The 115,343-nt window shown below is 50.6% G+C and carries 107 protein-coding genes, 2 tRNA genes, 2 pseudogenes and 1 riboswitch (2 of these 112 cut by a window edge); of the genes and pseudogenes, 55 read left to right on the top strand and 56 right to left on the bottom strand.

Annotated elements, in window-relative coordinates; translation table 11 throughout:
- Both alkB and ACXI0A_RS15125 read left to right on the top strand, forming a co-directional pair.
- Positions 1-484: the 3' portion of a DNA oxidative demethylase AlkB gene (gene alkB, locus ACXI0A_RS15130; RefSeq protein WP_476147951.1), read on the top strand. It extends 158 nt beyond the left edge of the window; the window shows 484 of its 642 coding nt (coding positions 159-642); the start codon falls outside the window, past its left edge; its stop codon occupies positions 482-484.
- 85 nt (positions 485-569) lie between these two features.
- On the top strand, positions 570-2,222 hold the full coding sequence (locus tag ACXI0A_RS15125) for a multidrug ABC transporter permease/ATP-binding protein (RefSeq protein WP_476147953.1): 1,653 nt from the start codon (positions 570-572) through the stop codon (positions 2,220-2,222).
- Positions 2,223-2,377: 155 nt separating this feature from the next.
- Here the strand turns inward: ACXI0A_RS15125 and ACXI0A_RS15120 are convergent, their stop codons facing one another.
- Together ACXI0A_RS15120 and ACXI0A_RS15115 are read right to left on the bottom strand one after the other, a co-directional pair.
- A complete protein-coding gene (locus tag ACXI0A_RS15120; protein ID WP_476147955.1) occupies positions 2,378-3,103 on the bottom strand; it encodes a 4'-phosphopantetheinyl transferase superfamily protein in 726 nt (241 codons plus the stop codon).
- An 80-nt stretch (positions 3,104-3,183) separates the two neighbouring features.
- Positions 3,184-3,387 (bottom strand): hypothetical protein, encoded by a 204-nt coding sequence (locus ACXI0A_RS15115; protein ID WP_034824993.1) that lies wholly within the window; start codon positions 3,385-3,387, stop codon positions 3,184-3,186.
- A 210-nt stretch (positions 3,388-3,597) separates the two neighbouring features.
- Here ACXI0A_RS15115 and ACXI0A_RS15110 point away from each other — a divergent pair, with 210 nt between their 5' ends.
- Positions 3,598-4,149, top strand: a complete 552-nt coding sequence (locus tag ACXI0A_RS15110) for a GNAT family N-acetyltransferase (protein WP_476147957.1) — start codon at positions 3,598-3,600, stop codon at positions 4,147-4,149.
- Positions 4,150-4,201: 52 nt separating this feature from the next.
- Here the strand turns inward: ACXI0A_RS15110 and ACXI0A_RS15105 are convergent.
- From ACXI0A_RS15105 to ACXI0A_RS15095, 3 genes are all read right to left on the bottom strand, one after another.
- Positions 4,202-4,278: transfer RNA gene (locus tag ACXI0A_RS15105), tRNA-Pro, on the bottom strand.
- 72 nt (positions 4,279-4,350) lie between these two features.
- Positions 4,351-6,102 (bottom strand): LPS biosynthesis-modulating metalloenzyme YejM, encoded by a 1,752-nt coding sequence (gene yejM / locus ACXI0A_RS15100; RefSeq protein ID WP_476147959.1) that lies wholly within the window; start codon positions 6,100-6,102, stop codon positions 4,351-4,353.
- Positions 6,103-6,125: 23 nt separating this feature from the next.
- On the bottom strand, positions 6,126-6,353 hold the full coding sequence (locus tag ACXI0A_RS15095) for a YejL family protein (protein WP_034824987.1): 228 nt from the start codon (positions 6,351-6,353) through the stop codon (positions 6,126-6,128).
- Positions 6,354-6,511: 158 nt separating this feature from the next.
- Here ACXI0A_RS15095 and yejK point away from each other — a divergent pair, with 158 nt between their 5' ends.
- Positions 6,512-7,516 (top strand): nucleoid-associated protein YejK, encoded by a 1,005-nt coding sequence (gene yejK, locus ACXI0A_RS15090; RefSeq protein WP_224931149.1) that lies wholly within the window; start codon positions 6,512-6,514, stop codon positions 7,514-7,516.
- A gap of 57 nt (positions 7,517-7,573) precedes the next feature.
- On the opposite strand, the gene rplY is transcribed toward yejK, so the two are convergent.
- Together rplY and radD are read right to left on the bottom strand one after the other, a co-directional pair.
- Positions 7,574-7,858, bottom strand: coding sequence for a 50S ribosomal protein L25 (rplY, locus tag ACXI0A_RS15085; RefSeq protein ID WP_224931151.1), 285 nt, complete (start codon positions 7,856-7,858; stop codon positions 7,574-7,576).
- Positions 7,859-7,986: 128 nt separating this feature from the next.
- On the bottom strand, positions 7,987-9,741 hold the full coding sequence (radD, locus tag ACXI0A_RS15080; RefSeq protein ID WP_476147961.1) for a DNA repair helicase RadD: 1,755 nt from the start codon (positions 9,739-9,741) through the stop codon (positions 7,987-7,989).
- Between the two features lie 167 nt (positions 9,742-9,908).
- Here radD and rsuA point away from each other — a divergent pair, with 167 nt between their 5' ends.
- From rsuA to ACXI0A_RS15065, 3 genes are all read left to right on the top strand, one after another.
- Entirely contained in the window at positions 9,909-10,631 is a 723-nt protein-coding gene (rsuA, locus tag ACXI0A_RS15075; RefSeq protein WP_476147963.1) for a 16S rRNA pseudouridine(516) synthase RsuA, read from the top strand.
- A 12-nt stretch (positions 10,632-10,643) separates the two neighbouring features.
- On the top strand, positions 10,644-11,834 hold the full coding sequence (locus tag ACXI0A_RS15070) for a Bcr/CflA family multidrug efflux MFS transporter (protein WP_034824979.1): 1,191 nt from the start codon (positions 10,644-10,646) through the stop codon (positions 11,832-11,834).
- Positions 11,835-12,249: 415 nt separating this feature from the next.
- Positions 12,250-12,576 carry a YejG family protein gene (locus ACXI0A_RS15065; protein ID WP_224931156.1) on the top strand — a complete coding sequence of 109 codons (327 nt, stop codon included), beginning with the start codon at positions 12,250-12,252 and terminating at the stop codon, positions 12,574-12,576.
- Here the strand turns inward: ACXI0A_RS15065 and yejF are convergent.
- The 9 genes from yejF to yeiP form a co-directional block, all read right to left on the bottom strand.
- On the bottom strand, positions 12,570-14,159 hold the full coding sequence (gene yejF / locus ACXI0A_RS15060; RefSeq protein ID WP_224931158.1) for a microcin C ABC transporter ATP-binding protein YejF: 1,590 nt from the start codon (positions 14,157-14,159) through the stop codon (positions 12,570-12,572). The genes ACXI0A_RS15065 and yejF overlap by 7 nt on opposite strands.
- Complete coding sequence (locus ACXI0A_RS15055; RefSeq protein ID WP_476147965.1) at positions 14,156-15,181, bottom strand: microcin C ABC transporter permease; 1,026 nt, start codon at positions 15,179-15,181, stop codon at positions 14,156-14,158. The genes yejF and ACXI0A_RS15055 overlap by 4 nt, the downstream gene beginning before the upstream one ends.
- Complete coding sequence (locus tag ACXI0A_RS15050) at positions 15,181-16,272, bottom strand: microcin C ABC transporter permease YejB (RefSeq protein WP_224931162.1); 1,092 nt, start codon at positions 16,270-16,272, stop codon at positions 15,181-15,183. Before ACXI0A_RS15050 ends, ACXI0A_RS15055 begins: the two co-directional genes overlap by 1 nt.
- Positions 16,273-16,282: 10 nt before the next feature.
- On the bottom strand, positions 16,283-18,091 hold the full coding sequence (locus ACXI0A_RS15045; protein WP_476147967.1) for an ABC transporter substrate-binding protein: 1,809 nt from the start codon (positions 18,089-18,091) through the stop codon (positions 16,283-16,285).
- Between the two features lie 65 nt (positions 18,092-18,156).
- Positions 18,157-19,722 (bottom strand): cyclic di-GMP phosphodiesterase, encoded by a 1,566-nt coding sequence (locus ACXI0A_RS15040; protein ID WP_476147969.1) that lies wholly within the window; start codon positions 19,720-19,722, stop codon positions 18,157-18,159.
- Positions 19,723-20,019: 297 nt separating this feature from the next.
- Entirely contained in the window at positions 20,020-20,595 is a 576-nt protein-coding gene (mepS, locus tag ACXI0A_RS15035) for a bifunctional murein DD-endopeptidase/murein LD-carboxypeptidase (protein WP_224931167.1), read from the bottom strand.
- A gap of 516 nt (positions 20,596-21,111) precedes the next feature.
- Positions 21,112-21,819, bottom strand: a complete 708-nt coding sequence (locus ACXI0A_RS15030) for a phosphatase PAP2 family protein (protein ID WP_476147970.1) — start codon at positions 21,817-21,819, stop codon at positions 21,112-21,114.
- Positions 21,820-21,864: 45 nt separating this feature from the next.
- On the bottom strand, positions 21,865-22,839 hold the full coding sequence (locus ACXI0A_RS15025) for a GTP-binding protein (protein ID WP_476147972.1): 975 nt from the start codon (positions 22,837-22,839) through the stop codon (positions 21,865-21,867).
- A 95-nt stretch (positions 22,840-22,934) separates the two neighbouring features.
- The gene (yeiP, locus tag ACXI0A_RS15020; RefSeq protein WP_224931173.1) at positions 22,935-23,507 is read right to left on the bottom strand and encodes an elongation factor P-like protein YeiP; all 573 of its coding nucleotides are present in this window, start codon (positions 23,505-23,507) and stop codon (positions 22,935-22,937) included.
- A gap of 152 nt (positions 23,508-23,659) precedes the next feature.
- On the opposite strand from yeiP, the gene ACXI0A_RS15015 reads away from it, so the two are divergent.
- The 4 genes from ACXI0A_RS15015 to fruA all read left to right on the top strand — a co-directional run bounded on the left by ACXI0A_RS15015 (position 23,660) and on the right by fruA (position 27,967).
- Positions 23,660-23,914, top strand: coding sequence for a YkgJ family cysteine cluster protein (locus tag ACXI0A_RS15015; RefSeq protein ID WP_200569278.1), 255 nt, complete (start codon positions 23,660-23,662; stop codon positions 23,912-23,914).
- A gap of 276 nt (positions 23,915-24,190) precedes the next feature.
- Entirely contained in the window at positions 24,191-25,321 is a 1,131-nt protein-coding gene (fruB, locus tag ACXI0A_RS15010) for a fused PTS fructose transporter subunit IIA/HPr protein (protein WP_224931177.1), read from the top strand.
- Positions 25,318-26,256, top strand: a complete 939-nt coding sequence (gene fruK / locus ACXI0A_RS15005) for a 1-phosphofructokinase (protein WP_476147974.1) — start codon at positions 25,318-25,320, stop codon at positions 26,254-26,256. Before fruB ends, fruK begins: the two co-directional genes overlap by 4 nt.
- A 16-nt stretch (positions 26,257-26,272) precedes the next feature.
- Positions 26,273-27,967 (top strand): PTS fructose transporter subunit IIBC, encoded by a 1,695-nt coding sequence (gene fruA, locus ACXI0A_RS15000; RefSeq protein WP_476147976.1) that lies wholly within the window; start codon positions 26,273-26,275, stop codon positions 27,965-27,967.
- Between the two features lie 51 nt (positions 27,968-28,018).
- Here fruA and nfo read toward each other — a convergent pair whose 3' ends face one another.
- Positions 28,019-28,864: a deoxyribonuclease IV gene (gene nfo, locus ACXI0A_RS14995; RefSeq protein WP_476147977.1), complete on the bottom strand. Its 846-nt coding sequence runs from the start codon at positions 28,862-28,864 to the stop codon at positions 28,019-28,021.
- A gap of 230 nt (positions 28,865-29,094) precedes the next feature.
- On the opposite strand from nfo, the gene ACXI0A_RS14990 reads away from it, so the two are divergent.
- From ACXI0A_RS14990 to ACXI0A_RS14965, 6 genes are all read left to right on the top strand, one after another.
- Positions 29,095-29,412, top strand: a complete 318-nt coding sequence (locus ACXI0A_RS14990) for a hypothetical protein (RefSeq protein WP_224931184.1) — start codon at positions 29,095-29,097, stop codon at positions 29,410-29,412.
- A gap of 120 nt (positions 29,413-29,532) precedes the next feature.
- Positions 29,533-29,910, top strand: a complete 378-nt coding sequence (locus ACXI0A_RS14985; RefSeq protein ID WP_224931186.1) for a YkvA family protein — start codon at positions 29,533-29,535, stop codon at positions 29,908-29,910.
- Between the two features lie 9 nt (positions 29,911-29,919).
- A complete protein-coding gene (gene yieE / locus ACXI0A_RS14980) occupies positions 29,920-30,786 on the top strand; it encodes a DNA-binding transcriptional regulator YeiE (RefSeq protein ID WP_224931187.1) in 867 nt (288 codons plus the stop codon).
- Positions 30,787-30,923: 137 nt separating this feature from the next.
- The gene (locus ACXI0A_RS14975) at positions 30,924-32,390 is read left to right on the top strand and encodes an amino acid permease (protein ID WP_224931189.1); all 1,467 of its coding nucleotides are present in this window, start codon (positions 30,924-30,926) and stop codon (positions 32,388-32,390) included.
- A gap of 291 nt (positions 32,391-32,681) precedes the next feature.
- Positions 32,682-33,761 (top strand): iron chelate uptake ABC transporter family permease subunit, encoded by a 1,080-nt coding sequence (locus ACXI0A_RS14970; RefSeq protein ID WP_476147981.1) that lies wholly within the window; start codon positions 32,682-32,684, stop codon positions 33,759-33,761.
- Complete coding sequence (locus ACXI0A_RS14965; RefSeq protein ID WP_224931193.1) at positions 33,761-34,549, top strand: ABC transporter ATP-binding protein; 789 nt, start codon at positions 33,761-33,763, stop codon at positions 34,547-34,549. The genes ACXI0A_RS14970 and ACXI0A_RS14965 overlap by 1 nt, the downstream gene beginning before the upstream one ends.
- Positions 34,550-34,688: 139 nt before the next feature.
- On the opposite strand, the gene fghA is transcribed toward ACXI0A_RS14965, so the two are convergent.
- Genes fghA through ptrR form a run of 3 tightly spaced genes read right to left on the bottom strand, consistent with a single transcriptional unit; the run spans position 34,689 to position 37,626 of the window.
- Positions 34,689-35,531 (bottom strand): S-formylglutathione hydrolase, encoded by an 843-nt coding sequence (fghA, locus tag ACXI0A_RS14960; protein ID WP_476147982.1) that lies wholly within the window; start codon positions 35,529-35,531, stop codon positions 34,689-34,691.
- Positions 35,532-35,543: 12 nt separating this feature from the next.
- Positions 35,544-36,668 (bottom strand): S-(hydroxymethyl)glutathione dehydrogenase/class III alcohol dehydrogenase, encoded by a 1,125-nt coding sequence (locus ACXI0A_RS14955; RefSeq protein WP_100701046.1) that lies wholly within the window; start codon positions 36,666-36,668, stop codon positions 35,544-35,546.
- Between the two features lie 46 nt (positions 36,669-36,714).
- Complete coding sequence (gene ptrR / locus ACXI0A_RS14950; protein ID WP_476147984.1) at positions 36,715-37,626, bottom strand: putrescine utilization regulator PtrR; 912 nt, start codon at positions 37,624-37,626, stop codon at positions 36,715-36,717.
- A 104-nt stretch (positions 37,627-37,730) separates the two neighbouring features.
- Between ptrR and ACXI0A_RS14945 the strand changes: the two genes are divergently transcribed.
- The 7 genes from ACXI0A_RS14945 (at position 37,731) to mglC (ending at position 45,934) form a co-directional block, all read left to right on the top strand.
- On the top strand, positions 37,731-38,861 hold the full coding sequence (locus tag ACXI0A_RS14945) for a YbfB/YjiJ family MFS transporter (protein WP_476147986.1): 1,131 nt from the start codon (positions 37,731-37,733) through the stop codon (positions 38,859-38,861).
- Positions 38,862-38,986: 125 nt separating this feature from the next.
- On the top strand, positions 38,987-39,652 hold the full coding sequence (gene folE / locus ACXI0A_RS14940) for a GTP cyclohydrolase I FolE (RefSeq protein ID WP_100701043.1): 666 nt from the start codon (positions 38,987-38,989) through the stop codon (positions 39,650-39,652).
- Between the two features lie 51 nt (positions 39,653-39,703).
- On the top strand, positions 39,704-40,864 hold the full coding sequence (gene yeiB, locus ACXI0A_RS14935) for a DUF418 domain-containing protein YeiB (RefSeq protein ID WP_476147987.1): 1,161 nt from the start codon (positions 39,704-39,706) through the stop codon (positions 40,862-40,864).
- Positions 40,865-41,005: 141 nt separating this feature from the next.
- Positions 41,006-42,046 (top strand): HTH-type transcriptional regulator GalS, encoded by a 1,041-nt coding sequence (gene galS, locus ACXI0A_RS14930; RefSeq protein WP_224931201.1) that lies wholly within the window; start codon positions 41,006-41,008, stop codon positions 42,044-42,046.
- Positions 42,047-42,318: 272 nt separating this feature from the next.
- Positions 42,319-43,314, top strand: a complete 996-nt coding sequence (gene mglB / locus ACXI0A_RS14925; protein ID WP_224931203.1) for a galactose/glucose ABC transporter substrate-binding protein MglB — start codon at positions 42,319-42,321, stop codon at positions 43,312-43,314.
- A gap of 70 nt (positions 43,315-43,384) precedes the next feature.
- The gene (gene mglA / locus ACXI0A_RS14920) at positions 43,385-44,905 is read left to right on the top strand and encodes a galactose/methyl galactoside ABC transporter ATP-binding protein MglA (protein WP_224931205.1); all 1,521 of its coding nucleotides are present in this window, start codon (positions 43,385-43,387) and stop codon (positions 44,903-44,905) included.
- A gap of 18 nt (positions 44,906-44,923) precedes the next feature.
- On the top strand, positions 44,924-45,934 hold the full coding sequence (gene mglC, locus ACXI0A_RS14915) for a galactose/methyl galactoside ABC transporter permease MglC (RefSeq protein ID WP_038645867.1): 1,011 nt from the start codon (positions 44,924-44,926) through the stop codon (positions 45,932-45,934).
- Between the two features lie 1,082 nt (positions 45,935-47,016).
- Here mglC and sanA read toward each other — a convergent pair.
- The 6 genes from sanA to metG form a co-directional block, all read right to left on the bottom strand.
- The gene (sanA, locus tag ACXI0A_RS14910; protein ID WP_100701037.1) at positions 47,017-47,736 is read right to left on the bottom strand and encodes an outer membrane permeability protein SanA; all 720 of its coding nucleotides are present in this window, start codon (positions 47,734-47,736) and stop codon (positions 47,017-47,019) included.
- Between the two features lie 136 nt (positions 47,737-47,872).
- Positions 47,873-49,570, bottom strand: coding sequence for an NAD-dependent malic enzyme (locus tag ACXI0A_RS14905; RefSeq protein ID WP_224931208.1), 1,698 nt, complete (start codon positions 49,568-49,570; stop codon positions 47,873-47,875).
- 160 nt (positions 49,571-49,730) lie between these two features.
- Positions 49,731-50,627 carry a cytidine deaminase gene (gene cdd / locus ACXI0A_RS14900; protein ID WP_476147990.1) on the bottom strand — a complete coding sequence of 299 codons (897 nt, stop codon included), beginning with the start codon at positions 50,625-50,627 and terminating at the stop codon, positions 49,731-49,733.
- 124 nt (positions 50,628-50,751) lie between these two features.
- A complete protein-coding gene (locus tag ACXI0A_RS14895) occupies positions 50,752-51,444 on the bottom strand; it encodes a CidB/LrgB family autolysis modulator (RefSeq protein ID WP_476147991.1) in 693 nt (230 codons plus the stop codon).
- Entirely contained in the window at positions 51,437-51,811 is a 375-nt protein-coding gene (locus ACXI0A_RS14890) for a CidA/LrgA family protein (protein WP_224931213.1), read from the bottom strand. Before ACXI0A_RS14890 ends, ACXI0A_RS14895 begins: the two co-directional genes overlap by 8 nt.
- 57 nt (positions 51,812-51,868) lie before the next feature.
- Positions 51,869-53,956: a methionine--tRNA ligase gene (gene metG, locus ACXI0A_RS14885; protein ID WP_476147992.1), complete on the bottom strand. Its 2,088-nt coding sequence runs from the start codon at positions 53,954-53,956 to the stop codon at positions 51,869-51,871.
- Positions 53,957-54,044: 88 nt separating this feature from the next.
- On the opposite strand from metG, the gene apbC reads away from it, so the two are divergent.
- Positions 54,045-55,157 (top strand): iron-sulfur cluster carrier protein ApbC, encoded by a 1,113-nt coding sequence (gene apbC / locus ACXI0A_RS14880; protein ID WP_224931217.1) that lies wholly within the window; start codon positions 54,045-54,047, stop codon positions 55,155-55,157.
- On the opposite strand, the gene ACXI0A_RS14875 is transcribed toward apbC, so the two are convergent.
- On the bottom strand, positions 55,154-55,606 hold the full coding sequence (locus ACXI0A_RS14875) for a GNAT family N-acetyltransferase (protein ID WP_476147993.1): 453 nt from the start codon (positions 55,604-55,606) through the stop codon (positions 55,154-55,156). The genes apbC and ACXI0A_RS14875 overlap by 4 nt on opposite strands.
- A 337-nt stretch (positions 55,607-55,943) precedes the next feature.
- Between ACXI0A_RS14875 and ahpC the strand changes: the two genes are divergently transcribed.
- Together ahpC and ahpF are read left to right on the top strand one after the other, a co-directional pair.
- On the top strand, positions 55,944-56,507 hold the full coding sequence (ahpC, locus tag ACXI0A_RS14870) for an alkyl hydroperoxide reductase subunit C (RefSeq protein WP_224931221.1): 564 nt from the start codon (positions 55,944-55,946) through the stop codon (positions 56,505-56,507).
- A 70-nt stretch (positions 56,508-56,577) separates the two neighbouring features.
- Positions 56,578-58,146, top strand: coding sequence for an alkyl hydroperoxide reductase subunit F (gene ahpF, locus ACXI0A_RS14865; protein WP_476147994.1), 1,569 nt, complete (start codon positions 56,578-56,580; stop codon positions 58,144-58,146).
- Between the two features lie 64 nt (positions 58,147-58,210).
- Here the strand turns inward: ahpF and ACXI0A_RS14860 are convergent, their stop codons facing one another.
- Positions 58,211-58,414 carry a hypothetical protein gene (locus ACXI0A_RS14860; RefSeq protein WP_476147995.1) on the bottom strand — a complete coding sequence of 68 codons (204 nt, stop codon included), beginning with the start codon at positions 58,412-58,414 and terminating at the stop codon, positions 58,211-58,213.
- A 323-nt stretch (positions 58,415-58,737) separates the two neighbouring features.
- Positions 58,738-58,833, top strand: a riboswitch (TPP riboswitch).
- A 33-nt stretch (positions 58,834-58,866) separates the two neighbouring features.
- Between ACXI0A_RS14860 and thiM the strand changes: the two genes are divergently transcribed.
- From thiM to fbaB, 3 genes are all read left to right on the top strand, one after another.
- Positions 58,867-59,652: a hydroxyethylthiazole kinase gene (gene thiM / locus ACXI0A_RS14855; protein WP_476148007.1), complete on the top strand. Its 786-nt coding sequence runs from the start codon at positions 58,867-58,869 to the stop codon at positions 59,650-59,652.
- The gene (gene thiD, locus ACXI0A_RS14850) at positions 59,649-60,449 is read left to right on the top strand and encodes a bifunctional hydroxymethylpyrimidine kinase/phosphomethylpyrimidine kinase (RefSeq protein WP_476148008.1); all 801 of its coding nucleotides are present in this window, start codon (positions 59,649-59,651) and stop codon (positions 60,447-60,449) included. The genes thiM and thiD overlap by 4 nt, the downstream gene beginning before the upstream one ends.
- A gap of 203 nt (positions 60,450-60,652) precedes the next feature.
- Positions 60,653-61,705 (top strand): class I fructose-bisphosphate aldolase, encoded by a 1,053-nt coding sequence (gene fbaB / locus ACXI0A_RS14845; RefSeq protein ID WP_476148009.1) that lies wholly within the window; start codon positions 60,653-60,655, stop codon positions 61,703-61,705.
- 63 nt (positions 61,706-61,768) lie between these two features.
- Here the strand turns inward: fbaB and ACXI0A_RS14840 are convergent, their stop codons facing one another.
- From ACXI0A_RS14840 to ACXI0A_RS14825, 4 genes and pseudogenes are all read right to left on the bottom strand, one after another.
- Positions 61,769-62,455, bottom strand: a complete 687-nt coding sequence (locus tag ACXI0A_RS14840; RefSeq protein WP_476148010.1) for an FCD domain-containing protein — start codon at positions 62,453-62,455, stop codon at positions 61,769-61,771.
- Positions 62,456-62,553: 98 nt separating this feature from the next.
- Positions 62,554-64,014 carry a mannitol dehydrogenase family protein gene (locus ACXI0A_RS14835; RefSeq protein WP_476148011.1) on the bottom strand — a complete coding sequence of 487 codons (1,461 nt, stop codon included), beginning with the start codon at positions 64,012-64,014 and terminating at the stop codon, positions 62,554-62,556.
- Between the two features lie 53 nt (positions 64,015-64,067).
- A pseudogene (locus tag ACXI0A_RS14830) lies at positions 64,068-65,352 on the bottom strand (MFS transporter).
- 173 nt (positions 65,353-65,525) lie between these two features.
- Positions 65,526-66,536, bottom strand: a complete 1,011-nt coding sequence (locus tag ACXI0A_RS14825) for a Zn-dependent oxidoreductase (RefSeq protein WP_476151032.1) — start codon at positions 66,534-66,536, stop codon at positions 65,526-65,528.
- A gap of 219 nt (positions 66,537-66,755) precedes the next feature.
- On the opposite strand from ACXI0A_RS14825, the gene ACXI0A_RS14820 reads away from it, so the two are divergent.
- The 9 genes from ACXI0A_RS14820 (at position 66,756) to ACXI0A_RS14780 (ending at position 71,012) form a co-directional block, all read left to right on the top strand.
- Entirely contained in the window at positions 66,756-66,863 is a 108-nt protein-coding gene (locus ACXI0A_RS14820) for a helix-turn-helix domain-containing protein (protein ID WP_476148013.1), read from the top strand.
- A gap of 348 nt (positions 66,864-67,211) precedes the next feature.
- Complete coding sequence (locus tag ACXI0A_RS14815) at positions 67,212-67,469, top strand: AbrB/MazE/SpoVT family DNA-binding domain-containing protein (protein WP_476148015.1); 258 nt, start codon at positions 67,212-67,214, stop codon at positions 67,467-67,469.
- On the top strand, positions 67,470-67,802 hold the full coding sequence (locus tag ACXI0A_RS14810) for a type II toxin-antitoxin system PemK/MazF family toxin (protein ID WP_034824863.1): 333 nt from the start codon (positions 67,470-67,472) through the stop codon (positions 67,800-67,802).
- 308 nt (positions 67,803-68,110) lie between these two features.
- Positions 68,111-69,046, top strand: coding sequence for a DUF6387 family protein (locus ACXI0A_RS14805; RefSeq protein ID WP_476148016.1), 936 nt, complete (start codon positions 68,111-68,113; stop codon positions 69,044-69,046).
- Between the two features lie 149 nt (positions 69,047-69,195).
- Positions 69,196-69,384 (top strand): AlpA family phage regulatory protein, encoded by a 189-nt coding sequence (locus ACXI0A_RS14800; protein WP_476148018.1) that lies wholly within the window; start codon positions 69,196-69,198, stop codon positions 69,382-69,384.
- Positions 69,385-69,417: 33 nt separating this feature from the next.
- The gene (locus ACXI0A_RS14795) at positions 69,418-69,717 is read left to right on the top strand and encodes a hypothetical protein (RefSeq protein ID WP_476148020.1); all 300 of its coding nucleotides are present in this window, start codon (positions 69,418-69,420) and stop codon (positions 69,715-69,717) included.
- Between the two features lie 22 nt (positions 69,718-69,739).
- A complete protein-coding gene (locus ACXI0A_RS14790) occupies positions 69,740-69,955 on the top strand; it encodes a hypothetical protein (protein ID WP_476148022.1) in 216 nt (71 codons plus the stop codon).
- 30 nt (positions 69,956-69,985) lie between these two features.
- Positions 69,986-70,234 (top strand): hypothetical protein, encoded by a 249-nt coding sequence (locus tag ACXI0A_RS14785; protein WP_476148023.1) that lies wholly within the window; start codon positions 69,986-69,988, stop codon positions 70,232-70,234.
- A 535-nt stretch (positions 70,235-70,769) separates the two neighbouring features.
- Positions 70,770-71,012 (top strand): H-NS family histone-like protein, encoded by a 243-nt coding sequence (locus tag ACXI0A_RS14780; protein ID WP_476148025.1) that lies wholly within the window; start codon positions 70,770-70,772, stop codon positions 71,010-71,012.
- A gap of 217 nt (positions 71,013-71,229) precedes the next feature.
- Here ACXI0A_RS14780 and ACXI0A_RS14775 read toward each other — a convergent pair whose 3' ends face one another.
- The 4 genes from ACXI0A_RS14775 to ACXI0A_RS14760 all read right to left on the bottom strand — a co-directional run bounded on the left by ACXI0A_RS14775 (position 71,230) and on the right by ACXI0A_RS14760 (position 75,252).
- The gene (locus tag ACXI0A_RS14775) at positions 71,230-72,279 is read right to left on the bottom strand and encodes a DNA (cytosine-5-)-methyltransferase (protein WP_476148027.1); all 1,050 of its coding nucleotides are present in this window, start codon (positions 72,277-72,279) and stop codon (positions 71,230-71,232) included.
- A 22-nt stretch (positions 72,280-72,301) separates the two neighbouring features.
- Positions 72,302-74,143 (bottom strand): AAA family ATPase, encoded by a 1,842-nt coding sequence (locus tag ACXI0A_RS14770; RefSeq protein WP_476148029.1) that lies wholly within the window; start codon positions 74,141-74,143, stop codon positions 72,302-72,304.
- A 247-nt stretch (positions 74,144-74,390) separates the two neighbouring features.
- Entirely contained in the window at positions 74,391-74,753 is a 363-nt protein-coding gene (locus ACXI0A_RS14765; protein ID WP_476148030.1) for a hypothetical protein, read from the bottom strand.
- Complete coding sequence (locus ACXI0A_RS14760; RefSeq protein ID WP_476148032.1) at positions 74,740-75,252, bottom strand: replication/maintenance protein RepL; 513 nt, start codon at positions 75,250-75,252, stop codon at positions 74,740-74,742. Before ACXI0A_RS14760 ends, ACXI0A_RS14765 begins: the two co-directional genes overlap by 14 nt.
- A 1,706-nt stretch (positions 75,253-76,958) precedes the next feature.
- Here ACXI0A_RS14760 and ACXI0A_RS14755 point away from each other — a divergent pair.
- The 3 genes and pseudogenes from ACXI0A_RS14755 (at position 76,959) to ACXI0A_RS14745 (ending at position 78,600) form a co-directional block, all read left to right on the top strand.
- Positions 76,959-77,525, top strand: coding sequence for a replication/maintenance protein RepL (locus ACXI0A_RS14755; RefSeq protein WP_476148033.1), 567 nt, complete (start codon positions 76,959-76,961; stop codon positions 77,523-77,525).
- Between the two features lie 190 nt (positions 77,526-77,715).
- Positions 77,716-77,928, top strand: a pseudogene (locus tag ACXI0A_RS14750) (transposase); the annotation flags it as partial.
- Between the two features lie 204 nt (positions 77,929-78,132).
- Entirely contained in the window at positions 78,133-78,600 is a 468-nt protein-coding gene (locus tag ACXI0A_RS14745; protein WP_476148035.1) for a DUF2846 domain-containing protein, read from the top strand.
- Positions 78,601-78,902: 302 nt separating this feature from the next.
- On the opposite strand, the gene ACXI0A_RS14740 is transcribed toward ACXI0A_RS14745, so the two are convergent.
- A complete protein-coding gene (locus ACXI0A_RS14740) occupies positions 78,903-79,292 on the bottom strand; it encodes a VOC family protein (RefSeq protein ID WP_476148036.1) in 390 nt (129 codons plus the stop codon).
- A gap of 351 nt (positions 79,293-79,643) precedes the next feature.
- Between ACXI0A_RS14740 and ACXI0A_RS14735 the strand changes: the two genes are divergently transcribed.
- The 3 genes from ACXI0A_RS14735 to ACXI0A_RS14725 all read left to right on the top strand — a co-directional run bounded on the left by ACXI0A_RS14735 (position 79,644) and on the right by ACXI0A_RS14725 (position 80,782).
- Positions 79,644-79,928 (top strand): hypothetical protein, encoded by a 285-nt coding sequence (locus ACXI0A_RS14735; protein WP_476148037.1) that lies wholly within the window; start codon positions 79,644-79,646, stop codon positions 79,926-79,928.
- A 67-nt stretch (positions 79,929-79,995) separates the two neighbouring features.
- A complete protein-coding gene (locus ACXI0A_RS14730) occupies positions 79,996-80,409 on the top strand; it encodes a hypothetical protein (RefSeq protein WP_476148039.1) in 414 nt (137 codons plus the stop codon).
- Between the two features lie 4 nt (positions 80,410-80,413).
- Positions 80,414-80,782: a hypothetical protein gene (locus tag ACXI0A_RS14725; protein ID WP_476148040.1), complete on the top strand. Its 369-nt coding sequence runs from the start codon at positions 80,414-80,416 to the stop codon at positions 80,780-80,782.
- 79 nt (positions 80,783-80,861) lie between these two features.
- On the opposite strand, the gene ACXI0A_RS14720 is transcribed toward ACXI0A_RS14725, so the two are convergent.
- From ACXI0A_RS14720 to mobQ, 3 genes are all read right to left on the bottom strand, one after another.
- The gene (locus tag ACXI0A_RS14720) at positions 80,862-81,398 is read right to left on the bottom strand and encodes a hypothetical protein (protein ID WP_476148042.1); all 537 of its coding nucleotides are present in this window, start codon (positions 81,396-81,398) and stop codon (positions 80,862-80,864) included.
- 116 nt (positions 81,399-81,514) lie between these two features.
- Positions 81,515-82,138 (bottom strand): hypothetical protein, encoded by a 624-nt coding sequence (locus tag ACXI0A_RS14715; RefSeq protein ID WP_476148044.1) that lies wholly within the window; start codon positions 82,136-82,138, stop codon positions 81,515-81,517.
- Positions 82,139-82,346: 208 nt separating this feature from the next.
- Positions 82,347-83,762 carry a MobQ family relaxase gene (mobQ, locus tag ACXI0A_RS14710; RefSeq protein ID WP_479485264.1) on the bottom strand — a complete coding sequence of 472 codons (1,416 nt, stop codon included), beginning with the start codon at positions 83,760-83,762 and terminating at the stop codon, positions 82,347-82,349.
- Positions 83,763-84,178: 416 nt separating this feature from the next.
- Between mobQ and ACXI0A_RS14705 the strand changes: the two genes are divergently transcribed.
- The 6 genes from ACXI0A_RS14705 (at position 84,179) to pilV (ending at position 89,155) form a co-directional block, all read left to right on the top strand.
- Complete coding sequence (locus tag ACXI0A_RS14705; protein WP_476148048.1) at positions 84,179-84,733, top strand: hypothetical protein; 555 nt, start codon at positions 84,179-84,181, stop codon at positions 84,731-84,733.
- A gap of 184 nt (positions 84,734-84,917) precedes the next feature.
- Complete coding sequence (gene traD / locus ACXI0A_RS14700) at positions 84,918-85,382, top strand: conjugal transfer protein TraD (protein ID WP_150325340.1); 465 nt, start codon at positions 84,918-84,920, stop codon at positions 85,380-85,382.
- On the top strand, positions 85,375-85,731 hold the full coding sequence (locus ACXI0A_RS14695; protein ID WP_476148050.1) for a hypothetical protein: 357 nt from the start codon (positions 85,375-85,377) through the stop codon (positions 85,729-85,731). The genes traD and ACXI0A_RS14695 overlap by 8 nt, the downstream gene beginning before the upstream one ends.
- A gap of 193 nt (positions 85,732-85,924) precedes the next feature.
- A complete protein-coding gene (locus ACXI0A_RS14690; protein ID WP_476148052.1) occupies positions 85,925-86,302 on the top strand; it encodes a hypothetical protein in 378 nt (125 codons plus the stop codon).
- A gap of 528 nt (positions 86,303-86,830) precedes the next feature.
- Positions 86,831-87,406, top strand: coding sequence for a type 4 pilus major pilin (locus ACXI0A_RS14685; RefSeq protein ID WP_476148054.1), 576 nt, complete (start codon positions 86,831-86,833; stop codon positions 87,404-87,406).
- A gap of 204 nt (positions 87,407-87,610) precedes the next feature.
- A complete protein-coding gene (gene pilV / locus ACXI0A_RS14680; protein ID WP_476148055.1) occupies positions 87,611-89,155 on the top strand; it encodes a shufflon system plasmid conjugative transfer pilus tip adhesin PilV in 1,545 nt (514 codons plus the stop codon).
- 229 nt (positions 89,156-89,384) lie between these two features.
- Here the strand turns inward: pilV and ACXI0A_RS14675 are convergent, their stop codons facing one another.
- On the bottom strand, positions 89,385-91,112 hold the full coding sequence (locus ACXI0A_RS14675) for an HD domain-containing phosphohydrolase (protein ID WP_476148057.1): 1,728 nt from the start codon (positions 91,110-91,112) through the stop codon (positions 89,385-89,387).
- A gap of 552 nt (positions 91,113-91,664) precedes the next feature.
- On the opposite strand from ACXI0A_RS14675, the gene ACXI0A_RS14670 reads away from it, so the two are divergent.
- Together ACXI0A_RS14670 and ACXI0A_RS14665 are read left to right on the top strand one after the other, a co-directional pair.
- The gene (locus tag ACXI0A_RS14670) at positions 91,665-92,384 is read left to right on the top strand and encodes an EAL domain-containing protein (protein WP_476148059.1); all 720 of its coding nucleotides are present in this window, start codon (positions 91,665-91,667) and stop codon (positions 92,382-92,384) included.
- A 45-nt stretch (positions 92,385-92,429) separates the two neighbouring features.
- Positions 92,430-92,711 (top strand): hypothetical protein, encoded by a 282-nt coding sequence (locus tag ACXI0A_RS14665; RefSeq protein ID WP_476148061.1) that lies wholly within the window; start codon positions 92,430-92,432, stop codon positions 92,709-92,711.
- A gap of 528 nt (positions 92,712-93,239) precedes the next feature.
- Here the strand turns inward: ACXI0A_RS14665 and ACXI0A_RS14660 are convergent.
- The 5 genes from ACXI0A_RS14660 to ACXI0A_RS14640 all read right to left on the bottom strand — a co-directional run bounded on the left by ACXI0A_RS14660 (position 93,240) and on the right by ACXI0A_RS14640 (position 98,240).
- Positions 93,240-94,118: a plasmid partitioning protein RepB C-terminal domain-containing protein gene (locus ACXI0A_RS14660; protein WP_476148063.1), complete on the bottom strand. Its 879-nt coding sequence runs from the start codon at positions 94,116-94,118 to the stop codon at positions 93,240-93,242.
- Positions 94,115-94,999 carry a ParB N-terminal domain-containing protein gene (locus ACXI0A_RS14655; RefSeq protein ID WP_476148065.1) on the bottom strand — a complete coding sequence of 295 codons (885 nt, stop codon included), beginning with the start codon at positions 94,997-94,999 and terminating at the stop codon, positions 94,115-94,117. Before ACXI0A_RS14655 ends, ACXI0A_RS14660 begins: the two co-directional genes overlap by 4 nt.
- Positions 94,999-96,534, bottom strand: a complete 1,536-nt coding sequence (locus ACXI0A_RS14650) for a recombinase family protein (protein WP_476148067.1) — start codon at positions 96,532-96,534, stop codon at positions 94,999-95,001. Before ACXI0A_RS14650 ends, ACXI0A_RS14655 begins: the two co-directional genes overlap by 1 nt.
- A 173-nt stretch (positions 96,535-96,707) precedes the next feature.
- Positions 96,708-97,985, bottom strand: a complete 1,278-nt coding sequence (locus tag ACXI0A_RS14645) for an integrase arm-type DNA-binding domain-containing protein (RefSeq protein ID WP_476148069.1) — start codon at positions 97,983-97,985, stop codon at positions 96,708-96,710.
- A gap of 179 nt (positions 97,986-98,164) precedes the next feature.
- Positions 98,165-98,240: transfer RNA gene (locus ACXI0A_RS14640), tRNA-Asn, on the bottom strand.
- 308 nt (positions 98,241-98,548) lie between these two features.
- Between ACXI0A_RS14640 and ACXI0A_RS14635 the strand changes: the two genes are divergently transcribed.
- Positions 98,549-99,670 (top strand): Gfo/Idh/MocA family protein, encoded by a 1,122-nt coding sequence (locus tag ACXI0A_RS14635; protein WP_476148070.1) that lies wholly within the window; start codon positions 98,549-98,551, stop codon positions 99,668-99,670.
- A 439-nt stretch (positions 99,671-100,109) separates the two neighbouring features.
- Here the strand turns inward: ACXI0A_RS14635 and yegS are convergent, their stop codons facing one another.
- The 10 genes from yegS to ACXI0A_RS14585 all read right to left on the bottom strand — a co-directional run bounded on the left by yegS (position 100,110) and on the right by ACXI0A_RS14585 (position 114,388).
- Positions 100,110-101,009 carry a lipid kinase YegS gene (gene yegS / locus ACXI0A_RS14630; protein WP_224931267.1) on the bottom strand — a complete coding sequence of 300 codons (900 nt, stop codon included), beginning with the start codon at positions 101,007-101,009 and terminating at the stop codon, positions 100,110-100,112.
- A gap of 232 nt (positions 101,010-101,241) precedes the next feature.
- Positions 101,242-102,609: a prephenate-dependent tRNA uridine(34) hydroxylase TrhP gene (gene trhP / locus ACXI0A_RS14625; RefSeq protein WP_476148071.1), complete on the bottom strand. Its 1,368-nt coding sequence runs from the start codon at positions 102,607-102,609 to the stop codon at positions 101,242-101,244.
- Positions 102,610-102,749: 140 nt separating this feature from the next.
- Positions 102,750-103,457 (bottom strand): envelope stress response regulator BaeR, encoded by a 708-nt coding sequence (gene baeR, locus ACXI0A_RS14620; protein WP_479485263.1) that lies wholly within the window; start codon positions 103,455-103,457, stop codon positions 102,750-102,752.
- A gap of 3 nt (positions 103,458-103,460) precedes the next feature.
- On the bottom strand, positions 103,461-104,852 hold the full coding sequence (gene baeS / locus ACXI0A_RS14615) for an envelope stress sensor histidine kinase BaeS (protein WP_476148074.1): 1,392 nt from the start codon (positions 104,850-104,852) through the stop codon (positions 103,461-103,463).
- A complete protein-coding gene (gene mdtD / locus ACXI0A_RS14610) occupies positions 104,849-106,255 on the bottom strand; it encodes a multidrug transporter subunit MdtD (RefSeq protein WP_476148075.1) in 1,407 nt (468 codons plus the stop codon). Before mdtD ends, baeS begins: the two co-directional genes overlap by 4 nt.
- A 16-nt stretch (positions 106,256-106,271) precedes the next feature.
- Positions 106,272-106,670 (bottom strand): type II toxin-antitoxin system tRNA(fMet)-specific endonuclease VapC, encoded by a 399-nt coding sequence (vapC, locus tag ACXI0A_RS14605; RefSeq protein WP_476148076.1) that lies wholly within the window; start codon positions 106,668-106,670, stop codon positions 106,272-106,274.
- The gene (gene vapB / locus ACXI0A_RS14600; protein WP_224931277.1) at positions 106,670-106,903 is read right to left on the bottom strand and encodes a type II toxin-antitoxin system VapB family antitoxin; all 234 of its coding nucleotides are present in this window, start codon (positions 106,901-106,903) and stop codon (positions 106,670-106,672) included. The genes vapC and vapB overlap by 1 nt, the downstream gene beginning before the upstream one ends.
- 71 nt (positions 106,904-106,974) lie before the next feature.
- Positions 106,975-110,043, bottom strand: coding sequence for a multidrug efflux RND transporter permease subunit MdtC (mdtC, locus tag ACXI0A_RS14595; RefSeq protein ID WP_476148078.1), 3,069 nt, complete (start codon positions 110,041-110,043; stop codon positions 106,975-106,977).
- Positions 110,040-113,162 carry an MdtB/MuxB family multidrug efflux RND transporter permease subunit gene (locus ACXI0A_RS14590; protein WP_476148080.1) on the bottom strand — a complete coding sequence of 1,041 codons (3,123 nt, stop codon included), beginning with the start codon at positions 113,160-113,162 and terminating at the stop codon, positions 110,040-110,042. Before ACXI0A_RS14590 ends, mdtC begins: the two co-directional genes overlap by 4 nt.
- The gene (locus tag ACXI0A_RS14585) at positions 113,162-114,388 is read right to left on the bottom strand and encodes an MdtA/MuxA family multidrug efflux RND transporter periplasmic adaptor subunit (protein WP_476148082.1); all 1,227 of its coding nucleotides are present in this window, start codon (positions 114,386-114,388) and stop codon (positions 113,162-113,164) included. Before ACXI0A_RS14585 ends, ACXI0A_RS14590 begins: the two co-directional genes overlap by 1 nt.
- A 240-nt stretch (positions 114,389-114,628) precedes the next feature.
- On the opposite strand from ACXI0A_RS14585, the gene ACXI0A_RS14580 reads away from it, so the two are divergent.
- Positions 114,629-115,343 carry the 5' portion of an aldo/keto reductase gene (locus ACXI0A_RS14580; protein WP_224931285.1) on the top strand. It continues 248 nt past the right edge of the window, so only the first 715 of its 963 coding nucleotides appear in the window; it begins with the start codon at positions 114,629-114,631; its stop codon lies off the right edge, out of view.

The raw sequence follows: 115,343 nt of genomic DNA, 5'->3' as shown, positions 1-115,343 counted from the left end.
TGGGCATCGCATGTCGGTGGCGATGACCAACTGTGGCGATTTAGGCTGGTCAACGGACTCGCGCGGTTACCAATACACTGAGCAGGATAACGCCAGTGGACACAAATGGCCGCGGATGCCTGCGCTGTTCCGCACGCTGGCGCTGCAAACCGCGCAGGAAGCGGGATTCCCCGGCTTTAACCCGGATGCCTGCTTAATCAACCGCTACGAACCGGGTGCCAAACTCACGCTGCATCAGGATAAAGACGAGAAGGATCTGCGTCAGCCGATAGTTTCAGTGTCCTTAGGGCTGCCTGCGGTGTTCCAGTTCGGCGGTTTTGAACGCGGTGATGCCACGCAACGCGTGTTGCTGGAGCACGGGGATATCGTGGTGTGGGGCGGTCCTTCGCGCTTGCGCTATCACGGCATTCTGCCGCTCAAACCGGGTATTCATCCGGCGGCGGGCGCCTTTCGCTTTAACCTCACTTTTCGCCGCGCCCATTAACGGCGCGGTGAATGAGAATTGATCTTGCTATCATTCGACGCGCCATTAAACTGCAGGCTGCTTGGTTGACCTCCGGAATCTGTTAATGGCATTGCTGCAAGTGGTTTATCGCCAGTATCGCTGGCCTTTTATTGGCGTCATTCTGCTTACGCTGTTAAGCGCCGCGCTCGGCATCGGCTTAATCGCCTATATCAATAACGAGCTGATCGTCGCGGTAAATACCTCAATTTCGGTGCTGCCGAGCTTTCTGGGGCAGCTGTTTCTCCTGATGGCCGTGACGCTGGGTTCGCAACTGGCGTTAACTCAGCTTGGCCACCATTTTGTCTGGCGGCTGCGCGGTGAGTTCATCAAACGTATTCTGGACACCCGCGTTGAACGCATCGAACAGATCGGTAACGCGCAGCTGTTGGCGGGACTCACCAGTGATGTGCGTGCGATCACTATCGCTTTTGTCCGCCTGCCGGAGCTGATTCAGGGCATCATTATTACCCTGGGTTCCGCGCTCTATCTGGCGTGGCTGTCACCAAAAATGCTGCTGATAACCTCCCTGTGGTTAGTGATCACGCTGGTGGGCGGCTGGCTGCTGGTGTCACGCGTTTATCAACACATGGCGAAACTGCGTGAAATCGAAGACGATTTATACCGCGATTTCCAGACCATCATTGAAGGGCGCAAGGAGCTACAGCTTAACCGCGAGCGTGCGCAGATGATTTACGACAGCGTCTATCAGGAAAACGCCACAAGCTATCGACATCATATTGTTCGTGCCGACACCTTCCATCTCAGCGCGGTTAACTGGTCAAATATCATGATGCTGGGCGCGATTGGCATTGTGTTCTTTATGGCCAATGGGCTGGGCTGGGCGAACACGGCGGTGGCTGCCACCTATTCACTGACGCTATTGTTCTTACGTACGCCGTTACTGGCGGCGGTGGGCGCCTTGCCGACGTTACTCAGTGCGCAGGTCGCCTTCCGTAAAATCAACACTTTCGATCTCGCGCCTTACGATGCCCACTTCAAAGCGCTGCCGCAGGTGAGTGACTGGCAAACACTGGAGCTGCGCGATGTCTGCTTCCATTATGGCGAGCACGGTTTCCAGGTTGGCCCGATTAATCTGACGCTGCAACGTGGCGAGTTAGTGTTCCTGATTGGAGGCAACGGCAGCGGCAAATCGACGCTGGCGATGCTGCTCACTGGCCTGTATCAGCCACAATCGGGCAGTTTGCTCTTAGACGGCAAAGTGGTCGACTGGCACAACCTCGATGCTTACCGTAAACATTTCTCAGCGGTGTTTACCGATGTACATTTGTTTGATCGCCTGATCAGCCATGGCGGTCAGCCAGCCAATCCTGGGCTGGTGCAGCAGTGGCTGGAACGCCTCAAGATGCAGGACAAACTGAAGCTACAGGGCAATAAGGTGCTAAATCTGCAGCTCTCTAAAGGGCAAAGCAAGCGACTGGCGCTGCTGCTGGCGGCGGCAGAAGAACGCGACATCCTGTTATTGGATGAGTGGGCCGCCGATCAGGATCCGCATTTCCGTCGTATCTTCTACCGCGAACTGCTGCCATGGTTACAGGCGTCAGGTAAAACGGTGTTTGCCATCAGCCATGATGATCACTACTTCATTCATGCCGATCGGTTGCTGGAGATGCGCGAAGGCCAGCTCAGTGAACTTACCGGTAACGAACGTGAGATGGCCACGCTGGATGCGGTGAAGCGCACCGACACCGGCCATTAACGACAGCCGGGAAAGCTTAGCAAAAACCGTTATTGGGCAAGGGGTTGTCTGACGGGTAAGGTAAGTTTCAACGGAGATTCCTCGTCTCTGTCTCCCTGGAACACTTCTGTCGTCTTGTGTTGTCACCGGCTTAGATTGATTCTGAGCCGGTTTTTTTATGGGTTGTTCAGTGGATGAGCTATCAGGGTGATAACGCGGTCGCCGCGCCGCCAGAAGTGCGCCTGCAGGCGTGTACGGGCGTTAAACTCGCGTGAAAAGTCCTGCGTCAACGTGAGCGTGGCGCGGCCTCGCGCCAGATCCCACTCCAGTAACTCCGCTTGCAGAAAATCCATCGGTTGATGCAGCTGTGGCCACAATGCTTTATACACACTCTCTTTTAGCGAAAATAGCAGGGTGGCGGCCGCGGCAAAAGGCAGCGTTTCTGATGCTAATCGCTGACGCTCTGCACTGCTCATCAGCATCTCCGCCGTTTCCTCTGCGGTCTGTTCCTTCATCACTTGCTCGACATCCACCCCAACACACAGCGGTTCCCGAGTTGCTGCAATCACAGCCATCTGCTGCGAATGGGAAAGTGAGGCCTTAATCCCCACGGGCCACAAAGGCGAGCGATCGGGCGCATTACGCAACACAAAATCTGGCATTGCGAAGTGTGACAGCATCTGCTGTGCCAGCCAGCGACTGGCTAAATGTTCAGCTTTACGCTTGGTCACGGCATTTTGTAGGGCTATTGGAAGCGGGAGTTGCCACTGTTGAGGCAGATCGCTGTGCCATACCTGCTGGTTAAATTCGCACCATGCAATGGCAAGCGGTGACTGCGTTATTGCCGCAGCGGTGATAAAAGGAGAAGAGGGGAGTGCAAGAGGAATTTCAGAAGCAAACATTAAGCATCACGGCTGACGGTTAAAACGTTATTTTTACCCGTCAGCCGTGAAAAGCGCAAGCCAAAGCGGCTCACACGCGTTTAGTGATTAGGCGGAATGGACATGCCTTTAATCTGCACCACAAAGTGCTCATTGCCTTTGGTAATGCGTGCACCGCGGTCACACCACCGCGAAGCCAGGCGGAAAAAATCGTCGCTGCCGATATCGTAAGCCAGTTCTACTTTACTGATACCTGAGTGCAGGAGTTCTTCCGCGTCCTGCAGGTTTTTTGCTTTGATGACCATAATAGGTGTCCATCGAAAAACAGGAAGGATTAGAGTAATTAAACTGTATGACAGTTTTGTTTCAATCAGGTGAAATGCTGTCATATTTGATGAAAAATGTGATCCCGCTCCGCTTTGATTGCTTTCGGTAAGTGATTGAATTTTTGACGGAGGATTTCTCATCAAGTCGATTTTCCGATAATACTGAAAGGGTTAACCAAGGAGGCCATTATGGAAATACCCCGTCTGGAAACGCCCCGTTTACTGTTGCAACCGCTGCAAAGCGAAGATGCGATACAGGTGCAGCAGGTTTTCCCCCGTTGGGAGATCGTGCGCCATCTGATTGGTTCCGTGCCCTGGCCTTATCCTGATGATGGCGCCCGTCAGTATATTGATGGCATGGCGCTGCCCGCGATGAGAGCAGGGCAGGCATGGCACTGGAGCCTTCGCCATCGCTCTGATCCCGACAGCTTAATTGGCTTAATCTCGCTGCGTTTGGGGGAGGAAGATAACCGTGGATTCTGGCTGGTGCCCGAATGGCAGAAGCAGGGATTGATGAGTGAAGCCTGTGCAGCGGTCACCGAATTCTGGTTTACTCACCTCGACCAGACGCGTCTGCGCGTGCCCAAGGCAATGGATAATCTGGCTTCTCGCCGCATCTCAGAACGCACCGGCATGCGGTTAGTCGAGACCTACCGCAAAACCTTCGTGGAGGGCGAGTTAGAAGCAGGAACCTGGGAGCTGACGCGTGAAGAGTGGCTGGCGCAGCGTGGTAAGGAGTAGTGGCCTTCAGATAGCAAAAAAGCAGCCATAAAGGCTGCTTTTTTTGGGATTTTGGTCGGCACGAGAGGATTTGAACCTCCGACCCCGGACACCCCATGACCGTGCGCTACCAGGCTGCGCTACGTGCCGAACGTGGAGAAGTAGTCTACTGGTTCCGCTCGTGATTGCAATATGCGCAGGTTTTAACTGCCTCATAATTAATCAGTTTGCGGTAAAGCGCTTCTCTTCCGTCAACACCTGAAGCAGTAGCGCCAGCTGCGGTTTGTGATCCTTCAGCTTATTGCCCTGTGCATCGTAGGCGCTGTAACTGCCGTTGTTATTCAGCACCAGCGTCACGGTTGGCGTCGTCACCACCAGTTTGCCCTCTTCGCTGCTGGCCACCCAGTTGTGGCTGCGCTGAGCAGCAAACAGGTCTTCACCCTGTGAATAGTTGGCAGGATTGGTGCGCACATGCAGCAGACGTTGCATCAACGTCGTCATCACATCCTGCTGATCGGTCAGACGATCGATGGTCTGCGCCGGCGTATTCGGCCAATGCACCACCAGAGGCACCCGCAACGTCGCTCGGTTGCCCGGATTATCATCATTCTCCGGCGTAACCGCACGCTGGGCGGTAATCACCACCACGGTATTCTTGAGTAAATCGCGTTGTTGCAACGTCTGTAGCACGGCCGCAATCTGCTCATCAACCCCCGTGGCCTGGCGCAAATAGCTGCGCTGACGCGCTTTGATGCTTTCGCCGTTCACGTTGACGCCATCAAGTGAAATCCAGGAGAACCACGGTGCGCCATCGGCTTTCTGGCCGTTGAGCCAGTTTTGCCATTGATTCACTGTAGTGCTGTTTGGTTGAGAATCCGCTTCTGGCAGGCTGTAATCCGCTAACAACGCCTGACGATACAAGGGTTGGCTGAAACCGTCGGAGGAGAACAGACCAAACTGATAACCCTGAGAATTTAGCGCACCGAGTAACGCCGAAGGCATACGCGCGGCAAGCACGCCATCCATGTAGCTGGAGGAGATGCCGTAGAACAGCCCGAACATGCCTTTTTCTGGCGCAATTCCGGCGCTGTAGTGTTGGGTAAAGCGCACATTATCGCTGGCAAACTGATTCAGCGACGGCAGTGCCTTATCCAGATTGTCGTTACTCAAACCATCAACGGTGAGCAGCAACAGGTTATGGCGCGTACCGCCATCGCGGAAGGTAATGTCACTCAGCGGATACTGCACTGACAGCGCTTCAGGATCGCCCTGTTGCACCAGGCGACGCTGATACTCCTGCGCATCCAGCAAGCCATGGCGTTCAAGGAAACGTCGCGCGGTCATTGGATAGGAGAGCGGTAGATTGGCGCGCTGCATGGTAATCGGGCGATAGAAATTGGCATCGGCCCAGATATACAACAGATGGCTGGCAAAGAAAGCGCTGATAAACAGCGCGGCCAGCGGCTTGCCAAATGAGCGACGATTCAGGCTGCGTAGCTTTTGCCAGCTCCAGGTGGCAAACAACATCTCCACAAGGAAGATGACGGGCACGCTGATAAACATCAGCTGCCAGTCACGCGCCATTTCGCTTTGGTCAGGGTTGATCACCAACTCCCACACCACCGGATTTAGGTGGAGGTGGAAGCGGTTGAACACCGCGCTATCGACCATAATCAGCGTCAGCCCGGCGGTGGCGATAATCGCAGACATCACCCTGAGCAATCGCTGAGACATCACCACAAAGGTGAGGGGGAAAATGATCAGCAGATAACCGGCAAACACGATAAAGCTAAAATGGCCAATCCAGCTGGTATAGGCATAAACACGGCCCGCAAGCGAGGCGGGCCAGTCGGCGACCAACAGATAGCGGCTGCCTAAAATCAGCGCGAAGATGATGTTAAACAGGGCAAACCAGTGCCCCCAGCTGATCATCTGGGAGACTTTTTCGCGGTAGCGCTGCCGGTTGGTTACCATATTTATGAGGTCAGATCTGCAATTTAGTGGGCGTTGTCATCGCGTACGGAAGACTGCAACGCTTCCGCGAAAGATTTCGCCAGGCTGCGGCGCTGGGCCGGGGAGACACTGGTGTTAATCAAATTGGTTACCATGTTCCCTAATACCATCAGGGAAAGGTCGGTTGGCGCTTTATCTTTTTCAAGAATCTGCGCCATCTGCGCGAGAAGTTTCTCTACGCGCTCGTCGCTATAACGGGATGATTGTGGCATATCGTCGACTAATCAAGTGTGAAAAGGCGGTATATTACCGTAACAACGCACTTTTTTCCGCAATTAAATCGCAAGCAGAGCGATCAGTTTGTGCGTGGAGTTGAAAGCAGCGGCGGGCGGTGTTTGAATACGCGCCTGAGCCTAAAGGAGAGTCTACCATGAGTCTGGATATCGACCAGATTGCCCTGCATCAGTTAGTTAAACGTGATGAAAACCAGCTGGAAGTGGTCCTGCGCGACACTTTGCTGCCCGCGACCCGTGCGGTAGAAGAGATGGCAGAAGAGCTGCATCGGGTGTATAGCGCCAAAAGCAAAGCCTATGGCCTGTTCAATGAAGAGAGCGAGCTGGCCGATGCGCTGCGTAACTGCCGCAAAGGGGAAGATGACTTTCTGGCCTTTAGCCGTGCCGCGACCGGGCGTCTGCGTGATGAGCTGGGCAAATATCCGTTTGCAGAAAGTGGCGTGGTGCTGTTCCTGCATTATCGCTATCTGGCGGTGGAGTATTTGCTGGTGGCGATGCTGAGCAGCCAGTCGAGCATGCGCGTCAATGAGCAACTGGATATCAGCAGCACCCATTATCTTGATATCAATCATGCAGATATTGTGGCGCGTATTGATCTCACCGAATGGGAAACCAATCCAGAATCCACCCGTTATCTGACCTTCCTGCGCGGACGCGTCGGGCGCAAAGTGGCCGATTTCTTTATGGATTTCCTCGGTGCCAGCGTTGGCCTCGACACCAAAGCGCAGAACCGGGGTTTGCTACAGGCGGTAGATGACTACTGTGCGGAATCGAATCTCGATAAGAACGAGCGTCAAAATTACCGTCAGCAGGTGTATAGCTACTGTAACGATCAACTGCAGGCGGGCGAGGAGATTGCGCTGGAGGATTTGTCCACTGAGCTGCCGCCGCTGGGAGAGAAGACTTTCCAGGCCTTTACGCAGGAGCAGGGTTACGAGCTGGAGGAACACTTCCCGGCTGACCGTAGCACGTTACGCCAGCTGACCAAGTTCTCCGGCAGCGGTGGCGGTCTGACGCTGAATTTTGATGCCATGCTGCTGGGTGAGCGCATCTTCTGGGATCCGACAACCGACACTCTGACCATCAAAGGGACACCGCCTAATCTGCGCGATCAGTTACAGCGTCGAACCGGCGGCAACTGAATTTCAGACAAAAAAAAACGCCGCGTAAGCGGCGTTCTCTTTTCAACTCGTTGGCGATTAAGCGCGAACGAAGTCGATGTGGTGCAGTTTTGGCTTGAACGGATGACGCTGTACCGCCTGAGCTTTAACTTTGATTTCTTTACCATCAACAGCGATGGTCAGCACGTCGGTGTAGAACTCAGGCTTAACCTGCAGGTTCATCACTGAATCGTGGTCCAGTTCGATTGCTACTGGAGCTTCGTCTCCGCCATAGATGATGGCTGGGAATTTATTTGCTACACGCAGACGGCGGCTCGCACCCTTACCCTGCTCTTTACGTACTTCAGCGTTAATAGTTAACATTTGATTTCTCTTCAATCATTTCTGCTACAGGCGACCCAGCAACAGACGGTTATTCAAACGCTTTTACGGATGCAAAAGCGGGCGGCATTATAGCCGTAATAGGGGGCATGGGCAAATGATTCCGCCGCTTATCGCAGCTCATTTGCGCGACGGTAACGTCCTTGATAATCGAACATCTTTTCGCGAATCTGCCAGAAATGGCCCTTGGCACGCGCCACGACAAAATCGGGATGGCGCAGCAATGGCTGCAAGGCGATAACATCGGCGGCCGTTTGCCAGCCCAGTTCAACGCCCGGCGCACGCTGGTGCGGGCGCATAAACAGCTGTTCAAAGGCCTTACGCTGTGCGGGCGTTTGCAGGCGGAAACGTTCGCTGACGCTGGTGCCATCTTCATCGAAATAGGTGGCCTTCAGCCATTCTCCTTTCTCGTCACGCCCCTGTTCCAGCGTCATGCCGCCGCAGCGCAGCACGCGTGCATCTTTGAGTTTTAACGCAGCTTTCAACATATCATCGGGATCGACCATGATGCGATCGCACTGATGACAGCGGCGAGCGGCAATATCGTTTTCTGCGCCACAGTCAGGGCAACTTTTAAAGCGGAAGCGATAGTCGCACTGTTCGCGGTTGCCTTCGTCATCTTCCATTACGCCCTGACAGCGACGGCCAAAATGTTCGATGATGTGGCCATCTTCGGTGGTTTTTCCCCAGAAGGTATTGGCGAAACCACAGGCAGGGCAAAACACCTGCACTGGTTGATTGTCGCTTGCCCCTTTTGGCGCGCCGACTTCTGGGGTAAACAGATCGTGCGGATTGCCGGCGTAATCAAGGATCAGGCAATCGGTTTTGCCCGGCGACAAACGCAGGCCGCGCCCGACAATTTGCTGGTACAGACTGACCGATTCGGTGGGGCGCAATATGGCGATGAGATCCACATGCGGCGCGTCAAAGCCGGTGGTCAGCACCGCCACGTTCACCAGAAACTTCAACTGCTGCGCTTTAAATTCGCTGATTAAGCGGTCACGTTCTTTCACCACGGTTTCTGCTGACACTAACGCGCTGTCTTCCGGCAGCAGTGACAGAATCTCTCGCGCATGTTCCACCGTGGCGGCGAACACCATCACGCCTCGTCTATCCTCAGCGAATTCAACGATCTGTCTGATGATGTGCGGTGTCACGCGATTCTGCTGCTTCAGTTCACGATTAAGATCGGCTTCGCTGAATAAGCCATTGTTTTGCGGAATCAGGCGGCTGAAATCGTACTGCACCACCGGCATATCCAGCCGTTCGGGCGGCACGAGGAAACCGTGTTTGATCATGTAACGCAGTGGCAGTTCATAAATACAGTCACGGAACAGCGCATGCTGAGCGCCGCGCACCATACCGTGATAGTGAAACTGATAGATCCAGCCTTTGCCGAGCCGGAAGGGCGTCGCAGTCAATCCGAGCAGACGCAGTTGCGGATTGTGTTGGCGCAGATGGGCAAATAGTTGCTGATACTGGCTCTCTTCATTGTCGCTGATGCGGTGGCACTCATCGACGATCACCAGCGAAAACGCACTGTCGAAGCGATCCAGATTACGCGCTACAGACTGCACGCTGCCAAACACCACTTTGCTTTCGCTCTGTTTGCGCTGCAAACCGGCGGCAAAAATATCGGCTTCCAGACCATACGCCTGATATTTGCTGTGGTTCTGCTCGACCAGCTCTTTCACATGCGCCAGCACCAGCACACGGCCTCGGGCGATTCGCGCCAGCTCAGCAATCACCAGACTTTTACCGGCACCCGTCGGCAGCACGATCACCGCAGGCGCATCGTGGCGGCGAAAATGCTGAAGTGTGGCGTCAACCGCCTCTTGCTGATATGGGCGCAGGGTGAAGGACATCAGGGCAAACTTTTTTTTTCAAACGGGCACACATTATGCCATGAAAACAGCTGAAACGCAGGCGCGGTACTGTTAGCAGGCGAAGGATCAAGCTATACTGACCCCACTTTTTTAACGGACAAAACGCCGTTTCAGTTTCCCTCCGCAGTAACAGGCAAAACGAATTCATGCGACTCGAAAAATTCATATCTCAGCAGCTGGAAGTCAGCCGTGCTATCGCTGGCCGCGAAATCCGCGCCAAAAAAGTCACCATCAACGGTGAAGTGGTTCGCGATGCGGCCTACAAAGTGTTGCCAGACGACGAAATCGAATACGACGGCAACCCACTGGTGGTGCAAACCGGTCCACGCTACTTCATGCTGAATAAGCCGCAGGGTTATGTCTGCTCCACCGACGATCCCGATCATCCCACCGTATTGTTCTTCATTGAAGAGCCGGCTGCCTTCAAGCTGCATGCTGCAGGGCGTCTGGATATCGATACTACCGGTCTGGTTCTGCTGACGGATGATGGCCAATGGTCACACCGTATTACCTCTCCGCGCCATCACCTCGAAAAAACCTATCTGGTGGAAGTGGAAGAGCCGATTGATCCTGCGCTGGTGGAGAAGTTCGCGGCGGGGATTCAACTGCACAACGAGAAAGATCTGACCAAACCGGCGGTGCTGGAAATCCTCGATGAAAAGGCAGCCCGTTTGACCATCAGTGAAGGCCGCTATCATCAGGTTAAACGCATGTTTGCCGCGATGGGTAACCATGTGTCTGCGCTGCACCGCGAAAGTATTGGCGAGATTGTGCTGGATGAAGATCTGGCTGAAGGTGAATACCGTGAACTCACGGAAGAGGAGGTCGACAGCATCGGCCTGCCAGAAGAGCTGAAACAACGCAAATAGCGGGAGAGAGCGGTGCGTAAGGAAAAGAATTCACCGGTAGGTTTGGTCGTGATTCTGGGATTGCTGGCGATGCTGATGCCGCTCTCCATTGATATGTATTTGCCGGCCATGCCGCAAATCGCACGCGAATTTGCCGTTTCGGCGGGCAGCGTGCAGATGACGCTTAACCTGTACATCCTGGGGTTTGCTATCGGGCAGCTGGTCTATGGCCCGCTGGCTGACAGCTACGGACGTAAACCGGTGATTGTGCTGGGCACACTGATCTTTGCCTGCGCTGCGGCGGCATGTGCCTTGTCGCAGTCCATCGATCAGCTGATCTTTATGCGCTTCCTGCACGGTTTGTCGGCGGCGGCGGCCAGCGTGGTGATTAATGCGTTAATGCGAGACAGTTACTCGAAAGAGGATTTCTCGCGCATGATGTCGTTTGTCATGCTGGTGACCACCATTGCGCCGTTACTGGCACCGATTATCGGCGGTTGGCTGTTGCTGCTGTGGAACTGGCACGCGATTTTCTGGACGCTGGCCGTGGCCGCGTTAATCACCACCGTGCTGGTGGTGACACAGATCCGCGAGACGCTCAAACCTGAACAGCGGCAGCGCTTCCATCTGCGCACTACGCTAAGTAACTTCGTTGCGCTGGTGCGCCATAAACGCGCGTTCAGCTACATGCTGGCAAGCGGCTTCTCCTTTGCGGGTTTGTTTACCTTCCTCAATGCCGGGCCCTTTGTTTATATCGAAGTGAATCACGTTTCACCGCAAAACTTCGGCTACTACTTTGGCCTGAACGTGGTGTTCCTGTTTGTCATGACGCTGATCAACAGTCGCGCGGTACGCCGCTTCGGGCCTCTGGCGATGTTCCGTATCGGGCTGATCATCCAATTCGCGATGGGCATCTGGCTGCTGATTGCCAGTGCACTGGATTTAGGTTTCCTGTCGCTGGTGTTTGGCGTGGCGATGTTTATCGGCTGCGTTTCGACAGTCTCTTCAAATGCCATGGCGGTGATCCTTGATGAGTTTCCGCATATGGCGGGCACCGCATCGTCGCTGGCCGGAACCTTGCGCTTTGGCGTCGGCGCGCTGGTGGGGGCATTGCTGTCATTAGTGAGTATCAACAGCGCCTGGCCGATGGTGGCCACCATTGCACTGTGCGCAACCGTATCGATTGTGTTGTTTAGCTACGCCGCACGTCCACGCCACGCGTAAATCTGCACTTTCCTCTCACGGCGCGGTTAATCGCGGAGTTCACTGGCTTTTAGATCCACTGAATTCGCGATTAAAAACCGCGCCGTTATCACATTCCCACTTGCTGCAAGCAATCAATCCCTCACGCTCACTCGCGAATCCCCACATATTCGTTATGCTTAATGTTTCCATAATGTGAAAATTTAGGTGTAAAAAAGTAACGACATTGCGTCTAAAATGATTGTTAACTGCCGCCGAACAAGGTACACATAGGCATAAATGCGAGAAAGCTCTCAAATAATAACTTTGCTACATGCTTTGTGTTTAAAACGAGAAGGCTAACCTTGACGTCCGTATTCTGAGTTTACCAGGTAGGGATTCACTGCGTAATCGCCGTCGTCGTGAATAAGCGTTAACGTCTCTGGGGACTGTAATTATGCTGCAACTTTCGGTTATGCATCGCTTACCGCAACATTATCGTTGGTCATCCGATCATGTCGGTGAAATTGAACGTCAGGAAGCGGTAAACGGGGTGCACGATGAAGATCTCGTCGCACTGCGCCTGTTAAGCCACGATGGCCATCCTGCGCTGGAAATTCTGCACCAACTGCAAGAGACGCTGGCGCAGATTCAGGTCGAATGCAAAATTGCCCTGTGTGAAGGTCAGCCATGCTTGCTGATCCAGCGCGGTGACGAAAGCACCACCAACTGCTGCCTGAAAAATCAAGGTGTTGCCATCGCGGAAACCTTCGAAGGTCACTGAATGAGCGATTCGCCCTGCGCGGAAGCTAAAAGCTGCCGCGTATAATCGCTGGCCGGTGCGTTAAACAACGCCTCACACTCCCCCTGTTCCACCACTTCACCCTGGCGCAGCACAATCAGCTGATGGCAGAGTGCGCGCACTACCTGCAAATCATGGCTAATAAACAGATACGCTAACTGATGCTGCTGCTGCAAACGGCGCAGCAGGGTGAGAATTTGCTTCTGCACTGAGCGATCCAGCGAAGAAGTCGGTTCATCCAGCACGATTAACTGTGGTTCGAGAATGAGTGCCCTGGCAATGGCGATGCGCTGACGTTGACCACCGGAAAATTCAGCGGGATAGCGTGAACGACTTTCCGCATCCAACCCCACTTCCTGCATCACGGCGATCACTTTCGCTTCCTGCTCGGCGGCACTCAATTCAGGGCGGTGCACTGCCAGCCCTTCTGCAATCACCTGTTGCACCGTCATGCGCGGATTGAGTGATGAGTTGGGATCCTGAAACACCACCTGAATATGCGGTCGCAGCGGCAAAAGCTGTTTACGCGACAGGCTATGCAGTGGCTGACCGTCAAACCAAATCTCACCGCGCGCGGCTATCAAACGCAGCAGCGCCAATCCGGTGGTGCTTTTGCCTGAACCGGATTCACCGACCAATCCGAGACTTTCACCGCGGCGCAGCGTGAAGTTAAGGTCGCTGAGCACGGTTTTTTCCGCCACGGTGCGCTTGAACAATCCGCGTTTAATCGGAAAGCCCACCTGCAGATTTTTGACCTGCAACAGCGGCTGTGAATCAGTAAGCGGCACAGGTTGACCATCCGGTTCGGCGGCGAGTAATTCACGCGTGTAAGGATGCTGCGGCTGGCTGAACAATGGCTGGCAAAGATTGTGCTCCACTTCCCGGCCATTACGCATCACTGTTACGCGATGCGCCAGCTGGCGGACGATATTCAGATTATGGGTGATGAACAACATGCCCATATTCATTTCACGCTGCAGTTCACGCAGCAAGCGGAGAATCTGTGCCTGCACCGTGACATCCAGCGCGGTGGTCGGCTCATCGGCAATCAGCAGTTTTGGCTGCGTCAGTAACGCCATGGCAATCATCACGCGCTGGCGTTCTCCACCGGAAAGCTGATGCGGGAAATCGCCGAGGCGGGATGCCGCATTGCGGATGCCGACGCGGTCGAGGCAGCTGAGAATTTCGCCGCGCGCCGCTTCTTTGCGCATCCCGCGATGCAAAGACAGCACCTCATACAGTTGCTTCTCAACGTTGTGCAGCGGGTTGAGCGACATCATCGGTTCCTGGAAAATCATCGCCATCTGATTGCCGCGCAGGCCGCGCATTTCGCGCTCGCTGGCCTGCAGGATGCTTTGACCATTGAACAGGATCTCGCCTTGCGGATACGTCACGGGCGGCTGTGGCAGCAGGCGCATAATCGAGAGTGCGGTGACGCTTTTGCCAGAGCCAGATTCACCGACCAGCGCCAGGGTTTCACCGGCCTCAATCTGCAGTGAGATATCTTCCACCACGCGGCGTTGATTAAAGGCCACGGCAAGATGATTGACGCGTAACAGGCTCATTTCACCCCCCGGCTTGGATCAAAGGCATCACGCACCGCTTCACCGATAAAGATCAGCAGTGAGAGGAGCAGGGCGAGGGCGAAGAAGCCGGAAAGCCCCAGCCACGGTGCCTGTAAGTTGTTTTTGCCCTGTAACAGCAGTTCGCCCAGCGAGGGAGAACCCACCGGCAGGCCGAAGCCAAGGAAATCCAGCGAGGTCAGGGTGGTAATCGAACCGCATAAAATAAAGGGCAGGAAAGTGAGCGTGGCCACCATCGCATTCGGCAACATATGACGCAGCATAATGCGCCCGTCGCTAACGCCGAGTGCGCGTGCCGCACGTACATAATCAAAGTTACGCGTGCGCAGAAACTCGGCTCGCACCACGCTCACCAGGCTCATCCAGCCAAACACCACGGTGACCAGCAATAGCCACCAGAAGCCGGGTTGAATCACACTGGAGAGTAGAATCAGCAAAAACAGCGACGGCATGCCAGACCACACCTCAATCAGGCGCTGGCCAACTAAATCGACACGACCACCAAAATAACCCTGCACCGCACCGATGACGATACCGATCACGCTGGAGAACAGTGTTAGCAAGATCCCGAACAGCAGCGAGATACGCGTGCCATAGAGCAAGCGCGCCAGCACATCGCCGCCATTGGCGTCGGTGCCGAGCCAGTTCTGCTTCGAAGGCGGAGAAGGGAAGGGCACATCGGTGGCGAAATTAATGGTGCTGTCACTGAAACGGATCGGTGCCCATAATGCCCAGCCCTGCTGGTCAATGCGCTGTTTTAGCCACGGGTCCTGGTAATCGGCTGGGGTGGCAAAGTCGCCGCCAAAATCACTCTCGCTGTAATTGAACAGCAGCGGCATATACCAGCGTTGCTGATAGTACACCAGCAGCGGCTTGTCATTGGCCAGCAACTCTGCACCGAGTGAAAGCACAAAAATCACCAGAAAAATCCACAGCGACCAGTACCCACGGCGGTTATGGCGAAAGCGCTGCCAGCGTTGCTGGTTGATTAGCGATAAGCCCATTAGCGCCCCTCAAAATCGATGCGCGGATCGACCAGCGTATAGGTCAGATCGCTGAGAATGTTCATCAGCAAGCCAATCAGCGTGAAGATATACAGCGTGCCAAACATCACCGGATAGTCGCGTTGAATGGTGGCATCGTAGCCCAGCAAACCGAGTCCGTTGAGAGAGAACATCACCTCGATCAGTACTGAGCTGGTAAAGAACATGCTGATAAAGGTGGCAGGGAAACCGGCGATCACCAGCAGCATGGCGTTACGGAATACGTGGCCGTACAAAATACGTTTTTCATCCAGCCCTTTCGCGCGAGCGGTCACCACATATTGTTTGCGGATCTCATCGAGGAATGAGTTCTTGGTCAACATGGTGAGCGTGGCAAAACCGCCAATCACCGTGGCCAATACCGGCAGCGTGATGTGCCAGAGGTAATCGCCAATCTTGCTGTACCACGGCAACGTATCAAACTGCGGCGAGGTGAGGCCGCGCAGCGGGAACCAGTCAAAATAGCTGCCCCCGGCAAACAGCACAATCAGCATGATGCCAAACAGAAATGCCGGGATGGAGTAACCGATGATGATAAAAGTACTGCTCCAGATATCGAAAGCGCTGCCATTGCGCACCGCCTTCTTAATCCCTAAGGGAATCGACACCAGATAAATGATCAGCGTGCTCCATAAACCCAGGCTGATGGAAACCGGTAAGCTCTCTTTAATGAGCTGAAGCACCGAGGCGCTGCGGAACAGGCTGTCACCAAAATCAAAGCGGATATAGTTCCATAGCATTTCGCCATAGCGCTGCAGCAACGGTTTATCAAAGCCGTAACGGTGTTTGATCTCGGCAATCACTTCGGGATCAAGGCCACGCGCGCCACGATATTGGCTATCGCCCGGATTGTCATGCGCCAGCGCACCGCGCCCGCCGACATCTCCAGCGGTGCCCGAAGAAAATCCGGTGCTGTGGCCAAATTGCGCATTGGCCAGCGCCTGATCCACCGGGCCACCAGGCGCAATCTGCACGATAAAAAAGTTCAGGGTGATGATCGCCCACAGCGTGGGAATAATCAGCAGCAACCTGCGCAGGAAATAGGAACCCAAACCGCTCTCCTCAGCGTCTATCGGCCGGCAATCGTGCGGCTTTGTTCACGTCATACCACCAGTTATCTAACCCGGTTGCGTACGCCGGCTTGATTTCGGGACGGGAAAATTTGTCCCAGTATGCCAGCCTCTGTTCGGCGTTGTACCACATTGGGATCATATAGGCATTCCATAACAGAATGCGATCCAGTGCCTGGCCCAGCGGCAGCAGCGCTTTTTCATCGCCCTGATGATCAACAATTTCCTGCACGAAGTGATCCACGATGGGATCTTTCACCCGTGGCGTGTTCCATGAGGAGTCAATGTATTGCGATTGCCAGCTGGTGCGTAAGCTGGTGGAGGGCCACGGATTGGCCTGATAAAGCGTCGGGATCATATCGTAATCCCCTTCGCGCCAACGACGTAGATATTGCGAAGTATCGATCTGACGCAGCTCGACCTGGATCCCCAGACGCTGCAGGCTGTGCTGGTACGGCAGAGCCCAGTCATTTTGCGTGCCGCTGCGCATCAGCAATTCAAAGCGGAAGGGTTGTCCGGTTTTATCGTTCACCAATTGCTGATTCTTAATCTGCCAGCCGGCTTCTTTAAGCAGCGTCATGGCTTTTAGCAGATTGCCGCGATCAAATCCGCTGCCATCTGAACGCGGCGGCGCGTATTCGTTATTGAAGACTTCAGCGGGCAACTGCGCTTTGTAAGGTGCCAGCAGAATGAGCTGGTCGGCTTTAGGGTAACCTTTGGCAGCATAAGCGGTGTTCTGGAAATAGCTGTCAGTGCGTTTGTAGGCGCCGTAAAATAACGCTTTATTCATCCACTCGAAATCAAACGCCAGCGTCAGCGCCTCACGCACCCGGCGGTCAGCAAACAGCGGCTTTTCATTGTTAAAGGCCAGCCAGCGGGTATCGGTGGAGACGGTATTCGGCGTGGTCGATTTCACGATGGCGTGGCTGTCAAAGTTGCGCCCACGGTATTGCGTGGCCCACTTCTTCGCCGAACCCTCTTCGCGCAGATCGGATGCGCCGGCTTTGAAGGCTTCAAAGGCGACGTTATCGTCAAGATAGTAATCGTAGCGCAGCGTATCGAAGTTAAAACGTCCCCGATTGACCGGCAGATTCGCCGCCCAGTAATCTTTCACCCGACTGTACTGAATAAACTGGCCGGGCTTGTAAGAGGTGACGCGATAAGGTCCGCTGGAGAGCGGAGGATAACCGATCGGCTCGTTAAATTTTTTATTCTGCCAGAAGGCTTGCGGCAAGACCGGCAGCGTTAACCAACTCAGGATCATGTCCTTGTCCGGTTTCGGCATATCGATGCGCACGGTGAGCGTATTGAGCGCTTTTACTTCAACCCCACGGAACGCCACGCGGAACTGCGGCACCCCTTCGGTCATAAATTTCTGGAAGGTGAAGGCGACATCTTTGGCGGTAATCGGGCTGCCATCCTGAAAGCGCGCGTGCGGGTTGATGGAGACTTCCATCCAGTGATAATCGCTGGGATAGCGGGCGGATTCAGCAATCAGGGGATAGTAACTGCCGGGTTCATCATCGGAGGTCGTAAACAGCCCGTCATACAGGGTATCGGTGCCAGCGCCTGGGTTACCGCGTGAGGCATAACGGTTGAAGTTGTCGTAAGTACCCACCACGGCGATGGTCATCTTGCCGCCTTTGGGCGCAGCGGGATTCGCGTAGTCGTAATGGGTGAAATTCACCGCATACTTTGGTTCGCCCAGCTTAGCAAAGGCATAACTCTCATTGATGGTTTCCGCATGCAGTGGCGCTATGGCGCTACAAACCAACAACGCTGTGACAAGACGCAGCAGCATAAGTGGGGCGCTCTCCTAAAATAATCCGCACTGAATGGTAGCAGTTTCGTGACGATAGCGTGACGCTAACCGAGCGCTGCCTGGTTTTGGTAATAACGCACCAGGTTTTCCGGACGGAGAGGGCGACTAAACAGATAACCTTGCAGATGCGTTACACCACGATTCACCAACCACGCAGCCTGATCGCCGGTCTCAACGCCTTCCGCCACCGTTTTCAAATTGAGTTTTTTGGCCAGCAATAACACCGCATCCAGCACCGGTGAGGTGACGGTTTCGGTGCCGATACTCTGCACAAAGCCGCGATCGATTTTCAAATAATCAAACGGATAGCGCTCCAGATAAATCAGTGCGCTGTGGCCAGTACCGAAGTCATCGATGGCGATCTTAATATCCTGCTCATGCAGCCAGGCAAAAATCTCTCCAGCATTTTTCTCGCCCACAATGGTGCGCTCGGTAATTTCGAAGACATAGTTGAAATGGTCTTCTGGCATGTCGGCAATCCACTCCTGCACATGCTGACGGAAGCTCTCAGAGGCAAGGTGCAAAGGGGAAAGATTCAGGCTCATACGCGTGCCACGCGGCAGCTGCTGGCAGAGGAATTTCGCATCGCGTGCCACCAGCTTAAACAGATGCTGAGTCAGCGGAATAATCAGATTTTGCGCTTCAGCATTGCTGATAAAAGCATCGGGCGGAATCATTCCCTCAGTAGGATGTGTCCAGCGCAGTAACGCTTCAACGCCGTACGGTTGCCCATCCTGGGCGGTCACCAGTGGCTGATATTCAACATGAAACTGACCGCGTTTAATCCCCTGCATAATCTCTTTGCCAGGCCGCTGATACAGCGTTAACAGCAACCAGCTTGCCGCACTCATAAACAGCGTTGAGAGCAACCCGGTGAGCAGAATCAGGTGATAATCACGTTGTGCCAGCGTGGTGCCGTACAGCACGAAGCGCATGCCATTATCTTTAAAGCTGATTTCTTTCAATGCGGGCGGTAAATCGTGGATGTTCACCACCTGATTTTTACCACTCAACAACGCTTTATCGCCAATCACCAGCGCCATACCGGTGATTTCAGGATGATAGGAAGCCAGCAGCTGATAAGGCGTCAGGCTGATATTCATGGTGGCGAGAATGCCGGTTTCAGCAGACCCGGGATTCTTCATCCACAGCGCCAGCGCAGGTTTGGTTGGCAGCAGCGGCGTCCCTTCCAGTAAGCGCAAATCGCGATCGCGTTCCAGCTCCGATTGCGGAGAGATATCATTCGCGGGGAGCAGAAAGGCGCCGGTGGCAGACGAACAGTAGGCATTGCTGTTACGTACTAGCAAAATCGCGCGGATATTGCCGGCGAAAGCAGCGCGTGAAGTGAGTTCGCGGCTGACGCTATTGCATTCAAGCTGGGTGTACTGTTGCAATGGATAAAGGGTATCCACCAGGGTCGACATCACCTGTTGTAGATCGTCGCGGCTATGGATCAGCAACTGTTCATGTTGTTGTACACGTTTTTGCCAGGTTAGCGTCAGCAGAACGATGACAAACAACAGAAAGAACACCCCGCCGATAATCGCACTACTCCAGGCGATACGGCGCGAATAGGTTGCATGACGTTTTAACGTCCCCGACAGTGGCATGGAGTGCATTCCCCTTTATGGCGCCATTATTATTATGTACATCGTGCACTACTGCTCGCTGGTGTCTGGCGTAAAACATTGCATCAGGGCGGGTTTTTCAGCCGACGAAGACGCAAGAATTTGCTGCCAGTAAGCAAACGAGAATATAACGAGGAAGCGCGAAAAGTCTCGTTATATTTCTGATTCTCAATTACTTTTTATCAATCGGATTTGCGTTAAGAAACATCAGGCGAAAAAAAACGCTGCCTGGGCAGCGTTTTCTGATTCTCTGGCTGAGAGGATCTTCAAAAGGATACGTTAGCTAGGGTTTTTAGCTAAAACCCTGCGGGCTTCACGGTAACGCGTTTTCCAGTAACTGTCGTTTAAACTGGAGATCATCACACCACTGCTGGTGGACGCGTGAACAAAGTTATCGTTACCCAGATAGATGCCAACGTGTCGTCCGGTAGAACCGGCACGGAACAGCACTAAATCGCCCGGGCGCAATTTGCCGCGAGAAATCTCTTTGCCAGTATCCTGCTGTTCTGACGTTGAACGAGGTAAATCTAAACCGAACTGCTCGCGAAAGGTGCGCTGAACAAAAGCAGAACAATCAATGCCACGTTTGGTGTCACCGCCTAAGCGATAGCGAACACCTTTCCAGTCACTGTACTGTTCCATGATGCGGGACTTAATGTCCACATTCTGCACCATCTGTTCAAATTCGTCCTGAGACGCTTGAAGTAAAAAACCATTCTGGTTGTTAACTTCATGATTCTCGTTATTCGCGTTCTGACCGTTATGCGTACTGCTACATGCCGATAAGAGTGTTGCTAATGCTACTGCGGGAAGGATCCGCCTGAGGTATCTCAGTATTGGTTGAGACTTGACCATTATACGTGTGTTCCTTTGATGTCCTTACGACACAATGTCGTCAGCCAGATGACAAAACGGGTTTGAGATTAATAAGAGCAAGCGCTTAAGACAATTCCTTAATTACTAAAATGTGTTAATGAACACATTTTTGTTGCATAAGGCACCGAATTTTATGCTGCACTCTAAGTAATCGCGTTTGAGGTTAACCGATTACAGACCGCGTGGCGAGTGCTTTTATATAAATTTTCATCGCTTTTATTGATGTGAAATCAATCCGTAACACAATGGTTACTTTATCAACGATTGGTAGCGATTTAATAGCCAATAAGGCGGGTTTTCAGGTGCTAATTCCGGCGCTAAGGCTGATTTTGAGAGGCTTCTGGCTGGACAACCCAGGAAAAAGGCGATTGTTACGCGTTTTGCATCATAATGTTTTCTTTTAATAGAAAAACGTTAGTCTGCTAATAATGTATTTCTGAATTCGATAAGCGCGGATGATCGACTTTTCTGCTTATTGTCATCCGCGCTTAACAATTATGTGCGTGGCTTATATTTCCCGGGCAGGGTGCGATTGAGCCAATTGACCAGTTTGTCACTGAGTGGGGTTAATAAGCACCAGCTCAATCCCACCAGAATCACCGACATCGATCCCACCGCAATATCCGTAAACCAGTGGGAACCCGCCATGACGCGCGGCAGGGCAAACACCACCACAATCACTAAACCCACCAGAAATGCGCGGAAGCCAAAATAACGCCACATAAAGCAGGCAAAAATAATCAGCATCATGCCGTGATCGCCTGGGAAGCTATTACTGGAGGCATCTTTCGCTGGAATTCCTGTCAGTTCACTCACGCGATGCACGTTGTCAAAGAACAGCGTTGGGCTGGCGTGTTGCACAGGAATCAAATGACCCAGTTGATTGAGCACCACGGCGGTGAGCAGCATGGTAATGCCAATGGCCAGCATGCGGCGGCGGCCCTGTGGCGTTTCACGACGCCAGAACCACAAGTACAGCAGACCCATCGCCAGCAGTGATACCGCGTCAAAACCACGGTAATTGGTGATCGCCACCAGTAAAGCGAAGCCGTGGTGATCCACCATCTTATCGTTAAAGCTAAAGAAGATGGCTTTATCGATACCAAACCAGAAACCATGGTCTGGCGGCAGATACCACGAGAAGAACAGCATGAGCCCCAATGCATTCAGCAACAGGATGGTGATTAAACGAGACGCGCGCATAAAAAATAGACTCAAAAAGAAAAATAACGGGGCAACCTAACGCAGCTAATTTAAACGAATCTTCAACAAGGTTGATTGCAAAACGTTCCAGTCCACAGATTGGTGGTGGATTAGCTCAATGCGGCTGTCCGGCGGCGTGGTGGTGCGCGTTTCCATAAAGAAGTCATCTCCCTGACGATTGATATTCACCAGACCGTCTGGCGTGCGGAGAACGCCCTTGACGCGATCCACCGGTGCAAGCCGCGCCCACTCTAGCGCCGGGATGGTATCGAACACCGTATCACCATCAAAAATCCAGCCACAGGAAGCATAGCCCTGGCCTTCATTTAGTGCACGGCGCCAACGCGCGGAACCCTCAAGTTTAAGCGCCGCCAGTCCTTTTGGCCGTGACGCATGGTGATGATGGGCTGCTTCAGGAACCGCACGATCCGCCAACGCGGGCTGGCATAGCAATGTGGGATCGACTTTTCCCCACGCCGACTCGACCAGTTGGCGATCGCCCAGATTGTGCTGCTGCCATTGCTGCAAGCGCTGACGATCTTCCTCGCTCCAGCGATCGCTTTTATTAGCGACGATAATATCGGCGGCGGTCAGCTGATCGCGGAAGTTTTCATTCTCGACGACGCGCGCATCGGCTAACTGGCGCGGATCAAGCAGCGTGATGGTGGCATCAACCTGAATCCAGGGTTGATACACGGCGGCACGTAGCATATCCAGCAGTTGTTTAGGATGGCCAAGGCCGGTGGGTTCGATAATCAGACGATCGGGCTTATTTTGCTTAAGCAGCATATTGAGCCCGACCTGCAGAGGCAGGCCGTTCACGCAGCACATGCAACCGCCAGGAATTTCCTTTAGCGTGGCACCGCGATCGGCGAGCAGTGCGCCGTCGATGCCCACTTCGCCAAACTCGTTAACCAGAATCGCCCAATTCTCATTGGCCGGTTTGTGGGCTAACAGATGCAGCAGGGTGGTGGTTTTACCGCTGCCGAGAAATCCGGTGATTACATTAACGCGCGTCATTATAGGCTCCATTTACAGGCGCGCGGACAACATACCCGGCGCGCACGACGTTGTTATACTATAACAACCTTCGGCGGCCGGATAAAATCGTGCGGTTAGTCCGCGCGACTCATATAGCGGCGTTCAGCCACGTGAATGCGGATGCGGTCGCCATTACTCAGATATTCCGGCACCTGAATCGACAGGCCAGTGCTCATGCCAGCAGGTTTGGTGCGTGCGCTGGCAGACGCGCCTTTAATGCCTGGTGAAGTATCGACAATTTCCATATCCACCGTCTGTGGCAGTTCCAGCGCCAGCACCTGGCCATCCATGGTTAACACCTGAATGCCAGGCATACCGCCTTCCGGGATGAACAGCAGCTCTTCTTCAATTTGATCTTTCTTGAAGCTGTACGGCGTGTAATCTTCATCATCCATAAACACGTATTCGTCACCATCTATATAAGAGAAGGTCACGGCGCGACGGCTGAGCTGAATGGCATCGATAATATCATCACCCTTAAAGCGCTCTTCCACTTTCAGGCCGGTGCGTACATCGGTAAAACGCATCTTATAAAGGGTGGCAGCACCGCGTGCGCTCGGGCTCTGGACATCAATGTCTTTCACCAGCAACAGTTTGCCGTTCCAGGTGACAGCCATTCCTTTTTTGATTTCATTTGCCTTTGGCATGATGTGTGACTCGCTGTGAGAAGGTTAATGCGCGCCACGTTACTCGCGCGGTGAAAAACAGGCAAGTGAGGCGGTGTAAAATTGTTGAGCGCGCATGGCATTCCCGGCATCAGCCTGCTATTGTCGCGGCGAAATCCCTCAGGAGCGCATTGATGTTTTGTCGTGACCAGTGCGGTGCCTGTTGCACAGCCCCCTCAATCTCTTCCCCGATCCCCGGCATGCCCCATGGCAAACCGGCCAATACCCGCTGCGTTCAGCTTGATGACAATCAGCGCTGCAAAATTTTTGGTTCTCCGCTGCGTCCCGCAGTCTGTGCGGGTTTACAGCCCAGTGCAGAGATGTGCGGCAGCAGTCGCGAAGCTGCGATGACCTTCCTGTTACAACTCGAAGCGGATACCGCGCCTTAATTTGCTGACGCGGTGCTGAAGAATTTGCCTTATGTGACCCATGCGTTACAGCAAAAACGTCAGCCGCACAGGCCTGAAAAATCTTAAATCCAATATGAAGTGTGCGGAACATCAAAAATCTGCTACGCCGATCGCGCATTTTCTTGCCTGCTTTCTCAAGCTGTACCATATTCCCTGAAACGTTTCAGCGTTGTCATCGCGGCTCACCCCGATATGTGCAGCGTAATTTTTCGCCATTAAGCTGAAACGATTCAATTTCAGCAAGCGAGGAGAAATATGTTCCAGCTCGACGTTCAGGCCATCCATACCGGTGCCAGTGCACAGAATAAAGAAGAGGCTATCCGTCAGGTTGCCGCTGCGTTAACCGCAGCCGGTAATGTGTCGGAGGGCTACATCAACGGCATGCTGGCGCGCGAACAGCAGACCACCACCTTCCTGGGAAATGGTATTGCCATTCCGCATGGCACCACTGATACGCGCGATCTGGTGCTGAAAACCGGCGTTCAGGTGTATCAGTTCCCGCAAGGCGTGGAGTGGGGCGACGGGCAAACGGCTTATGTCGCCATCGGTATTGCGGCGAAATCAGATGAACATCTTGCGCTGCTGCGCCAGCTGACGCACGTATTGAGCGATGACAGCATCGCTGAGCAGCTGAAAACGGCATCGGCCGAAGACCTTCGCGCCATTCTGATGGGTGAAAAGCAGGCGGCTGAATTCAAATTCGATACCTCGCTGATTGCGGTTGACGTTGCAGCCAGCGATCTCATCACCCTGCAGGCGCTCAACGCGGGACGTTTACAGGCAGCGGGTGCCGTTGAAGCGGCGTTTGTGGCGGATGCGGTATCGCGCACCCCACTGAGCCTTGGTCAGGGTATCTGGCTGAGTGACAGCGCCAACGGCAACCTGAATAGCGCCATCGCCGTTAGCCGCACCGCCACGCCATTTGTGCATCAGGGCGAAAATGTGGCGCTGCTGTTGACCGTGGCAGCCACGGACGACCGTCCGCTGGAAGTGCTGGGTTATCTGAGCAATCTGCTGCTGAGCAACAAAGCTGAACGTCTGCTGAAAGCCGATGCTGCCGGCATCCTGGCGCTACTGACCAGTGAAGTGGATGAAAGCGCCGAGCAGTTAGTGGCTGAATTCACCATCCGCAACGAGCACGGACTGCACGCACGTCCGGGCACCGCGCTGGTCACCGTGATCAAACAGTTCAACAGTGACATCACCGTCACCAACCTCGATGGCAGCGGCAAACCGGCCAACGGACGCAGCCTGATGAAAGTGGTGGCGCTGGGCGTGAAGAAAGGCCATCGCCTGCGCTTTACCGCCAGCGGTGAAGATGCACAGCAGGCACTGAATGCCATCGAAGAAGCCATCAACTCTGGCCTGGGCGAGGGGGTAGCATGAGCCGCCGCGTTGCCACAATCACACTGAATCCAGCCTATGATCTGGTGGGTTACACGCCAGAAATCGAACGTGGCGAAGTCAATCTGGTGAAAACCACCGGTCTGCACGCGGCGGGTAAAGGCATCAACGTTGCCAAAGTGCTAAAAGATCTCGGCATTGACGTCACCGTAGGCGGTTTCCTGGGTAAAGAGAATCAGGACGGTTTCCAGCAGCTGTTCAGCGAACTGGGCATCGCCAACCGTTTCCAGGTGGTGCAGGGCCGTACCCGCATCAACGTTAAGCTGACGGAAAAAGACGGTGAAGTCACCGATCTGAATTTCTCTGGTTTTAATGTCACCGCGCAGGATTGGGATCGCTTCACTGCCGATTCCCTGACCTGGCTGGGACAGTTCGACATGGTGTGCGTCAGCGGCAGCCTGCCAGCGGGCGTGGCACCAGAAGCGTTCACCAAATGGATGAGCGATCTGCGCACCCTGTGCCCGTGCATCATCTTCGACAGCAGCCGTGAAGCGCTGGTGGCCGGACTGAAAGCCGCGCCGTGGCTGGTGAAGCCTAACCGTCGTGAACTGGAAATCTGGGCCGATCGCAAGCTGCCTACGCTGCAGGATGTGATTGGTGCCGCGCATGAACTGCGTGAGCAGGGCATTGCCCATGTGGTGATTTCCCTTGGTGCGGAAGGTGCACTGTGGGTCAACGCCTCTGGCGAATGGCTCGCCAAACCACCAGCCTGTGAAGTGGTCAGCACCGTAGGCGCAGGAGATTCAATGGTCGGTGGCCTGATTTACGGGCTGCTGATGCGTGAATCCAGCGAGCATACCTTGCGTCTGGCTACCGCAGTGGCTGCCATGGCGGTGAGCCAGAGCAACGTTGGTGTAACCGATCGTACCCAGTTGGCCGCGATGATGGCGCGCGTCGACTTACAACCCGTTAACTAACAGCAGGAGAGCGATAATGAAAACGCTGCTGATAAAAGATTCTTCACTGGGACTGGCATCAGGACATCTGGCTTTAGAACGTCTGCGCGCAACCGCTGCACAGGCTGGCCTGACGCTAACCGACAACGCGGCCGATGCTGAACTGGTATTGGTTGCTGGCCATGATGTGCCGAACGATGCGCAGCTGGCAGGAAAATCCGTGGCGCTGGTGGATGTGCAGCAGGCGCTGCGCGATCCGCTGGCTGCTATTAACCAGGCTAAAGCCAGTGCCAAAGTCTGGCATGCTGCTGCGGCGGTTGCTGCTCCGGCTGCCGCTCAGAGCACCGGTCAGAAACGCATTGTCGCGGTAACCGCATGCCCAACCGGCGTAGCGCACACCTTTATGGCGGCAGAAGCTATTCAGGCTGAAGCGACCAAACGCGGCTGGTGGGTGAAAGTAGAAACCCGCGGTTCTGTGGGTGCCGGCAATGCCATCACCCCAGAAGAAGTGGCGGCGGCCGATCTGGTGATCGTGGCGGCGGATATTGATGTGGACCTGGCGAAGTTCGCCGGGAAGCCGATGTACCGCACCTCAACCAGCCTGGCGCTGAAGAAAACCGCGCAGGAACTGGATAAAGCGCAGGTTGAAGCCAAAACTTATCAACCCAGCGGCAACGCGTCTGCCAGCACGCAAAGCGACAGCAAAGAGAAAGCCGGTGCTTATCGTCACCTGCTGACCGGCGTGTCTTACATGCTGCCGATGGTGGTGGCGGGTGGTTTGAGCATCGCGCTCTCCTTCGCCTTTGGTATCACCGCATTCAAAGAGCAGGGCACTTTAGCGGCTGCGTTGATGCAGATTGGTGGCGGCAGTGCCTTTGCGCTGATGGTACCAGTGCTGGCAGGCTTTATTGCCTTCTCGATTGCCGACCGTCCGGGTCTGACCCCAGGTCTGATTGGCGGTATGATTGCCTCCAGCATTAACGCCGGTTTCCTTGGCGGGATCATCGCCGGTTTCATTGCCGGTTACGCAGCGAAGATGCTGAGCAGCAAAGTCAAACTGCCGCAAAGTATGGAAGCGTTAAAACCGATTCTGATCATTCCGCTGGTGGCGAGTTTGATTACCGGTCTGCTGATGATTTACGTGGTGGGTAAACCTGTTGCAGGCATCATGAGCGGCCTGACTCACTGGCTGGCGAACATGGGCACCGCCAATGCAGTCCTGCTGGGCGCGATTCTCGGTGGCATGATGTGTACCGATATGGGGGGGCCGGTGAACAAAGTGGCGTACGCCTTTGGTGTCGGTCTGCTGAGTTCGCAAACCTATGCGCCGATGGCCGCGATCATGGCCGCCGGTATGGTGCCACCGTTAGCGATGGGTCTGGCGACAATTGTGGCACGTCGCAAGTTCAACAAAGGTCAGCAGGAAGGTGGCAAAGCGGCACTGGTGCTCGGCTTGTGCTTCATCTCTGAAGGTGCGATTCCGTTTGCGGCGCGTGACCCAATGCGTGTACTGCCTTGCTGCATCATCGGTGGTGCGGTGACGGGTGCAATCTCGATGGCGATTGGCGCGAAACTGATGGCACCGCACGGTGGTCTGTTCGTCCTGCTGATTCCAGGCGCAATCACGCCGGTGCTGGGTTACCTGATGGCGATTGTGATTGGTACCGCAGTGGCTGGCCTCGGCTACGCGATTCTGAAACGTCCGGAAGAAGAGCTGGCGAAAGCGGCGTAATCTTCACGGGATATGAAAAAGGGAGCTTCGGCTCCCTTTTTGCTGTCTGCGTTACGCCTGTTGTTCCGACTTCAACCACGCGATCTCATCTTTCCAGATATCCGGATTGATGGTTTCCAGAATCATCGGGATGCCATCAAAGCGCTTATCCTTCATCAGCCAGCTAAACACCGTCTTGCCAATGTTGCCTTCACCTAAGCTGTGGTGACGATCCACGCGGCTGCCAAGCGTGCTTTTGGCATCATTCAGGTGCATGCCGCGCAGATACTGGAAACCGACAATACGTTCAAATTCCGCAAAGGTCTCCACGCAAGCTTCTTCAGTGCGCAGATCGTAACCGCCAGCAAACGCGTGGCAGGTATCGATGCACACGCCGACGCGCGACTTATCTTCGACGTGGTCGATGATGGTGGCGAGGTGCTCAAAACGGAAGCCGAGATTGCTGCCCTGACCGGCTGTGTTTTCGATGACCGCCACCACGTTGTGCGTTTTATCCAGCGCGATATTGATCGATTCGGCGATGCGCTTCAGGCAGGCCTCTTCTTCAATCTGCTTCAGGTGGCTGCCAGGATGGAAGTTCAGCAGTGTCAGCCCCAATTGCTCGGCGCGCTGCATCTCATCAAGAAACGCCTCGCGGGATTTCTCCAGCGCATCCATCACCGGATGGCCGAGGTTAATCAGGTAGCTGTCATGCGGCAAAATCTGCGCGGAAGTGAAGTTGTATCTCTCGCAGGCGGTTTTGAAGGCATCGATCACCTCACCTGAAAGCGGGGCGGCTTTCCACTGGCGCTGATTTTTGGTGAACAGCGCAAAGGCTGTGGCTTCGAGTTCATGGGCACGGATAACTGCCTGGTCTACGCCGCCTGATGCACTGACGTGTGCGCCGATATATTTCATGCCGCTCTCCTGATTGGGCGATTGCTGCTGCAAAGCGCACATCATAGCGGATGCGTTACGCCCATGAAATGTCGCATTGCCTGCAGGGAGAAAAACGGCACGGGTAGACACTTATCTAACACGGAGAGACACCTACTAAATTTGGCAGGTGCACATTTTTTCTGGTTAACTATAGTTTAACAAATTAGAAACTTTTAACTATAACCATGAAAACAGCCTATAGAAGTACATTGGATACCGCTTTGCAGCATGAAAAATTCAACGTAATCCATAAATTAACTTTAGGTAAAACCAACGCAGTCACCCTTTTTTATAATGGAAACGGCGCAGTCGGTTTCACGCTTGCCGTGCCCGATACCGATAATTCGCTGGTCCACTTCTATCGTTATGGGGTGAATCACGGCGATCCGAAAAAATTGTACCGCTCTGAATGCCTTTACTCTCGCCGGGAAAACTTCGGCTACCAGGATTGGCTGATCCGCACCATCACCGATGAGTTCACGGCCTGTGACACAGAACTGGAAGAACTGATTGGTATGAAAGCCTGACACTCACTCCGCCGCCATTCACATGGCGGTAGCTTACCTGCGCCTATGCCTGACTGGTTTAAAAGTTAAATTGGTAATATATTGTCCATTGACCAGTATAACTAATAAGGAAGAGTCGGGATGTTTATGCGCTTGCGACGCTGGGCACGATTAATTAAACGTGATGTGCTTACGCTGTGGTTTGCCTGCCGCGATCCGCGTACCCCCTGGTGGTTTAAGTTGCTGGCATTTAGCATTGTCGCCTATGCACTCAGCCCCATCGATCTCATTCCTGATTTCATTCCCATCATCGGCTTACTCGACGACGCCATCATCGTCCCGCTGGGTGTGATCATCCTGCTGCGTTTGCTCCCGCGCGAAATTCGGATCAGCAGCGCAGAGCGGGCTGATGTACAGCGGGCACGCGGCAAGAAGATCGTCAGCTGGGCAGGATTCTTCCTGACGGTGATCGTCTGGTTAGCGGTAGTGGCTTATCTTGTGCAACGTTACGCAATGTGAGGAGGGCGCATGCATATCACGCTGCGTCAGATTGAAGTCTTTACCGAAGTGCTGAAAAGCGGTTCAACCACTCAGGCCTCGCAGGTGCTGGCACTGTCGCAGTCAGCGGTCAGTGCTGCGCTGGCCGATCTGGAAAATCAACTCGGGGTGAAACTGTTTGACCGAGTGGGCAAACGACTGGCGCTGAATGAGCATGGCCGTCTGCTGTATCCGCGTGCGGTAGGATTGCTGGAACAGGCTGGAGAGATTGAACAGCTGTTTAAAGAAGATAATGGTGCCATTCGCCTGTTCGCCAGCAGCACCATCGGCAACTATTTACTGCCAGGGATGATCGCTGCCTATCGCCGTGACTTCCCGATGCTGCCGCTTGAGCTTAGCGTCGGTAACAGCCAGGATGCGATTAACGCGGTGGCGGATTTCCGCGTGGATATCGGTCTGATTGAAGGACCGTGCCATGAGCCGGATATCGTTAGTGAAGCATGGCTGGAAGATGAGTTGGTGGTGTTTGCTGCACCGGATGCCGACATCCTGCAGCAGCCGATCACGCTGGAATCGCTGGCGGCCGCGCCCTGGATCCTGCGTGAGCGCGGTTCAGGCACGCGTGAAATTGTCGATTACCTGCTGCTCTCACACCTGCCGCAGTTTCAACTCGGCATGGAGTTAGGCAATTCCGAGGCGATCAAACATGCAGTGCGACACGGCATGGGCATCAGCTGTTTATCACGCCGGGTGATCAGCGATCTGCTGGAGGCAGGCACGCTGGTGGAAGTGGCCGTACCCTTGCCACGCCTGACGCGCACGCTGTATCGCATCCATCATCGGCAGAAGCATTTGTCGAAAGCGTTAAACCGATTTCTCTCCTACTGCCGCGAGTAATCGCGGCTGTTATGACGTGAACGGCTAATAATTTCGCGCCGATTATGAAGGTAACTAATAACCCGCCGTGAATGCTATACAGCCAGGGGTTAGCTGCTACAATCGCGCCTTATTTTTATCCAGCATAGCGTTTACACATGCATAATGACTCAAAAACAACACAACAACCTGGGCTGCGCCGTGAATTAAAAGCGCGCCATCTCACCATGATCGCCATCGGCGGTTCCATCGGCACCGGCCTGTTTGTCGCCTCAGGTGCCACCATTTCTCAGGCAGGTCCCGGCGGTGCATTACTCTCTTATGCGCTGATTGGCCTGATGGTTTATTTCCTGATGACCAGCCTGGGCGAACTGGCGGCATTTATGCCGGTCTCGGGCTCCTTCGCCACTTATGGCGCCAAATACGTTGAAGAAGGTTTCGGCTTCGCGCTGGGCTGGAACTACTGGTACAACTGGGCAGTCACCATCGCCGTCGATTTAGTGGCCTCACAGCTGGTGATGAACTACTGGTTCCCGGATACACCAGGCTGGATCTGGAGCGCGCTGTTCCTCGGCCTGATGTTCTTACTGAACTACATTTCGGTCAAAGGATTCGGTGAAGCGGAATACTGGTTCTCGCTGATCAAAGTGGTCACGGTAGTCGTCTTTATTATTGTTGGCGTGCTGATGATCGTCGGCATCATGGGCGGCGCTGAAAATGCTGGCTGGCACAACTGGACCGTGGGCGATGCACCTTTTGCCGGTGGCTTCTCCGCGATGATCGGTGTGGCGATGATTGTCGGCTTCTCCTTCCAGGGCACTGAGTTGATCGGCATCGCCGCCGGTGAGTCGCAGGATCCGGCGAAAAATATTCCACGCGCCGTGCGTCAGGTGTTCTGGCGTATTCTGCTGTTCTATATCTTCGCGATTCTGATTATCAGCCTGATTCTGCCGTACACCGATCCGAAGCTGCTGCACAACGATGTCACCGATATCGCTATCAGCCCGTTCACGCTGGTGTTCCAGAATGCCGGTTTGCTGTCGGCGGCCGCGGTGATGAATGCGGTGATCCTGACCGCCGTGTTGTCAGCGGGTAACTCAGGCATGTATGCCTCGACGCGCATGCTGTTCAATCTGGCGCGTGAAGGCAAAGCTCCGCGTATTTTTGGCAAATTGTCGAAAGGCGGCGTACCGCGTAATGCACTGATTGCCACCACCGTGGTGGCGGGGCTCTGCTTCCTCAGCTCGAAGTTCGGCAACCAGGAAGTGTATCTGTGGCTGCTGAATACCTCAGGCATGACAGGCTTTATCGCCTGGCTGGGCATTGCGATTAGCCATTATCGCTTCCGTCGCGGCTACGTGGCGCAGGGGCTTGATTTAGCGGCTCTGCCATACCGCTCTGGCTTCTTCCCGCTGGGTCCGATTTTTGCCTTCGTGCTGTGTCTGATTATCACTTTAGGGCAGAACTACCAGGCCTTCCTGGCGGATCGTATCGACTGGTATGGCGTGGCGGCAACGTACATTGGCATTCCACTGTTCCTGCTGATCTGGCTGGGTTATAAGCTGACACGCGGCTCGCGCTTCGTGAAGTACAGCGAGATGGAATTCCCGACCTTTAAAGAGTAATACCCCGTCCGGGTCGCCATTCATGGCGACCCTACAAATCCGTAGGGTGCGCATTGATGCGCACCTGGCGGATAACTGCACATTTTCGATGACGCATTGATGCGCACTAGGCCGATAACCGCTTCATTTCTATCACGTATTCATGCGCACCAAGTCCGCAACCGCATAAGTTAAATGACGCGTCTACACGCACATGCTTTTTGGGCTTTGTCATACAGATATAATTGATAATTATTATCACCTGCACTATTGTGGCTGCCGTTATGATTTCGATAAGAAACAGGTAGAACAATGCAGACCACGGATTCCGCGCTGCTGGCGGATAATAACCGCGAAGCCGATACCATGACGCGTTATCGTCAGGTATTACGTCAGCGCCTGATGCTGATTGGCGTACTGGTGCTGGCCATTCTGGCGTCAGTGATTCTTGATTTCACCCTCGGCCCGGCCGGGCTCTCCCTTGACACTCTGTGGCAAACGCTTACCCATCCCGATGCGGTAGATGCGGGCACGCGCGTGATCGTCTGGGATATCCGCTTACCTTATGCGTTGATGGCCGTGGTTGTTGGTTTCTCGCTGGGTCTCGCCGGTGCTGAGATGCAAACTATCCTCAATAACCCACTGGCAAGTCCGTTTACACTCGGCGTCTCTTCAGCAGCCGCTTTCGGCGCGGCGCTGGCGATTATTCTTGGCATCGGTATTCCCGGCGTGCCAGACCAGTGGTTTATCTCAGCGAACGCCTTTGTGTTTGCGCTGTTTGCGGCACTGATGCTGGATGGCGTGACGCGCTGGACCAAAGTGTCCACTTCTGGCGTGGTGCTGTTCGGTATTGCGCTGGTGTTCACCTTTAACGCGCTAGTCTCGATGATGCAGTTCATCGCCAGCGAAGATACGTTGCAGGGCCTGGTGTTCTGGACCATGGGCAGCCTGGCGCGAGCCTCCTGGGAGAAACTCGGTGTGTTGACCGCCGCGTTTGCCATTCTGGTGCCATTCTCAATGCTCAGCAGCTGGAAACTGACCGCGTTGCGCCTCGGCGAAGATCGTGCGGTGAGCTTCGGTATCGACGTGCGCCGTCTGCGCCTCGCCACACTGCTGCGTATCAGTATTCTCTCCGCGCTGGCAGTAGCCTTTGTTGGCCCGATTGGCTTTATTGGCCTGGTGGCGCCACATATCGCCCGTATGATGTTTGGTGAAGATCACCGCTACTATCTGCCAGCCAGTGCGTTGGTCGGTGCGCTGGTGCTGTCGCTGGCGTCCGTCGCCTCGAAAAACCTGATTCCAGGTGTGATCATACCGGTGGGCATTGTGACCTCGCTGGTCGGCGTGCCGTTCTTCCTGAGTATTATTCTGCGTCATAGGGGGACGGTGTAATGGAACAGGGATTAGGTCTCAGCCATTTCTACGCCGGTTATCCGAAGCGTAAAGTCATTGAAGATCTCAACGTGCCATTGCTGCCGCGTGGCAAGATCACCGTGCTGCTTGGCCCCAACGGCTGCGGTAAATCTACCTTGCTGCGTGCGCTGGCAGGCCTGAGCAAAGGGCAGGGCGAACTGTGGCTGAACGGCGAAGAGCTGATGTCACAGCCGTTTGCCCGCCGTGCTCAGCGCGTGGTGTATCTGCCGCAAAGTTTGCCGGCAGGCGTGCACCTGCATGTGCTGGAGTCGATCATCGTGGCGCAACGTGCGTCAGGTGGTTTGCACAGCGCATCCAGTGAAGCCGAGATCATGAACTTGCTGGAGCAGTTGGGTATCGCCCATCTGGCGATGCGCTATCTCGATCAGCTGTCGGGGGGCCAGAAACAGCTGGTGGGTCTGGCGCAATCGCTGATTCGCCGTCCGGAACTGCTGTTGCTGGATGAGCCGCTAAGTGCGCTCGATCTGAACTACCAGTTCCACGTAATGGATCTGGTGCGCCGCGAAACCCGCCTGCGCAATATTGTGACCGTGGTGGTGGTGCATGATATCAACATCGCGCTGCGTCATGCCGATCATGCGTTGATGTTGAAAGAGGGTACCTTACTGGCGGACGGCGAGCCGTCACAAGTGATTACGCCGGAAACGCTGGCGCAGGTGTATGGCGTGCGGGGTCGTATTGAGCACTGCTCACAGGGCATGCCGCAGGTAATGATCGATGGTTTAGTGGCGGAATCGCTGGTCTAAACGTCGGAAAAGACGCTGAGGTTCGACGCTAACACCGAGCCGAAGAGCCGCGGCAGGGGGCGAATTTTTAGCCGCCTGCCAGAACCATAAAGGGCGCACCTGGTGCGCCCTTTATGTCATCTACATCAACTATCCCGCTCTACACCAACAAATGCTTCGCGTGGAACCGCAGATGATCCTCGACAAAGCTGGCGATAAAGAAGTAGCTATGATCGTAACCCGGCTGGACGCGCAGCTCCAGCGGGAAACCTTGCTCACGCGCTACCGCTTCCAGACGATCCGGACGCAGCTGATCGGCGAGGAACTGATCGCTATCCCCCTGATCGATCAGAATCGGTAAGCGCTGTTCCACTTCACGCATCAGCAGGCAACTGTCCCACTCGCGCCAGGTCTGGCGATCTTCACCCAGATAGGCGGTGAAGGCTTTCTGTCCCCACGGCACTTCGGTTGGATTGACGATGGGAGCGAACGCGGATGCCGAAGCAAAACGTCCACCCTGACGCAACGCCAATATCAGCGCGCCATGGCCACCCATCGAATGACCCATTACCGACTGACGATCGCTCACTTTGAAGTTGTCCGCCAGCAGGGCCGGCAACTCCTCGCTGAGGTAATCGAACATGCGATAGTGTGCCGCCCAGGGCTGCTGCGTGGCGTTGAGGTAAAAACCTGCTCCCTGACCGAGATCGTAGCCGCTGTCGTTGGCCACTTCGTCACCGCGCGGGCTGGTGTCCGGCATAATCAGCACCAGACCCAGCTCAGCGGCAACACGCTGCGCACCGGCTTTGGTTGTGAAGTTTTCGTCGGTACAGGTCAGTCCGGCGAGAAACCACACCACCGGCGGCGGCGTGTCATCCTGCGGTGGCGGCAGGAAAATGCTGAAGGTCATCGGGCAGTTCAGCACCGCCGACTGATGACGCCAGCGCTGCTGCCAGCCGCCGAAGATACGATGTTCTTCCAGCAGTTCCAGAGTGGATGCCATAACTCCTCCTTTTTACTTGTTAAAATGCACAACCGAACGAATGGATTTCCCTTCGTGCATCAGATCAAAGGCCTCGTTAATCTCTTCCAGCGGCATGGTGTGCGTGATGAAATCATTCAGCGCGAACTTACCGTCCAGATAATCCTGCACGATGCCCGGCAGCTGGGTACGGCCTTTCACGCCACCAAATGCGGAACCGCGCCATACACGACCGGTCACTAACTGGAACGGTCGCGTGGAGATCTCTTCACCGGCACCGGCAACGCCGATAATCACTGACTCGCCCCAACCTTTGTGACAGCACTCAAGTGCGGAGCGCATCACGTTAACGTTACCGATACACTCGAAGGAGTAATCGACGCCGCCGTCGGTCAGCTCCACGATCACGTCCTGAATCGGCTTATCGTAATCTTTAGGGTTGATCAGATCGGTGGCACCCAGTTTGCGCGCCAGGTCGAATTTGCTGGTGTTCAGGTCAATACCGATGATGCGACCGGCTTTCGCCATTTTTGCGCCGATAATCGCTGACAAACCAATGCCGCCCAGACCGAAGATGGCCACGGTATCGCCTTCTTTGACTTTGGCGGTGTTCATCACTGCGCCCATACCGGTGGTCACGCCGCAGCCCAGCAGGCACACTTCTTCCAGTGGCGCTTCTTTGCTGATCACCGCCAGTGAAATTTCCGGCACCACGGTGTACTCAGAGAAAGTTGAAGTACCCATATAATGGAAGATCGGCTTGCCGTCTTTGAAGAAGCGGGTAGTGCCGTCTGGCATCAGGCCTTTACCCTGAGTGGAGCGGATCGCCTGACACAGGTTAGTTTTGCCCGACAGACAGAACTTACATTTGCCGCACTCTGGCGTATATAGGGGGATCACGTGATCGCCGACCGCCACGCTGGTCACGCCTTCGCCTACTGCTTCCACCACGCCGCCGCCTTCGTGACCGAGGATTGCAGGGAACACGCCTTCCGGATCTTTACCGGACAGGGTGTAGGCATCGGTGTGGCATACGCCGGTGGCGACGATGCGTACTAACACTTCACCTTTCTGCGGTGGCATCAGATCCACTTCTTCGATTTTCAGCGGTTCGCCCGCTGCCCAGGCAACGGCAGCGCGGGTTTTAATCATGTTCATGCAATCCCTCTTCTTCAGATGTCGTGATTTACTTAAAATTAAAAACTCACTCAGCGGTTTGCAGCGGATGCAGCAACTCATCGTTGAGTGGGCGGTCGTCAAACATTTCAATAATCAAATATTTCAGCGCTTCCACGTTGGGCGTGAAGGCGTCACGGCGCCACATCAGCCAGGTGGCGGTATCGCGGTAAGCGGGCGGCAGTGCATGTTCCTGCACGCGCGCGCGGCCGGGCATCTGCGTCAGTACCGACGCCGGAATCATCGCCACGCCCGCGCCGCCCGCCACGCACGCCACCATCGCGTGATAAGACTGAATCTCCATCACGCTTTTCGGTGAGGTCTGGCTTTCGCGATACCAGGACTCCAGTTTGCTGCGATACGAGCAGCTATTACCAAAGGCAAACAGAGTGTCATGCTGCGTGTCGCGGGCGCTGGTAATCGGGTCGTGATCGAGGCTGGTGATCAGCACCATCTCCTCGCGAAACGCGATGCAGCCGTTGAGATCGTCATGGGTGGCTGGGCCATCCACCAGCGCGGCGGCCAGTGTACCGGCGCGCACTTTATCGATGATATCGCCCGAGGTGCCGGTCACCAGCGATAGCGCCACGGTTGGAAATCGTTGATGATAGGCCGCCAGCAAACCCGGTAAACGGGTGGCCGCGGTGCTCTCCATCGAGCCGAAGGCAAAATTCCCGCCCGGTTCACCGGCGCGCGCCATGTTCAGTGCCTCATCGCTCAGGCTGAGAATACGCTGGGCATAATTGAGGAAATTGTGGCCCATTGGCGATAATCGAATACGCTGCTTCTCACGGATGAACAGATCCACACCTATCTCTTCTTCCAACTGGCGCAGACGAGTGGTGAGATTGGAGGGCACGCGATGCAGCAACTCTGCGGCGCGCGCCAGCGAACCGGTTTCGGCCACAGAACAGAACATGCGGAGTTGTACTAAGTCCATATTCTCTTTCCGTAAACAACTTGGTTAATATTATTCACTTTTCGTGAGTGTAATCGTCATGCATGCTAATGACAAGTGCTAAAAGAATCTGAACGGGAGTGGAAATGGCTTTTCGTGTCGCGCTGAGCGCGTTTTTAAGTTTAGTGGTTGCAATGGGGATTGGGCGATTTGCTTTCACCCCGCAGGTGCCACTGATGATTCAGGACCATCAGTTAACCCTCACCAGCGCCAGTCTGGTGGCGGCGCTCAACTATCTCGGCTATCTGTGCGGCTCGTTTGATGCGATGCGCGCGCACAAGCGTGTTGAATGGCGGCTGCAGGCTGGTGTATGGGGCGCGGTGATCCTGACGCTGCTGTCTGCCTGCGTCAGCGGGCCGTGGCTGCATGGTCTGATCCGCTTCGTGATCGGCGGCGCCAGCGGTTGGGCGATGGTGCTGATCGCCGCGTGGAGCAATGAGCAGCTGCTGCATCATGGGCGTCCGGGCTTGTCAGCGGCGGTGTTTGCCGGACCCGGCACCGGTATTTTCATCAGCGGCATGCTGGCGGTGGCGCTGCATGCCAGCGGTGCCAGCGCGGCACTGGGCTGGGCGGCTTATGGTTTGCTGGCACTGATCCTTATCGCAACCATTGCACGTTTTTTACCGCGCACGGGACAGTTACATCGTCCCGATCAGGCCCCCGCGCCTTTGGTACTGAACGGTGACCTGAAACGCTTAGTGCTGAGCTACAGTCTCGCCGGTTTTGGCTACATTCTGCCTGCGACCTTTTTATCGCAGATGACCGCCGCGCGTTTCCCCGACAGCGCGCTGGCACAGTTTGTCTGGCCGGTGTTTGGCGGCGCGGCGGTGATCGGCATCGTGCTCGGCATTCTGACGCGGCGCTGGGGCAGCAGCCACGTGCGGCTGGCGATCGTGCTCTGGGCGCAGGCGCTTGGTGTCATCTCCGCCATTGTCCTGCCGGGGCTGGATGGATTGTTGATGAGCGCGCTGTTAGTCGGCGGCGGATTCTTGTGCGTGGTGCAGCTGGCACTGCAATATGGCCGTGAACTGGCACCGCATCATGCGCGTTATCTGGCCGGATTGTTGACCACCGGTTATGCGGTCGGACAGTTGGGCGGACCGCTGCTTTCCTGGATTTCCAGTGTGCTGTGGCACCGTCTCGATCCCGCCTTGTGGGTGGCGGGTGGCGCGCTGATTCTGGCGGGCTTACTGGTGCTGCGCCGTTCGACACCATGAAAAGCTTTCATCTCCGATTAGATTGATTGCTGGATTACGCGCGCGTTGTGTTTCACAATACGCGCTCAGAATTTCCCCCGCAGGCGACGATCTGCGGGCGCATCACCTGCCGGAGAAAGAGTACGATGAGCACCTTAAGTCAGGAAGCCGCCCTGGTTCACGAAGCGCTGCTGGCGCGTGGCCTGGAAACGCCGTTACGCGCCCCGGTGCGCGAAATGGATGACGAAACCCGCAAGCATGAAATCGCCGGTCATATGACCCAAATCATGCAGCTGCTGAATCTGGATCTGGAAGATGACAGCCTGATGGAGACGCCACATCGCATCGCGAAGATGTATGTGGACGAGATCTTCTCAGGCCTTGATTACGCCAACTTCCCGAAAATCACCGTCATCGAAAACAAGATGAAGGTGGATGAGATGGTCACCGTGCGCGATATCACCCTGACCAGCACCTGTGAGCACCACTTCGTGATTATCGACGGTAAAGCGACCGTGGCGTATATCCCGAAAGAGAAAGTGATTGGTCTGTCGAAGATCAACCGCATCGTGCAGTTCTTTGCTCAGCGTCCACAGGTACAAGAGCGTCTGACCCAGCAAGTGCTGGTGGCGCTGCAAACCTTGCTTGGCACCAACAACGTGGCGGTGTCGATTGATGCGGTGCATTACTGCGTGAAAGCGCGTGGCGTGAAAGATGCCACCAGCGCCACCACCACCACATCACTGGGTGGCCTGTTCAAGTCCAGCCAGAATACGCGCCAGGAGTTCTTACGCGCGGTGCGCCACAGCTAGTTCTTTGGGCGGCATATTGCCGCCCGTTTTCTCTCTCCGTCAGGTCACTCGATGCAACGCTATCTTGCGCTGGATTTCATTCGTGGTTGCGCCATTCTCGGCATTCTATTGCTCAACATCGTAGGGTTTGGCTTGCCCTCTGCCGCCTATCTCAACCCGGCGTGGCAGGGCACTATCTCGCTTTCTGATGCCTGGACCTGGGCGATGATGGATGGGCTGGCGCAACTGAAATTCCTCACCCTGTTTGCGCTGTTGTTCGGTGGTGGCCTTTATCTGCAAATCTCGCGCGGCAGCCGCTGGATGTCGGCGCGCCTGACGCTGTTAGTTCTGCTGGGTTTCATGCACAGCATCTTCTTTTGGGAAGGGGATATCCTGCTGGATTACGGCCTGATTGGGCTGATTATCTGGCGGATGCTGCGTGAGGTGCCTTCGGACAAAGCTCTGCTGCAAACTGGCGTGTTGCTTTACCTGATCGGTTGCGGCGTGCTGCTGGTGTTTTGGGGCATTTCCAGCCCGGAACCTGGCCGTTCGTGGCTGCCGGGAGCCGCTGATATCGAGTATGAAAGCTACTGGAAACTGACCGGCGGCTGGGAAGCCATGCAGAACCGCCTCGATCATCTCTCATCCAGCTTGATGGCGCTCGCCGCACAATACGGTTGGCAACTGGCGGGATTGATGCTGATTGGCGCGGCGTTGATGCGCAGCGGCTGGCTGAAGGGCGAGTTTAGCGTGCAGCACTATCGTCGCTCGGCAGCGCTGCTGCTGACGATCGGCTGGCTGATTGCCATCCCCGGTATTGTGGCGCAGTGGTTGCTGGGCTGGGAATTCCGCTGGAGCGGCTTCTTGTTGCAGGTTCCGCGCGATCTCGCCAGCCCGTTTATCAGTCTTGGCTATGCGGCACTTTGCTTTGGATTCTGGCCGCAAATTGGTGCAACGCGCTTCAGCTATGCGCTGCAATGCGTTGGCCGTATGGCGCTCAGCAACTACCTGTTACAGACCCTCATCTGCACCACGCTATTCTATCGCTTCAATCTGTTCCTCAAGTTTGATCGCCTGCACCTGCTGGCGCTGGTCCCGGCTATCTGGTTGGTTAACATCCTGTTTTCTGTGCTCTGGCTGCGCTTTTTCCCGCAGGGCCCGATGGAGTGGATCTGGCGTAAGCTCACGCGTCTCGCTGCCGGCAAAACACCACCTTCCTCCCGCATCAGATAATGATGTTCATCACAAAGGTTGCAGATTTGTATGTAACCGTTTTCATCCGTGTGACGTGATTCACGCAGCTGAACAAAATGCCCTGACAAAATAGCGCCGTTACGCGCTTGTCGCGCATTTTCTCCTCTGTGGAACAGCTGCATGATAACGATTCGAGATGTCGCCCGTCAGGCCGGTGTATCAGTAGCCACCGTGTCGCGTGTGCTCAATAACAGCAGTGCAGTCACCCCTGATACCCGTGAAGCCGTACTCCAGGCGGCGGAATCACTGGGTTATCGTCCCAACGCCAACGCGCAGGCACTCGCGACCCAGGTCAGCGATACCATTGGCGTGGTGGTGATGGACGTTTCCGATCCCTTCTTTGGCGCGCTGGTAAAAGCGGTGGATACCGTCGCCCAGCGCGTGCACAAACACGTGTTAATCAGCAACTCCTGGCATCAGGAAGAGAAAGAGCGTCATGCCATTGAGGTGCTGATACGTCAACGATGTAACGCTCTGGTGGTGCACGCGAAAACGCTTTCAGACGCAGAACTAAGCCATTTTATGGACCAGGTTCCCGGTATGGTGCTGATTAACCGGACTATTCCCGGTTACGAGCATCGTTGTGTCTGCCTGGATAATGTAACGGGATCGCTGATGGCGACTCGCATGCTGTTACAACAGGGGCATCAACGCATTGGTTATCTCAGCTCCAGCCACCCGATTGAAGATGTAACGCAACGACGTGAAGGTTGGCTGCAGGCCCTGTCAGAGCAGGGCATCCGCCCGCAGGAGTCCTGGATTGCGCACGGTGAACCGGACATGCAGGGCGGCGAAGCCGCAATGGTTGAGTTACTGGGCCGTAACCTGCATTTAACCGCCATCTTCTCCTACTGCGATGGCATGGCCGCCGGTGCGCTGACTGCATTGAAAGACAACGGCATTCAGGTACCGCAGCATTTCTCTGTGGTCGGCTTTGATGACATTCCTATCTCGCGTTACACCGATCCGCAATTAACGACTGTACGCTATCCCATTGTTTCCATGGCAAAATTAGCCACTGAGCTGGCCCTGAAAGGCGCGGCGGGAGAGCTTGATCCTGAATCCTCACACTGCTTTATGCCGACCCTGGTGCGCCGCCATTCCGTTGCTCAGCGGCAAACTGTGGAGTCGGTCACTAATTCAGGCGATAGCGCTGTGTAACCGTTTCCAATCTGTGATTACATTCACAGTTAATTAACATGGCGCTCACTATGATGGCAGCGTCTTACCGGACTGAAACATCATGTAACGCCGGGTTCTCCTTCTCCCGTCAGGTTTCAGTAGCCGATTGAAATAGTTCACAACACTCTTCAGGAAGCGTTTACGTACAGGGAAGTCAGGATTGCGATGGTGAATGAGTTTGAACCGACTGCGCTGGTTGCCCGCAGGCAGCACAGCGCGATGATATGCCCTACATAAAAACCGGAGATACCATGAATAAGAAGGTTTTCACGCTCACAGCACTGGTTGCCAGCATGATGTTTGGTGCAACTGCGCACGCCGCCGATACCCGCATTGGCGTGACAATTTATAAATACGACGACAACTTTATGTCTATGGTTCGCAAGGACATCGACAGCGAAGCCAAAAAACTGGGCGGCATTCAGCTGCTGATGAATGACTCGCAGAACAGCCAGTCTACCCAGAATGACCAGATTGACGTACTGATGGCCAAAGGCGTGAAAGCGCTGGCGATCAACCTGGTTGACCCTGCTGCTGCGGCAGTAGTGATCGACAAAGCAAAAGCCAATGACGTGCCAGTGGTGTTCTTCAACAAAGAGCCGAACGCCAAAGTGCTGGCCAGCTACCCGAAAGCCTACTACGTGGGCACCGACTCTAAAGAGTCAGGCATCATTCAGGCGAAGCTGATTGAGAAGCACTGGAAAGCCACTCCAGCCTGGGATCTGAACAAAGATGGTCAGATTCAGTTTGCCCTGCTGAAAGGCGAGCCAGGCCACCCGGATGCGGAAGCGCGTACCAAATACGTGATCGAAACCCTGAACACCGATGGCATGAAAACTCAGCAGTTGGCGATGGACACTGCAATGTGGGATACCGCTCAGGCAAAAGACAAAGTGGATGCCTGGCTGTCTGGCCCGAACGGCAACAAAATCGAAGTGATCATTGCCAATAACGATGCGATGGCAATGGGTGCGGTTGAAGCGCTGAAAGCCCACAACAAAACCAGCATTCCGGTGTTTGGTGTGGATGCGCTGCCAGAAGCGCTGTCGCTGGTGAAATCCGGTGCGATGGCCGGTACCGTGCTGAACGATGCGGAAAACCAGGCGAAAGCCACCATTGATATCGCGAAGAACCTGGCCGATGGCAAAGAGCCAACAGCCGGTACTAACTTCAAAATGGAAAACAAAATCGTACGTGTTCCTTACGTGCCAGTAGATAAAGAAAACCTGTCTCAGTTTGTGAAGTAATACGTACCGGGCGCGGCAGTACGCCGCGCCTTATTGCATCTGCCCCACGTTTTATTTAGCCAGGTAAATTATGGCCAGTGAGAATCCGACCGCACAGCGTGAATATCTGCTGGAGATGACGAATGTCTCGAAATCATTTCCAGGGGTGAAAGCCTTAGATAATGTGAATTTGAAAGTGCGGCCGCACTCAGTCCATGCCTTAATGGGCGAAAACGGCGCCGGAAAATCCACATTATTAAAATGCCTGTTTGGCATTTATAAAAAAGATACGGGGAGCATCCTGTTTCAGGGTGAAGAGATTGATTACAAGAGCTCCAAAGAAGCGCTGGAAAATGGCGTTTCGATGGTGCATCAGGAATTAAACCTGGTATTACAGCGCAACGTAATGGATAACATGTGGCTTGGCCGTTATCCACGTAAAGGCGTGTTTGTCGATCAGGATAAAATGTATCGCGATACCAAAGCGATCTTTGACGAATTAGATATTGATATCGATCCGCGCGATAAAGTGGCCAATCTGTCTGTTTCGCAAATGCAGATGATTGAAATTGCCAAGGCATTCTCCTATGACGCGAAAATCGTCATCATGGATGAGCCAACCTCGTCGCTGACCGAGAAAGAAGTAAATCACCTGTTCACCATTATCCGTAAGCTGAAAGATCGTGGCTGCGGCATTGTGTATATCTCGCACAAGATGGAAGAGATTTTCCAGCTGTGTGATGAGATTACTATTTTACGTGACGGACAGTGGATCGCCACCCAGCCGCTGGAAGGGCTGGACATGGATAAGATCATCTCGATGATGGTTGGCCGTTCATTGAATCAGCGCTTCCCCGACAAGACCAACGTGCCGGGCGAAACCATTCTTGAGGTGCGCCATTTAACCTCGTTGCGTCAGCCGTCGATTCGCGATATCTCATTCGACCTGCGCAAAGGCGAGATCCTGGGCGTAGCGGGGCTGGTGGGCGCAAAACGTACTGACATCGTTGAGACGCTGTTTGGTATTCGCGAGAAATCAGGCGGCACCATTAAGCTGCACGGTAAAGCGATCAATAACCACAGCGCCAATGAAGCCATTAACCACGGTTTTGCGCTGGTGACGGAAGAGCGTCGTTCAACCGGTATTTATGCTTATCTGGATATTGGATTTAACTCACTCATTTCCAATATCAAGAAGTATAAATCCAGCATCGGCTTGCTTGACAATAAACGTATGAAAAGCGACACCCAATGGGTGATCGATTCGATGCGCGTGAAAACACCGGGTCATCATACGCAAATTGGTTCGCTTTCCGGTGGTAACCAGCAGAAAGTTATTATTGGTCGCTGGTTATTAACGCAGCCAGAAATATTGATGCTGGATGAACCGACGCGCGGCATTGACGTCGGTGCTAAGTTCGAAATTTATCAGCTGATTTCTGAGCTGGCGAAGAAAGAGAAGGGCATCATTATTATCTCTTCTGAAATGCCAGAATTGCTGGGAATTACCGATCGTATTTTAGTGATGAGTAATGGCCTGGTAGCGGGCATTGTCGAGACCAAAACGACCTCGCAGAATGAAATCCTGCGTTTAGCGTCATTACACCTTTAATGAAGCAAGGGCTTTAACATGAAAGCGACTACTAAAAAGAATGCGCTAACCTGGTTAAAAGAGGGCGGCATTTACGTTGTCCTGTTGGTACTGCTGGCAATTATTATTTTCCAGGACCCGACGTTTTTAAGTTTGATGAACCTGAGTAACATTCTGACCCAGTCTTCGGTGCGTATTATTATTGCACTGGGCGTGGCCGGATTGATCGTAACACAAGGTACAGACCTGTCAGCAGGGCGTCAGGTTGGTCTGGCAGCAGTGGTTGCGGCTACCTTGCTGCAATCCATGGATAACGCCAACAAGGTGTTCCCACATCTGGATACCGTGCCGATTCCACTGGTCATTCTGACCGTGTGCATCATCGGTGGCGTGATTGGTCTGGTGAACGGCGTCATCATCGCTTACCTGAAAGTGACTCCGTTTATTACCACGTTGGGCACCATGATTATCGTTTACGGCATTAACTCGCTGTATTACGACTTTGTTGGCGCATCACCGGTGGCTGGTTTTGACTCCGGCTTCTCTACTTTCGCTCAGGGCTTCCTGCGCTTCGGTGATTTTAAGCTGTCGTTCATCACCTTCTACGCGTTCATTGCCATCATATTCGTGTGGATTCTGTGGAATAAAACACGCTTCGGTAAGAACATTTTCGCTATCGGCGGTAACCCTGAAGCCGCACGTGTTTCAGGCGTTAACGTGCCGCTGAACCTGATTCTGGTGTATGCGCTGTCAGGTGTGTTTTACGCCTTCGGCGGGATGCTGGAAGCGGGCCGTATCGGTAGTGCTACCAACAACCTCGGCTTTATGTATGAGTTGGATGCGATTGCGGCCTGTGTGGTAGGCGGCGTGTCGTTTGCCGGTGGTGTGGGTACAGTAGCGGGCGTAGTAACCGGTGTGATTATCTTCACCGTCATCAACTACGGTCTGACCTATATCGGCGTGAACCCTTACTGGCAGTACATTATCAAGGGCGGCATCATTATCTTCGCCGTTGCACTGGATTCACTGAAGTACGCACGTAAAAAATAAGACTTAGCACACAGCAAAACATCACTGCAAAAGGCTGCCATTTTATGAATGGTAGCCTTTTTTATTTGCGCTAACTGCAAACTGCAAACTGCAAACTGCGAAGGGCTAAGGGCTAAGGGCTAAGGGCTAAGGGCTAAGGGCGAAGGGCGAAGGGCGAAGGGCGAAGGGCGAAGGGCGAAGGGCGGGTGCGGTGCGGGCCCTAGCCCCTCTGCTGCTGCCGGGCAGTCCTCGCGCCGCTAACGCGGTGCCTTCGGCTTCCACGTCGTGCCTACGGATCGTTCGGGGATCGACCATCCCTGGTCGGCCCCGAACTGATCCACGCATCCCTGCGTGGATCTCCTGGCCCAACGTAAAAGCCTCAGCGCTGTGGATAGCCCTTACAGCAGCAGAGGGGCTATGGCCCCAAACGTTGTGCCCGTTTGCTGAACAGATGCTCGGCTTCATCATTTGGTTTTTGCAGAAGCAAAAAGAAAGGGAATAAACACTGTGCCTGCCTTAGATCAAATGCTCGTTATTTGAGCATAGCCCTTGCAGCCGAGCGGCCAAGGCCTGAAGTTGCGTGCCCTTTTTTAATAGCACGCAATAAAGTTTAGGAGCAGGCTGGTGTCGCTTTGGGGGCAGGCATTTCGCAGCGCTGAACAGAGTGAGGATGCCAGGATAGCCCGCAGGGATGCGGGCGAAAGGCGGGGCGGCACATGGATGTGCCATCCCCGCCGTTCCGTAAGGCAGACGAACGGCGTGAAGGCACCGCGTCAGCGGCGCGAGGACCGCCAGCCCCCAAAGCGACACCAGACAGCGTTATAACAGTAACCTAAAGCGACACCCGACAGCGTTATAACAGTAACCTAAGCGACACCAGACAGCGTTATAACAGTAATCTAAAGCGACACCCGACAGCGTTATAACAGTAATCTAAAGCAACACCCGACAGCGTTATAACAGTAACCTGAAGCGACACCAGAGAGCGTTATCACAGCAGCCTGAAGCAGCGTTATCACAGTAACCTGAAGCAGCAGCAGATAGCGTCACCACAACAACCCAAGCGACACCAGATGGCATCAACGCAATATCTTCAGATAGCGTTACTTCTGCAACTTCTCTTCCAAATCCAACAGCTGCTCAGGCGTCACCGCCGGATAACTCTGCGCATCTTCTGGCACTTCATGCACCGCTGGAATCGGCACCAGCGGGCCGAGGAAGCGGGGTTCGCGTTTCATCAGATACAAATCGGCTAATGCGCCTAAACGTGCGCCAACCTCGCGGAAACGCACTGACAGCATATTTTTCGGAGAAGGCACCGCAAAACATTGCGCCTGAATCCCCAGATGTTGGGCGATGTAAAGCGCGCGCTCACAGTGGAAACGCTGCGTGATGATGATGAAATCATTGGTATCGAACACTTTGCGCGTACGCACAATCGAATCCAGCGTACGGAATCCGGCATAGTCGAGCACGATATCAGCAGGATCGACACCGGCTTTGATCAAATCGCGGCGCATGGTCATCGGTTCGTTATAGCTTTGCAGCGCATTATCACCGCTCAGCAGCAGGTAATTCACCTTGCCACTGTTGTACGCGTTGAGCGCACCCTGTATGCGATAAAGGTAATACTGATTGATCACGCCAGTGCGGTAATACTTAGCAGTACCTAAGACCACCCCGACCTGACGATGCGGCAGCGAGGTGACATCTTCATAAATAAACGGGGCAGTTTTCCAGCTGATCCAGCGATCCAGGCCGAGCGCGGTCGCCACCATCAATAAGATGATGAAAAACAGACCAAAGAAAACGCGTTTAATCATGCGCGTAAGCACTCGGATGGCAAAATTCAGGATGGCTAAAGGCTACTTGAGGCGGGGACATGAAGCAAGTTTACGCAGGTTGGCTGGCGATATTTTAAGCGCAGCCGGTACTGTATTCACCGGCTGCACTGGCTGATTAAATAGAAGTACGGCGATAATGACGATACTGCGGCAGCCAGAAGTTATTATTCACGGCTTTAGACAGCACGTCTTCTGAAGTGACCACGGCCACGCCAGCCAACTGTGCTGCTTTACCCACTTCCATGGCGATCAGCTTCGAAACGCCCTGAATGTGTTTCAATTCTGGCAGCACCGGGCCTTCTCCATCGTTCACCAGCGGTGAGCAGTCAGCCAATGCACGGCTGGCGGTCATCAGCATCGAATCGGTGATGCGGGTGGCTCCTGCGGCGATCACACCCAAACCAATACCTGGGAAGATATAGGAGTTATTGCACTGGGCAATCGGGTAGGTTTTACCTTTCCAGGTCACCGGTGCAAAGGGGCTGCCGGTAGCAACCAACGCTTCACCGTCGGTCCAGGAGATGATATCCGCTGGTGTGGCTTCAACGCGTGAGGTTGGGTTCGACAGCGGCATCACAATCGGACGCTTGGTGTGTTTATGCATCTCACGGATGATCTCTTCCGTGAACAGACCTGGCTGACCGGACACACCAATCATGATATCTGGCTTGGCGTTGCGCACCACGTCCAGCAGTGAGATGGAGTCACTGGTGACATCCCAGCTCTTCAGGTTTTCACTCTTCTGCACCAGCTTGCTCTGGAAATCGAGCAGGTTTGGCAATTTGTCGGTCAACAGACCAAAACGATCCACCATCATCACGCGGGCACGCGCTTCGTCATCGCTCAGACCTTCAGACTTCATCTGGGCAATGATCTGCTCGGCGATACCACAACCGGCAGAACCTGCGCCGAGGAACACGACTTTCTGCTCACACAGGCGGCTGCCTGCGGCACGGCTGGCAGCGATCAACGTGCCGACGGTGACGGCGGCGGTGCCCTGAATGTCATCGTTAAAACAGCATACTTCGTCGCGATAGCGCTCCAGAAGCGGCATGGCGTTCTTCTGCGCGAAGTCTTCGAACTGCAGCAGCACGTTCGGCCAGCGGCGTTTCACTGCCTGAATAAACTCATCAACAAAGGCTTCGTACTCTTCGCCGGTAATACGCGGATGACGCCAGCCCATATACAGCGGATCGTTCAGCAACTGCTGGTTGTTGGTACCGACATCCAGCACCACGGGCAGGGTATAAGCCGGGCTGATACCGCCACACGCGGTGTAAAGCGACAGCTTACCGATCGGGATACCCATACCACCGATGCCGAGGTCGCCGAGGCCGAGAATACGCTCGCCATCGGTCACCACGATCACTTTCACGTTCTGCTTGGTGGCGTTCTGCAGCATGTCTTCAATGCGATCGCGGTTGTTATACGAGATGAAAACACCGCGTGCACGACGATAAATTTCAGAGAAGTGTTCACAAGCCGCGCCGACGGTTGGGGTGTAGATAATCGGCATCATCTCTTCCAGATGATTGTCGAGCAGGCGGTAGAACAGGGTTTCGTTGGTGTCCTGGATGTTGCGCAGATAGACATGCTTGTCGTTATTGTTTTTGAAGTCCAGGAACTGACGCCAGGCACGTTCGGCCTGCTCTTCGATGGTTTCAACGGCTTCAGGGAGTAAGCCGTTAAGGTTAAATTCGTTACGCTCATCCAGGGTGAAGGCGCTGCCTTTATTCAACAGCGGAAATTCCAGCAGAATCGGGCCCGCGTAAGGAATATACAGCGGACGTTTACTTTCGTAGTCGAGTTCCATGCAATGTTGGCTCCGGTTGCAGTGTTTGCTGACGTATCACCGGGAAAAGGTAACGCCAGACCAGGTTCTTGTGAAGTGGTTCTGGCGCCCGATCCTAAGAGGATTCTTGCGGATGTACAGCTTTTGTTAATAGAAAGTCACAAAAGCGATGAAAGGATCACTAAACTGATGTTTTCGAAACTAAAGTAACTGAGAAATCTTCACAGCCCAGCGCCGCGAGCGTGGCGCGCGTGGCATCGCGCTGGCTCAAAGTACTGACTTCACATTCGACCAGCACCGCCTGTTGGATGGTATCCAGCGCTTCATTACGCATGTTCATCAGAATCAGCGCAGCCTGCAACGGCGGCAGACTTGGGTTGAAAGCAGCGTTTTCCGCATAGCGCCCGGTAAAAATGTTGCCGCTCTGGCTGCGCAAGGCCACGCCACTGTAGCTGTGACTGTAAGGCGCATGGCTATTGTTCGCGGCTTCAATAGCCGCCTGTTGTAACGCATCACCTTGCACCGCGAAGCCGTGATGAATCGGTGTCAGCAGCCGTTCAGTGATATTGAGATCGGCAGGACCAAAAGCATCCGGCAGATAATCGCCCAGCGTACTCACTGCACGTCCTGGCAGACTGATGCGAATCGCCGTGCCGCTGTTCAGTTCGTTCATAAACTGACGGCAGTGGCCGCAAGGCGTGTAATTGACGGTGATGGCGTCGAGTTTCTCTTCGCCATGCAGCCAGGCGTGGGTGATGGCGCTTTGCTCCGCATGCACGGTTTGCTGCAGCGGTGCGTGTTCAAACTCCATGTTGGCACCGAAGTACCAGTGGCCGCTCACGCCGCGTGAAATTGCCCCTACGTTAAAGTGAGACACCGGTGCGACCGCGCAACAGGCGGCAATCGGCAGCAGCGCTAGCGCTAAGGCATCCTCATCCAGCCCCGTTTCCTGCTTCAGACGCGCCACGTCCTGTGGGCGCAGTACGCCGTCAAAATCAGCTGAATCCAGCAAGGGATGAATCGCAGTTTGCAAGTCAGCGGGCAGGGCGGAGAAAGCAGCAGTGAATCGTGGATGCATGATGTGATGACCTCATTAACGCGTTAGCGGCGATGCGCCGCCTGAAGGGTTATATGTGATCTGTGTCGCTGTGACAATGTAAGCTGATTGAGTTGTTTCAACTTTGCGAGATCTCTCGCAAGTTTTAGCCCCACCAGTGCATCAGCAGCGGGAAAAGGAAGGGGGCCAGCAGCGAGGTAATAATGCCGCAGATCACCAACGCCAGCGAACTGAATGCCCCTTCCTGATAATCGATCTCCGCCGCGCGCGCTGTGCCTAACGCGTGCGAGGCGTTGCCAATCGCCAGACCGCGTGAAGACTTACTCTGCACCTTAAACAGATTCAGCAGCATATGGCCGAACACCGCACCGAGCACGCCCGCAATCAAGACGCAGATGGCGCTGATGGCCGGGATGCCGTGCAGCGAACCGGACACTGCCATGGCAATCGGCGTGGTGACGGATTTCGGCATAATCGTCGCCGCGATTTCCGGCGTTGCCCCCATCCACAGTGCAATAGCCGTGCCGGAGACCATCGCCGTGATACTGCCAATAAAACAGACGCTGATAATGGTTTTCCAGCGTGCGCGAATCTGATGCATCTGCTCATACAGCGGCAGGGCCAGTGCCACCACGGCGGGTTGTAGCAGCTGATTGAGGAATGCGCTGCCCGCGAAATAGCGTGTGTAAGGGATATGCGTCAGCAGCAAAATCGGGATGACAATCGCCATCGCCACTAACAGCGGGTTAATGATCGAGATATTGATTTTGGCTGCCAGCTTACGCGCCAGCAAATAAGCCACTACGGTGAGCGGCAATGACCACCAGGCGTCAGTCATGAGGCTGCTCCTTTGGACGTTGCAAACGCTCGGCGCTCAGGCCGACGATCAGCAACACCATAAAGGTGCTCACCACGCAGGAGACGACAATCGGTCCAAACTGTGCGCTCAGGATATCGGTGTAACCCATCACGCCGACGCTGATCGGTACAAACAGCAGCGCCATATAGCGGATCAGCAAATGACAGCCCGGTTTCACCCAGCCGACCGGCAGGATTTGCAGCGCCAGCAAGGTAAACAGCAGAAGCATGCCGATAATACTGCCCGGAATAGTAAACGGCAGCAGGGCAGCAATACCGTTTCCGGCATAGAGCGCGGCATAAATAATCATAAAGGCACGCAAATAGTGCCAGCAGGCAGTTAGCACGACAGGCTCCACAACAGAGGCTCGATAAAAAAGCCGCCCTGAAGGCGGCTTGTTCAATTACTTCACCTGCATCCCAGGTTGTGCACCGCTATCAACGGACAACACAAACAGGTCTGAACCACCGGAACCGGCTGACAGCACCATGCCTTCTGAGATGCCGAAACGCATCTTACGCGGTGCCAGGTTAGCGACAATGATGGTCATCTTGCCAACCAGTACCGATGGATCCGGATAAGCCGCGCGAATGCCCGAGAAAATCTGACGCTTCTCACCGCCAAGATCCAGTTCCAGACGCAGCAGCTTGTCAGAACCTTCAACCAGCTCGGCTTTCTCGATCAGCGCCACGCGCATATCGACTTTGGCGAAATCGTCGATGGTGATGGTGTCACCAATCGGCGCGTCAGCCAGAGGACCGGTAACCGCAGGCTTGTTCGCCGCAGCCGCATCCTCTTTAGAGGCTTCAATCAGCCCTTCAACTTTGGCCATTTCGATACGGCCATACAAGGCTTTAAACGGTGCCACATCGTGATCCAGCAGCGGCTGCGCAATCGCATCCCAACTCAGTTCCGTGTTAAGGAAGGCTTCAGTACGTGCGCTCAGTGAAGGCAACACCGGCTTCAGCCAGGTCATCAGAATGCGGAACAGGTTGATACCCATTGAGCAGATTGCTTGCAGGTCAGCATCGCGGCCTTCCTGTTTCGCCACCACCCACGGTGCCTGCTCATCCACATAACGGTTGGCGATATCTGCCAGCGCCATGATTTCACGGATGGCACGGTTGTACTCGCGGCTCGCCCAGGCTTCACCAATCTTCTCTGACGCATCCACGAAGGTCTGATACAGCGCCGGATCGGCCAGTTCGCTCGCCAGTTTGCCGCCAAAGCGTTTAGTAATGAAACCGGCGTTACGGGACGCGAGGTTCACCACCTTATTGACGATATCGGCGTTCACGCGCTGCACGAAATCTTCCAGATTCAGGTCGATGTCGTCGATGCGTGAAGAGAGTTTCGCCGCGTAGTAGTAACGCAGGCTGTCCGCATCCAGATGTTGCAGCCAGGTGCTGGCCTTGATGAAGGTGCCGCGCGATTTGGACATCTTCGCGCCGTTCACCGTCACATAACCGTGCACGAACAGGTTGGTCGGCTTGCGGAAGTTGCTGCCTTCCAGCATTGCTGGCCAGAACAGGCTGTGGAAATAAACGATGTCTTTACCGATGAAGTGATACAGCTCGGTAGAAGAATCTTTTTTCCAGAACTCGTCGAAATCGATGTTGCCGCGCTTGTCACACAGGTTCTTGAAGGAACCCATATAGCCGATTGGCGCATCCAGCCACACGTAGAAGTATTTGCCCGGCGCGTCAGGGATTTCGAAACCGAAATAAGGCGCATCACGGGAGATATCCCACTGCTGCAGACCGGAGTCGAACCACTCCTGCATCTTATTGGCGACCTGCTCCTGCAACGCACCGGAACGGGTCCAGGTCTGCAACATCGCGCTGAATGAAGGCAGATCAAAGAAGAAGTGCTCAGAATCACGCAGCACAGGCGTCGCGCCGGATACCACGGATTTCGGATCGATCAGCTCGGTTGGGCTGTAGGTCGCGCTGCACACTTCACAGTTATCGCCGTATTGATCCGGTGACTTACATTTCGGGCAGGTGCCTTTCACAAAACGATCGGGCAGGAACATGCCTTTTTCCGGATCGTACAGCTGTGAAATGGTGCGGTTCTTGATGAAACCGTTCTCTTTCAGACGACCGTAGATCAACCCTGACAGCTGACGGTTTTCGTCGCCGTGGGTGGAGTGATAGTTGTCGTAGCTGATGTCGAAGCCAGCGAAGTCAGTTTCGTGCTCCTGCTTCATCTCGGCGATCATCTGCTCAGGTGGGATACCGAGCTGTTGTGCTTTCAGCATGATCGGCGTGCCGTGGGCATCGTCTGCGCAGATGAAGTAAACCTGGTTGCCACGCATTCGCTGGTAACGGACCCAAATGTCAGCCTGAATGTGCTCAAGCATGTGACCGAGATGGATTGAACCGTTTGCGTACGGCAGTGCGCACGTTACCAGAATTTTTTTAGCGACTTGAGTCATAGTTTGCGTAGCGTTCCGTGAATAAAAATCGGGCTTAGATGTTACCCGAAGCACCCTCTGGCGTAAACACAACTGGACGGCATCTGATATTATTGAAAGCACATCGCCGATATCTGGCGTGATGAAAACACAAGGAGTTGGGATGACATCACAATCCCGGGAACATCATTCACCCGAAGCGTTGCGCGCTGTGGTTATCGGCGTGCTGAGTGACTTTGAACATCCGACACTGCATCACAATCTGACGACTTTGAAAGCCCTGCGCCATGTGGCACTGCTGGATGGCAAGCTGCACATCGAACTGGTGATGCCTTTTGCCTGGGCCAGTGCCTTTGAAGAGCTGAAAGCGCAAGTCAGTGCCGAACTGCTGCGTCTGACGCAGGCCAGCGCCATTGACTGGCGCTTGCGCCACGACATCGCCACGCTCAAGCGTGTGAAAAATCATCCCGGCGCGACAGGTGTGAAGAACATTATCGCGGTGAGTTCCGGTAAAGGCGGCGTGGGCAAATCCAGCACCGCGGTGAACATGGCGCTGGCACTGATTGCCGAAGGCGCAAAGGTCGGCATTCTCGATGCCGATATTTACGGCCCGTCGATTCCCAATATGCTCGGCACCGAAAGCCAGCGTCCGACCTCGCCGGATGGCACGCACATGGCGCCAATTATGGCGCATGGACTGGCGACCAACTCGATTGGCTACCTGGTCACCGATGAAAATGCCATGGTGTGGCGCGGCCCGATGGCCAGCAAAGCCCTGATGCAGCTGCTGAACGAGACGATGTGGCCGGATCTTGATTATCTGATCCTCGATATGCCACCGGGCACCGGCGACATCCAACTGACGCTGGCGCAAAACGTCCCGGTGACCGGCGCGCTGGTGGTGACGACGCCACAGGACATTGCCCTGATTGATGCGCGCAAAGGCATCGTGATGTTTGAGAAAGTCAGCGTGCCGGTGTTGGGCGTGGTGGAGAACATGAGCATTCATATTTGCAGCGAATGCGGCCATCACGAGCCGATTTTTGGCACCGGTGGCGCGCAGAAACTGGCGGCGGATTACCACACCCAGCTGCTGGCGCAACTGCCGCTGCACATTAATCTGCGTGAAGATTTGGATGATGGTGAACCGACGGTGATCCGCCGTCCGGACAGCGAATTCACCGCGCTGTATCGTCAGCTAGCCGGTCGCGTGGCCGCCCAGCTCTACTGGCAGGGCGAAGTGATTCCGGCCGATATTGCTTTCCGCGCGGTTTAACGAACCCTTTTTCCGCTGGCGCGTGTCGTCAGCGGAAAATGCATCAACACATATTTTCCCTGTTCGCTCTCACCGGTGGCTTCACGCTGCCAGCCATGTTTCAGGTAAAACGCCTGCGCGGGCTCATTCAGCATCAGGCATTTCAACGCACCGGTTGAGGTGAAGCGCTGATGTACCGCTTCCAGCAAGGCGCTACCCACTCCTTGTCCCTGAAACGCGGGATCGACATACAGGCTATGCAAAAAATTATCGTTAGGAAGGATGCCGGCAAATCCGGCGCGATGCCCATCGATCAAAGCCACTAACACCGTTTCCCCCAAAATCACGCCATCCAGATCTTCCAGCGCCCAATCATCGCCATCCAGCCAGGTCCAGTTATGACGGCGCGACGCCAGAAACAGCGTGCGCAGAAAAGGGCGGTCGGCTTCGTCAAATAATCGAATTTCCAAGCAGGGGCTCCAGCATATCAAAAGGGATGTCGCGTGACGGTCGCCATAAATGGCAACCCTACAACAAAGCAGGATTTTTGTAGGGGGCGCATTTATGCGTACCTTTTGCCATTGGGGGCGGTCGCGTTAAATGGCGACCCCAGGTAACAGTAGCCGACGGAAAAAGATAAAGCCTGTCAAATCATCAGGCTTTCTGTGTAGAATGCCGCGGCAAGCCGCATGGAATCTGGCATCAGCGTTTTGATAGCTTTTGATTATCTGATTGATAACGTCTGCGTATTAGAAGTTGGCCCGAAAAAACTGTAACTTGCATCACATCTTTTAACGGAGGTCACCTATGTCCATCATTAATACCAAAATCAAACCATTTAAAAATGCAGCGTTCAAAAACGGCGAATTCATCGACGTAACCGAGAAAGACGTTGAAGGTAAATGGAGTGTTTTCTTCTTCTACCCGGCTGACTTCACCTTCGTTTGCCCGACTGAACTGGGTGACGTAGCAGACCATCACGAAGAGCTGCAGAAACTGGGCGTAGACATCTACTCTGTTTCTACTGACACGCACTTTACCCACAAAGCCTGGCACGGTTCTTCTGACACCATCGCAAAAATCAAATATGCGATGATCGGCGACCCAACTGGCGCACTGACCCGTAACTTCGAAATCATGCGCGAAGACGAAGGTCTGGCAGATCGCGGTACCTTCATTGTTGACCCACAGGGCATCATCCAGGCTATCGAAATCACCGCTGAAGGCATTGGCCGTGACGCATCTGACCTCATCCGTAAAATCAAAGCGGCTCAGTATGTGGCTTCTCACCCAGGTGAAGTGTGCCCAGCTAAATGGAAAGAAGGCGAAGCAACACTGGCTCCATCTCTGGACCTGGTTGGCAAAATCTAAGCAACACCCAGCCATTCGATCTTTCTCAATCGGGTGCTACGGCACCCGATTTTCATGACAGGAACTCACTATGCTCGATACCAATTTAAAAACACAGCTCAAGGCTTACCTTGAGAAATTAACGAAACCGGTTGAGTTGATTGCCACACTGGATGATGGCGCTAAATCTGCGGAGATCCGTTCTCTGTTAGCCGATATCGCGAGCTTGTCAGAAAAAGTCAGCTTCCGTGAAGAGAATGATCGTCCGGTTCGTAAACCCTCTTTCCTGATCACTAACCCAGGCAGCAATAACGGCCCGCGTTTCGCCGGCTCGCCAATGGGGCACGAATTTACGTCACTGGTGCTGGCCCTGCTGCAGACCGGTGGACACCCTTCGAAAGAGTCGCAGAGCCTGCTGGAGCAAGTGGTGGCTCTGGACACTGACCTGCATTTCGAAACCTATTACTCACTGTCGTGCCACAACTGTCCTGACGTGGTACAGGCGCTGAACCTGATGGCGGTGCTGAACCCACGCATCAGCCACACCGCTATCGACGGCGGGATGTTCCAGAACGAGATCACCGAACGTAATGTGATGGGCGTTCCAGCCGTATTCCTCAACGGTAAAGAGTTCGGTCAGGGCCGTCTGAGCCTGGCGGAAATCGTCGGCAAAGTGGACACCAACGCAGAGAAGCGTGCAGCAGAAGAGCTGAACAAGCGTGACGCCTATGAAGTGCTGATCGTCGGCAGCGGCCCAGCGGGCGCAGCGGCAGCGATTTACTCTGCACGTAAAGGTATCCGCACTGGCCTGATGGGCGAGCGTTTTGGTGGCCAGGTGCTCGACACCGTGGACATCGAAAACTACATCTCAGTACAGAAAACCGAAGGCGCTAAGCTGGCCGGTTCACTGCGTGCCCACGTCGATGATTACGATGTTGACGTTATCGACACTCAGAGCGCCATCAAGCTGATCCCAGCTGCGAAAGAGGGCGGTCTGCACGCGATTGAAACCGCGTCTGGCGCGGTGCTGAAATCACGCAGCATCATCATTGCCACCGGCGCACGCTGGCGCAACATGGGCGTGCCGGGTGAAGAGCAGTATCGCACCAAAGGCGTGACCTACTGCCCACACTGCGACGGCCCGCTGTTCAAAGGCAAGCGCACGGCGGTGATCGGCGGCGGTAACTCCGGCGTTGAAGCGGCTATCGACCTCGCAGGTCTGGTTGAGCACGTGACACTGCTGGAATTCGCCAGCGAAATGCGCGCTGACAAAGTGCTGCAGGACAAACTGCGTAGCCTGAAAAACGTGGATGTGATTCTTAATGCGCAGACCACCGAAGTGAAAGGCGACGGCAGCAAAGTCACCGGTCTGGCTTATATCGATCGTAACAACCAGACCAGCTACGAGATCGCGCTGAGCGGTATCTTCGTGCAGATTGGTCTGTTGCCGAACACCACCTTCCTTGAAGGCGCGGTAGAACGTAACAAGATGGGCGAGATCATCATCGACGCCAAATGCGAAACCAGCCTGAAAGGCGTGTTCGCGGCGGGTGACTGCACCACGGTGCCGTACAAGCAGATCATCATCGCCAGCGGCGAAGGCGCGAAAGCCTCACTCAGCGCGTTCGATTACCTGATCCGTACGCAGCCTGCTGAATAAGTTCCTGCTATAGCCACACCAAGGCCCTGCAACGGATGTTGCGGGGCTTTTTTTTGCCTGTTATTCATCCTAACCAACGGCGTGCTTCCGCATCGCTAATGTCGCGATAATAAATTTTATGCAAATGCTCGCCGCAACCTTTGCATTGGGCTTCAACATAGGTAGAAAAATAATGGCGGCCGGAAGGGCAAATTGCGCCTTTACGTGAAATACGAATGTCGTGCCATTTATGGGCGTGCGGAATAAAGCTGAATAATTTTGAGATCATTATCGATTCCGGAATTGGATTGGCAGTGACTCTCTTCAAGTCCGGAGGGGGATTAGGCCTTGCCACGCCGGGTGGGGCGTTGATGTGCATCAATGAATGCTTATGCGCGTGTTTATTAGTCGATTTTTCAATGATCAGAATAAATTTGGCAGATTCAGTCGCAGGTTGAATATTAATAAAAATTGATCGAGGCAGGCCTTTTTAAATTCACGATATCAAATTATTTTCACTCATTTGATTTAGTGCCATTTTGCGCGCCCTGCACACCACCACGATTTACAATTCCCCTTACGCGCCTTATTCTGTGTGCGGCATGTTTACCATGCCATGACTCGGGGTGCCCCTGTAAAGCAGGGCTGAGATACACCCGCTGACCTGATCTGGATAATGCCAGCGTAGGGAAGTCAGATGCCTGACCGCATTCGCCTTCTTGATCGCCGGTTGGGAGTTTTATGACACAGCCTGACCTTCTTTCCCCCGCGCAACTCGCGCAATCCCTGCAACTGCTACGGCAGCAGTCTCCGCTGGTGCACTGCATGACCAATGACGTGGTGCAAACCTTTACCGCCAATGTGCTGCTGGCTTTACAGGCCTCTCCCGCGATGGTGATCGATGCCGAAGAAGCTGCGCAGTTTGCCGGTTTTGCCGATGCGCTGTTGATCAACGTCGGCACCTTAACCCGCGATCGTCGCGATGCGATGCTGACGGCGGTGCAGGCTGCACAAAAGGCGGGCATGCCCTGGACGCTCGATCCGGTGGCCGTTGGTGCACTCTCATTCCGCACCAAATTCTGCCAGCAGCTGTTGAGCCTGCATCCCGCCGCGATTCGTGGCAACGCCTCGGAAATCCTCGCGCTGGCTAATCAGGCTGCGGGCGGACGCGGCGTGGACAGCGTGCATCAGGCCGATGCCGCACTGAGCGCGGCGCAGCAGTTGGCGCAGGATTACCACACGCTGGTGGCAGTCACTGGTGAAGTCGATTACGTCACCGATGGTAAACGCACGCTGGCCATTCCAGGCGGCAGCCCGCTGATGACGCGGGTGGTCGGCACCGGCTGTGCGCTTTCCGCCGTGGTGGCGGCGCTCAGCAGTTTGCCGGGCGATCGCTTGCAGCATGTCGCGGCGGCTTGTCGCGTGATGTCAATGGCGGGTGAGCAGGCGGCGCGCGCCGTTGAAGGACCGGGCAGTTTTGTCGCGGCATTCCTCGACAAATTATGGACGCTGGAGGTTGTCGTATGAAACGCATCAACGCGTTAACTATTGCTGGTACTGACCCGAGCGGCGGCGCGGGCATTCAGGCGGATCTCAAAGCTTTCTCCGCACTGGGCGCTTATGGCACCAGCGTGATCACCGCGCTGGTGGCGCAAAATACCTGCGGCGTGCAGTCGGTGTATCGCATTGAACCGGACTTCGTCGGCGCGCAGCTGGATTCGGTATTGGACGATGTGCGTATCGATGCCGCCAAAATTGGCATGCTGTCGGAAACCGCGATTGTCGAAGTGGTGGCCGAGCGGCTGAAACGCGCCAGCCTGCCGTTTGTGGTGCTGGATACGGTGATGATTGCCAAAAGCGGCGACCCGCTGCTGTCGCCCGATGCGGTGGCCAGCGTGCGAGAACTGCTGCTGCCGCAGGTGTCACTGATCACGCCCAATCTGCCCGAAGCGGCAACATTGCTGGGACGCGATATGGCGCAGGATGAGAAAACCATGTTGATGCAGGGCGATGCGCTGTTGGATCTCGGTTGTGAAGCGGTACTGATGAAGGGTGGCCATCTTAGTGATGCCGAAAGCCCGGATTGGCTGATTACACGTGCAGGGCGTCAGCGCTTCACCGCACCGCGCATCAATACGCGCCATACCCATGGCACCGGCTGCTCGCTGTCAGCTGCGCTGGCTGCACTGCGCCCGCGTCATGATAACTGGGCTGACACAGTCACAGAGGCCAAAGCCTGGCTGCAGCAGGCCTTGCTACACGCGGACTCGCTGGAAGTGGGTAAAGGCATCGGGCCAGTGCACCATTTCCATCAATGGTGGTAAGGCAAAACCGACATTAAGGCGTGCCTCCGCGTTACAGGACTCAAACTGAAGGCGGCTCATAGCAAGGTGGCAGAATTTTTTTACTGCGTATCCGTCTGAAAAATGGTGTCAGCAATTTGCCAGCCTGGCGCATTTCGGTCCAGGCTGTTGGGGGCGAATCGGCCATTGCCGGTTCCATTCCAGCCATTTATTCAGGAGCCAACATGACGGACATCGTACAGTTATTGGGCAAAGAAGCGGATTCTCTTCTTCAACATCGCTGCATGACCATTCCAGCGGACAGCCTTTATTTACCGGGCGCGGATTTCGTCGATCGCGTAATGATCGATAACAATCGTTCTCCTGCCGTACTGCGTAATATGCAAACCCTGTATAACACTGGCCGCCTGGCGGGCACCGGCTATCTGTCAATCCTGCCGGTCGATCAGGGCGTTGAGCACTCCGCGGGCGCCTCCTTTGCCGCCAACCCGGCTTACTTCGATCCGAAGAACATCGTTGAGCTGGCGATTGAAGCCGGCTGTAACTGCGTGGCATCCACCTATGGCGTGCTGGCCTCGGTCTCGCGCCGCTATGCGCACCGTATTCCGTTTATGGTCAAACTGAACCACAACGAAACGCTGAGCTATCCCACTCAGTACGATCAAACCTTGTACGCCAGCGTCGAACAGGCATTCAATCTGGGTGCAGTAGCGGTGGGCGCGACGATTTACTTCGGTTCAGAGCAGTCACGTCGTCAGATTGAAGAGATCTCATCGGCCTTTGAGCGTGCCCATGAACTGGGCATGGTGACTGTGCTGTGGGCTTATCTGCGCAATGATGGCTTCAAGAAAGACGGCGTGGATTATCATGCCAGCGCCGATTTAACCGGTCAGGCCAACCATCTGGCAGCCACCATTGGCGCAGACATCGTGAAGCAGAAGATGGCCGAGAACAACGGCGGTTATAAAGCGGTGAAATTCGGTCATACCGATGAGCGCGTGTATAGCAAGCTAACCACTGAGAATCCGATCGATCTGGTGCGCTACCAGCTGGCGAACTGCTATATGGGCCGTGCCGGATTGATTAACTCAGGTGGGGCGTCTGCAGGGGACACCGATATTGCCGAATCTGTGCGTACTGCAGTAATCAACAAACGTGCGGGCGGTATGGGGCTGATTCTGGGTCGTAAGGCGTTTAAGAAGTCGCTGAAAGAGGGCGTGCAGCTGATTAATGCGGTGCAGGATGTCTATCTGGCGAAAGATGTGACCATTGCTTAATTAAACCTGGCTTGCTTGCCATTTCGCGGTCGGGCAGTGCACTGCCCGTCCGCGAGAACCATGTTAAGGCGCTTCAAACCACTCGCTATTGCGTTCAGCAATCGGCGTAATGGTCAAAATCATCTCCTGCAGATGACGGCGCATCGCAGTTTCTGCCTCTTCAACATCCTGTGCTTTTAACGCGTTGTAGATGTCTTGATGCTGCTGAATCAAACTCTCTGGCGGTGAAACTTCGCTCAAGGTCAGGAAGCGCACGCGATCCATGGTGGCTTTGATGTTTTCCACCGTCTCCCACGCCAGCGAACAGTTAATTCCTTCGGCGATTAAGCGGTGAAACTCATCGTCCAGCGTTAAAAATGCCTGGCTGTCGTGACGATCGGCGGCTAAACGCTGCAGCTGCAAGTTATGCTCCAGCGCCATCAATCCCTCGGGGCTGATCTCCTGCGCGGCGCGGCGTACCACGGCGATCTCCACTGCTTCACGGATAAAACGGCCGTCGGCTACACGCTGGGCGGAAATCTTGCGCACGAATGTTCCGCGCTGCGGCAGCACCTGCACCAGGCCCGCTTCCGCCAGTTTGATAAAGGCTTCGCGGACTGGCTGGCGCGACACGTTAAAGCGCGCGGACACTTCCTTTTCCGACAGCAACGAGCCCGGATGAATGACGCAGGTCACGATATCTTTGCGCAGATAACGATAAATCTGCTGATTTACGGGTTCGCTGGTGGTTATGGTATAGGCAATCGACATGCAGCAATATCCGTATTACGGCTGGCCTACGCCAGCTCGATGAGAAAGGTTCAGTCTAATCAGCACGCTGCATCTGCGCTACACATTTGTGAAGGCACTTATGCCTGCGTCACAAGGGCCTGTACCGTGGCGCGTGCGCCTTGCGTATTCAGCTGCTTGTAGAGCTCAGTCACTCGTGAAACGAAGGCGGTCTGATAACGTAAATCATCGCCAAACACCGCTTGCAAACGCAGTAAGGCTTCTACGCGCTGCGTGCCCTCATCACTGTGCGCCACTATACTCGCCAACTGCTCCTTCATGGGATCGCGAATCTCAATCGCCTGACCCTGTTCATCGACACCGCTCACGTAGCGCATCCAGCCCGCCACACCGAGCAGCAGATAGTCACAGGAGGTGCCGTTGCGCAGATGCCAGCGCACGCTGTCCAGCAAACGCTGCGGCAGCTTCTGCGTGCCGTCGGTAGCGATTTGATAGGTGCGATGCTTGATGGCGCTGTTCTCGTAGCGCGCAATCAGCGAATCGGCATAAGCGGTGAGATCCACACCCTTCGTGCGTAGCGTCGGAGCCTGATCCTGCAACATTAGCGCGCGTGCTGCCGTGCGGAAGTTGCTATCGGCCATGCAATCACTGATGTGTTCATATCCGGCCAGGAAGCCGAGATAAGCCAAAAACGAATGGCTGCCATTTAACATGCGGAGCTTCATCTCTTCGAACGGTAGCACGTCGCTGACCAGTTCGGCTCCGGCGTTTTCCCATGCCGGGCGGCCATTAACGAAATTATCTTCGATGACCCATTGGAAGAAGGGTTCTGCTTCAACCGCCACCGGATCGCTACTGCCTAAGCGTGCTTCCAGCGCATCAAATGCCGCATCAGTCATCGCGGGGACAATGCGATCCACCATGGTGGACGGGAAGGTGATGTGCGTTTGAATGTACTCCGCCAGTTCATGGCTGTGGCGTTCTGCCAGCTGGATGATGACGTTGCGGGTGACGTGGCCATTTTCCGGCATGTTATCGCAGGACATGACGCTGAACGGTGCTAAACCACGCTCGCGACGACGCATAATCGCCGCCAGAATCAGGCCCGGCAGCGAGCGTGGTTGCGCAGGGTTTTCCAGATCATGCACAATATCGGGATGATCCGGATTGAGCTTGCCGCTGGAAGGCATATAGCAATAGCCTTTCTCGGTCACCGTCATCGATACAATCGCCACATCCGGCTGGCTCATCGCCTCAATCACTGCATCAATACCGTCGCCTTTGCCATGCAGCGCTTGCGTCACCACGCCAATCACGCGGGTGTGCAGGCTGTCATCTGCCATTTCGGTCAGGGTATAAAGCAGGTCTTGCTGACGCAGCGCTTCAATCAAAGCACCGCTGTTGAGATTGACTTCGCAGTAACCCCAGTCACTGCCTTCAGCCGCCAGTTTATCGCTGGCGAGCGCCTGATGCGCACGATGGAAGGCACCAAAACCGATATGTACCATGCGGGTTTTTAACTGGCTGCGGTCATAAGTGGGGCGTTGTACGTCAACGGGAAGGCGTTCAAGCTCTAACATGCGTTTTCCTTTTAGCAAACGGGGCGCTAAGCGCCCCGTTCTCATTAAAACGGTTAAACAGCTACCGGTTTATCGGTGGTTTTGGGTTCGCGGATAACAAACAGTACCAGTATCGCGCCCACTGCCGCCACGGCTCCGGCCAGAATAAATGCACTGTCAAACTTGCCGGTGTTCTGCACAATAAAGCCGGTGACGATAGGGCCGATAATCCCGGACAGGCTACCAATCAGATGGATAAAGCCACTGATGCTGCCGACACGGCTTTTGTGCACCACATCCTGAATAATCGCCCAGTAAATCGCGCCGGTGATGTACAGGAAGAAGATGGAGATCGACATCATGATCACTGCCGAGTGCACTTCTTTAATCGTACCTGCCAGCGCCACACAAATTGCTGCGGCCAGCAATGAAACCACCAGAACGATTTTGCGCGATAACAGCAGTTTGCCGGTGATATTGAAAATCTTATCGGATATCCAACCACCTAATGCCAGACCAACGAAGCCTACAATCCACGGGATCATGGTGGTGATGCTCATGGATTTGATATCCAGGCCGTGTGCCTGCACCAGATAGGCCGGGAACCAGCTCAAGAAGAAGAACAGAATATAGTTGTAGCAGAAGAAGGCGAAGGCGGTGACCAGAATGATCGGCTGGCGCAGGTAGAAGCCCATACCGTGCGGTTTGCCTGAGGCATCGATCACATCAGCCGGTTCTTCAGCTTTCAGTTTCTCCACCAATGCGCGTTCTTCCGGTGACACTTTCTTGCTGCGTGCTGGGTTATCGGCCGCGAAGAAGAACCACAGACCCATCCACACCAGGCCAATCAGGCAGATCACCACGAACGCCGGACGCCAGCCGAATGACAGCGCCAGATAGCCAACGATCGGACCGGCCACGGCGCCACCCAGAGGGTGAACCGGCACTCAGCAAGCCCATGGCGGTAGCCGCCTGTTTTTTCGGGAACCAGCCGTTGATGGCCTTGTTCGCCGAGGCGCAGATCGGGCCTTCCGCCATGCCGAACAGCACGCGCAGAATCATCATCGACCAGAAGCCGGTTGCTAGTGCGGTCATGCCGCAGAACAGCGACCACATGCCAACGGCGGTGCCTAACACAATCGTCGGGCCGAATTTATCGGTCGCCAGGCCACCGATGAAGTTGAACAGCGCGTAGCCAAAGAAGAAGCTACCGAAAATCATGCCGAACTGTTCGGCGTTGATCATCAGGTCTTTTTCCACCAGCGGTACGGTCAGAGAAAGGGCAATACGATCGAGGTAGTTGATCATATAAACCAGGAACAGCAGCAGTACGAGGGTCCAGCGTAGATTCTTTAACATAGAAACTCCGTTTCCCCGTCATGCTTCAATCTGTCTTTATGTGGCCTGTTTAATCGCATCCCCTTCGAGGATTTAATTACTTGCCGCCATGACACAGCCTGAAGCATTGAGAGGATTATTATATTGGCCGGCGGGTACGCACCGGATTAAGGACACCTGGTGTGAAGATTAACTTAACCCATGTGCAGAATCACTTTGCAGCAGGTGCGCGGATCTTTTTCGAACAGCGTCATCGCTTTTTCAATCTCGGCCAGCGGGAAATAGTGGGTGACTAATTTCTCTGGCTGAATCTGACCTTTCTCCATCCACTCAATCACCTGCGGGAAGCGATTGCTGTTGAGACGTGAAGTGAACAGCGACAGCTCTTTGCTGGTTAACGCCTGCTGCGTGATGCTGCAAGGTTCACCGGAGAAGCCCAACAGGCCAATACGCGCTGCCGGAGAGGCGAGGGCGGCGGCTTCGGCCAGAATGGTCGGATGGCAAGCGGCATCAATGATCAGTGTTGGCTGCACGCCTTCCAGCTGCGCGGCCAGCGGGATGTCGCTGTTATTGAACACCTGATCAGCGCCATTCTCCTGCGCCAGCGCCAGTCGTTCCGGCAGACGATCCACCACCAGCACTTTTTCCACGCCGTAGACGCCTTTAAGCACCTGAATCGCGGTTAAGCCCATCGGGCCTGCGCCGTAAATCAGCGCCACGTCATTGGCCTGCGGTTTGAGGAAGGCGGTGATATTGGCCGCGATGGTGAAGGGTTCCACCAGGCTGGCGAGTTTGTCGGGAATGGAAGCAGGCAGAGTAAAAGCGTTTTTCGCCGGCGCCACCGCGAATTCGCTGAAGCCGCCGTCACGATGCACACCAATCACCTGTAGCTCTTTGCAGACGTTCGGGCGGCCGATGGAGCAGGGATAGCAGTGTCCGCAGCTGACTACTGGATCCACCGCCACACGCTCGCCGATACGCGCGGCATCCACGCCTTCACCCACCGCATCGATTAAGCCGAAGAACTCGTGGCCAATCACGCGCGGGTATTTGGCGAACGGATTGTGACCGTGCCAGATGTGCACATCAGAACCGCAGATACTGGCAAACTGCACTTTTACGCGCACTTCACCTGCGGCAGGTTCTGGCAATGCACGTTCCGCCAGCACCAATTCACCCGGTTGTTCAATTACGACACTTTTCATCATTTACTCCTTGCCAGCGCACGCGCAATCGGTGGATTTGGCATCAACGGGAATGCAATGATGAAAAAATACGCCTGCAAATACTACCATACAAGTCGGCGTTAAAGAGTTGTGAAGAGAGTCACAGAGTGCAGGGAGGGGGAGCGAAGAACTGTGGCATTTTGGGGGATGGACAGGGGAAATTGGTGTGGTTCTTAAATCTTCAACGCATGCAGATATTTGAGATTTTCAGCAAGACATCTGTTTCAGCTGCCCAAAAGCGAAAGATTGATTGCTGAAGCGTTCGACTTCGAGCCTGGAAAAATCTGGCCTTCACGCTGCCGCTGATGCTCCCCCGAAGTAGCTCCGATCCGGAAGCCGCCTCGCATTTCATTTATCTGAACCGCCATAATCCTTTAAACCGTAAAAACAGTTTTCTATTATCGGGCTTCTTTGTTACGCGCTAAGCTCCTACCTGTATGAAATGCTTCATGACCTGAAAGAAGCGCCTGATGTATCAGGACGGTCGCCGTTTTACCGGCAATGCCGCCTTTGAAAACTGCCGGGTCTGCCCTTTGATGGATTACAGCTTTTTTCACGCTTTATGACGAAAAGGAAATCACCATGAATCTGATGAATAATTGTGCACAGCCCGTCATGGATGTTATATTAAAATATAATATTAGGAGGTGCTCTATGTATACCACTCGCCTGAAAAAGGTTGGCGGATCCATCATGTTGGCGGTTCCTCCCGCCGTGCTCAAAACGCTGGAGCTGTCGACGGACAGCGAAGTCGGCATGACCATTAATAATGGCTGCCTGATTATTGAACCCCAGAAACGGCCTCATTATTCTCTTGAGGAGCTGCTGGCGCAATGCGATCCGCACGCCGAAATCAGCGAAGAGGAACGGGAATGGATTGATGCTCCTGCGGTGGGCAAGGAGATCCTTTAGATGGACAGAGGGGAAATCTGGCTCGTTTCACTGGATCCGATTGCAGGCCACGAGCAAAGCGGAAAACGTCCGGTGCTTATCGTATCGAAGGCATCGTTTAACAAGCTGACCCGGTTACCCGTTGTTGTTCCCATCACCAGCGGCGGAAACTTTGCTCGTACGGCAGGTTTCACTGTTTCACTGGAATGGGCAGGAACAAAAACGATGGGCGTTATTCGCTGCGACCAGCCCAGAACCATTGATATGGCTGCCCGGAACGGCAAGCGGCTGGAACGCATACCAGACGCTGTGGTGAATGAAGTGCTTGCCAGGCTGGATGCTATTTTGAGTTAACGGCAGGACCCAGAAAAGCAAAAAGCCTGCTTCAAAAGCAGGCTTTTCAAATTTGGCTCCTCTGACTGGACTCGAACTTCATTTGTAACTCCTACTGTTATTGGGTTTGAAAAGCTTATCTGATTATTTACCAGCATTTTTACCAACATTATTCAATCTGTATGGGTAAAAAGTCAATTATATTCAATTGATTACGTCAGTTTACGTCAGTAGACATCACAGTGAATTGCTACCTCATAAAATCAAACCTGTCAACTTTTGGAAACCGCTGTCGTATAGTAAAAACCTGTTTATAAGAGGGATTGCAGATGGCAACAGCAGCAAAAAAAGTTGAGCTAACAAAATGGTTTAAGCCTGAAAACTATGTAGTTTTAAAAGACATCACTGTGATGCAACTTTGCCACGAGATCCGTAGAAGAAAGGCGATGTTTGCTGAACTGGAAGAAGCCCTTGCAAGCGATGAGCCTGAATGGTGTGTGAGCCAGGCTAATCCTGAAGAAAGGGATTTGATTCTCTCAGGGAAGCCCTTGTTAGCCTCTAAGCCAACAGACGACGATGGCAACGCTTATGAAAGTGATCAGCATGTCAAGCTTATGACTGCTGGTAAGCTTTATCAGTTGGAAGGGTATATCAAAGAGACAGGATTATTAGACTACGGAGAAGAAACTGTAACATTCCACACAGAAAAAAACAGGGCCAGGTTGCAGCAACCTATCCTGCGATACCAACAGATACGTGCTCAGCAACTGATTGAATCTCGGAATCTTACTGATGAACAGAAAAAGAACCTTGTTCGAAGGGCAGGAAGTGTAATTAATCTGGAAATTGATATAAGTATATCAACAGATGATCAAATCATTGAGTCAATGCGCTATCTGTTAAACCGCTGGCGTAAGCACACTGGAATCAAACCCAAAGTAAGCCAGCAGAACTATGGTTTTGGTGAAGTGATGGTTCAAAAGATTGTCGATTTTCGAGTCATTCCCATTTTAGACCTTCTTTATCATGCCAAATCAAATAACTACAAGCTCAGCGACAAGGACCTGGAACAGCTTCTCTACCGTTGGGGCATGGAAGAGTGCCGTGATCAGGTGCAAATCAAAGAAACAGACAGGCCACTTGCTAATAAAGCACTTACCAACGAATTTGATAATCTCTTCACCATGTTTTTGTATAAAAACAGGCACTTAACGGATGTAAAGGTAAGCGAAGTGTACAAGCTGAATGAGAAAAAAGAAATATAATATGAAAGTCAAGGGGTGAGAGAAATAATCTTATCCCCGTAAACAACCGTCTCACAGATCCCCAGAAACACTCCGTCAATTCCATCAATTTTTTCAAATACCCCAATCTCCGATAATTCTCCTCGTCGAAACAAACAGGAGAAATAAACATGAATAAAAAATTAATACGAATGCACGAAGTCCTTAACAGGACAGGATTTTGCAGGGCATGGATTTATCGTCTTATTAAACAGAAACGTTTTCCTGAACCAATAAAGATCGGTGAAAGAGCTATTGCCTTTATAGAAAGTGAAATCGATAGCTGGATAGATAATCTAATCAACAGTGCAAGATCTTAAATTAAACTATTAAAAACAATAGAGGAATAAAAAATGAATAAAGATAAATATTACGAAATGATTCATATGACTTCTTATATCATTAAGGAAGGGCATGAAGAAGCTAAAAGAGTACTGTCATTAACAGACGAAGAATTAAAAGAAAATATTCGATTAATAAATCCTATTATTGAAATCATGGTAATTTCTTCATTGGAACAAAAGTATGGAAAGAAAACAACAGATGAATTCTTTAATATTTTGAAAAAAGAGACAAAGGAGGATGTCGACAGACATATTCAAGATATGATTCTTAAGGGTGACGCAGTAGCAGTTAAACAAAAAAACAAATAACACTAACGATAAGGGTAATTATATGAATAAAGAACTAATGAAAGAAATGGAAGAAGTTGTGGCAGAGTTTTCAGTTGAGTTTTTAAAAGAAGTGTATGAGCAATTCGATTACACAAATAATGACGTGGCAAATAATATCGGAGGGTCATATGACGCAATGCGTGAAGGTGCTGAACTGATTTTGACGTTAGTATATGGGATAGAAGCTACGGAAATTTTTAACAACGAAGTAATTTAAATAACAAACCATAAAATAAGGGGAATTAATATGAAAGAAGAACTATTTTTAGAAATGGCAGACGTACTTCAGAAGCAAATGAGAGAAACAATAAGAGAATTGAAACAAGCATATAATATCAGAGGAGAAGAGTACATGAAGAGACATGCTGAGTTCTTTCCGTATATTCATTTGCAAGCTGAAAATAAGCTTATAGAACTGTATGGAAGAAAAAGGACAAAGCAGTTTCAAATTCAGCTTGAAGAATGTGACATAACTGTGTTGAGGGTAAAAAGATAAGGGGGTAATAAATGATCTGTAGAAGCAATATTTTTAATATCCGGAGTAGATAAACCGAAAAAATAAAAGAGCAATTGCAAGTGTGATTGAAAGTGATCAGTTTGTTTAAACTAGACAATTAATCATGGTCTATAAACGCCATAAAGATGGCGTTTGTCTAAAATAAATAACAGGAGTAATATCAATGGTTATTTTTAATATAAAAAGCTTGTGTTTTAAAATAGAAGTCAATGTTTTTGACGAATTCTATGAAGAAGAGCTAAGAAAGGTGGTTAAGCGTGGACTGGATAAATGGATTTCGGACACAAGGATCTGGAAACGAACCAATAAACAGAAAAAACGTCTGACAAGATAGATTTGCAGGATTATTTAAATAAATATGCGATTAAGGAATCGCATGCTAATGCTGTAGAAGTGAAGGTTAAGATAGTGTGGGATATGCCGTAGGACAGTCAATAGTCTGGAATAGCCCGGAAACGAGCGTCCTTTACAGCTCAAAATTTTCAATTGCTAAAGATATATTCAAAGGATAAAAATGATGGATGAATTTCATATACTGTACCAGTACAGAAAAATCCAACAAGCCGCTGCCACCACAGATATCAAAACGCTTGAACAGGTTCTGGTTAAGTTCAGAAAGGTGGTAGCTGAAAGGCAAGTAGAGTACTACGCAGAAATCGGAGAAGAGGTGGCACGTCAGATAAAACTGAAGAAAATCCTTGAACAGATGGAGCGGGATGGGGTATCTGTTGAGGATTTGTTGCTTGATCCTCGTTGAACGGGGTAGCCTCTGGGGAAGGTCTGCTAGGTGCCAAAAGCGGAATTTATTAACTTTCACATTATATTCCTAACTAGGAAGCAGATCACTCAGATTTATGAGAAGAGCAGGAAAAATAAGTAATTATTTAACGGGCACAAACAGAGAACCAAGTCGTGACATGCGACACAAAGGTCAAGTTATCACCAACGCTCAAAAAAACTGTTAAATACCCCCCTCATACAAGAGGGGTAGAAATCAGTTTAATGATTTGCTTAGCAATAGCTTCAGACATTTTAGGTGGAACTGCATTACCTATTTGCCGGGCGCGGGATTGTAGAGACCCAGTGAATAAATAATCCATTGGGAATGTCTGTAAACACGCAGCTTCTCTTAGAGAAAGGGCTCGATTCTGTACGGGATGTCCGAAACGTCCGTTTGAGTAACTTATACAACGAGTTGTAAGGCCACTTGCGGGCTTATCCCAAGATAATCTTCCATAGACATCCGTATGACCTTTGTGATTTTGATGGCACTTTAATACAAGATTTGGAGGCCAAGCTTCTCGGCCACCACCTTCAGGTGTAGCCTTTATTCGTTGGATATTCAGATCTGTAAGCCTAGCAGATTCATGATCAGATATAGTGGCATGTTTCGCTCCTGCTACTATCGGAGGAAGATTTCCAATCCATTCTCGAACTGTAGAGTATGGGGTATGCTGAGTACCATGTGTTTTGACTGGCAATTCGACCTTATAATTTTTTGAAGCAAGCAAAACCAATCGCTCACGTGTTTGAGGCACTCCGAACCAAGCTGCCGGAATTATTTTGAAATCTACAGAGTAACCATTTTCGATTAATGTATTGAGAAATTGTTTGAATGTACCTTCATTTTGATTAAATTTCTGAAGGCCAGGAACATTTTCTACAAATACAAAATCTGGCAAATAATAAGTTACAAAGCGGCAAAATTCAGACAGAAGATCCAAACGCGGATCGTCCTCTTTTTTGTTAGAATTTTGTTTTGAGTAAGGTTGACAAGGTGCGCATCCAGAAAATAAAGTGTATCCGTCATTTTTTCCTATATTAAATAGATGTGAAATAGCATCACAACTAATAGTGCGGATATCATCGTTGACGAATGCAGCCTCAGGAAAATTTAACCTAAACGATTCAGAGGCATCTCTATCAAAGTCAAGTCCGAAGACGACATCGAGACCGGCTTGCCTGAACCCTTGGCTTGTCCCGCCGCATCCTGAAAAAAAATCAAACACTTTGATTTTTGTCATTTTTTTACACCTGCAACTAAATCTATTTAATGATACCACGATCAACTGCCTGGGTAAGTATCTTTCTTATGGATGTCATAGGTTGAGAATCCAACTTTAGTTTGGAAAGCATTGACTTTTGAAAAAAGAAAATTTCTCTGCTGTCAACATCTTCTTGTCCCAAAAATTGCTGAGTAAGAAAAGCTATTTGCTTTTTATATATTTCCACATCGGTTAAATCCCACTTCACTTTCCCTAAGGCTTCAGTTTGTTCAATTGTACAACAATTCTCAATTAACAATTTTTCGGGCGTTTCAAATGGTAGATAAAGAACTTTTTTGAAGGCGTAATCTAATGCACACCGTCTCAAAACTATTAATTCTTTATTATTTGCAACATTTTTAGCTCCACTGGCATTAACCATTAATTCGCACCCAAAACACTCTTTCATTTTATTAACTAAATCTGCATCAGATACAGCTTCAATTTTAGGGAATTTTATCTTTGTATTTTTATCACCATCGAGCAAAAACAAAACATCACTCCGTCCAACAACTGCATGGCTTGGTAGGTGCTTACCTAAAATTGCTTCTGCACCGCCCGGGACATATTGAACGTTGAACGAGTTCTTCAGACTAGGTTCATTTTGAATTGCACGTAGAATAACTTCTCTTGCGAGTTTATCTTCAGTTATTATTGTTCTTTCAGATAAATCATGCCCCAGTTCTACAAATGCTTCATCAGGCAATATATTTTGTGCTATTTTTGCACTCTCAGTATCTTCATCATAAATGAAAAGCTTAACTGCTTCTTTAGGTAGCATGTTTACCAAAACAGGTGAGTGCGTTGACAAAACAACTTGATGCTTTTTCTTGTTCACGAGACTGTAAATAAGTTCCATCATCCTTTTCTGAGCGCCCGGATGCAATGAAACCTCTGGTTCATCAAGAAGTATTAATGATTTATCTTTTGCAGAAAATAAGTTCATCACTAAAGACACAACGGCGAACTCCCCGCTTCCAGCATATGCTTCAGTATAATTAAGTTTGTCCGTAGATAGCATTGCCGTTCCACCTCTAGCGCCCCATAAACGGTGCTCAAGGAATTTAATGCTTTTATATTTTCGTCCTAAAATATATGAAACTTTATCTACTTGTTCTTTTTTTAAAATCACATTTTTAACAATAACATCAGAATTCCATAATCGCAAAGTTTGTAAATTATCATCAAACGCCTTTTTAATATATTTTGATTTGCTTCTAATATAATCTTGCTTGGTGAGTTTCTTTCCACTTTTGAGTGTCTTAACTTTATAATCAGAATGGTACATGCATCGATCAAATGCGCTAATTTCGGATCTAAAATCTAAATATACCAACCCTTTTTTTATTTTTTTCCACCGTGTAGCATTGCTCTCAGCACCAGAAACCTGTGATACGCTATCCATATTATCACTTACTAATGGTCGGCTTGTTTCCCAATAATCAAGAGATTGTTTCGTCGCATTGACTCTTGTTTGAAGAATTTCAATGGTTCGCTGTTCAGAATTTTTATATCCATAAATATACCTTGGTTTGAGTACTGAACCGTCGTCTCGAACTAAATCCGGCACATCATCAGTTTCAGTAGTGAACCAGTACCTAGTTATGTTTTTGCCATGTGGGCATCCTAATAATGCCTTTATCACAGAACTTTTATTTGTTCCGTTTTGCCCCACCAACGCAGTTATTGGGAAACTGAAATCGATTCTCGCATTTAATTCTAAGTTTTTGAAGTAAGGAAAACGAATATGCTGTATGAAGGGTTCAAACTCACCACTCTCCATGCTGCGGTTAAAATTTCGACGATGTTCAACCAATAGCCGATTACTCATTTTGTATCCCATATACATTCCGTTCCATTTGTACGGATATGATATGAATTTTGGATGTTGTGTGAAGGAAAAGTTTGAAATTTAAGGTGGGGGAACTCACAAAAGAGTAAGTATATACCAAGTAAATATGTAAGTACCCCGGTAAAACCGACTATTCACTCTTAGCTATCCATCGGTTGAACTCACAGCTCAAAGCAGCCAGTCAGGCTTAAAAATCGACAGGTGTCTTGTAGTTGCTCAGTACTGTGTTGATGGCTGATTATGGACAGAACCGCCCGTTATCAAAAAGATCAGCCAAAACGTCTTCCAGCACTTCCGGTCGCCACTGGCAGGACAGGTAAAGCTCTTCTGGCTCGACTTTACCAGTGAGATCGTCACGGACTACTGCAACAACAGTGCTGAAAATATGGTCTTTGTATGACAATAATTTTTCTGTGTTCAGAAAATGGAATTGACGTTCGGAGAAAATTATTCTCAGGTAGTTCAGGTAATTATCTGTGAATTGGTCATGGTTGAGGCCATTGACAGAATAGTAGCGAATTAGTGATTCGGTTATGACATGAGCTATGCCATCTTCGTTATTGTGCATGTTCAGTATTGTTTTTATTTCATTGTTTAGCATTTTTATCTCCATTTTTTATTTTTATTTCCTCGATAAATCTGGCTCTGTCGCCGTTAAATACCACAGCAGGGTTGATATAATAAATATATTTGGATTTACTGGGCGCTATAATTTTCTTATCGATAAGCTCTTTTATGCCACGGTAAAAGACAGGATTGGATAAATTGAAATCGCATTGACTTGCTATCTCTTTTGCTGTTTCAAAATTCATATAAACCTGGTCTTTGCCAATGGCGTCAGAAATAGAAAACAGAAATATATAAAAGAGCTTATTACCGGTCAGAGACAGATCAAAGAGGACACGGATCTTGGAAATAAAAAGCTTAACGAATTTCTCTTTATCGACTTCCTGTATAGAGTGTATGACTCTTTCATATCGATCTCCCTCTGGTGATTCAAATTTTTCTCCACGAGCTATTGTTCTTCTTTTATCTTTCGTTTCGATCTCAATGCCATTTTGCAAGATAAATGGATTTTTATCATAGATGTTGTTATTCATTATATTTCCTTTTTTATTATTATAATATCCATATATAACTATAATTATTAAAATGTCAAATATATTTTGAAGCGTTTTCTTCATTTTAATGTTCAGAAATGAAGTGAAATACAACAAACACGAAGAGAAAAAGAACAAACCCGAAGAAAGATCTACAAACCCGAAGAAAAATCAACAAACATGAAGAAAATGACTTTTTAATTTATTGTTTTATAAGAATATTTCTCTCTTAAGAAGTATAAGAAATATAAGATCTAAGAGGACAATAAGAAACCATGTGCGTTTAACCGCACTAACGGGTTTCGTCGGAGAACGTATTTATAGAGAGAGGAATTTTCTATGTGAATAATAACGTCATGTTATTAATGTTATGTTTTCCTATAACTATTTCACGGTTTTAACCGCTAATACTGGAAAAAGTTTACTTAAACTGGACGTTCCGCCAGTTTTTTTATGGCTATGGAAAACAATTTTCTTAATTATATTATTCAAAACCCAGCACAACCTCAGTGTTGTGCCATTGGGGTTAATGGAAAACTGAGATATCCCTCTTTTATTCATTAACAAACAACATAACAGAGCATTTGCTTCTTTGCCTCTGAGGGGCAACCAGCAATGCCTGTATGGGCTGTTATATGAAATAGTAAGGTTTTACCTGTCTTATTTAAAATAAACCGTTACAAGCTTTCCTGTCAGACTTTATGAAGGGCATGGTTTTTCAGAGCCTCATGTTCGCTTGCTCACATTACGCAAAATTAAAAAACCTTGAGTAAATGGCTGGTCTTGATTTCGCTAATGCGCTCAATCGCTGGCTCTCGCCCTTTAGATTTAAATTTTAAAACAGATTTTCTTCACCTGATGAAGTAATTTACTTCATTTTTTATCCTTAAAACGAAGAAAGTTCTTCATGAGATGAAGAAAATAGATTCAATCAGAAAAATAATGCAATTTAAGTCGTCAGTGCGCGTGAGCGCATAGCGGTTTTGCTGACGGCAGGAAGCAAAAACAAGATAGCGGCCTCTTATCGAGGGTTTTAGGGTTTTGTCTTAAAGCAGTATATGAGCAAGCGAATATACTGCACAGAAAACCTGATTATTAAATTTAAAACACTGGATAGTAACCATATCGAGCAAGTCCTCGATATGGTGCGTAAAACTAACAGGAAAAGTGAGTAGTTACGTCCCGGCCTGCTGGTTGCCCCCTCGAAGGGCAAAAAAGCATAGACCAGGGACTATGAGTTTTTCTATAAAAAGAAAATTATGATCAAACTCTTTGAACCCAATGACGCAACCTTAGTAGCGTATGGTTTTATAAGAAAAGATAAAACCCTAAGTCACGGCACAACAGCCGTGTTGGGTTATTTAAAATAAAAGGAAAACCGTCAATTTTTTTGCCTTATAGAAACAATGAATATAACCAGTCGCTTCGCTCTATATTAATAATGAAGAAGGAAAGTGCTTCCAGGCCAGCTATAGCTGAAAACCAAGTTCGCGATCTGGGGACTTAAAGTCCGCGGTTTCGGGACTTTAATCGAGAATGATTCTTATTTGAAGGAGTGAAGTTCATTTTTATGCAGTATTCTCATACTTCATGTGTCGAGTCATAAAACTTTAAGTATTATTTATTTTGTAATAAATGGACTTCAAGTATTGACTAATAAAATAATTGTGTTAATTAAAAACCATAAAAATAAAAAAGGAAAAATAATGACACAAGAAATACTAAATAAATCAAGAAGAGGACTGGAACGCCATGTGAAAAACCCATTCATTATGTCAGCAAGTAATAATACAAAGGGCGGTGTCAGGAGGAACTCTACAGGGAAAGATAAACTCCTGGTGGTAAATGAAAATACAGGGGAGTGTTTAGGCGGGGCAGGATTTTTCCAGTATCAGGAAGTCGATAAAACACAATTTTTAAAATTATATGTGAATGGTGTCAAAGCGATTACGGAATTATCTTCCGCCGGAACAAAGGTATTCGAAATACTTTACAGAGCAATGCAAGAGCAGAAGGATACCGACACGATTTTAATGTCTTATGATATTGTGGATAAAACCGTTGTTAAAATATCAAGAACAACCTATTTCAAAGGTATGAAAGAGTTAGTAGAAAAACATTTCATAGCAGAAACAATGATCCAGAACTATTACTTTATCAACCCTGACTTCATGTTTAATGGTGATCGTCTGTCATTTGTTAAATCGTACATATTAACAGAATCGAAGGCTGGCAACAGAAGGGCAAAAGGCAAGGTTATAGAGGGGCACTGATATTGTTTTATCAGAGGCTAAACCAGGCAAAATAGTAACCCTTTCTGAACAAGCTATACGATACCTGCATGTGAGGGCAAGTCCAAGTTCACTCCTGAACAACACATCATGATTTTTGCTGGCCTGTTCTTTGTTGATGAATACACCACGATGTCAGTAATGTCTTCATGAGCAACATGAGGGTATCCCTATGAAGAAACGTTTTTCAGAAGAACAGATTATCAGTATCCTCGGCGAGGATGAAGCCGGGGTTCCGCCCGTGGCTCTGCCACCAGCCTGCTATCTCCGACACTACTTTCTATATCTGGCGTAAGAAGTATGGCGGCATGGATGTGCTTCAGGCGGCTCTTGGACGAAAGTATTGACGCCAGACCAGAAGCAGGAAGCTGTAAAAGCCATGTGTACGGTGTATTGGTTCAGACTTGACCTGACAGCTTTCTCGTACAGCACACAATCAAATATGACAGTCGGCTATGAGCGAGCAGCAGACATTGACGACATCAAGATGAACATTGATGTGGTCGTAATTCAATGCTTCCCTTGGTGACATATGTGTAAAATAAGATTATTCTCATCACGCTGTTTTACTTAACTCCATGAGAATTATATGAATAAAATAATATTCGCAGTAGTCATTCTTTCCTCATTGCTTCTGGGGGGCTGTGCGTCGGTTCCTCTGGCCAGTAATGCTGAAACCGCGACGGCTAAGTCATTCCCGGTTCCGGAAAATGGCAAAGCCGGTATTTATGTATACAGAGACAGCTTTGTCGGCAAAGCGTTAAAAAAGGATGTGTATCTTGACGGGCGCTGCCTTGGTGAAACAGCCGACAGAGTTTTTTTCTATCAGCAAATATCGACCAGCCAACCACATACACTGGGAACCGAATCCGAGTTTTCACCTAATAATCTGACACTCAATGTCACGTCAGGGAAGAACTACTTTGTTCGTCAGTACATTAAAATGGGCGTTTTTGTTGGTGGTGCTGGACTTGAGCAGGTTTCTGAAAACGAAGGGATGCGCGTCGTTTCTAAATCTGAAGTTAAGTTAGCTGTGCCAGGTCATTGCAATAACTGATCGGTGGAAAAGCTAATATCCAGCCCGCATCAGGGCTGGATATCATTCGCTGGCCGGTTTGACTGTATGGTTAAGGTTTTGCAGACACCTCTTCCACTTTATCCTTTTGATTTTCGAATTATTGACCCTGACCCGAAATCTTGCTCGATTCAGAACCAGAATTCCGGCATGACTGACCCGCTCCCTATTCATTAGACCGTGGTGTTAGCAATGTCCGCTCCTGGCACAGACCTGCCTTTCAGATTAGGTTTAGCCTGTGCCGTAACAGTGTCAGATTAAATCGTGGTTAATACATGTGAGACTTACCCCCACTGTCGATTCTGTATAACTGTCCTGTATCCGTCGTGATCCTGAAAAGTCATACCATCAACATTCCAGTAAGGATTAAAAGAACCCACCCTGATAAATCCGGCCTCGTCCATTTTTTCACATGCTGTCTCCCACAACACTCTTTCCGGCACATACAGAACCAATAAATCCTCTTCTGTAGGGGAAGGAGATACCGGATGATGGCCGCATTGGGTAAATTCCAGATGCCAGCCCCAATCAGAGCGTCCTAACATGCATCCGCTAAAACCTGCGTGATCGGTAAAGGAGCCCAGTTTTTGCAGGTTCATCCCATGACAGTACATTTCACAACTGATGTTTAAGTTGCTGGCAGGCCGTGCGATACGCAGATGATGAGAATTCATGGATTATTTCTCCGGTATTATATGTCCTTCACCTCAATCTACCATGACATTTGGTTGCTGGCCGTCTCCTTCTGTTCCGGTAGCCTTCACAGACAAATCCCTGTTAAACCCTGCCCAAATCGCCACTCTTATTGATCTGTTAAATCGATCAATAATTTGTGATTGATAGTTATTACCGATTAATAAAGCGCTATCGATCGGTTATTAATTGCTTTAACAGATCAATAAATAAATATTGATAGGTTATAGCTATCATTTGTTTTGAGTTTGATCGATAAAAACGATATGACAGCACCTTGCTTCAGATCAATTATATCAATTACTTAGATAGTAAACGGTGAGGGAAAGAACATGTCTGAATGCCCATTTTGCAGGACAGCGGTACAGCAGGGTGCATCTGTATGTCGTGGTTGTGGCGCTGAAAAGGTACAGGGTTACGTCAGCCAGCAAACGATAAAGTTTTTAGCGGTAGTGGGGACGATACTGGGTATCCCCACCGCTTTCTTTGTTGCTTTTGCTACACATTCGACACCGCTTATGGTTGTTGTCTTGCTGGCAATGATACTCGGCCCCGTTCTGTTCCTGAAATTTAAAAATAAAGACAAGATCTCCTGGATCAGACCCACCGCTCGTTAATTTTGCCAGCATCAGGGAAGCCACAATATGTGTTATCCACTCAGCAATGTGCCATTCAGGAATCAATATGTTTAAAAAAATCGGTGTGATCGTAGTCGTAAGTTTTTCTGTCCTGGCAGGAGGCTGTGCACAGGTCAGCTCGCTCACGGGAGCGCCACAATCAACGGATGATTTATCAGGTAAGATCAAGGTGGGCAAAACGACACGAAGCGAAGTTATAAAAATTCTGGGTAACCCTGATACGGATAATACCATCAGCGGAAATGAAATTATGACCTATTCCATTTCCAACAGTTTTGGCAAGGCAAGTACGTTCGGAAGTGCTGCAAGCTCTGTAATGGGGTATATCCCTGTATTATCATCTGTATCAGGCTATGCGGCGCAGGCCACATCTGCGGCAGGGCGTATGTCAAAAACGAAACACGTCAATATAACCTTAAAAGAAAATATTGTTCAGAACATGGATATTATAGAGAATTAAAACAATGAAGAAAATTTTGCCTCTGTTATTCGTTTCATTTTGTTTTTCTGCTCATGGTGCAATGGACGTGTCCGGTATTAAGTTCTGCCAGATTTTACATAATAAAGCAGAAATGACAGCACGTGCAAAAACGCAGGGCATATCGAAAGTGCGCTTTATAAAAGAGGCGCGTATTGCTGACGATGCGGAGGATTACAGTCAGGACTTTTATAAAATGGAGCTGGCTATGATAGATGACACTTATAAAAACCCGACACTGACGCATTCATCAGATAACTATGAGAATATCAAGAAGTCGTCTCAGTATGGACTGGATGTTTTAGACCGATGTTTGCAGCGATATGGTAAAACAGATCACGTGATTTTTAACTGAATAATAAAGCAAAAGGGAGCCGTGACTCCCTTTGTTTTTATGGTAATGCCTGAAATTTTCATGTTTTAAAAATAAATCCTTATTTTATTTTTAATGTTTTTTTGTGCGAGGGTGATACTTCAGAAAGGTTGTTTTGGTTCTGGTAGAGTCTTGAGCTGGCTTCTTTCAAAGCAGAAAACCTGACAGCTCGTTTGAACTCATCGAGTACATATAAAACATCTTTTTTAAAGCCGGTAGCCCCCTGATCTAAGCCTGCTGCTTCTGCATACTCACGCGGTATCGTTGGAAGTGCATAAATATCTTTATATGCTTTTTTAATGATGCTTATTCGTGCGTCTTTATTTAATGATTTGATGTTATCAATACTTTCTTCTTCCATTTTTATTTCTTTTACATATACGCTTAATGATTTAAGAATGTCCTGTCTGTATCTGTATTCAGGAATGTCAGCATAGTTAAATCTTGTGGGGATCACATCAATTCTTCCTTTTATTTGAGTAATGAAATGGTTTTTCATATCCAGATGAAAACGTTCGTTATCTGACAATGATTTGTCTGGTTTTAGTATATTTAATAGTTCTATAAGTTCTGTATTATTAAAGTCCGAATAATTCATTTTTATATCCTCTTGTTGTGTTTTTATTCTATTATAGATCTCCTGTTTTTATTGTAAATAATCAGCATGTATTTAAAGGGATAAATGCACTGATAAATATATAATTAACACTCTGTTTACTCCGATAACTCATCAAGATGTTTAATTATGACGTCTTTATATATCCTGTTAAAACTTTCCGTGTTACCGTTGCGTTTATATTCATAGATAGGATTGTTGTCAAAGCTATGAGAACCTGCTTCCCACCAAAGCGCACTTTTATGTCCGAGATAGCAGAACAACACTCTGAATGATTTAGGTCTTACTGTGCTTTTAAAAGCAATATCAGCTTCGTTTTTGACGGATTTACAAAGCAGGTATATGAAAACAGGATATCCGGACGCGACATATTCCTTATACTGTTCCTGTACTTCACTTCTGAATAAGGCCAAATCAACGTTTTTTCTGTATTTTACTTCGATAAAGATGGCATTCATGATCGGATCGCCGTTGGGTTTTGGTGTAACCCGGGAGGCGATAAAATCAGGAAATTTGGAGTGAAAATTAAACACTTTGCCTAGGTAGGAACTGACATCATAGTTACGTGATTTCGCTACATGCTGAAGGTTTGCATAGAAGGGGGCCGTATGTTCTATCCCTGTACGCTCTACCTGATACCCCAGGGCGGAAAAATGGAGCATGGCAAGGTTTTCAGCAAAATCCCCACGCAGCCGATTGTGAAACCATTGGTCGTTGTTCATTGTCGATTCCAGGCATGTAAATTCTTACTTTGCCACGAACAAGACTTATCTATCAATACGTTGAAGAGTATTTTGTGCTCTGTGTGGTTATTGCGTGTTCTGACACACCGTCACGGAGACAGGGCAGGGAAACAATGGCGCTACCGTCCGCTGTGTGCCAGGTATAGTGAACTCATTGGCACCAGTACTTGATAATATTGTAGAAATGTCATTCATCTTTGCGCTTGCTGGAACCAAAACGAAGTTTAGGCAGTTTGAAACCCTTTGATTTAACAGGAACTTTACTTTCTTTTGGCAAAGGAGGAAATGCAACAGATGGGTTTGGCTTATTTGCTTCTGCTTTATTCTCAGGCTCGTAGTTGTAATTAGCTGTCAAAGATCTGGAAACCTCTACGGATTTACTTACAGTACTCATATCCTCCCATTGCCTGCGGGTTATCTTCAACTTCGTAACAGGATCAATCATGACTTCATCAAGAGGATCGACTACCGAAGGCACTGTAGGTTTTGGTGCTGTGCTATCAACAGGTTTTACTGTTTCCTGAGCAGGACGCTTAACCAACACACTCATAAAACTTTTAATAAAATCATACAGCTTGTGCAGATTGAGCTTACGCTTGCGCCTTAACAGTGGTGGTGTCGTAGATTTTGACATAACACCATAGTAAAGAGACATATCCTTTTGCTTCGCTTCTACGGGTTTAAAGCGGCGTTTTCTTTCCGGTATAACAAGTGCAGGCTGTTGTGGTGCTGGTTTCGCCTTAACGGTTTCGATACGGAAACTATCAAGGTTTACCGTAATGAAATGCCCTACATCACTGTTAAACAATTGCCTGAAATCATTAGCAGCCTGTTTTGCTTGTGCTGCCTGAACCTGTTCTGCGGCACGTAAAGTTTTGGCTCTCCTGGTATGCCATGACTTACGGTTGATTCGTGTCATTGCAGGGCGGTTAAGCTCAATGGACTTAGCCAGTTGTTCATTAGCGATATCCTGTCTTCCTGTTTCTTGCGCTGCCTTCGCAAGAGCAATAGCCTCTTCACGCTGTGCAGCTAGGGAACGGTGATCCATGCGATTCACAGAACCAGTACGTTCAAGCGCACGGTTAGACATTCTGGACCATGATGCACGCCACTCATCCATTAAATCATGCTCGTTCCAGCTTCTGTTCTTGTTGCCGAAACCTTGCGGTGTTATCTCACGCAGCGTCAGCATTACGTGAGCGTGAGGGTTATGACCATCAAGGTCATGAAAGGAGATATCGGCAATCATGCCCTTGCTGACAAAATTACGTTTGCAGTAATTTTTAACTAACGCGATTTTGGCATCGTTATCCAGCTCAACAGGAATAGCGATATCAAAATAACGTGAGAGCTGCGCATCTTTACGTTTTTCTGTTTTCTCAATTTCGTTCCACAACACAGAAGAATTTTCAACAATATTAAAAGGTGTATGTTCTGGTGCAAGAATGCAGTGGTGGAACAGGTCGGAACGATATGAATAATCGTACACGTCTCCGGTTCTGTCATCTTCTATTTTTGTTCTTGCGTTATATGCAGCAAGATAACAGGAAGATTTTCCTGCTGATCTTTTTAGCATATTAAACGATAAATGAAACATTGCCATACTACAAATATTACTCCTGTGTTTTAATTGGTTTTAAAGGCGTTGACCTTTGCTGGTTTTAGTTTTGCGCAAGAAAAACTCTGGTGTTGACTTTAAGGCCCCCGCCAGGCCCACACGTTGCGAAGCAATGTATAAGTGGGCATTGTCTTTATTTTTTATTCAGCTAATCGCCGAATCAAAATAAAACAATGGTTAAGGTTTACTCTGGTTTAAGCGCCGAAAAAAGAGGCGCGTAAGCTTAGGGGTAAAGGGATATAAGTCAATGACGGGATGTTTTCCTTGCTGGTATTAATAATATAACTCCAGATTCTATACTTGTAAAATTTGCCAGAATAAATATATATGGTAATTATCTTTTAGCGTCGAAAGAAGAGACGCTAAATTTTTTGAGATAAAAATATAACAACAGGAGTGATATGAATAAAATTATAAATGTAAATAACAATGAAAATGGAGAAAGCGATCTGGAAACGAAATGGTTTTTGATTGATTACAGCGAAAACAACGAAAACATGCGTATCAGATTAAAAGAAGGCACCGTGAAAGAGGCTTTTACTGCTATACGCAGCCAGTATGAACCTCAGTTGTTGGAAGCCAGCGAACAAACCCGTTTCAGAACCCTGTCAGGACGATACGGTAACGCTGTCTCTTCACTGAAAAGAAGCATCATGCAGGAACTGGTGATTATCGTGGCAGGGCTTTTCCTGCATTATTTCAGCATTGACAGTACATATGGCACAGCCAGAGAAGTTATCAGGGAACTGTTTGGCCTTTCGGTTAAACGTGAGGTGATTTTATCTTCCTTTGCATCAGACGGAAGGCTGGCAGACAGGAAAAGCAGGTGGTTCAGTATGCAACAGCATGAGAAATCAATGCTGTTCGACTGCTTTAATGGCGTGATTAATGCCGGAAAGCAATATGAAATGATAAAAAGACGTCTGGATATGCTGGTAGCAGCCACTAAACGATAATATAAAACAAAGAGATATATCCCTTTGTTTTACTGATAAACGGATTACTGAATAAGGAAAGCTATATGAAGATCAAACCCTTCATGGTTCTGGGAACGTTAGATGAAAGCACAATGATATTGCTGGGCCTCAATACAGTTTTATGGTGCTTAGTGATTGGATTTAATATTACAGGAGGAAGTTAATGGAAAGAAAAAATTTACAGCAGCTACTTGCGTCAGCACAGCAGGAACTGAACAGATTAACAACAAAGCAAAAGGCACTGACACGAAAAGAAAAAACGCATAAGAAAATCGTGCTGGGTGGTGAAGTGGCAAAGTATATGGGACTGGATATTGACCATGATGTGTTGGTTGGTTTTCTTCTGACTTTCGCCAGTTCGACAGAAGTACAACGCAAAACCTGGTTAAGTAACGGGGCCAGAGCCAGACAGCTTGATAATATGAGAAAAGAGCAGAAAAATAAATATTCCATCAAAAAAAATGACAATGAAAAACCAGAGGCTGAGGTTCCGGGTAAAACGCAGACTGCTGTTCAGCCTGATACAGTAAAAGAAGATACCGGGAAGGATAAAACACCACAGCTTAATAACACTTTTTCCGCAATGCTTGAAAAACAACTGACAGGGAAGAAAAATAAAAATGAATGAACTGACAGTTGAAGGTACAGAAAGCAATGATGAGGCTATCGCATCAGCAACAGATCATATAGCTTTTTATCTTTTCTCGGTTCTCTCGGATTGTTATCCGGAAATCGCTACATCTGAATTTGAAGCTTTTTTTAATGAAGAGTTTAAAATTGACATTGCAGCTTTTATTAAAAATTACAGAAAAAACATTGGGAACAGAATTGCTGTGTCTGGTAAAGAACTTGCTCAGGTTTATTCAAATCAGCGTTTTTATGAAAAACTATCCAGAGCACTTGAACAATGTAAAAAAGAAAAAGCAGATAAAGTAGTATTTACCGTTACGAACCAGATAAAAGCTTTTCAGGCTTAACCCTCATATAACGCTGAACAGACTAAAACTTGTTTTTGGCTGTGAAGGGTTGAGCAAACCCACCGGGTGCGGTAGCGACTGGAATCAGAATTATTTTTGCTAAATTAAACTTAAAAGCACTGTAAATGCGGACCTGGACGCGTTAATAAAATTATCAGGAGGTGAAATACAATTATTATGAAAAGGAGGTTTTATGGATATTTATATTGATCCAGAAATAAAAGGTCTTGTCGCTTTTATGAATCAAATGGGGTTTCGGACATATGCTTCATGTCAGGGACATGGGATTCCTGTCCACCGGGTTAAACCCTATATTGCATTCAGGGCTGATATAGATAAAGTAAAACAGTTAGAAAAAATACTGAGAATAGATTCCGAATCACCGTCACCAGTTCTGAACTGGGGATGGAGCATCAAAGGGAGTTTTGATGGTGATTTTGAACTGGTTTTTCGTCTTGCGCCAGAGAATCCCCGGATAATTTTTTCACGATATCGAAGGGGATCTCTGAGGAAGGATTTCAGCAATATTATAAAGCTGCTGGCCTCATTTGGTGAAACCCAGAAAATGTAACGGGTCAATAAATCCGGTATACCATAAGAAACCAACAACGACTGCTACAATCAGACCTGCAAAAGTTAGCTGATTTTGAAACTTTGTTTTTGCACGGTCAAATCCGAAAGGATCGGGACAGTTACAGCCATTACAGGAAGTTGCCATTGAACTTATTACTTTACCACAGTCAACGCATTGTCTCAGATTATCTGGCATACTCTTCTCTTGGTGTCTGAATCAGTATTGGTTTGTATGGTATCGGCGGGTTGTAGAAAAACTTTAAAATAAAATGCCAAAATTTATCAGGATGTGATTCTCAAAAATTTGACAATGCTTTAATTAAATTATACAACAAAACTACGAAGTAAAGTTATCCTCGCTTTATTAAACAATGAGGGTGCGCGTAAAGGGACTGGCAACAGTCCCTTTTTTCATGCAGGTAATCCGTTTGTCTGGAAAAAATAAGGAATGTCTGGCATCTCATTGCCCTTTATACAGGACCTATTATCTCTGTATTTGAACTTATAAAAATATGGAGATTTAAAAATGAAAAGAACATATCTTAGAAACAAACGAGGCTTCTCTCTTTTAGAACTTTTACTTGTACTGGGTATCATCGCCGCATTAGTTGTGGGCGCGTTTATCGTTTATCCCAAAGTGCAGGCATCACAGCGTGCAGAGGCCGAATCTAAAAATATCGCAACCATTCAGGCTGGTGTAAAGTCGCTTTATACCTCAGCATCAAGTTATTCAGGATTAACAAATACTGTTGCAGTTGGCGCGAAGATCTTCCCGGATAATATGTTAATAGGAACCGGGACATCCGCATCAGTAGTCAACGCATTCAAGGGTAATGTTATTGTTGGTGTTTCTAATGACAGCCCCTCCGGCGCAGAAAACTCATCTTTTAGTATAACTTATGTAGGTGTCCCGGCTGCTGAATGTGCAAAAATAGCCTCGGCTGCCGCAGGTAATTTCTACACTGTTTCAGTAGGGACGGGAACAGCAGCGGTGACGAGCGGAAATATCAGAAAGGCGGGGGGTGTTATTAATGTTGCTACGGCTGCAAGCGCCTGTAATGCAGGTGATAACGCTAATGCCATTACATTTATTTCCTTGTGATTATTTGTTTTTTGATGGCAGCGATTAAAGCTTTCTATTTTAAATTATTAAATCGTATTGACATTTTTAAAATAAATGATATTACGGGATAGTAGTAATCATTATTATTATTTCCTGTTCAGCCCCTTTCAAAGGGGCTTTTTGTTGACAATTTTTTAAAATGAATTATTAAAAATATAACAGAAAATAAAAAAGGAATAAATAATGATTAAAAATAAAAAAGGGTTCTCTTTGCTGGAGCTGATTTTGGTGTTAGGAATTGCATCGGCTGTTTCCTTTATGAAGTTTCAGGATTTAAAACAGCAACAGGAAAATATTCAGGCTAATGCGGTAGGGCAGCAGATTAAGCAGGTAGGTGATGCGGTAAATGGTTATATCAATATCCGCTACGATAAATTATCCACACTGACTTCTGTATCCTCTTCAACAGGCACGGACCCCGGCCCAAGAACCTGCTCAACGGCAGATAATACATGTACCATTACTTACCAGACATTGATCAATGAGGGATTACTTCCTACAACGTTTAACGGAATAAATACAAACCACTCTGCTTATTCCATCATCCTCAGACGATCAGGAAACTCGCCGAACTATGTTATTGACGGGCTTATTACCACCACCACGCAGTGGAAAGAAGGAGATAAGGTACGTTATGACTTGCTGGGTAAGGCAATGCAGGCCGCAGGTGTTGACAGTGGCATGACGAAAACAGCAGATCAAGTTGCCGGGTATAGCGGGCAGTGGACAGAACAGACGTCAGATTATAAGAATATTACCAATGCTGGTTTACTGGCTTATCGTGTGGGTTACAGCAGTGCCATGTATTCTGTTTATCTTCGTCGTGACGGAACGCTTCCCATGACAGGAGATTTTAATATGGGCGGTAAGAGTATTAATAATGCTGCGAACATCACTGCATCGGGGACAACCACATCAGGTACGTTAAAATCCACAGGGCCAACAGCCGTTGGTGGCCCGTTAACGGTTGCGGGGGCTTCAACCCTGGCTGGTGCAGTTTCAGCAGGTAATAACCTGACGGTGGCAGGCTCTACAAATCTGAAAGGTTCCACAACACTGAATTCCTCCCTGAACGTTGCCGGGGCGACAACGCTGGCTGGTATTGTAGCGGCAAATAATACGTTAACGGTTGCCGGGCCAACAAATCTGAAAAGTACTGCAACGGTTGGGTCCACACTGACAGTAGGCGGTGCGCTCAATGCCAACAACGCTTTAACGGTAGCAGGCGTCACTACGCTCAGGGGAGCTACAAATCTGTCTTCCACATTATCGGTTGCCGGAGGCAGTACTCTGACAGGTGTATTAACCGCGAAGAACTCCATCAATGCATCGGGTAACATTACATCGTCTGGTCAGGTCAAAGGTGCAACTGTTGCCTCTACTGGCCGAATGACAACAGGGGAGTATTTGCAGATTAATGGAACGGCTACCCTTAATGCAGCATGTTCCCCTAACGGGTTGCAGGGTAAAGATTCGACAGGGCGATTATTATCATGCGTAAGTGGCAAGTGGCAAAAATCCTCTACTGGTGGTTCCGCCTATTACAGAACGGGGCCTGATAGCAAGAGTTGTCAGAGAAGTAATCCCAATACAGGTGCATGTTCATGTGAGAGCGGGCAGGGAGCTTTTAATATAGGAGTAGTTCAGGACTGCAAGAATTACCACGGTCACGGTGATGACTGGACTGAATGTACAACAAAAGCAATTAATTATGCCTGTTTCAATTGATTCCATAAGTTTTCGTATCTTTGAATGATAATTCTTTACTTTCGAAATATATTTATGACTTTTAATCTAAGTTAAAGAACTGGTTAGAACAAACCTATGATTCGAGCATTGCTTTCCTGTGTGAGTAGCAATCGGGAAAAGAACGAGAAAAGTCCTTATTAAGAAAGCCTTCTTGTATTATATTTAAGGAGGCTTTTTCGCCCTATGATTAAAGCGGTTTTTAACGTTTTTAAACTTTAAAAACGTTGACTCCATAATTTATCGGGTTAACTATCCCTTCAAGTTTTCCAATTTGTAATAAATCACTTTTTGAAACGATGCTATTAATATTGCTGTCAGGGAATCGAAGATTTTTAACTATGTTTACCTTTACTGGCTCGCCTCTACCGTTTACGTCCATTACCCAGGCCAGAAAACCTCCACTGTATTTAGCTAATGTACCTATTGGGTTCGGTCCATATATCCGGATATATTCTACCAGGACAGCCTTATCATAGGCATTGCCGTATTCATTTATATAACGGTAGGCTTCTAATGGCGTGCGGGGCGGGATACCATTACGGGTATATATTAACTTATTGACGGCTTTGATTACAGAAATTAACCGAATTAAGTCCGGTAATTCATGATGGCGCTTCCCTTGCGGATAGCCTGTGCCGTCAAGTTTTTCATTAGCATTTTCAATTATATGACTGCATACCGTACTTGGTTCCCAGCCTAACTCTTTTAATTTTTCACACAGTGCCATCACATGGCCCCTGAGAATATTTTTTTGAGGCGGGGTCATGGTCACTTTCAGTGAGGGCAGTTTTTCGCTGATTAAGAGTGCCTTCCCCATCGTATGCAGCAAAGCTCCTAATACTGCCTCGCGTATCTGATGATTATAAGGATCGCGTAATAATAGTATATCAGCAAGCTGCCCTGCTACCTTTATAGCATGCCTAACCCAATCGGACTCATCCCGTAAAAAAGCAAGAGAATACAGAAAAATCTTTCGATCTTCTTTTAGCGAATTGAGCAATGTGTCAACACAACCATAAAAAATTTCGGCAGGGAATAGATTATGGTTTTTGATATACATCATACCAATCTGGAGTTGATGTGCCACATTGATCACATCCCGTTCAGCGGGAAGCTGGCGGGTAAGTTTTTCACGTTCCTGGATTTCGCGTTGCAGGATCTTTTTTTCCTTAACACCTGGAATGAACAGAGAAGAGGGCTGATCGATTTTATCGCTCGAGCCTGTCCGAAAAATAGCTTCCCTTTCTGATTCACTGACATAATGAAATAATGCTTCAGTTTGTGATGCAGATAAGTTAATAAACTGAATACCAACAGCAGCATAACCATGATTACCAAATGGGCGTATATGACGGATTTTACCCTCCGCCCAGAAAGTCTCTCCATTAGGGAATTCTAGCGTAATCCCCGGGATCTTCCGGTTTATGCTCAGAACAATGCAGTCCGACAGGTCAACGTCGATCATGCATCCCCCGACAGATAAGTTACGGACGTGCCCTGCAACTTTTAACTCTTGGGGGTATACTTCGATGCCTGCGCGTCCCTGCATACCAACAATAAATGGGATACGGATACCCCCTCTGTTTTCTTGTACAAATACGGATTCAGGAAGCTGACATTCAAGCTGATATTGCATACTATTTGTCTTAACGATATTGCAAGGAACATTACTAAGATTGTATGTCTCCCGTTCAACATTATGTGCACCTTTCATGGCTTCCACGTCAAAGTTTATTCCACTACTGGATAAGTATTTCTGGATATCCATTACTGGATACTCTAGCTCAAGCACCATACGTCCTGTAATTGGCTCTAAATCCATAACCTGTGCTGTCAGCGAAAAAGGTATCTCTTTGATATATATAGACAACGAGTGTTTATACTGAAGCAGCGAAGAAATCACTTTTGCTGAGGGGTTATTATGCTGTGCTATCATCTGGTATACCTTTTCACGCTATAGCTGTCTTTTCGCAGGACCGGCTATGTGTTTATTATAAATTAAAAAATATATGTAAAACTTACCATTTGGAGTTTTATGATGGTAAAAAAGAACATTGTGAGTGATTCCTGTCCCTCGCTCTGCTATTCATAACTTTTAATCTGCGTAAAGTGTCTTTATGCATTGCATGAGCATATCCTTCGGCGATGGTAGCTGTTGCTGTTCCAAAAACATCTTTAAACATTCGAAAACAGGGCGACAAACAATGATGTGTCTGTAATCACGCCAGCTAACCAAAACTTTTTGAAACTATATAGAATTCATTATGAATCCCCGGGTCACGGTAGTATCACTACTTTTCTGAACTTAATACCATATTGAAACTTGCAAGAATAGTGTATACCGATCAATTATGTTCATATGATAGGCGTTGGCTATTGAATGGGTGGTATTGATCGGTACAATCGATTTAACTCAGGCGTAACGTTGTATTATCATTAGTATAAAATATAACCATAAGCGCAAGCGGCGATACAGGATTTAAAACCTTTGGAGAAATATTGTATTCACAAGATTGTTTATCAGCCTGTTATGAATCTTCATTCTGGTGTGGTTTACAAGCTGGAAGCTTTATCAAGATTCTTCAATTTTCAGGGAGAATCTTTGCCCGTTAGTGATGTAATTAATGATCTGGAAAATACAGGTAATATAAAGAAAGCAACCTATTTTTTAATTGATTCAGTTATTGAATTTCTAGTAAAATCAAATGACAAGAAAATCAGTATTAATCTTTCACATCTTCTGTTAGATAATTATGAAATAATAAATTATATAGTTACTAAATGTTCAGAATACTCATTGGGTTGTTGCAGTATTGAGATTGAAATTAATGAAAAGATCTCATCTGCTGATTTAATAAATCATTTGGATTTTTTAAATTATATAAAGAAGTGCGGATTACAAATAGCATTGGATGATTTTGGCAGCGGTGTTTTACAAGAAAAAGACCTTAAAAATTATAGGTTTGATACAATCAAGATTGACCGCAGTATCGTTAATGGGATTGGAAAATCCAGAATGAAGCAGGAAAGGTTCTTACAAATACTTTTTTCCTGTCTTGATAATGGTGCTGAAGTTATTTGTGAAGGGATTGAAGATATAGAAGATCTTAAAATGATACCCTGCCACGAAAAAATAAACATTCAGGGATTCGTGTTATCGCGCCCGCTTTCTGAAAACGACATCCTAACTCTTTTCCCAGAAAGATAAATTTTTAAAATTTTCATTTAAATTAATTCAGAATAGTGTTAATTAATGTCATCCATGACCTTTGTGAAATTTATCCCTTTTTTGCAAATTCGAACAGCCTTATCATTCCTTTACGGTTGGCATCAAGGAAGTCAGCTCACCAATGGAGCATTAGTTTTTAAGGAAGCAATGCAGATGTTACTGAATGTAGCCGGAGCCAGTACCCTGTTAGGTGCGGTTATGGAAAAAAGTACCATTGCCGCTTCTGGCAATATCACGTCCTCCGATCAGGTAAAAGGCGCGACAGTGGTTTCATCGGGAAGAATGACGACAGATAAGTATTTGTAGATTAATGGAACGGCTACTCTCAATGCAGCATGTTCCCCTAACGGGTTGCAGGGTAAAGATTCGACAGGGCGATTATTATCATGTGTAAATGGCAAGTGGCAAAAGCCATCTGCTGGTGGTTCTGCATATTACAGAACTGGGCCTGATAGCAAAAGTTGCCAAAGAAGTAATCCCAATACAGGCGCATGTTCATGCGAGAGCGGGCAGGGAGTTTTTAATATAGGGATAGTTCAGGACTGTAAGAATTATCACGGACATGGCGATGACTGGACTGAATGTACAACAAAAGCAATCAATTATGGTTGTTTTAATTAATAATATATTGCTATTTTATAACCAACAGAAGGTTTATTTGCTGCTTTTGTATTATAGTAAATGAATGGAGTGTTGCAAACGATGATCATCATTGCTCTTACACATCTATTAATTCTTATAACTGCATATAAATTTTAACTGTTTTATTGGTTTGAAAAATCCCCGGGCAGTGCCTGTCCGGGGAAATCAATGTGTAATTAACATGTTTCATTCTTAATCAGGTGAGAGATTATTAATGTTGGATATATTCTTTAACTCAATAAGGTAATCTTTTTGATTATCTATAAACCAATGCAATATATTTGTATTGGAGAGTATTTTCTTAATGTTGGATTTTATTATTACTAGTTTCAGTGAGTTTACTCCATAACTCTCTTTTAGTTTTTCTGCTTCAACTTGAGTTTGAGACATCTCTCTTTCCAGTCTAGAAATTGCAGCTCTGTGCCCTTCTTTTTCTCTTTTTTTTTGTTCTTTAGTTACGTTAAGTAATGAAGGCGGAGTGCTGTTTAATAATGATAAAGAGAATTTTTCCGAGAAATTATCTAAAGTTAGCATAAAATTCGCACACTCAATTTGACGTATTGGTTTCATTTTTTTTAAAGTATAAAGTGTAGATTTAGGAACATGTTGATTTGCTAATAATGTGATTACCTCCGGGCATATATGATTTAATATTTTTATTTTATCTTTTACAGATTCGATTGAAATATCTAAAGCTTCACTTAAATTTTCAAGAGAAACCCCTTTTTTTATAGCTTTCTGGATCATTTTTTGTTCTTCTATAATAGTGATTCTGTTTACTTTGTTATTTGGAGTATAGCTATCATAAATAGTTGATATAAGGCATTTTACTTCTGTTTCGCCCAAATCTTTCAAAGCTTCTACGCGAAGATGTCCATCGACAATTTTTATTTTGTTTGTTTTGTCATCTATGTATATTATTACAGGTTCTATTAATCCGAGCATTTTTATTGATTTCATTATCTGAATAAATTTTTTACTATGTTTTATGTTTATAGGTAATTCTTTGGAGGAATTGAGAGTATTTATGTTGAAATTTATAGCGTTGCTCTGAAATAAGTTATTTATCATAGTTGATACTCCCGATGTGGTTTTTGAATTAAAATTACTGCTTCGGATAGTTGTTCTTGCTTCACCAGATTAGAAAATGATTCATCTTTTAGCAATTCCATGAATATTTGTTGTGCTAAAAGAATATTTTCTTCAATCAGACGAGCTTTATTCTTTAGTGATTTATGTTCATTAATACTGTCTTGATACATCTTCGTTAACTCATCAACTGAAATTTTTTTCTTCTTGTGATCTGATTTGAACGAATTGCTGATAGAACCTTTTAAACCTTCACTTCTAGTTTCTAAAATCTTTCTTAATTTAATTACGTCCCGCTGTTTTATTTTCCCGGCTTCAAATGCTTCAATAAAAAGTTCTTGTGATTCTTTATAGTTAGACTTTGCTATTTCGACAGCTAAAGATATGGGGATCTTACCAGATTCCACAGCAGCTAATAATTTATTTTCTCCTTTCCCTAATAACATGATGATACTATTGATCCAATTAACAGAAAGCCCAGTGTGTTTTGATATATCTTTGTTTGCCATACCCTCATTTGTCATATCTCTAATTCTATAAAACTGTTCTCCAGTTCTGGGGTTTACCCGGGCCATATTTTCAATAAGGCTCATAAGATAGGCCGTTTCTTCATCAACATCAATAATAAAAGCCGGTATCATCTTTTCTTTCAGTTGGTGAAATGATTCCAGTCTACCTTGCCCGCATATTAAAGCATATTGATAATCTTCATCTTTTATACGTCTCACTGTTATTGGTTTTCGTAATCCATTCTTAATACTCTCTGTTATTTCAAAGTGCTTGAATTTGTTGCGAGAGCGAGGATTAACAACTTTAACTGATAATGCGTCAATCATTGTTACATGATCAAATTCTTTGTTCATTATGCAACCTCTCTATCTTTTGTTGAAAGCATTTCTATAAGGATGTTTAAATTGTCAAATCTATATAATTCGAAAAGTAATGGGTTTTTCTCCTTTATTTTTATTTGTTCTTCTATATTTTCTATTGAGGGGAATATGTAATAATCAACTGGTTGGGTATTGCTTGAATCCATTCGAACTACAATATTTATGTCTGGAGAGAATCTTCTTTCGAATCTTACAATCCATCTCATACTTCCTGATTCGGTTTTTTTGCACTTAGAGAGTGTTAAAGATATTTTCAAATTATTATTTATCAAGATACTATCTGTTTTTAACATCTTGCTGTCTTTTATTTTTATTTGTTCATAAATAGATGTGAATATTTCAATATGTCTTTTTCTTAATTCACGATTCGTTTCTATATAACTATAATCTCGCTCAGGTGTATACCCGATCAACTGATATGCTCTCATCAATCCTCCAAATCGGTTGGCGATAACACTGGATGATGGACCAAGATCATCTTCGTCTATAATTAAACCTGACAGTTTTCCATTTTCTTTTAACTTTTTCCTAAGATAATTCATAATGTCTTCATTCGTTAAATCTATAGTTCTATTATTTATTATGGTTTGTGCTAAGTTGAATCTTTCGATGCCTATTATCGGAGTGGTATGCTCTTGTTTAATAATCCAATCCTCTTTAGGGTTTTTTATCTTTTTTGTTTTCAATTTTCCTGATGTTTTGTTGTAAATGTAAGTTCCTGTATATCGTTCGTTTATTAAAACAGCATGAACTCTGCTTCTGTTCCATTCTGAATTACTAGAGTATTTTATTCCCTCCTGATTTAGTTGCTCTGCTATGATATATTCATTGTAGCTTTCAAATATGAACATGTTGAAAATTCGGTTTATTATATTTATCTCGTGCTCTGTTCCAGGGGTTAAAACAACACGATCTGTCTGAATACTCTTTCGTTCACCCGGTTTTAATATAAACTTTTCATTATGTGATGCATCGATCAATTTTCGACGAAGCCCATATCCCGGTATACCGCCTTGATAGTAACCACGGTTAACAAGGTTAGCGTGGCCCGAAAAAACTTTTATTGATAAATTTTTGCTATAAGCACCCGCTGCATATCTTAGCGCAGGGAGAGTTAGCATTTGAATTTCAGGAGATTGATCAGGTAAATTTTCCGCACAGTAAATAACCCTAACTCCATGATATTTAAGTAAATAACTATAATGTCCTGCTTCATCATTATCCTGGAATCTACCAAATCGACTGACATCGTATACAAGTACTGCTTCTATATTGATTCTTCCAGTAACAACATCTTCTATAAGCTGATTAAAATTGTTCCTTCCAATCGTTGTGATTCCGCTTTTCCCCTCATCGTCATATGTATGTATGATATCCATATTGTGATCTTCGGCATATTTTCGGATGAACTGTGCTTGGTTATCGATCGAAAACTGCTGATGATCTGTAGACATCCTCAAGTATTGTGCTACGAATATTTTCTTTTCATTCAATAAATTACTGCCCATATCAGTAACCTCAATCAATCCACATTGATTAAAAATTGACCTATTTGGCGATTTTTGCAACTATTTTTGTTGGGGGAGGGGATAATAGGAAAGATTTTTAGCAGGTAATACTTGTAAGGAAGGCGATGGTCTAACTGAGCCTATATATTTAGCCATCCTTGGCCCATACAACGTTATCCCTTCTGTGCAAACTCGAACGGCCTGATCATGCCTTTACGGTTAGCATTCAGAAAATCGGCCCACCATTGCAGCATCAGGCGACGTTGTTCAAGGTGTTTGGCTTTATGGGTATAGGCAGCGCGAACGTTATTCTTTTCCATATGGCTCATCTGAAGTTCTACTACATCTTCAGGCCAGATACCTGATTCAATCAATGCACTACACGCCAGGGTACGAAAACCATGACCACACAAATCGGTTTTGGTGTCATAACCCATTTTACGTAGCGCCTTGTTGATGGTGTTTTCACTCATGGGTTTCAGAGCATCGTAACAGCCAGTGAAAATAAAGCCGCCATCACCGCTGATATCATAGGTGAGGTCTTTCAGCTCTTTTAAAATGGCGACAGCCTGACGGCACAAAGGAACATAGTGCTTTCTGCGCATTTTGGCACCACGCGCTGAGTACTTGATGCCTTCAATAGCTTCACGCCGTTCCGGGATAACCCACAGCGCACTTTTAAAATCGATTTCTGACCAGCGGGCAAAGCGGAGTTCGCTGGAACGAACAAACGTCAGCAGATTGAGTTTAATCGCCATTAACGTTAGCCTGCTACGTCCCTGATAGCCCTCAATGCGTTCCAGTAAGGCTGGTATTTCTTCAAGCTCAATAGCAGGGCGGTGTTCCGTCTGGGGCTTCTGAACGGCACCTTCCAGATCGTAGGCCGGATTAAAGCGGATGATTTTTTGCTGAACAGCGTATCGCAGTATAGCGGTAGCGTACTGTTTCACCCTCATGGCTATTTCGAGGTAACCGAGGATTTCAATCTTCTTAATCGGAACCAGCAGATCGCCTGTATCCAGTTCACCAATATCTTTGTTGCCGATATCAGGGAACAGGTAAGTTTCCAGTCGTGTCCAGACAGAGCGTTGGTAATCTTCCGACCAGGTGGTTTTAGTGGAAAACCAACTTCTGGCGACCGTTTTGAAAGCGCGGATATTGTTACGTTTTTCCTGAACCGTTTTATTGTCAGCTTGTTTTTTAGCGCTTGGATCAATTCCGGAAGCTAACAGCTTTCTGGCTTCATCACGGCGTTGTCTGGCATCAGCAAGAGAAACGGCGGGGTAGACACCAATCGAAAACACCTTTTGCTTACTTTCAAAGCGATAACCTAACTGCCAGTATTTTGAACCATTAGGATGTACCAGCAGATAGAGGCCGAATCCGTCAGTGAGCTTAACTGCCTTTTCTGATGGCCTGGCATTTTTTACTTTGGTATCAGTAAGTGGCATGACGGCTCCCTCCGAATGCTGGTAAAAAGAAAATCGAACCAGCTTTACCAGTATTTTTACCAGCAAAAGGGTGTAGCTTCGAGTAGTTTTTAATTGACGTGTGTAGACGTGGGGAGGGGCGCAACCAATTGATAAAAAGCAAAAAACCAGACGCCCGTAGACATCTGGTTTCTTTAAATTGGCTCCTCTGACTGGACTCGAACCAGTGACATACGGATTAACAGTCCGCCGTTCTACCGACTGAACTACAGAGGAATCGTTTGGAACGGGGCGCATAGTAACGAGCAGGCTCTGGGTTGTCAAAGGCCTTTTCCAGATTTTTTACTGACTGCTGAATAAAGCGTCAATTTTGCGATTCTCTCCGCCTTAGCGCACCGAATCACCCTCCATGACGGGATGATTTGTGATGCAAGTCACTAATGTTATGCAAGATTACATTCCGATTTGTCGATTTTGTCAGATACCTCGCATGTATGATCACAGATATTTCATTTCGGCGTTGTCGGGGCCAAAAGCGAAACATATATTCCAGATCACTTCTTACCTACAACTCCAGGTGCAGCATGAACAAAGTCAGAATCGGTATGATCGGCAGTGGTTACATTGGTCGTTGTCACGCAATTGCCTACGCGCAGGCACCTACTGTTTTCGCGCTGAAAGGTGAAATCGTGCGTGAAATGCTGGCAGAAGTGAATCCGGAGCTGGCCGCTAAACAGGCGGCGACCTTTGGCTTTGCCCGCTCAACGGCGGACTGGCGCGAGCTGGTGCGCGATCCCAACATTGATGTGGTCGATATCTGCGCCCCGAACTTCCTGCACAAAGAGATGGCACTGGAAGCGATTCGTAACGGCAAACACGTTTACTCTGAGAAGCCGCTCTCGTTGTCTGTGGCCGATGCAGAAGAGATGGTGCAGGCTGCACAGCAGGCCGGCGTGAAAACGCTGGTGGGCTTCAACTATATGAAAAACCCGACAAGCCAGCTGGCGCGTGAAATCATTGAGCGCGGTGAAATTGGTGAAGTGATCCATTTCTATGGCACCCACAACGAAGATTATCTGGCACGCCCGGAAACACCGCTCGACTGGCACTGCCAGAAAGCGTTGGCCGGTTTAGGTGCATTGGGCGATTTGGCGGCACATATCGTCAATATGGCGCACTATCTGGTGGGTGATATCGAAGAAGTCAGCGGCGATATGATGACAGTGATTAACCAGCGTCCAGATCCAAAAGATCACTCACGTCTGCTGCCGGTAGAGAACGAAGATCAGGCCAGCGCGTTACTGCGCTTTAAAAACGGTGCACACGGCGTGTTTGAAACCTCGCGCATCGCCTGTGGCAGCAAAATGGGCCTCACCTACGTGGTCACCGGCACCAAAGGTACGCTACGCTACACCCAGGAGCGCATGGCCGAGCTGGAGCTTTATATCCATGATGAACCCGCTGGACGTCAGGGCTTCAAAACCATTCTGACTGGCCCGGCCCATCCGGATTACGCCAACTTCTGCGTATCAGCGGGTCACGGTATTGGTTTTAACGATCAGAAAACCGTCGAAATCCGTGATCTGATCAACGGCATTGCAGCCGGCGATCGTATGTGGCCAGATTTTGCCGAAGGTTTGCAGGTACAGAAAGTACTGGAAGCGGTGGCGGTGTCAGCATTAGAGCGTCGCTGGATGAAGGTGTAACGGCCTTCTTGCAGCACACAATCAAGCTATTGATCAGGCCAGGGCAGCATCTGAGCCGGTAGTGAGCAGTGCTAAAGAGAGATTCTGGCAGCAGCCAAAGTTAGCCAATGAGCGCAATGTCTAACAGGCAGCACCTCTGACAGCATGCATTAAAGCTAATGAGCAGGCTGGGGCCGCTTTGGGGAAGGCATTTCGCAGCGCTGAACGGAGTGAGGAAGCCAGGAGAGCCAGCATGGATGCTGGCGGACCGGCGCAGCCTGAACAGGGATGTTCCGTATGCGCCGGTCCGCCCGGCTGACGAGTGAAGTGAAGGCACCGCGTCAGCGGCGCGAGGACCGCCAGCCCCAAAGCGGCCCCAGACTGCGTTATCACCTGCAACCCAGAGTGCATCACCACCAGCAATCCAGACTGCATTTCTCCCGCCTCTAACCCACAAACATCACGCCAGCAGCGGGCACTGCGGCGGCAGGCGGCAACTCAGTGCGCCTGGCATCACTTCAATTTCAAATTCGCTGCCGGTCAGCGGTTCGCCGTCCAGGTTAAACGTCATCTCATGTGGCGAGCGAATACTCAGTGACTGCAACTGTGCGGTGACAATATTCGGGTTCTCATCATCACGCGTCAGCGAATGCAGCAGCGTCGGCAACAACTCCTGTGCGGTGACAATGCTCAGATTCAGCTGCCCATCATTGATCAACGCATCTGGGCACAGCTTCTGTCCGCCGCCTGCCTGACGACCATTACCAATACCGATCACCAATGCATCGCCTTGCCACTCAAAGCCCGGACCGCTGATCTCACAACTATCCGGCTTCAGCGCATCGACACGCATCAAACCGTGAATAAAGTACGACACGCCGCCCAAAGCCGATTTCAATTTCTCCGGCGTCTCCGTGGTGATACGCGTGCCAAAGCCACCGGTCGCCATATTGATAAAGTAGCGATCGCCATTCACGCGCGCCAAATCAATCTCGCTGGCTTTGCCCAACACCGCCAGACGCAGTGCCGGTTCCATCTCCGCTGGAATACCGACGCTGGTGGCGAAATCATTAGCGGTGCCCAATGGCAGAATACCCAATGCAGGACGCTGCTCTGCGGGCACTGCTGCCAGCGCCGTGGCGATTTCATTGATGGTGCCATCGCCGCCACCGGCTACCACGGTCTCAGCCTGCAACTCCACCGCTTCCTGCACGAAACGGTCACCGTCGCCCTTTTCCCAGGTCACGCGTACCGCCAGGTTAAAACCTTCATCGCGCAGCGTATTCACCGCCGCACGCAAATCTTCATTGCCCGCGCCTTTCCCATTGAGGATCAGCAGCGTCAGTGGTTTATTTTGCATAATCAGTTCCTTGAGGCGAAATACGATGCAGTGGTTATAGCATAGCTGGGCGAGGAACTTTATCGGCGGGCGATGAAAAAAAGAAAACCCGCACGGGGGAGCCGGGCGGGTGAATGAGGTGGTTCCTGGTACTACCTGCTGTTTATTGTTACTCGTTAGCAGCAGGCGGGATTCTAAAGCGAGGCGCAGCGGCGGTCTGTGATCCTGTTCTAACTTCGCTGCATTCTTTTCTTTATGTGCGCTTTTTTCCGTATGGATCGTAGGTACTGTTGCCGTCGGTGAAATTACGCATCAGCAAAGCAAAAGCCAGATCCACTGATTCCGGTACCGGGATCCACACCTTATGCCCATCTCCCGGCGCGACATCTACCGCTGCACCTTTATCATTTTGCATCGATTCCAGCGTGCAGTTCAGATTGCCTTGCGGCGTCATGATCTCAACGGAATCGCCGAGCAAAAACTTATTCTTCACGGCAATTTGCGCCCAGTCACCGCGACGTTCACCGGTAAACTCCCCGACAAATTGCTGCCGCTCGGATACCGAGAAACCCTGTTCATAGTTTTGATAACTGTCATGAGTATGACGACGCAGGAAACCCTCGGTATAGCCGCGATGCGCTAAACCTTCCAGCGTTTCCAGCAGTGCGGGATCGAACGGCTTGCCAGCCGCCGCATCATCAATCGCACGGCGATACACCTGTGCGGTGCGGGCGCAGTAATAGAAGGATTTGGTACGACCCTCTATTTTCAGCGAATGCACACCCATCTGGCTCAGGCGTTCAACATGCGCCACCGCGCGCAGATCCTTCGAATTCATGATGTAAGTGCCGTGTTCATCTTCAAAGGCACTCATCACTTCGCCGGGCTTCATTTTTTCTTCCAGCAAAAACACGCGATCGGTGGTTTCACCGATGCCAAGCGTGGGCTCCTGCACTTCAACCGGCTGATGAAAACCAACAATATTGCCCACCTCATCCTGTTTGCCTTCTTCCACTTTGTATTCCCAGCGGCAGGCGTTGGTACAGGTACCCTGATTGGGATCGCGTTTGTTGAGATAGCCCGACAACAGACAGCGGCCGGAATAGGCCATGCACAGTGCGCCGTGCACGAAGATCTCAATTTCCATCTCTGGCACCTTCTGGCGAATCTCAGCAATCTCATCCAGCGACAGCTCGCGCGACAAGATCACACGGGTCAGCCCCATCTGGTGCCAGAATTTCACCGTCGCCCAGTTCACCGCATTGGCCTGCACCGACAAATGAATCGGCATCTCAGGAAAGGCTTCGCGCACCAGCATGATCAGGCCGGGATCGGACATGATGAGCGCATCAGGCTGCATCTCGACCACGGGTGTCAAATCGCGGATAAAGGTTTTCAGCTTGGCGTTATGCGGCGCGATGTTCACCACCACGTAAAATTTCTTGCCCAGCTGGTGGGCTTCTTCAATGCCCTTAGCCAGCACTTCGTGGGTGAATTCATTGTTACGCACGCGCAGGCTGTAACGCGGCTGGCCGGCATACACCGCGTCAGCGCCATAGGCAAAGGCATAGCGCATATTCTTCAGCGATCCCGCTGGAGAAAGGAGTTCAGGTTTAAACATGGAGGGAAATCTCACTGATGTCAGGTCAGCATGCCATCGGTGATGGCAGGTGCACGAGCCGCATCAAACGGCCCTGCAAAAGGTGGGGAATTGTAGGCAGGGCCGCCGCTGAAGTAAATTGATCTACATCAAGCTAAAGGCTACATCAGGCGACAGACGTCCGCTTCCCAGCGATAGCCCATGCCGTACACCGCGCGAATAAACGGCTGTTCAGCATCGAGATTTTCCAGCTTGCGTCGCAGGTTATTGATATGGCTATCAATGGTGCGGTCTGTGACCACGCGATAGTCGTCATAAAGATGATTCAATAACTGTTCACGCGAGAACACTTTACCCGGCTCTAGCGCCAGGGTTTTCAACAGGCGGAATTCAGCGGGCGTCAGTTCCAACTGCTGCTCACGCCAGCTGGCCTGGAAACGCCCTTCATCAATCAGCAGGTGCGAGGCCAACTGCGCCTCTTCCGGCGAACGCTTTACGCGGCGCAGAATGGTTTTCACGCGCGCTACCACTTCTCGCGGACTGAACGGTTTGCAGATGTAATCATCCGCGCCAATCTCCAGCCCCAGCAGGCGGTCAATCTCTTCGGTGCGTGCTGTCACCATAATGATCGGCAGCTCAGAGAAACGGCGGATCTCACGGCACAGCGTTAAGCCATCGCGACCGGGCAGCATCAAATCCAGCAGCATCAAGTCGGGTGGCGACTGCTGCACGTAACTCAGCACCTCGTTGCCATCGGCGATATGGTGAATGCGATAGTTCGACGCCTGCAGATAATCGATCATCAGCTGCGCCAGTTTCGGTTCGTCTTCAACAATAAGAATCAGGGGATCGTGATTATCCGGGCTCATAAGCTATTTCTGGTGAGGAACATACGGCAAGTTTAGCGCGATTTGCAGTCCACCTAAATCAGAGTGCTCCGCAGAAATGCTGCCGCTATGTGCTTCAACAATGTTTTTACAGATCGCCAGGCCCAATCCAGAGCCGCCGCTGGCACGATTACGTGAACTTTCCGCACGGAAAAAACGCTCAAAAAGATGTGCCTGATGTTCAGCGTCCACGCCTGGTGCGCTGTCTGTAAAGCGTAACTGCCAGTATTCAGCGTTTTGCTGCACACTGACCCGCACTTCGCCACCGGCATCGGTATAACGCAGGCTATTCTCCAGCAGATTGGTGAACAACTGCATCAAACGATCCGGATCGCCAAAGCTTTCGGCTTTTACCGGTAGCGCCAGATTTAACTTCAGGTCACGGCTGCGATAGCGTTCGCCAAAACTGCCGGCCACTACTTCCAGCAAATTCACTAAGTCCACGGGCTGCTTGCGATAGGCGAGGGCACCGGCATCAGACAACGACAGCTGGTGCAGGTCGTCTACCAGTTTGGTCAGTACCACCACTTCGCTCTGCAGTGAAGTGATAGCCTCCGGCGTCAGCTTGCGCACGCCATCCTGCATTGCTTCCAGCTCACCGCGCAAAATTGCCAGCGGCGTACGCAGCTCATGGGAGATATCGGCCATAAAGGCACGACGGTTGCTTTCATTTTTTTCCAGCGAACTGGCGAGCTGGTTAAAGTCGCGCGCCAGCTGGCCAATTTCATCACTGCTACCCACTTCCACCCGCGAGGAAAATTTGCCTGCCGCCAGTTCATGGGTGCCGTCTACCAGCCGTTTCACCGGTGCCAGCAGGCCGCGCGCCAGCAGCCAGGTGACCAGCGCCGCCAGCAGCGTGGTGAGGGTGACGATCATCCAGCTGGTTCGCCGCTGCTGCAGATCAAAGTTGATGTCAGTGCTGCGCGTCAGCCGCTCAGCGGGCGAAGCGATCACCCAACCCACCACTTTGCCAGTGCTGGTGGTGATGTTGCGCCGCGTACCTTCCGGCGGCACCGGCGAGTGCGGCCCGGACAGCACTTTATACTGCTGATCGATAATCCAGAACTGAGTGCGCCAGCCGTGTGGCGGCAACTGCGTACTGCTCCCGGGATTTTGCTCCATGGAACGCAGAATGGTGAAAATCAGCCGATCGTTGTTACGCAGAAAATCCCAGTCACCGTGCTGCTCGTACTGATCCGCCAGCGCATCGCTCAGCAGGGTTAAACGCTGTTCATTGCCTTTCTTGATGTAATCGACAAAGCCATGCTCAAAGCTGAGGCGCACCCCCCAGTGCATGGTGATAATGACCAGCATGCAGGTGGAAAAGATCGCCATAAACAGCTTGGCGCCGATGCCGAGTTTTAACGGCTGCTTCATGCTTTTCTCCTGCCTCTGAGATCAACGTTCTTGCTGACATCCTTGGGTACGCGCCAAAACACCAGTGCCGGCAACACAATCACTAACGCCATGCACAGGTAGGTATAAATAAAGGTTTGATGCGCAGCGGCGCTATTCGTCACGGCACCGTGTGCGAACGACCCCAGCAGCAATCCTGCCACCGTGACGCCAATACTCATCGACAGCTGCATGATCATCGAGAGCAGGCTGTTGCCGCTCGATGCCAGATCATCCGGCAACTCTTTCAACGTTAAGGTATTCATCGAGGAGAAGCGGATAGCGTTCACCATCCCCTGCAATAGCAGGACCACCGGCAGCATCCACACCCAGCCGAGCAGCGCCACGGCCGGGAACAGCAACACCACCAGCGCCAGCGCGACAGTCGCCCCGACCAGCGCATTGCGATAGCCAAACAGGTTAACGATGCGCACCACCACGCGTTTGGTGCCCATATTGCCGAGCACCATCGGAATCATCATTAAACCGGCGTGGAACGGGCTGTAACCGAGACCCACCTGCAAAAAGATCGGCGTCATAAAGGGCAGCATGCCGCTGCCGATGCGCCCCGTGAAGCTGCCGAGCAGGCCAATCGAGTAAATACGGTTATCGAAAAGCTTGAGGCTAAACAGCGCGTTGTCGTTGTTACGGCCGTGCATCAGGTAGAACAGCAGGGAGAACACCCCGACCAGAATCAGTGCGCCAAGCAGCAGCGGGGAGCCGCCGGTGCTGCGCTGACCGTCGAGCGCCAGCGTCAACGTTGCCATGCCAACTGCCAGCAGCACAAAGCCGAGGAAATCAAAGCGTTTGGTCTGCATGGTGTAGTTCGGCATTAGCGTCAGCGTGGCGATGGCACCGATAATCCCCACCGGAATATTGATCAGGAAGATCCAGTGCCAGCTTGCGTACTGCACCAAAATCCCGCCCAGCGCCGGACCGAGCAGCGGGCCGATTTGCCCCGGCGTGGTAACAAAAGTCATCGCCGACATGTACTGCTCGCGCGGCACGATCTTCATCACCGTCAAACGCCCCACCGGTACCATCATCGCGCCGCCGACGCCTTGCACCACGCGCGCCATCACCAGTTGATCGAGCGAGGTGGAGAAGGCGCACAGCAGCGAACCGATACTGAACAGCACAATGGCGCAGAAGAAGATGTTACGCACGCCGAAGCGATCCGCCAGCCAGCCGCTGATCGGCAGTGTGATGGCCACGGTTAATACGTACGACACAATCACCGAGTGCATATTGAGCGGGCTGACGTTGAGGTCGCGTGCCATCGAAGGGATGGCTGTGTTGACGATAGTGGTGTCCAGCGCCTGCATAAAGAAGCCGAAGGCGACGATCCACAGCTGCCAGCGCACGGTGGCGTTTTGCGAGTTCATGAAGATTACCGTTGTATTAAAGCCAGTTTTCGCTGATTAACCCGTTCACCCGTGAAAATTCGCGCAGGTTGTTAGTAATGAGTGTTAGCGCTTCACTTCGCGCGTGTGCAGCAATGTGTAAATCATTCAGACCTATGGGCGTGCCTTTCTTTTCTAGGTCAGCGCGAATCGAGCCGTAATGAAATGCTGCCCTTTGGTCGTAACTGATTACGTCCAGACGGGAAATAAAGTCTTCAACAGTGCGTAGATTCCTTTCAGGAAAAGCACTTTTCTCCGCGCCATGAACGAGTTCAGCAAGCGTAATTGATGAGATGACCATGCGGCCGACGTTGGCATTAAAGCGTTCCAAAACCTCAATCGGGCGGCGTTTGATGACATAGATAACGATGTTGGTATCCAGCATATAGCGATGCATCAAAAATCTTCCCTGTCGGATTGCTCCTGTGACGCACGCTCATTCATAAAATCATCGCTTACGCTGGGGCCATTGAGGAAAAAGCTATCCCAGGCGTTTTCTATTGGTGTGAGAATGCGCTCTTTGCCAACCGCACGCACCGTGACATTTTTCACGTTGTCTGGAAAGCGCACGTCAGCAGGAATGCGCACGTTTTGCGTACGATTATTGGTAAACACTGTACCTTGAGACATATAAACCTCCTTCATAGTGACTGGATAAAGTTTACTCGCTTTATGCTATGTAGCAAAGGTGTATAGCATGGTCATTCGGTAATCAATGCCGCTTTTTTACGCCGACTCAGCTTATCCATCATCAGATACACCACCGGCGTGGTGTAGAGCGTGAGTAGCTGGCTCATCACCAAACCGCCGGCGATGGTGATCCCCAGCGGCTGACGCAGTTCGGCACCGTCGCCGCTGGTCAACACCAGCGGCAGGGCACCAAACAGCGCTGCCAGCGTGGTCATCAGAATCGGGCGGAAACGCATCTGGCAGGCCTGGAAAATGGCGTCACGCGCGCTGAGATTGCCGTTGCGCTGCGCCTCCAGTGCGAAATCCACCATCATGATGGCGTTTTTCTTCACGATACCGATCAGCAGCAATATCCCTATCAACGCAATCAAACTGAACGGCGTATTAAACAGTTCCAGCGCCAGCAGCGCGCCTACGCCCGCCGAGGGCAGGGTGGAGAGAATGGTCAGCGGATGCACATAGCTCTCATACAAAATCCCCAGCACGATATACACCGCCGCAATCGCTGCCAGCATCAGATAGAGCTGATTGGATTGCGACTGCTCGAACACCTGCGCGGTACCGGCAAAGCTGCCGCGCACGCTGGAGGGCACGCCGAGCGCGGTCATGGTGCGTTCAACCGCCGCCGAAGCCTGAGATAACGACACGCCTTCTGGCAGGTTAAAGGAGATTGTCGAGGCGGCGGACAGGCCTTCGTGGTTCACTGACAGAGGCGCATTGGCGGGCTGCCATTTGGCGAACCAGCTCAGCGGAATCGCTTTGCCATCGCTGTTGATCACGAACATCTGATCGAGGGCGCTGATATCCTGGGTGTAGCGCGGATCGACTTCCATCACCACTTTGTACTGATTGAGCGGCTGATAAATGGTGGAGATCTGACGCTGACCAAAGGCGTTGTTCAGCAGCGCATTGGCGGTCGAAACTTCAATGCCCAGCCGCGCCATGCTTTCCCGATCGTAAGTCAGATCCATTTCGCTGCCTTTGTCTTGCTGATCGGAGTTCACATCCACCAGTTCTGGCAGCGCGGCAAACGCCTGGCGAATCTTGGGTTCCCACTCACGCAGATCAGCGAGATTGTCCGACAGCAGGCTGTATTGATAGCTGGCATTCGATTCACGTCCGCCGATACGAATATCCTGCACCGCATTAAGATACAGGTTCGCGCCGGGCTCTTTCGCCAGCTTGGTGCGCAGGCGGGCAATCACTTCCTGGGCGTTTTCACTGCGTTCCGACAGCGGCTTAAGTGACACGAACATCGATCCGCTGTTGGTGCGCGAACCGCCGGTAAAGCCGGTGACGTTATCCACCGCCGGGTCGGCCTTAATGATGTTCATAAAGTCCTGCAGCTTGCCGCGCATCGCCTGGAACGAGATGCTCTGATCCGCCGAAATAAAGCCGTTTAAGCGTCCGGTATCCTGCTCGGGCATAAAGGTTTTTGGGATTGAGCTAAACAGGTATACGGTCAGCCCGACGGTGGCGAGCAGCAGCATCAGCACCCAAATCGCGTGATTCAGCACCCAACCCAGCGAGCGCGCGTAGCCGTTTTGCACCCTGAGCATTACTTTGGCAAAACCGCGGGTGCGCGGCTGACTGCGCTTCTCTTGCGGTTTCAGCAGGTAGGCGCACATCATCGGCGTCAGGGTGATGGAGATAAACAGTGAGATCAGGATCGCCACCGATAGCGTAATGGCAAATTCCGAGAAGAAGCGGCCAATAATCCCGCCCAGCATCAGCAACGGCAGAAACACGGCAATCAGCGACAGGCTCATCGACAGCACGGTAAAGCCCACTTCACGCACGCCGGTCAGCGCTGCCTGCAACGGTTTCATTCCCGCTTCGACGTGGCGTGCAATGTTCTCCAGCACCACGATCGCATCATCGACGACAAATCCGGTGGCGATAGTCAGCGCCATCAGCGACAGATTGTTAAGACTAAAACCGCACAGATACATGGCGGCGAAAGTGCCAATCAGCGAAACCGGCACGGCGGCGGCTGGGATCAGTGTGGCGCGGCCGTCGCGCAGGAACACAAACACCACCAGAATCACCAGCGCCACCGCAATCATCAATGACTGTTCGACTTCCTGCAGCGAGGCGCGAATGGTGGGTGAACGGTCCTGAGCAATTTGTAAATCGATGGCGGCGGGGATCACTTCATGCAGCAGCGGCATCTCGCTGCGAATACGATCCACGGTTTCGATGATGTTAGCGTCCGGCGATTTACGCACCACCAGCAGCACGGCGGGTTTGCCATTGGTCATCCCGGCGTTACGCACGTCCTGCACCGAGTCCTGTACGTTAGCCACATCGCTCAGCCTGACGGCCGCACCGTTGTTGTAGTGCACCACCAGTGGCTGATAGACGCTGGCGGTTTGTAGTTCATCATTGGTCCGCACTTGCCAGCGCTGCCGCACATCATCAATCGCCCCTTGCGGGCGGCGCTGGTTGGCGTTGCTGATGGCGGTTCGCACCGCATCCAGCGACACGCCTTGATTGAATAATGCCTGTGGATTGAGATCGACGCGCACCGCAGGCAACGAACTGCCGCCGACAGTGACATCACCGACGCCCTGAATCTGCGACAGCTTCTGCGCCAGTTGCGTTGAGGCGTAATCATACAGCTGACCGGGATTATAAATGTCCGAGGTCAGCGTCAAAATCATGATTGGCGCATCCGAGGGGTTGGCTTTGCGATAGGTTGGGCGGCTCGGCATCCCGGTGGGCAACAGGCTTTGTGCCGCGTTGATCGCCGCCTGCACGTCACGCGCTGCACCGTTGATATCGCGGTCAAAATCGAACACCAAAATCACACGCGTACTGCCGAGTGAGCTGGTGGAGGTCATCTCACTTACTCCGGCAATACGCCCCAGCGAACGCTCCAGCGGGGTCGCTACTGAGGCCGCCATGGTTTCAGGCGACGCGCCGGGCAGTGAGGCGGTAATCACGATCACCGGGAAATCCAGCTGTGGCAGCGGGGCCACCGGCAGCAGGCGGAAACCGAGAATACCGGCCAGCGCAATCGCCAGCGTCAGCAGCGTGGTCGCCACCGGCCGATGTATAAACAGCGCGAAAAACTTCACGGCTGCGCCTCAGAACGCTTAAAGCGACGGCGCGTGGCGTGCGCCAGGCGATCGAACAGCAGATAGATCACTGGCGTGGTGAAGAGCGTCAGGATCTGGCTGAGTATCAAGCCGCCGACCATCGCAATCCCCAACGGGTGCCGCAGTTCTGCGCCAACCCCGGTGCTCAGCATCAGCGGCAGGGCACCGAGCAGCGCCGCCATGGTGGTCATCAGAATCGGACGGAAACGCAGTAAACAGGCCTGATAGATCGCTTCACGCGGTGCCATACCTTGTTCACGCTCGGCGGCCAGCGCGAAGTCGATCATCATGATGGCGTTTTTCTTCACGATACCAATCAGCAAGATAATCCCGATGATGGCGCTGATATCCAGCTCGTTGCCGCTCAGCATCAGCGCCAGCAGCGCGCCCACGCCCGCCGTCGGCAGCGTCGAGAGAATGGTGATCGGATGGATAAAACTCTCATACAGCACGCCGAGCACGATATACATCGCCACCACTGCAGCAATAATCAGCCACACCGTGCTGGTGAGCGCCGCTTCAAACGCCAGCGTGCTGCCCTGGAACTGCGTCATCATTTCGGCGGGCATGCCCACCTGATCTTCGGCGGCGCTGATGGCTTTGACCGCTTCGCCCAGTGAATAGCCCTCGGCAACATCAAACGAGAAGGTGGCGGAAGGGAACTGATCGAGGTGGTTGATGCTCAACGCCGCATGACGCTCTTCCACCTGGGCAATGGCACTCAGCGGCACGCTGCCGCCGTCCGTGCTGGCGAGGCGAATACCGTCCAGGCTGGCGAGCCCCGGCGTGGCTTCGTTGTTTTGCTCCAGCACCACGCGATACTGATTCGCCTGGGTGTAAATGGTGGAAATCAACCGCTGACCAAAAGCGTTATACAGCGCGTTATCGACATCGGCCATGGTAATGCCGAGGCGGCTGGCGCTGTCACGATCGACGCGGATAAAGGCTTCCAATCCCTGATCCTGCCAGTCGCTGCTGACATCGCGCAGCTGTGGCAAACCGTTCAGCTGCTCCAGTAGCTTAGGCACCCAGGTGCTGAGTGATTCCAGCGAACCCGATTGCAGCGTGAACTGATACGGCGTGCGGCTGGCCTGGGTTTCAATGGTCAGATCCTGCACCGGTTGCAGCCACAACGACACCCCCGGCACTTTATCAATCTCTTGCTGCAGGCGCTTTTGTACCGCAGGAATACGGTCATCACGCTCACTCAGCGGTTTGAGGTTGATCTGCAACCGCGCGCTGTTCAGTGCCGCATTGGTGCCATCGACGCCGACAAACGACGTCATGCTCTGCACCGCCGGATCTTTCATGATGATCGACGCCACATCGCGCGTGCGATCTGCCATGCTGGCGTATGACACCGACTGCGGCGCCTGCAAGGTGCCCTGAATAATGCCGTTATCCTGCTGCGGGAAGAAGCCTTTCGGGATAGCAATCCACATCACCACCGTCAGCAGCAGCGTTCCGAGCGCCACCGACAAAGTGATCCACGGATGCTGCAATACGCGCGTTAACCCACGCCCATAGCTGGCGATGATGCGATCAAACATCGCTTCACTGGCGCGAGAAAAACGGTTCTGTTTGCGCAGCGACTCGGCACTCAGCATGCGCGCGCACATCATCGGCGTGAGCGTCAACGATACCACGGCGGAGATCAGAATCGCCACCGCCAGCGTCACGGCAAATTCACGGAACAGGCGACCAATTACATCACCCATAAACAGCAGCGGGATCAGCACCGCAATCAGCGAGAAGGTGAGGGAGATGATGGTGAAGCCGATTTCGCCCGCGCCCTTCAGCGCCGCCGTCATCGGCTTCTCGCCTTTTTCGATATAGCGCGAGATGTTCTCGATCACCACGATGGCGTCATCCACCACAAAGCCGGTGGCGATGGTAAGGGCCATCAGCGTCAGATTGTTGATCGAGAAGCCGAGGAAATACATCGCGGCAAACGTCCCGACCAGCGAGAGCGGGACCGCCACGGCGGGAATGATCGTCGCCGGGACGTTACGCAGGAACAAATAGATAATCATCACCACCAGCCCAATCGCCAGCAGCAGCTCGTGCTGGGTATCGGCCACCGATGCACGGATGTTGGTGGTGCGGTCAGTCAGCAATTTCACGTCCACCGACTTCGGCAGCGTGGCGGTAAGTGACGGCAGCAGCGCGCGAATGCTGTCCGCGGTGGCGATGATATTCGCACCGGGCTGGCGCTGAACGTTAAGCACAATCGCCTGCTGACGGTTAGCCCAGGCGCCAAGCCAGCTGTTTTCTGCGCCTTGTTCGATAGTGGCGACATCACCAAGACGCACCGGCGCACCGTTGTTGTAGCTGATAATCAGCTTGCGGTAATCCTCGGCGGAGGTCATTTGATCGTTGGCGGCCAGCGTGATCGAGCGCGTCGGGCCGTCCAGGCTGCCCTTGGCGGAGTTGACGTTGGCGTTGGTGATGGCGGTACGCACTGTCTCGCTGGTTAAGCCCAATGCGGCCAGCGCCTGCGTGTTCATTTTCACGCGCACGGCTGGGCGTTGTCCGCCGGACAGTGTCACCAGACCGACGCCGGTGACCTGCGAAATTTTCTGCGCAACGCGCGTCTCCACCATGTCCTGCACCTGCGTCAGCGGCATACTGGTGGTGGTCACGGCGAGCGTCATGATCGGCGGATCGGCAGGATTGACCTTGCTGTAGACCGGCGGATTGGGCAGGTCACTGGGCAACAGATTGGTGGCAGAGTTGATTGCCGCCTGCACTTCCTGCTCGGCGACATCCAAAGAGAGCGTGAGCTGGAACTGCAACGTCACCACCGAGGCACCGCCGGAACTCTGTGATGCCATCTGCTTCAGCCCTGACATCTGGCCAAACTGGCGTTCAAGCGGGGCGGTAATCGAAGAGGTCACCACATCCGGGCTGGCGCCTGGGTAGAGCGTGACCACCTGAATCGTCGGGTAATCCACTTCGGGCAGTGCCGAGACCGGCAGAAAACGGTAGCCGAGCACACCCGCCAGCAGAATGGCGATCATCAACAGTGTGGTCGCCACCGGGCGCAGAATAAACTGACGCGACGGCCCGCCGCTGCTGTCAGGAGGCATCACCTGCATTATTGACGCTCTCCACGGGCAGGCTGTGCAGAGCGCGTGCTGTGTGTCGCGGTGCTTTGCGGTGACACCACTTCAACGCTGGCGCCTTCGGTAAGGCGATCCAGTCCATCCGTGACCACGCGCTCACCGGCTCCCAGCCCGTCGCTGATCACCACTTTTTGGCTATCCTGCAAACCGGCCGTCACGCGCTTTTTACTCACTTTGTTGTCACTGTTCACTACCCAGACAAAGTGACCGTCATTGCTCATTTGCAGCGCCGCCGTTGGGATCACCACCGCATCCTGCAGCGTATCGACTTTCAGACGCGCATTCACAAACTGATTAGGGAACAGCGTGTCATCCTGATTATCGAATCGCGCTTTGAGTTTGATGGTGCCGGTGGTGGCATCAATTTGGTTATCGAGGCTGAGCAGGGTGCCGCTGGTGAGCAAGGTTTTATTGCTGCGATCCCAGGCCTCAACAATCAGCGGCTGCCCGCTTTTTTGCGCTTTGAGGATCTGGCTAATATTGTTCTCGGCAACGCTGAACACCACGTCGATCGGATGGGTTTCGGTGATCACCACTAAGCCAGTGGTATCGCCGGAGGTGATGTAATTGCCGACATCGACCTGCTTCAGGCCTACACGACCAGAGATCGGCGCGGTAATGCGGCTATAAGTGAGATTGAGCTGCGCGCTGGCAACGTTACCCTCATCGGCTTTAATCGTGCCGAGAGTTTCACTCACCAGCGAGCGCTGCGTATCCAGTTCCTGTTGTGAGACCAGCGAGGTTTTCGCCAGCTTTTCATAACGGCTGAGATCGCGGCGTGCATTCGATAAAGTGGCCTGGTCTTTTGCCAGCTGGCCCTGCGCCTGAATTAAGGCGACCTGATAAGGTCGGGGATCGATTTCGGCCAGCAGCGCACCCGCTGCAACCTGCTGTCCTTCCTGAAAGTGTAACGCCATCAACTGCCCATCAACGCGGCTGCGCACGGTAACGGTGTTGGCCGCCATCACGGTGCCAAGCCCGCTGAGATAGTAGGGCACACTCTGGGTAGTTGCAGCAGCAGCCTGAACCGGTGCTAAAGGACGACGATTCGCCCCGGACGCGCCACGACCATGATGTTGCTGGCCCTCGGCTTGCGGCTGCTTACTCGGTTCCGCAGGATGCTGCCACCAGTAATATCCACCCGCCACCGCGGCGATCGCGACAAGTGTTATCAGGCTTGTTTTCAGTCGACTGTTCATCTGCTTGCGTGCTCTCCAGCGGTTTCGTATTCCCCAAATGCGAAAGCAAAATGGCCGTTTCGCAAACGAAATGATTGTAGACGCCCGTGCCGGGCAAAAATTGAAGGAATTAAGAATATCTCCCCTTGCAGGCTAAGTATTCATATTACGTAAACATTTTGGCAGGAAAACGCATAAGCGCAGCGATTTCCTTTGCTAAGCTCAAAGGCAGTCATGTCTCGTTTCAATAAGGAGAACAAAATGAGTCAACAGAAAACCCGACAGCTTGGCGACAGTGGTATTCAGGTTCCGCTTCTCACTTTTGGCGGCAACGTTTTCGGCTGGACAGTCGACGAGAAAACCTCGTTTTCACTGCTCGATGCACTGGTGGAAAAAGGGCTGTTCTTTATCGATACCGCGGACGTGTATTCGCGCTGGGCGCCGGGTAATGAGGGCGGAGAATCCGAAACCATTATCGGTAAATGGCTGAAGAAGAGCGGCAAGCGCGACAGTATCGTCCTGGCGACGAAAGTTGGGATGGAGTTATCCCCGGAGAAAACCGGACTAAAACCCGCTTACATTCGTCAGGCGGTGGAAGATTCGCTGCGCCGTCTGCAAACCGACGTGATCGACCTGTATCAGGCGCACCGCGACGATCAAGACACGCCGCTGGTGGAGTCTCTTAAAGCTTTCGATTCGCTGATTAAAGAAGGCAAAGTGCGTGCGATTGGCGCCTCCAACTACAATGCTAAACGTCTGCAGGAAGCGCTGGATATCAGTAAGAAAGAGGGGCTGGCGCGCTATGAAACGCTGCAGCCGGAATACAATCTGTATGATCGCCAGGATTATGAGAGCGGGCTGGAGCAGGTGGCGGTCAAAAATGGCCTCGGCGTGATTAACTACTACTCGCTGGCCAGCGGTTTCCTCAGCGGTAAATACAAAAAGCCGGAAGATGCCAGTAAAAGTAAGCGCGGGC

This window comes from Pantoea sp. C1E2 (assembly GCF_056491465.1).
This window is presented reverse-complemented; position numbering and strand designations above follow the sequence as displayed.

Bases quoted from the DNA above. Each gene is read 5' to 3' on its own strand.
- ACXI0A_RS15125 (WP_476147953.1), top strand. From the start codon at position 570: ATGGCATTGCTGCAAGTGGTTTATCGCCAGTATCGCTGGCCTTTTATT.
- ACXI0A_RS15120 (WP_476147955.1), bottom strand. From the start codon at position 3,103: ATGTTTGCTTCTGAAATTCCTCTTGCACTCCCCTCTTCTCCTTTTATC.
- ACXI0A_RS15115 (WP_034824993.1), bottom strand. From the start codon at position 3,387: ATGGTCATCAAAGCAAAAAACCTGCAGGACGCGGAAGAACTCCTGCAC.
- ACXI0A_RS15110 (WP_476147957.1), top strand. From the start codon at position 3,598: ATGGAAATACCCCGTCTGGAAACGCCCCGTTTACTGTTGCAACCGCTG.
- yejM (WP_476147959.1), bottom strand. From the start codon at position 6,102: ATGGTAACCAACCGGCAGCGCTACCGCGAAAAAGTCTCCCAGATGATC.
- ACXI0A_RS15095 (WP_034824987.1), bottom strand. From the start codon at position 6,353: ATGCCACAATCATCCCGTTATAGCGACGAGCGCGTAGAGAAACTTCTC.
- yejK (WP_224931149.1), top strand. From the start codon at position 6,512: ATGAGTCTGGATATCGACCAGATTGCCCTGCATCAGTTAGTTAAACGT.
- rplY (WP_224931151.1), bottom strand. From the start codon at position 7,858: ATGTTAACTATTAACGCTGAAGTACGTAAAGAGCAGGGTAAGGGTGCG.
- radD (WP_476147961.1), bottom strand. From the start codon at position 9,741: ATGTCCTTCACCCTGCGCCCATATCAGCAAGAGGCGGTTGACGCCACA.
- rsuA (WP_476147963.1), top strand. From the start codon at position 9,909: ATGCGACTCGAAAAATTCATATCTCAGCAGCTGGAAGTCAGCCGTGCT.
- ACXI0A_RS15065 (WP_224931156.1), top strand. From the start codon at position 12,250: ATGCTGCAACTTTCGGTTATGCATCGCTTACCGCAACATTATCGTTGG.
- yejF (WP_224931158.1), bottom strand. From the start codon at position 14,159: ATGAGCCTGTTACGCGTCAATCATCTTGCCGTGGCCTTTAATCAACGC.
- ACXI0A_RS15055 (WP_476147965.1), bottom strand. From the start codon at position 15,181: ATGGGCTTATCGCTAATCAACCAGCAACGCTGGCAGCGCTTTCGCCAT.
- ACXI0A_RS15045 (WP_476147967.1), bottom strand. From the start codon at position 18,091: ATGCTGCTGCGTCTTGTCACAGCGTTGTTGGTTTGTAGCGCCATAGCG.
- ACXI0A_RS15040 (WP_476147969.1), bottom strand. From the start codon at position 19,722: ATGCCACTGTCGGGGACGTTAAAACGTCATGCAACCTATTCGCGCCGT.
- mepS (WP_224931167.1), bottom strand. From the start codon at position 20,595: ATGGTCAAGTCTCAACCAATACTGAGATACCTCAGGCGGATCCTTCCC.
- ACXI0A_RS15030 (WP_476147970.1), bottom strand. From the start codon at position 21,819: ATGCGCGCGTCTCGTTTAATCACCATCCTGTTGCTGAATGCATTGGGG.
- ACXI0A_RS15025 (WP_476147972.1), bottom strand. From the start codon at position 22,839: ATGACGCGCGTTAATGTAATCACCGGATTTCTCGGCAGCGGTAAAACC.
- yeiP (WP_224931173.1), bottom strand. From the start codon at position 23,507: ATGCCAAAGGCAAATGAAATCAAAAAAGGAATGGCTGTCACCTGGAAC.
- ACXI0A_RS15015 (WP_200569278.1), top strand. From the start codon at position 23,660: ATGTTTTGTCGTGACCAGTGCGGTGCCTGTTGCACAGCCCCCTCAATC.
- fruB (WP_224931177.1), top strand. From the start codon at position 24,191: ATGTTCCAGCTCGACGTTCAGGCCATCCATACCGGTGCCAGTGCACAG.
- fruK (WP_476147974.1), top strand. From the start codon at position 25,318: ATGAGCCGCCGCGTTGCCACAATCACACTGAATCCAGCCTATGATCTG.
- fruA (WP_476147976.1), top strand. From the start codon at position 26,273: ATGAAAACGCTGCTGATAAAAGATTCTTCACTGGGACTGGCATCAGGA.
- nfo (WP_476147977.1), bottom strand. From the start codon at position 28,864: ATGAAATATATCGGCGCACACGTCAGTGCATCAGGCGGCGTAGACCAG.
- ACXI0A_RS14985 (WP_224931186.1), top strand. From the start codon at position 29,533: ATGTTTATGCGCTTGCGACGCTGGGCACGATTAATTAAACGTGATGTG.
- yieE (WP_224931187.1), top strand. From the start codon at position 29,920: ATGCATATCACGCTGCGTCAGATTGAAGTCTTTACCGAAGTGCTGAAA.
- ACXI0A_RS14975 (WP_224931189.1), top strand. From the start codon at position 30,924: ATGCATAATGACTCAAAAACAACACAACAACCTGGGCTGCGCCGTGAA.
- ACXI0A_RS14970 (WP_476147981.1), top strand. From the start codon at position 32,682: ATGCAGACCACGGATTCCGCGCTGCTGGCGGATAATAACCGCGAAGCC.
- ACXI0A_RS14965 (WP_224931193.1), top strand. From the start codon at position 33,761: ATGGAACAGGGATTAGGTCTCAGCCATTTCTACGCCGGTTATCCGAAG.
- fghA (WP_476147982.1), bottom strand. From the start codon at position 35,531: ATGGCATCCACTCTGGAACTGCTGGAAGAACATCGTATCTTCGGCGGC.
- ACXI0A_RS14955 (WP_100701046.1), bottom strand. From the start codon at position 36,668: ATGAACATGATTAAAACCCGCGCTGCCGTTGCCTGGGCAGCGGGCGAA.
- ptrR (WP_476147984.1), bottom strand. From the start codon at position 37,626: ATGGACTTAGTACAACTCCGCATGTTCTGTTCTGTGGCCGAAACCGGT.
- ACXI0A_RS14945 (WP_476147986.1), top strand. From the start codon at position 37,731: ATGGCTTTTCGTGTCGCGCTGAGCGCGTTTTTAAGTTTAGTGGTTGCA.
- folE (WP_100701043.1), top strand. From the start codon at position 38,987: ATGAGCACCTTAAGTCAGGAAGCCGCCCTGGTTCACGAAGCGCTGCTG.
- yeiB (WP_476147987.1), top strand. From the start codon at position 39,704: ATGCAACGCTATCTTGCGCTGGATTTCATTCGTGGTTGCGCCATTCTC.
- galS (WP_224931201.1), top strand. From the start codon at position 41,006: ATGATAACGATTCGAGATGTCGCCCGTCAGGCCGGTGTATCAGTAGCC.
- mglB (WP_224931203.1), top strand. From the start codon at position 42,319: ATGAATAAGAAGGTTTTCACGCTCACAGCACTGGTTGCCAGCATGATG.
- mglA (WP_224931205.1), top strand. From the start codon at position 43,385: ATGGCCAGTGAGAATCCGACCGCACAGCGTGAATATCTGCTGGAGATG.
- mglC (WP_038645867.1), top strand. From the start codon at position 44,924: ATGAAAGCGACTACTAAAAAGAATGCGCTAACCTGGTTAAAAGAGGGC.
- sanA (WP_100701037.1), bottom strand. From the start codon at position 47,736: ATGATTAAACGCGTTTTCTTTGGTCTGTTTTTCATCATCTTATTGATG.
- ACXI0A_RS14905 (WP_224931208.1), bottom strand. From the start codon at position 49,570: ATGGAACTCGACTACGAAAGTAAACGTCCGCTGTATATTCCTTACGCG.
- cdd (WP_476147990.1), bottom strand. From the start codon at position 50,627: ATGCATCCACGATTCACTGCTGCTTTCTCCGCCCTGCCCGCTGACTTG.
- ACXI0A_RS14895 (WP_476147991.1), bottom strand. From the start codon at position 51,444: ATGACTGACGCCTGGTGGTCATTGCCGCTCACCGTAGTGGCTTATTTG.
- apbC (WP_224931217.1), top strand. From the start codon at position 54,045: ATGACATCACAATCCCGGGAACATCATTCACCCGAAGCGTTGCGCGCT.
- ahpC (WP_224931221.1), top strand. From the start codon at position 55,944: ATGTCCATCATTAATACCAAAATCAAACCATTTAAAAATGCAGCGTTC.
- ahpF (WP_476147994.1), top strand. From the start codon at position 56,578: ATGCTCGATACCAATTTAAAAACACAGCTCAAGGCTTACCTTGAGAAA.
- ACXI0A_RS14860 (WP_476147995.1), bottom strand. From the start codon at position 58,414: ATGATCTCAAAATTATTCAGCTTTATTCCGCACGCCCATAAATGGCAC.
- thiM (WP_476148007.1), top strand. From the start codon at position 58,867: ATGACACAGCCTGACCTTCTTTCCCCCGCGCAACTCGCGCAATCCCTG.
- thiD (WP_476148008.1), top strand. From the start codon at position 59,649: ATGAAACGCATCAACGCGTTAACTATTGCTGGTACTGACCCGAGCGGC.
- fbaB (WP_476148009.1), top strand. From the start codon at position 60,653: ATGACGGACATCGTACAGTTATTGGGCAAAGAAGCGGATTCTCTTCTT.
- ACXI0A_RS14840 (WP_476148010.1), bottom strand. From the start codon at position 62,455: ATGTCGATTGCCTATACCATAACCACCAGCGAACCCGTAAATCAGCAG.
- ACXI0A_RS14835 (WP_476148011.1), bottom strand. From the start codon at position 64,014: ATGTTAGAGCTTGAACGCCTTCCCGTTGACGTACAACGCCCCACTTAT.
- ACXI0A_RS14825 (WP_476151032.1), bottom strand. From the start codon at position 66,536: ATGAAAAGTGTCGTAATTGAACAACCGGGTGAATTGGTGCTGGCGGAA.
- ACXI0A_RS14815 (WP_476148015.1), top strand. From the start codon at position 67,212: ATGTATACCACTCGCCTGAAAAAGGTTGGCGGATCCATCATGTTGGCG.
- ACXI0A_RS14810 (WP_034824863.1), top strand. From the start codon at position 67,470: ATGGACAGAGGGGAAATCTGGCTCGTTTCACTGGATCCGATTGCAGGC.
- ACXI0A_RS14805 (WP_476148016.1), top strand. From the start codon at position 68,111: ATGGCAACAGCAGCAAAAAAAGTTGAGCTAACAAAATGGTTTAAGCCT.
- ACXI0A_RS14800 (WP_476148018.1), top strand. From the start codon at position 69,196: ATGAATAAAAAATTAATACGAATGCACGAAGTCCTTAACAGGACAGGA.
- ACXI0A_RS14795 (WP_476148020.1), top strand. From the start codon at position 69,418: ATGAATAAAGATAAATATTACGAAATGATTCATATGACTTCTTATATC.
- ACXI0A_RS14790 (WP_476148022.1), top strand. From the start codon at position 69,740: ATGAATAAAGAACTAATGAAAGAAATGGAAGAAGTTGTGGCAGAGTTT.
- ACXI0A_RS14785 (WP_476148023.1), top strand. From the start codon at position 69,986: ATGAAAGAAGAACTATTTTTAGAAATGGCAGACGTACTTCAGAAGCAA.
- ACXI0A_RS14780 (WP_476148025.1), top strand. From the start codon at position 70,770: ATGATGGATGAATTTCATATACTGTACCAGTACAGAAAAATCCAACAA.
- ACXI0A_RS14775 (WP_476148027.1), bottom strand. From the start codon at position 72,279: ATGACAAAAATCAAAGTGTTTGATTTTTTTTCAGGATGCGGCGGGACA.
- ACXI0A_RS14770 (WP_476148029.1), bottom strand. From the start codon at position 74,143: ATGGGATACAAAATGAGTAATCGGCTATTGGTTGAACATCGTCGAAAT.
- ACXI0A_RS14765 (WP_476148030.1), bottom strand. From the start codon at position 74,753: ATGCTAAACAATGAAATAAAAACAATACTGAACATGCACAATAACGAA.
- ACXI0A_RS14760 (WP_476148032.1), bottom strand. From the start codon at position 75,252: ATGAATAACAACATCTATGATAAAAATCCATTTATCTTGCAAAATGGC.
- ACXI0A_RS14755 (WP_476148033.1), top strand. From the start codon at position 76,959: ATGACACAAGAAATACTAAATAAATCAAGAAGAGGACTGGAACGCCAT.
- ACXI0A_RS14745 (WP_476148035.1), top strand. From the start codon at position 78,133: ATGAATAAAATAATATTCGCAGTAGTCATTCTTTCCTCATTGCTTCTG.
- ACXI0A_RS14740 (WP_476148036.1), bottom strand. From the start codon at position 79,292: ATGAATTCTCATCATCTGCGTATCGCACGGCCTGCCAGCAACTTAAAC.
- ACXI0A_RS14735 (WP_476148037.1), top strand. From the start codon at position 79,644: ATGTCTGAATGCCCATTTTGCAGGACAGCGGTACAGCAGGGTGCATCT.
- ACXI0A_RS14730 (WP_476148039.1), top strand. From the start codon at position 79,996: ATGTTTAAAAAAATCGGTGTGATCGTAGTCGTAAGTTTTTCTGTCCTG.
- ACXI0A_RS14725 (WP_476148040.1), top strand. From the start codon at position 80,414: ATGAAGAAAATTTTGCCTCTGTTATTCGTTTCATTTTGTTTTTCTGCT.
- ACXI0A_RS14720 (WP_476148042.1), bottom strand. From the start codon at position 81,398: ATGAATTATTCGGACTTTAATAATACAGAACTTATAGAACTATTAAAT.
- ACXI0A_RS14715 (WP_476148044.1), bottom strand. From the start codon at position 82,138: ATGAACAACGACCAATGGTTTCACAATCGGCTGCGTGGGGATTTTGCT.
- mobQ (WP_479485264.1), bottom strand. From the start codon at position 83,762: ATGGCAATGTTTCATTTATCGTTTAATATGCTAAAAAGATCAGCAGGA.
- ACXI0A_RS14705 (WP_476148048.1), top strand. From the start codon at position 84,179: ATGAATAAAATTATAAATGTAAATAACAATGAAAATGGAGAAAGCGAT.
- traD (WP_150325340.1), top strand. From the start codon at position 84,918: ATGGAAAGAAAAAATTTACAGCAGCTACTTGCGTCAGCACAGCAGGAA.
- ACXI0A_RS14695 (WP_476148050.1), top strand. From the start codon at position 85,375: ATGAATGAACTGACAGTTGAAGGTACAGAAAGCAATGATGAGGCTATC.
- ACXI0A_RS14690 (WP_476148052.1), top strand. From the start codon at position 85,925: ATGGATATTTATATTGATCCAGAAATAAAAGGTCTTGTCGCTTTTATG.
- ACXI0A_RS14685 (WP_476148054.1), top strand. From the start codon at position 86,831: ATGAAAAGAACATATCTTAGAAACAAACGAGGCTTCTCTCTTTTAGAA.
- pilV (WP_476148055.1), top strand. From the start codon at position 87,611: ATGATTAAAAATAAAAAAGGGTTCTCTTTGCTGGAGCTGATTTTGGTG.
- ACXI0A_RS14675 (WP_476148057.1), bottom strand. From the start codon at position 91,112: ATGATAGCACAGCATAATAACCCCTCAGCAAAAGTGATTTCTTCGCTG.
- ACXI0A_RS14665 (WP_476148061.1), top strand. From the start codon at position 92,430: ATGTCATCCATGACCTTTGTGAAATTTATCCCTTTTTTGCAAATTCGA.
- ACXI0A_RS14660 (WP_476148063.1), bottom strand. From the start codon at position 94,118: ATGATAAATAACTTATTTCAGAGCAACGCTATAAATTTCAACATAAAT.
- ACXI0A_RS14655 (WP_476148065.1), bottom strand. From the start codon at position 94,999: ATGAACAAAGAATTTGATCATGTAACAATGATTGACGCATTATCAGTT.
- ACXI0A_RS14650 (WP_476148067.1), bottom strand. From the start codon at position 96,534: ATGGGCAGTAATTTATTGAATGAAAAGAAAATATTCGTAGCACAATAC.
- ACXI0A_RS14645 (WP_476148069.1), bottom strand. From the start codon at position 97,985: ATGCCACTTACTGATACCAAAGTAAAAAATGCCAGGCCATCAGAAAAG.
- ACXI0A_RS14635 (WP_476148070.1), top strand. From the start codon at position 98,549: ATGAACAAAGTCAGAATCGGTATGATCGGCAGTGGTTACATTGGTCGT.
- yegS (WP_224931267.1), bottom strand. From the start codon at position 101,009: ATGCAAAATAAACCACTGACGCTGCTGATCCTCAATGGGAAAGGCGCG.
- trhP (WP_476148071.1), bottom strand. From the start codon at position 102,609: ATGTTTAAACCTGAACTCCTTTCTCCAGCGGGATCGCTGAAGAATATG.
- baeR (WP_479485263.1), bottom strand. From the start codon at position 103,457: ATGAGCCCGGATAATCACGATCCCCTGATTCTTATTGTTGAAGACGAA.
- baeS (WP_476148074.1), bottom strand. From the start codon at position 104,852: ATGAAGCAGCCGTTAAAACTCGGCATCGGCGCCAAGCTGTTTATGGCG.
- mdtD (WP_476148075.1), bottom strand. From the start codon at position 106,255: ATGAACTCGCAAAACGCCACCGTGCGCTGGCAGCTGTGGATCGTCGCC.
- vapC (WP_476148076.1), bottom strand. From the start codon at position 106,670: ATGCATCGCTATATGCTGGATACCAACATCGTTATCTATGTCATCAAA.
- vapB (WP_224931277.1), bottom strand. From the start codon at position 106,903: ATGTCTCAAGGTACAGTGTTTACCAATAATCGTACGCAAAACGTGCGC.
- ACXI0A_RS14590 (WP_476148080.1), bottom strand. From the start codon at position 113,162: ATGCAGGTGATGCCTCCTGACAGCAGCGGCGGGCCGTCGCGTCAGTTT.
- ACXI0A_RS14585 (WP_476148082.1), bottom strand. From the start codon at position 114,388: ATGAACAGTCGACTGAAAACAAGCCTGATAACACTTGTCGCGATCGCC.